General features: G+C 59.1%; 121 protein-coding genes, 4 tRNA genes and 1 rRNA gene (1 of these 126 running past the window's edge). 89 read left to right on the forward strand and 37 right to left on the reverse strand.

The annotated features are described in order from the left end of the window. Window positions 1-189: 189 nt before the first annotated feature. The 50 genes from rrf (at window position 190) to bfr (ending at window position 35,863) form a co-directional block, all read left to right on the forward strand. A 5S ribosomal RNA gene (rrf, locus tag BT199_RS21690) occupies window positions 190-305 on the forward strand. 155 nt (window positions 306-460) lie between these two features. Further along, window positions 461-1,420 carry a bifunctional biotin--[acetyl-CoA-carboxylase] ligase/biotin operon repressor BirA gene (gene birA / locus BT199_RS21695; protein WP_072435444.1) on the forward strand — a complete coding sequence of 320 codons (960 nt, stop codon included), beginning with the start codon at window positions 461-463 and terminating at the stop codon, window positions 1,418-1,420. Beyond that, complete coding sequence (locus BT199_RS21700) at window positions 1,410-2,159, forward strand: pantothenate kinase (RefSeq protein WP_014720156.1); 750 nt, start codon at window positions 1,410-1,412, stop codon at window positions 2,157-2,159. Before birA ends, BT199_RS21700 begins: the two co-directional genes overlap by 11 nt. A gap of 7 nt (window positions 2,160-2,166) precedes the next feature. After that, window positions 2,167-2,613, forward strand: coding sequence for a hypothetical protein (locus BT199_RS21705; protein ID WP_072435445.1), 447 nt, complete (start codon window positions 2,167-2,169; stop codon window positions 2,611-2,613). A gap of 142 nt (window positions 2,614-2,755) precedes the next feature. Further along, a tRNA-Tyr gene (locus BT199_RS21710) sits at window positions 2,756-2,840 on the forward strand. Window positions 2,841-2,864: 24 nt separating this feature from the next. Beyond that, window positions 2,865-2,938 (forward strand) — tRNA-Gly (locus tag BT199_RS21715). A 26-nt stretch (window positions 2,939-2,964) separates the two neighbouring features. After that, window positions 2,965-3,040 (forward strand) — tRNA-Thr (locus BT199_RS21720). 143 nt (window positions 3,041-3,183) lie between these two features. Continuing rightward, a tRNA-Trp gene (locus BT199_RS21725) sits at window positions 3,184-3,259 on the forward strand. 45 nt (window positions 3,260-3,304) lie between these two features. Further along, the gene (gene secE / locus BT199_RS21730) at window positions 3,305-3,673 is read left to right on the forward strand and encodes a preprotein translocase subunit SecE (protein ID WP_003194658.1); all 369 of its coding nucleotides are present in this window, start codon (window positions 3,305-3,307) and stop codon (window positions 3,671-3,673) included. 9 nt (window positions 3,674-3,682) lie between these two features. Further along, window positions 3,683-4,216, forward strand: a complete 534-nt coding sequence (nusG, locus tag BT199_RS21735; protein WP_003176436.1) for a transcription termination/antitermination protein NusG — start codon at window positions 3,683-3,685, stop codon at window positions 4,214-4,216. Window positions 4,217-4,332: 116 nt separating this feature from the next. Next, window positions 4,333-4,764, forward strand: coding sequence for a 50S ribosomal protein L11 (rplK, locus tag BT199_RS21740; RefSeq protein WP_003176435.1), 432 nt, complete (start codon window positions 4,333-4,335; stop codon window positions 4,762-4,764). Continuing rightward, window positions 4,764-5,459, forward strand: a complete 696-nt coding sequence (rplA, locus tag BT199_RS21745; RefSeq protein ID WP_003176434.1) for a 50S ribosomal protein L1 — start codon at window positions 4,764-4,766, stop codon at window positions 5,457-5,459. The genes rplK and rplA overlap by 1 nt, the downstream gene beginning before the upstream one ends. A gap of 199 nt (window positions 5,460-5,658) precedes the next feature. Beyond that, a complete protein-coding gene (gene rplJ, locus BT199_RS21750; RefSeq protein WP_003176433.1) occupies window positions 5,659-6,159 on the forward strand; it encodes a 50S ribosomal protein L10 in 501 nt (166 codons plus the stop codon). Window positions 6,160-6,237: 78 nt separating this feature from the next. After that, a complete protein-coding gene (gene rplL, locus BT199_RS21755) occupies window positions 6,238-6,603 on the forward strand; it encodes a 50S ribosomal protein L7/L12 (protein WP_003176432.1) in 366 nt (121 codons plus the stop codon). 219 nt (window positions 6,604-6,822) lie between these two features. Beyond that, window positions 6,823-10,896: a DNA-directed RNA polymerase subunit beta gene (gene rpoB, locus BT199_RS21760; protein ID WP_010206926.1), complete on the forward strand. Its 4,074-nt coding sequence runs from the start codon at window positions 6,823-6,825 to the stop codon at window positions 10,894-10,896. A 64-nt stretch (window positions 10,897-10,960) separates the two neighbouring features. Continuing rightward, on the forward strand, window positions 10,961-15,160 hold the full coding sequence (rpoC, locus tag BT199_RS21765) for a DNA-directed RNA polymerase subunit beta' (RefSeq protein WP_019819137.1): 4,200 nt from the start codon (window positions 10,961-10,963) through the stop codon (window positions 15,158-15,160). Window positions 15,161-15,376: 216 nt separating this feature from the next. Next, window positions 15,377-15,748 (forward strand): 30S ribosomal protein S12, encoded by a 372-nt coding sequence (gene rpsL, locus BT199_RS21770; protein ID WP_002555494.1) that lies wholly within the window; start codon window positions 15,377-15,379, stop codon window positions 15,746-15,748. A 118-nt stretch (window positions 15,749-15,866) separates the two neighbouring features. Then, entirely contained in the window at window positions 15,867-16,337 is a 471-nt protein-coding gene (gene rpsG, locus BT199_RS21775; RefSeq protein ID WP_002555493.1) for a 30S ribosomal protein S7, read from the forward strand. Window positions 16,338-16,367: 30 nt separating this feature from the next. Beyond that, window positions 16,368-18,473, forward strand: coding sequence for an elongation factor G (gene fusA, locus BT199_RS21780; protein ID WP_003194651.1), 2,106 nt, complete (start codon window positions 16,368-16,370; stop codon window positions 18,471-18,473). 30 nt (window positions 18,474-18,503) lie between these two features. Further along, window positions 18,504-19,697 carry an elongation factor Tu gene (gene tuf, locus BT199_RS21785; RefSeq protein ID WP_003176426.1) on the forward strand — a complete coding sequence of 398 codons (1,194 nt, stop codon included), beginning with the start codon at window positions 18,504-18,506 and terminating at the stop codon, window positions 19,695-19,697. Between the two features lie 157 nt (window positions 19,698-19,854). Next, on the forward strand, window positions 19,855-20,166 hold the full coding sequence (gene rpsJ, locus BT199_RS21790; protein ID WP_003186070.1) for a 30S ribosomal protein S10: 312 nt from the start codon (window positions 19,855-19,857) through the stop codon (window positions 20,164-20,166). A gap of 81 nt (window positions 20,167-20,247) precedes the next feature. Further along, window positions 20,248-20,883 (forward strand): 50S ribosomal protein L3, encoded by a 636-nt coding sequence (gene rplC / locus BT199_RS21795; protein ID WP_003194649.1) that lies wholly within the window; start codon window positions 20,248-20,250, stop codon window positions 20,881-20,883. A gap of 12 nt (window positions 20,884-20,895) precedes the next feature. Next, window positions 20,896-21,498 carry a 50S ribosomal protein L4 gene (gene rplD, locus BT199_RS21800; RefSeq protein WP_003176424.1) on the forward strand — a complete coding sequence of 201 codons (603 nt, stop codon included), beginning with the start codon at window positions 20,896-20,898 and terminating at the stop codon, window positions 21,496-21,498. Then, entirely contained in the window at window positions 21,495-21,794 is a 300-nt protein-coding gene (gene rplW, locus BT199_RS21805; protein WP_002555488.1) for a 50S ribosomal protein L23, read from the forward strand. Before rplD ends, rplW begins: the two co-directional genes overlap by 4 nt. A 14-nt stretch (window positions 21,795-21,808) precedes the next feature. Continuing rightward, a complete protein-coding gene (rplB, locus tag BT199_RS21810; protein WP_003186055.1) occupies window positions 21,809-22,633 on the forward strand; it encodes a 50S ribosomal protein L2 in 825 nt (274 codons plus the stop codon). A gap of 16 nt (window positions 22,634-22,649) precedes the next feature. Continuing rightward, entirely contained in the window at window positions 22,650-22,925 is a 276-nt protein-coding gene (gene rpsS / locus BT199_RS21815; protein WP_002555486.1) for a 30S ribosomal protein S19, read from the forward strand. An 11-nt stretch (window positions 22,926-22,936) separates the two neighbouring features. Continuing rightward, on the forward strand, window positions 22,937-23,269 hold the full coding sequence (gene rplV / locus BT199_RS21820; RefSeq protein ID WP_003103908.1) for a 50S ribosomal protein L22: 333 nt from the start codon (window positions 22,937-22,939) through the stop codon (window positions 23,267-23,269). 13 nt (window positions 23,270-23,282) lie between these two features. After that, the gene (gene rpsC / locus BT199_RS21825; protein ID WP_003176422.1) at window positions 23,283-23,969 is read left to right on the forward strand and encodes a 30S ribosomal protein S3; all 687 of its coding nucleotides are present in this window, start codon (window positions 23,283-23,285) and stop codon (window positions 23,967-23,969) included. 12 nt (window positions 23,970-23,981) lie between these two features. Next, on the forward strand, window positions 23,982-24,395 hold the full coding sequence (gene rplP / locus BT199_RS21830) for a 50S ribosomal protein L16 (protein ID WP_003176421.1): 414 nt from the start codon (window positions 23,982-23,984) through the stop codon (window positions 24,393-24,395). Next, window positions 24,395-24,586 (forward strand): 50S ribosomal protein L29, encoded by a 192-nt coding sequence (gene rpmC / locus BT199_RS21835; RefSeq protein ID WP_002555481.1) that lies wholly within the window; start codon window positions 24,395-24,397, stop codon window positions 24,584-24,586. The genes rplP and rpmC overlap by 1 nt, the downstream gene beginning before the upstream one ends. Before the next feature lie 2 nt (window positions 24,587-24,588). Then, window positions 24,589-24,855 carry a 30S ribosomal protein S17 gene (rpsQ, locus tag BT199_RS21840; RefSeq protein ID WP_003194644.1) on the forward strand — a complete coding sequence of 89 codons (267 nt, stop codon included), beginning with the start codon at window positions 24,589-24,591 and terminating at the stop codon, window positions 24,853-24,855. A 23-nt stretch (window positions 24,856-24,878) separates the two neighbouring features. Further along, window positions 24,879-25,247: a 50S ribosomal protein L14 gene (gene rplN / locus BT199_RS21845; protein WP_002555479.1), complete on the forward strand. Its 369-nt coding sequence runs from the start codon at window positions 24,879-24,881 to the stop codon at window positions 25,245-25,247. Between the two features lie 11 nt (window positions 25,248-25,258). Continuing rightward, complete coding sequence (rplX, locus tag BT199_RS21850; protein WP_003176416.1) at window positions 25,259-25,573, forward strand: 50S ribosomal protein L24; 315 nt, start codon at window positions 25,259-25,261, stop codon at window positions 25,571-25,573. 22 nt (window positions 25,574-25,595) lie between these two features. After that, complete coding sequence (rplE, locus tag BT199_RS21855; RefSeq protein ID WP_003194642.1) at window positions 25,596-26,135, forward strand: 50S ribosomal protein L5; 540 nt, start codon at window positions 25,596-25,598, stop codon at window positions 26,133-26,135. A gap of 13 nt (window positions 26,136-26,148) precedes the next feature. Then, entirely contained in the window at window positions 26,149-26,454 is a 306-nt protein-coding gene (rpsN, locus tag BT199_RS21860; RefSeq protein ID WP_003176414.1) for a 30S ribosomal protein S14, read from the forward strand. A 208-nt stretch (window positions 26,455-26,662) separates the two neighbouring features. Beyond that, window positions 26,663-27,055, forward strand: coding sequence for a 30S ribosomal protein S8 (gene rpsH, locus BT199_RS21865; RefSeq protein WP_003176413.1), 393 nt, complete (start codon window positions 26,663-26,665; stop codon window positions 27,053-27,055). A 12-nt stretch (window positions 27,056-27,067) separates the two neighbouring features. Next, on the forward strand, window positions 27,068-27,601 hold the full coding sequence (rplF, locus tag BT199_RS21870) for a 50S ribosomal protein L6 (protein WP_003194640.1): 534 nt from the start codon (window positions 27,068-27,070) through the stop codon (window positions 27,599-27,601). A gap of 10 nt (window positions 27,602-27,611) precedes the next feature. Next, complete coding sequence (gene rplR, locus BT199_RS21875) at window positions 27,612-27,962, forward strand: 50S ribosomal protein L18 (RefSeq protein ID WP_003186037.1); 351 nt, start codon at window positions 27,612-27,614, stop codon at window positions 27,960-27,962. A 3-nt stretch (window positions 27,963-27,965) separates the two neighbouring features. Next, window positions 27,966-28,466, forward strand: coding sequence for a 30S ribosomal protein S5 (rpsE, locus tag BT199_RS21880; RefSeq protein ID WP_003176409.1), 501 nt, complete (start codon window positions 27,966-27,968; stop codon window positions 28,464-28,466). Between the two features lie 2 nt (window positions 28,467-28,468). Beyond that, window positions 28,469-28,645 (forward strand): 50S ribosomal protein L30, encoded by a 177-nt coding sequence (gene rpmD / locus BT199_RS21885; RefSeq protein ID WP_003176408.1) that lies wholly within the window; start codon window positions 28,469-28,471, stop codon window positions 28,643-28,645. A 3-nt stretch (window positions 28,646-28,648) separates the two neighbouring features. Continuing rightward, a complete protein-coding gene (gene rplO, locus BT199_RS21890; RefSeq protein ID WP_003176407.1) occupies window positions 28,649-29,086 on the forward strand; it encodes a 50S ribosomal protein L15 in 438 nt (145 codons plus the stop codon). Then, window positions 29,087-30,415 carry a preprotein translocase subunit SecY gene (gene secY, locus BT199_RS21895; protein ID WP_003194637.1) on the forward strand — a complete coding sequence of 443 codons (1,329 nt, stop codon included), beginning with the start codon at window positions 29,087-29,089 and terminating at the stop codon, window positions 30,413-30,415. A 28-nt stretch (window positions 30,416-30,443) separates the two neighbouring features. Continuing rightward, window positions 30,444-30,560: a 50S ribosomal protein L36 gene (gene rpmJ / locus BT199_RS21900; RefSeq protein ID WP_002555468.1), complete on the forward strand. Its 117-nt coding sequence runs from the start codon at window positions 30,444-30,446 to the stop codon at window positions 30,558-30,560. Window positions 30,561-30,689: 129 nt separating this feature from the next. Then, window positions 30,690-31,046 carry a 30S ribosomal protein S13 gene (rpsM, locus tag BT199_RS21905; protein WP_003194635.1) on the forward strand — a complete coding sequence of 119 codons (357 nt, stop codon included), beginning with the start codon at window positions 30,690-30,692 and terminating at the stop codon, window positions 31,044-31,046. A 30-nt stretch (window positions 31,047-31,076) separates the two neighbouring features. Then, window positions 31,077-31,466, forward strand: coding sequence for a 30S ribosomal protein S11 (gene rpsK / locus BT199_RS21910; protein ID WP_002555466.1), 390 nt, complete (start codon window positions 31,077-31,079; stop codon window positions 31,464-31,466). 18 nt (window positions 31,467-31,484) lie between these two features. Continuing rightward, a complete protein-coding gene (rpsD, locus tag BT199_RS21915) occupies window positions 31,485-32,105 on the forward strand; it encodes a 30S ribosomal protein S4 (RefSeq protein ID WP_003176404.1) in 621 nt (206 codons plus the stop codon). Between the two features lie 22 nt (window positions 32,106-32,127). Continuing rightward, window positions 32,128-33,129: a DNA-directed RNA polymerase subunit alpha gene (rpoA, locus tag BT199_RS21920; RefSeq protein WP_003176403.1), complete on the forward strand. Its 1,002-nt coding sequence runs from the start codon at window positions 32,128-32,130 to the stop codon at window positions 33,127-33,129. Window positions 33,130-33,170: 41 nt separating this feature from the next. Further along, complete coding sequence (rplQ, locus tag BT199_RS21925; protein WP_003176402.1) at window positions 33,171-33,557, forward strand: 50S ribosomal protein L17; 387 nt, start codon at window positions 33,171-33,173, stop codon at window positions 33,555-33,557. Between the two features lie 237 nt (window positions 33,558-33,794). After that, window positions 33,795-35,243: a catalase gene (locus BT199_RS21930; protein WP_014720152.1), complete on the forward strand. Its 1,449-nt coding sequence runs from the start codon at window positions 33,795-33,797 to the stop codon at window positions 35,241-35,243. 155 nt (window positions 35,244-35,398) lie between these two features. Next, a complete protein-coding gene (gene bfr, locus BT199_RS21935) occupies window positions 35,399-35,863 on the forward strand; it encodes a bacterioferritin (protein WP_003176400.1) in 465 nt (154 codons plus the stop codon). Between the two features lie 67 nt (window positions 35,864-35,930). Here bfr and uvrA read toward each other — a convergent pair whose 3' ends face one another. Then, the gene (uvrA, locus tag BT199_RS21940) at window positions 35,931-38,765 is read right to left on the reverse strand and encodes an excinuclease ABC subunit UvrA (RefSeq protein ID WP_014720150.1); all 2,835 of its coding nucleotides are present in this window, start codon (window positions 38,763-38,765) and stop codon (window positions 35,931-35,933) included. A 178-nt stretch (window positions 38,766-38,943) separates the two neighbouring features. Here uvrA and BT199_RS21945 point away from each other — a divergent pair, with 178 nt between their 5' ends. From BT199_RS21945 to tam, 3 genes are all read left to right on the forward strand, one after another. Further along, window positions 38,944-40,338, forward strand: coding sequence for an MFS transporter (locus tag BT199_RS21945; RefSeq protein WP_014720149.1), 1,395 nt, complete (start codon window positions 38,944-38,946; stop codon window positions 40,336-40,338). 9 nt (window positions 40,339-40,347) lie between these two features. Continuing rightward, window positions 40,348-40,863, forward strand: a complete 516-nt coding sequence (locus BT199_RS21950) for a single-stranded DNA-binding protein (RefSeq protein WP_003232445.1) — start codon at window positions 40,348-40,350, stop codon at window positions 40,861-40,863. 186 nt (window positions 40,864-41,049) lie between these two features. Then, window positions 41,050-41,811 carry a trans-aconitate 2-methyltransferase gene (tam, locus tag BT199_RS21955; protein ID WP_020302450.1) on the forward strand — a complete coding sequence of 254 codons (762 nt, stop codon included), beginning with the start codon at window positions 41,050-41,052 and terminating at the stop codon, window positions 41,809-41,811. A 22-nt stretch (window positions 41,812-41,833) separates the two neighbouring features. On the opposite strand, the gene BT199_RS21960 is transcribed toward tam, so the two are convergent. Beyond that, a complete protein-coding gene (locus BT199_RS21960) occupies window positions 41,834-42,397 on the reverse strand; it encodes a cysteine hydrolase family protein (RefSeq protein WP_019818884.1) in 564 nt (187 codons plus the stop codon). A gap of 96 nt (window positions 42,398-42,493) precedes the next feature. Between BT199_RS21960 and BT199_RS21965 the strand changes: the two genes are divergently transcribed. The 3 genes from BT199_RS21965 (at window position 42,494) to BT199_RS21975 (ending at window position 45,489) form a co-directional block, all read left to right on the forward strand. Continuing rightward, entirely contained in the window at window positions 42,494-43,465 is a 972-nt protein-coding gene (locus BT199_RS21965; RefSeq protein ID WP_072435446.1) for a GlxA family transcriptional regulator, read from the forward strand. 169 nt (window positions 43,466-43,634) lie between these two features. Next, window positions 43,635-44,744, forward strand: coding sequence for a DUF3182 family protein (locus BT199_RS21970; RefSeq protein ID WP_072435447.1), 1,110 nt, complete (start codon window positions 43,635-43,637; stop codon window positions 44,742-44,744). Then, entirely contained in the window at window positions 44,734-45,489 is a 756-nt protein-coding gene (locus BT199_RS21975) for an alpha/beta hydrolase family protein (RefSeq protein WP_019818878.1), read from the forward strand. The genes BT199_RS21970 and BT199_RS21975 overlap by 11 nt, the downstream gene beginning before the upstream one ends. Before the next feature lie 113 nt (window positions 45,490-45,602). Here the strand turns inward: BT199_RS21975 and BT199_RS21980 are convergent, their stop codons facing one another. From BT199_RS21980 to BT199_RS21995, 4 genes are read right to left on the reverse strand one after another with little or no spacing between them, the layout of a single operon-like run. Continuing rightward, the gene (locus BT199_RS21980; RefSeq protein ID WP_014720143.1) at window positions 45,603-46,568 is read right to left on the reverse strand and encodes a lysylphosphatidylglycerol synthase domain-containing protein; all 966 of its coding nucleotides are present in this window, start codon (window positions 46,566-46,568) and stop codon (window positions 45,603-45,605) included. Then, complete coding sequence (clsB, locus tag BT199_RS21985; RefSeq protein ID WP_072435448.1) at window positions 46,558-47,820, reverse strand: cardiolipin synthase ClsB; 1,263 nt, start codon at window positions 47,818-47,820, stop codon at window positions 46,558-46,560. The genes BT199_RS21980 and clsB overlap by 11 nt, the downstream gene beginning before the upstream one ends. After that, a complete protein-coding gene (locus tag BT199_RS21990; protein ID WP_014720141.1) occupies window positions 47,817-48,593 on the reverse strand; it encodes an endonuclease/exonuclease/phosphatase family protein in 777 nt (258 codons plus the stop codon). Before BT199_RS21990 ends, clsB begins: the two co-directional genes overlap by 4 nt. Next, the gene (locus BT199_RS21995) at window positions 48,590-49,516 is read right to left on the reverse strand and encodes a DUF72 domain-containing protein (protein ID WP_019818872.1); all 927 of its coding nucleotides are present in this window, start codon (window positions 49,514-49,516) and stop codon (window positions 48,590-48,592) included. Before BT199_RS21995 ends, BT199_RS21990 begins: the two co-directional genes overlap by 4 nt. 188 nt (window positions 49,517-49,704) lie before the next feature. Here BT199_RS21995 and BT199_RS22000 point away from each other — a divergent pair, with 188 nt between their 5' ends. Beyond that, window positions 49,705-51,795, forward strand: coding sequence for a mechanosensitive ion channel family protein (locus BT199_RS22000; RefSeq protein ID WP_072435449.1), 2,091 nt, complete (start codon window positions 49,705-49,707; stop codon window positions 51,793-51,795). A 14-nt stretch (window positions 51,796-51,809) separates the two neighbouring features. Here BT199_RS22000 and BT199_RS22005 read toward each other — a convergent pair whose 3' ends face one another. Next, window positions 51,810-56,057 carry a DEAD/DEAH box helicase gene (locus tag BT199_RS22005; protein WP_072435450.1) on the reverse strand — a complete coding sequence of 1,416 codons (4,248 nt, stop codon included), beginning with the start codon at window positions 56,055-56,057 and terminating at the stop codon, window positions 51,810-51,812. A 166-nt stretch (window positions 56,058-56,223) separates the two neighbouring features. On the opposite strand from BT199_RS22005, the gene BT199_RS22010 reads away from it, so the two are divergent. Further along, window positions 56,224-57,108, forward strand: coding sequence for a sugar nucleotide-binding protein (locus BT199_RS22010; RefSeq protein ID WP_072435451.1), 885 nt, complete (start codon window positions 56,224-56,226; stop codon window positions 57,106-57,108). Between the two features lie 164 nt (window positions 57,109-57,272). Here the strand turns inward: BT199_RS22010 and BT199_RS22015 are convergent, their stop codons facing one another. The 5 genes from BT199_RS22015 to BT199_RS22035 all read right to left on the reverse strand — a co-directional run bounded on the left by BT199_RS22015 (window position 57,273) and on the right by BT199_RS22035 (window position 61,383). After that, window positions 57,273-57,971: an OmpW/AlkL family protein gene (locus BT199_RS22015; protein WP_014720136.1), complete on the reverse strand. Its 699-nt coding sequence runs from the start codon at window positions 57,969-57,971 to the stop codon at window positions 57,273-57,275. 147 nt (window positions 57,972-58,118) lie between these two features. Further along, window positions 58,119-58,640: a DUF3299 domain-containing protein gene (locus BT199_RS22020; protein WP_019818863.1), complete on the reverse strand. Its 522-nt coding sequence runs from the start codon at window positions 58,638-58,640 to the stop codon at window positions 58,119-58,121. A gap of 11 nt (window positions 58,641-58,651) precedes the next feature. Further along, complete coding sequence (locus BT199_RS22025) at window positions 58,652-59,917, reverse strand: ABC transporter permease (protein ID WP_072435452.1); 1,266 nt, start codon at window positions 59,915-59,917, stop codon at window positions 58,652-58,654. Window position 59,918: 1 nt separating this feature from the next. After that, complete coding sequence (locus BT199_RS22030; RefSeq protein WP_014720133.1) at window positions 59,919-60,629, reverse strand: ABC transporter ATP-binding protein; 711 nt, start codon at window positions 60,627-60,629, stop codon at window positions 59,919-59,921. A gap of 148 nt (window positions 60,630-60,777) precedes the next feature. Further along, complete coding sequence (locus BT199_RS22035) at window positions 60,778-61,383, reverse strand: DUF2796 domain-containing protein (RefSeq protein WP_072435453.1); 606 nt, start codon at window positions 61,381-61,383, stop codon at window positions 60,778-60,780. Between the two features lie 129 nt (window positions 61,384-61,512). On the opposite strand from BT199_RS22035, the gene BT199_RS22040 reads away from it, so the two are divergent. Then, window positions 61,513-61,854: a hypothetical protein gene (locus tag BT199_RS22040; RefSeq protein ID WP_003194591.1), complete on the forward strand. Its 342-nt coding sequence runs from the start codon at window positions 61,513-61,515 to the stop codon at window positions 61,852-61,854. Here the strand turns inward: BT199_RS22040 and trxA are convergent. The 3 genes from trxA to BT199_RS22055 all read right to left on the reverse strand — a co-directional run bounded on the left by trxA (window position 61,851) and on the right by BT199_RS22055 (window position 63,957). Further along, a complete protein-coding gene (gene trxA / locus BT199_RS22045) occupies window positions 61,851-62,723 on the reverse strand; it encodes a thioredoxin (protein ID WP_069868792.1) in 873 nt (290 codons plus the stop codon). The two genes, BT199_RS22040 and trxA, sit on opposite strands and share 4 nt — an antisense overlap. A gap of 125 nt (window positions 62,724-62,848) precedes the next feature. After that, the gene (locus tag BT199_RS22050; protein ID WP_019818857.1) at window positions 62,849-63,505 is read right to left on the reverse strand and encodes a class I SAM-dependent methyltransferase; all 657 of its coding nucleotides are present in this window, start codon (window positions 63,503-63,505) and stop codon (window positions 62,849-62,851) included. Further along, window positions 63,502-63,957: a YbaY family lipoprotein gene (locus BT199_RS22055; protein WP_003194586.1), complete on the reverse strand. Its 456-nt coding sequence runs from the start codon at window positions 63,955-63,957 to the stop codon at window positions 63,502-63,504. The genes BT199_RS22050 and BT199_RS22055 overlap by 4 nt, the downstream gene beginning before the upstream one ends. 139 nt (window positions 63,958-64,096) lie before the next feature. Here BT199_RS22055 and nrdR point away from each other — a divergent pair, with 139 nt between their 5' ends. From nrdR to BT199_RS22110, 11 genes are all read left to right on the forward strand, one after another. Continuing rightward, window positions 64,097-64,561, forward strand: coding sequence for a transcriptional regulator NrdR (nrdR, locus tag BT199_RS22060; RefSeq protein WP_019818855.1), 465 nt, complete (start codon window positions 64,097-64,099; stop codon window positions 64,559-64,561). Next, window positions 64,558-65,685 carry a bifunctional diaminohydroxyphosphoribosylaminopyrimidine deaminase/5-amino-6-(5-phosphoribosylamino)uracil reductase RibD gene (gene ribD / locus BT199_RS22065; protein WP_019818853.1) on the forward strand — a complete coding sequence of 376 codons (1,128 nt, stop codon included), beginning with the start codon at window positions 64,558-64,560 and terminating at the stop codon, window positions 65,683-65,685. The genes nrdR and ribD overlap by 4 nt, the downstream gene beginning before the upstream one ends. Before the next feature lie 49 nt (window positions 65,686-65,734). Beyond that, window positions 65,735-66,397, forward strand: a complete 663-nt coding sequence (locus tag BT199_RS22070) for a riboflavin synthase (RefSeq protein ID WP_014720128.1) — start codon at window positions 65,735-65,737, stop codon at window positions 66,395-66,397. A 15-nt stretch (window positions 66,398-66,412) separates the two neighbouring features. Further along, on the forward strand, window positions 66,413-67,504 hold the full coding sequence (gene ribBA / locus BT199_RS22075) for a bifunctional 3,4-dihydroxy-2-butanone-4-phosphate synthase/GTP cyclohydrolase II (protein ID WP_003194579.1): 1,092 nt from the start codon (window positions 66,413-66,415) through the stop codon (window positions 67,502-67,504). 88 nt (window positions 67,505-67,592) lie between these two features. Further along, entirely contained in the window at window positions 67,593-68,069 is a 477-nt protein-coding gene (ribE, locus tag BT199_RS22080) for a 6,7-dimethyl-8-ribityllumazine synthase (protein ID WP_003194576.1), read from the forward strand. Further along, complete coding sequence (gene nusB, locus BT199_RS22085) at window positions 68,066-68,566, forward strand: transcription antitermination factor NusB (protein WP_014720126.1); 501 nt, start codon at window positions 68,066-68,068, stop codon at window positions 68,564-68,566. The genes ribE and nusB overlap by 4 nt, the downstream gene beginning before the upstream one ends. A gap of 18 nt (window positions 68,567-68,584) precedes the next feature. Then, window positions 68,585-69,550 (forward strand): thiamine-phosphate kinase, encoded by a 966-nt coding sequence (gene thiL, locus BT199_RS22090; RefSeq protein ID WP_032904140.1) that lies wholly within the window; start codon window positions 68,585-68,587, stop codon window positions 69,548-69,550. A 54-nt stretch (window positions 69,551-69,604) separates the two neighbouring features. Next, window positions 69,605-70,327, forward strand: a complete 723-nt coding sequence (locus BT199_RS22095; RefSeq protein WP_014720124.1) for a substrate-binding periplasmic protein — start codon at window positions 69,605-69,607, stop codon at window positions 70,325-70,327. Between the two features lie 129 nt (window positions 70,328-70,456). Further along, entirely contained in the window at window positions 70,457-71,074 is a 618-nt protein-coding gene (ribA, locus tag BT199_RS22100) for a GTP cyclohydrolase II (protein ID WP_005791841.1), read from the forward strand. Beyond that, window positions 71,071-71,490, forward strand: a complete 420-nt coding sequence (locus BT199_RS22105; protein WP_014720123.1) for a hypothetical protein — start codon at window positions 71,071-71,073, stop codon at window positions 71,488-71,490. Before ribA ends, BT199_RS22105 begins: the two co-directional genes overlap by 4 nt. Beyond that, on the forward strand, window positions 71,487-72,272 hold the full coding sequence (locus tag BT199_RS22110) for a cobalamin-binding protein (RefSeq protein ID WP_072435454.1): 786 nt from the start codon (window positions 71,487-71,489) through the stop codon (window positions 72,270-72,272). The genes BT199_RS22105 and BT199_RS22110 overlap by 4 nt, the downstream gene beginning before the upstream one ends. An 86-nt stretch (window positions 72,273-72,358) precedes the next feature. Here the strand turns inward: BT199_RS22110 and BT199_RS22115 are convergent, their stop codons facing one another. The 6 genes from BT199_RS22115 to BT199_RS22140 form a co-directional block, all read right to left on the reverse strand. Continuing rightward, a complete protein-coding gene (locus BT199_RS22115; protein ID WP_072435455.1) occupies window positions 72,359-74,233 on the reverse strand; it encodes a TonB-dependent receptor domain-containing protein in 1,875 nt (624 codons plus the stop codon). A gap of 137 nt (window positions 74,234-74,370) precedes the next feature. Continuing rightward, window positions 74,371-76,269 carry a 1-deoxy-D-xylulose-5-phosphate synthase gene (dxs, locus tag BT199_RS22120; RefSeq protein ID WP_014720120.1) on the reverse strand — a complete coding sequence of 633 codons (1,899 nt, stop codon included), beginning with the start codon at window positions 76,267-76,269 and terminating at the stop codon, window positions 74,371-74,373. 110 nt (window positions 76,270-76,379) lie between these two features. Then, complete coding sequence (gene ispA, locus BT199_RS22125) at window positions 76,380-77,267, reverse strand: (2E,6E)-farnesyl diphosphate synthase (RefSeq protein WP_072435456.1); 888 nt, start codon at window positions 77,265-77,267, stop codon at window positions 76,380-76,382. Next, window positions 77,264-77,506, reverse strand: coding sequence for an exodeoxyribonuclease VII small subunit (locus tag BT199_RS22130; RefSeq protein ID WP_072435457.1), 243 nt, complete (start codon window positions 77,504-77,506; stop codon window positions 77,264-77,266). Before BT199_RS22130 ends, ispA begins: the two co-directional genes overlap by 4 nt. Window positions 77,507-77,662: 156 nt before the next feature. Further along, window positions 77,663-78,040 (reverse strand): MerR family transcriptional regulator, encoded by a 378-nt coding sequence (locus BT199_RS22135; protein ID WP_072435458.1) that lies wholly within the window; start codon window positions 78,038-78,040, stop codon window positions 77,663-77,665. Then, window positions 77,979-78,623, reverse strand: coding sequence for an NAD(P)H-dependent oxidoreductase (locus tag BT199_RS22140; RefSeq protein WP_072435459.1), 645 nt, complete (start codon window positions 78,621-78,623; stop codon window positions 77,979-77,981). The genes BT199_RS22135 and BT199_RS22140 overlap by 62 nt, the downstream gene beginning before the upstream one ends. A gap of 174 nt (window positions 78,624-78,797) precedes the next feature. Between BT199_RS22140 and BT199_RS22145 the strand changes: the two genes are divergently transcribed. From BT199_RS22145 to BT199_RS22185, 9 genes are all read left to right on the forward strand, one after another. Beyond that, window positions 78,798-79,829, forward strand: coding sequence for a PDDEXK nuclease domain-containing protein (locus tag BT199_RS22145; protein ID WP_072435460.1), 1,032 nt, complete (start codon window positions 78,798-78,800; stop codon window positions 79,827-79,829). A 228-nt stretch (window positions 79,830-80,057) separates the two neighbouring features. Beyond that, a complete protein-coding gene (locus BT199_RS22150) occupies window positions 80,058-80,639 on the forward strand; it encodes a YjfI family protein (protein ID WP_083535088.1) in 582 nt (193 codons plus the stop codon). Between the two features lie 17 nt (window positions 80,640-80,656). Next, window positions 80,657-81,355: a PspA/IM30 family protein gene (locus tag BT199_RS22155; RefSeq protein WP_014720114.1), complete on the forward strand. Its 699-nt coding sequence runs from the start codon at window positions 80,657-80,659 to the stop codon at window positions 81,353-81,355. Window positions 81,356-81,511: 156 nt separating this feature from the next. Beyond that, on the forward strand, window positions 81,512-82,072 hold the full coding sequence (locus tag BT199_RS22160; RefSeq protein WP_072435462.1) for a rhomboid family intramembrane serine protease: 561 nt from the start codon (window positions 81,512-81,514) through the stop codon (window positions 82,070-82,072). 72 nt (window positions 82,073-82,144) lie between these two features. Beyond that, window positions 82,145-83,179 carry an ion channel gene (locus tag BT199_RS22165; protein WP_072435463.1) on the forward strand — a complete coding sequence of 345 codons (1,035 nt, stop codon included), beginning with the start codon at window positions 82,145-82,147 and terminating at the stop codon, window positions 83,177-83,179. Then, window positions 83,166-83,840: a DUF2491 family protein gene (locus tag BT199_RS22170; RefSeq protein ID WP_020302431.1), complete on the forward strand. Its 675-nt coding sequence runs from the start codon at window positions 83,166-83,168 to the stop codon at window positions 83,838-83,840. The genes BT199_RS22165 and BT199_RS22170 overlap by 14 nt, the downstream gene beginning before the upstream one ends. 16 nt (window positions 83,841-83,856) lie before the next feature. Further along, window positions 83,857-84,285 carry a DUF350 domain-containing protein gene (locus BT199_RS22175; protein ID WP_003194539.1) on the forward strand — a complete coding sequence of 143 codons (429 nt, stop codon included), beginning with the start codon at window positions 83,857-83,859 and terminating at the stop codon, window positions 84,283-84,285. An 18-nt stretch (window positions 84,286-84,303) separates the two neighbouring features. After that, complete coding sequence (locus tag BT199_RS22180) at window positions 84,304-85,014, forward strand: DUF1190 domain-containing protein (protein ID WP_003194537.1); 711 nt, start codon at window positions 84,304-84,306, stop codon at window positions 85,012-85,014. 11 nt (window positions 85,015-85,025) lie between these two features. Continuing rightward, on the forward strand, window positions 85,026-86,183 hold the full coding sequence (locus BT199_RS22185) for a glutathionylspermidine synthase family protein (protein WP_072435464.1): 1,158 nt from the start codon (window positions 85,026-85,028) through the stop codon (window positions 86,181-86,183). 137 nt (window positions 86,184-86,320) lie between these two features. Here BT199_RS22185 and ycaC read toward each other — a convergent pair whose 3' ends face one another. Next, the gene (gene ycaC / locus BT199_RS22190) at window positions 86,321-86,953 is read right to left on the reverse strand and encodes an isochorismate family cysteine hydrolase YcaC (protein ID WP_072435465.1); all 633 of its coding nucleotides are present in this window, start codon (window positions 86,951-86,953) and stop codon (window positions 86,321-86,323) included. A gap of 505 nt (window positions 86,954-87,458) precedes the next feature. On the opposite strand from ycaC, the gene BT199_RS22195 reads away from it, so the two are divergent. Further along, on the forward strand, window positions 87,459-87,695 hold the full coding sequence (locus tag BT199_RS22195) for a hypothetical protein (protein WP_003194531.1): 237 nt from the start codon (window positions 87,459-87,461) through the stop codon (window positions 87,693-87,695). A 64-nt stretch (window positions 87,696-87,759) separates the two neighbouring features. Here the strand turns inward: BT199_RS22195 and fic are convergent, their stop codons facing one another. The 10 genes from fic to BT199_RS22250 all read right to left on the reverse strand — a co-directional run bounded on the left by fic (window position 87,760) and on the right by BT199_RS22250 (window position 98,856). Then, on the reverse strand, window positions 87,760-88,881 hold the full coding sequence (gene fic, locus BT199_RS22200) for a protein adenylyltransferase Fic (protein ID WP_032904192.1): 1,122 nt from the start codon (window positions 88,879-88,881) through the stop codon (window positions 87,760-87,762). 546 nt (window positions 88,882-89,427) lie between these two features. After that, a complete protein-coding gene (locus BT199_RS22210) occupies window positions 89,428-90,198 on the reverse strand; it encodes a LexA family transcriptional regulator (protein WP_014720107.1) in 771 nt (256 codons plus the stop codon). Between the two features lie 211 nt (window positions 90,199-90,409). Next, on the reverse strand, window positions 90,410-90,937 hold the full coding sequence (gene ppa / locus BT199_RS22215) for an inorganic diphosphatase (protein ID WP_003176323.1): 528 nt from the start codon (window positions 90,935-90,937) through the stop codon (window positions 90,410-90,412). A gap of 109 nt (window positions 90,938-91,046) precedes the next feature. Further along, window positions 91,047-91,862 carry a M90 family metallopeptidase gene (locus BT199_RS22220; RefSeq protein ID WP_072435466.1) on the reverse strand — a complete coding sequence of 272 codons (816 nt, stop codon included), beginning with the start codon at window positions 91,860-91,862 and terminating at the stop codon, window positions 91,047-91,049. A gap of 6 nt (window positions 91,863-91,868) precedes the next feature. Beyond that, window positions 91,869-92,525, reverse strand: a complete 657-nt coding sequence (locus tag BT199_RS22225; RefSeq protein WP_003194521.1) for a DedA family protein — start codon at window positions 92,523-92,525, stop codon at window positions 91,869-91,871. Between the two features lie 321 nt (window positions 92,526-92,846). Next, window positions 92,847-93,305, reverse strand: coding sequence for a GNAT family N-acetyltransferase (locus tag BT199_RS22230; RefSeq protein ID WP_072435467.1), 459 nt, complete (start codon window positions 93,303-93,305; stop codon window positions 92,847-92,849). 89 nt (window positions 93,306-93,394) lie between these two features. Further along, window positions 93,395-94,231: an ethanolamine ammonia-lyase subunit EutC gene (eutC, locus tag BT199_RS22235; RefSeq protein WP_072435468.1), complete on the reverse strand. Its 837-nt coding sequence runs from the start codon at window positions 94,229-94,231 to the stop codon at window positions 93,395-93,397. After that, complete coding sequence (locus BT199_RS22240; protein WP_014720103.1) at window positions 94,228-95,622, reverse strand: ethanolamine ammonia-lyase subunit EutB; 1,395 nt, start codon at window positions 95,620-95,622, stop codon at window positions 94,228-94,230. Before BT199_RS22240 ends, eutC begins: the two co-directional genes overlap by 4 nt. A gap of 63 nt (window positions 95,623-95,685) precedes the next feature. Beyond that, window positions 95,686-97,119 (reverse strand): ethanolamine permease, encoded by a 1,434-nt coding sequence (gene eat, locus BT199_RS22245; protein WP_003194515.1) that lies wholly within the window; start codon window positions 97,117-97,119, stop codon window positions 95,686-95,688. Between the two features lie 216 nt (window positions 97,120-97,335). After that, window positions 97,336-98,856, reverse strand: a complete 1,521-nt coding sequence (locus BT199_RS22250; protein ID WP_005791797.1) for an acetaldehyde dehydrogenase ExaC — start codon at window positions 98,854-98,856, stop codon at window positions 97,336-97,338. Between the two features lie 272 nt (window positions 98,857-99,128). On the opposite strand from BT199_RS22250, the gene BT199_RS22255 reads away from it, so the two are divergent. Further along, window positions 99,129-101,039 (forward strand): sigma-54-dependent Fis family transcriptional regulator, encoded by a 1,911-nt coding sequence (locus BT199_RS22255; protein WP_072435469.1) that lies wholly within the window; start codon window positions 99,129-99,131, stop codon window positions 101,037-101,039. A 345-nt stretch (window positions 101,040-101,384) separates the two neighbouring features. Here BT199_RS22255 and BT199_RS27555 read toward each other — a convergent pair whose 3' ends face one another. Next, complete coding sequence (locus BT199_RS27555) at window positions 101,385-101,669, reverse strand: hypothetical protein (protein WP_177480889.1); 285 nt, start codon at window positions 101,667-101,669, stop codon at window positions 101,385-101,387. 82 nt (window positions 101,670-101,751) lie between these two features. Between BT199_RS27555 and BT199_RS27560 the strand changes: the two genes are divergently transcribed. The 4 genes from BT199_RS27560 to BT199_RS22280 all read left to right on the forward strand — a co-directional run bounded on the left by BT199_RS27560 (window position 101,752) and on the right by BT199_RS22280 (window position 104,776). Continuing rightward, window positions 101,752-102,414, forward strand: a complete 663-nt coding sequence (locus tag BT199_RS27560) for a hypothetical protein (RefSeq protein ID WP_256576020.1) — start codon at window positions 101,752-101,754, stop codon at window positions 102,412-102,414. Between the two features lie 109 nt (window positions 102,415-102,523). Next, the gene (mpl, locus tag BT199_RS22270) at window positions 102,524-103,873 is read left to right on the forward strand and encodes a UDP-N-acetylmuramate:L-alanyl-gamma-D-glutamyl-meso-diaminopimelate ligase (RefSeq protein WP_020301976.1); all 1,350 of its coding nucleotides are present in this window, start codon (window positions 102,524-102,526) and stop codon (window positions 103,871-103,873) included. Beyond that, window positions 103,870-104,499 carry a flavin prenyltransferase UbiX gene (ubiX, locus tag BT199_RS22275; RefSeq protein WP_072435470.1) on the forward strand — a complete coding sequence of 210 codons (630 nt, stop codon included), beginning with the start codon at window positions 103,870-103,872 and terminating at the stop codon, window positions 104,497-104,499. Before mpl ends, ubiX begins: the two co-directional genes overlap by 4 nt. After that, window positions 104,492-104,776 carry a YceK/YidQ family lipoprotein gene (locus BT199_RS22280; RefSeq protein ID WP_014720097.1) on the forward strand — a complete coding sequence of 95 codons (285 nt, stop codon included), beginning with the start codon at window positions 104,492-104,494 and terminating at the stop codon, window positions 104,774-104,776. Before ubiX ends, BT199_RS22280 begins: the two co-directional genes overlap by 8 nt. 139 nt (window positions 104,777-104,915) lie before the next feature. Here BT199_RS22280 and BT199_RS22285 read toward each other — a convergent pair whose 3' ends face one another. The 3 genes from BT199_RS22285 to BT199_RS22295 all read right to left on the reverse strand — a co-directional run bounded on the left by BT199_RS22285 (window position 104,916) and on the right by BT199_RS22295 (window position 107,925). Then, window positions 104,916-105,557, reverse strand: coding sequence for an oxidoreductase (locus BT199_RS22285; protein WP_014720096.1), 642 nt, complete (start codon window positions 105,555-105,557; stop codon window positions 104,916-104,918). 29 nt (window positions 105,558-105,586) lie between these two features. Next, a complete protein-coding gene (locus tag BT199_RS22290) occupies window positions 105,587-107,305 on the reverse strand; it encodes a C13 family peptidase (protein WP_072435471.1) in 1,719 nt (572 codons plus the stop codon). A 164-nt stretch (window positions 107,306-107,469) separates the two neighbouring features. Beyond that, entirely contained in the window at window positions 107,470-107,925 is a 456-nt protein-coding gene (locus BT199_RS22295; protein ID WP_014720094.1) for a MaoC family dehydratase, read from the reverse strand. Window positions 107,926-108,109: 184 nt separating this feature from the next. Here BT199_RS22295 and BT199_RS22300 point away from each other — a divergent pair, with 184 nt between their 5' ends. From BT199_RS22300 to BT199_RS22315, 4 genes are all read left to right on the forward strand, one after another. Further along, window positions 108,110-108,463, forward strand: coding sequence for a CidA/LrgA family protein (locus BT199_RS22300; protein ID WP_014720093.1), 354 nt, complete (start codon window positions 108,110-108,112; stop codon window positions 108,461-108,463). Continuing rightward, entirely contained in the window at window positions 108,460-109,176 is a 717-nt protein-coding gene (locus tag BT199_RS22305; protein WP_014720092.1) for an LrgB family protein, read from the forward strand. The genes BT199_RS22300 and BT199_RS22305 overlap by 4 nt, the downstream gene beginning before the upstream one ends. 21 nt (window positions 109,177-109,197) lie before the next feature. Continuing rightward, on the forward strand, window positions 109,198-109,788 hold the full coding sequence (locus tag BT199_RS22310; protein ID WP_019818753.1) for an LON peptidase substrate-binding domain-containing protein: 591 nt from the start codon (window positions 109,198-109,200) through the stop codon (window positions 109,786-109,788). Between the two features lie 100 nt (window positions 109,789-109,888). Further along, complete coding sequence (locus BT199_RS22315; protein ID WP_019818751.1) at window positions 109,889-110,104, forward strand: hypothetical protein; 216 nt, start codon at window positions 109,889-109,891, stop codon at window positions 110,102-110,104. Here BT199_RS22315 and BT199_RS22320 read toward each other — a convergent pair. After that, window positions 110,098-111,359 carry the 3' portion of a bifunctional DedA family/phosphatase PAP2 family protein gene (locus tag BT199_RS22320; protein ID WP_019818749.1) on the reverse strand. 55 nt of this gene lie beyond the right edge of the window, so 1,262 of the gene's 1,317 nt are visible here — the last part of the coding sequence; the start codon falls outside the window, past its right edge; its stop codon occupies window positions 110,098-110,100. The genes BT199_RS22315 and BT199_RS22320 overlap by 7 nt on opposite strands.

Raw genomic sequence — 111,359 nt, forward strand, 5'->3', positions numbered from 1 at the left:
AACCAATACTAATTGCCCGTGAGGCTTGACCATATAACACCCAAGCAATTTGCGAACTCGAGAGAGACCAGATTGCGGTGTGTGAAGACGAAGATGAACCGAAAGTTCGACGCTCACAAACACCACGATCTATCACATACCCAATTTGCTGAAGCGAGGCCAGCTGGCCACGACTCAGTACCCGAATTTCTTGACGACCATAGAGCATTGGAACCACCTGATCCCATCCCGAACTCAGCAGTGAAACGATGCATCGCCGATGGTAGTGTGGGGTTTCCCCATGTGAGAGTAGGTCATCGTCAAGATTAAATTCCGAAACCCCAATTGCGAAAGCAGTTGGGGTTTTGTTTTGGACGCTCGAAAATCTTGTGGGGCGTCGATCAATACTGATATCCACCCTTTCTATGCAATGACCCTGCGCATGGCTATCATGCGTGCCTCATTCTGAGGCGATATGTGCATGCTGACGTTGTTGAAACTTCTGAAAGATGGTCAGTTCCATTCTGGAGAAGCGCTTGGCGCCGCCCTGGGCGTTAGTCGCAGTGCCGTGTGGAAGCAGCTTCAGCATCTTGAGGCAGAATTGAATCTTCCTATCCATAAGGTTCGGGGTCGTGGGTATAGATTGGCTGCGCCATTGGTATTTTTGAATGCGCAGGAGGTTTCTCGGGAGGCGACTTCCCTATCTTGGCCCGTTCATATTTTCGATTCCATTGACTCCACTAATGCCGAGGCCTTACGTCTTGTCGATGCGGGTAGTGCGGCACCTTTTGTTGTGCTAGCGGAGCAGCAGACGGCTGGTAGGGGGCGCAGAGGCCGTAAATGGGTCAGCCCATTTGCGCAAAACGTTTACTACAGCCTTGTATTGCGTATTGAGGGTGGTCTGCGGCAACTGGAAGGGTTGAGTCTGGTGATAGGACTGGCAGTCCTGCAGGCTCTGCGTGAGTCGGGTGTGCAGGGCGCGGCTTTGAAGTGGCCAAACGACGTCTTGGTTGGGCACAAGAAAATCTCAGGCATCTTGCTTGAGCTGGTGGGAGATCCCGCGGATATCTGTCACGTTGTGCTAGGGATAGGTATCAATGTGAATATGCAGAGGGCAGCTGATGTTGATCAGCAGTGGACCTCGATGCAGCTTGAGACGGGCTTTTCAGTTGATCGCAATCACCTGGTGGCGCGACTGGGTTTGCAACTCCAAGCCTACCTAGATCGACACAAGGCTGCGGGTTTTGCAGGGTTGCAAGACGAATGGGAGCAGCATCACGCGTGGCAGGGGAAGTCCGTGTCGCTTATCGCGGGCGTCAATCAGATTGATGGGGTTGTGCTGGGCGTGGATCGTCAGGGCGCCTTGCGTTTGGATGTCGGTGGCGTGGAGAAAATATACAGCGGTGGTGAGTTAAGCCTGAGGTTGCGTGATGATTCTTGAGCTCGACTGTGGAAATAGCTTTATCAAATGGCGTGTTCTTGAGTTGAGTGAGGCAACTGTTCGCGCGGAAGGTATCGCAGGTTCAGATATCGCGCTGATCGATAGTTTGGTGGCTTTGCCTGGTCTATTGCTCACGCGTTGTCGGTTAGTGAGTGTTCGCGCGCTTGAGGAGACCGATAAGCTGATAGCTGCCTTGGTAGCGGCATTTGGCGTTGCTGTTTCCTGTGCAACCTCTGCTCAAGAAATGGGCGGAGTGCGCAACGGCTACGAAGACTTCCAGCGCCTGGGGATGGATCGATGGCTGGCCATGCTAGGCGCGTTCAAGTTGGCGTCAGGTGCATGCCTGGTACTCGACTTTGGTACAGCGGCGACAGCAGATTTTATTGGTCCGGACGGTGGGCACCTGGGTGGGTTTATTTGCCCGGGTATGCCGCTTATGCGTAATCAACTGCGAACCCATACCCGCAAGATACGCTATGACGACGCGGCCGCTGAGCGGGCTGTGGAACGTCTCTCTCCTGGTCGTACGACCGTAGAGGCCGTCGAGCGTGGGTGTACGCTCATGCTTAGAGGGTTTGTGCTGACCCAGCTCGAGTTGGCGCGAGGCTATTGGGGGGAGGATTTCACAGTCTTCCTCACTGGCGGCGATGCTGACCTGGTGAGGGATGCTGCGCCTCAAGCTCGGCTGGTCCCGGATCTGGTGTTTGTTGGTTTGGCAATGGCGTGTCCTTTGTCTTGAGGTGATTATGCGCTGGCTGTTTTTACTTTTACTGGTCCTCAATGTTTTCTATTACGTCTGGCATCAGCAAGAGGCGCCATTGCGGGCCAAGGATGTCACGCCCTTGAGTCTCCATCGGGGGGCACAACAAGATATTCGCCTCCTGAGTGAGTCGGCAGATGCGGTGGCGCGGCGTGATCGAGCGAGGCCGGCAGAGTCGCAGAATACCTGCTTGTACATCGGTGGGTTCACTGATCGACGCCAAGCCTCCTCTCTCGAGCAGAGGCTCACCAGCCTGGATATCAAGGTCAAAGTACAGTTGCTGAATGCGCCGGACGCCTCGGGTTATTGGTTGCGTGTAGCCCCTGAGAGCCGTCGCCTGGCTGACGATCTGCCCTTTGAAAGCCTTGCTAATGAATTCAATGAGTTAAAACATAAAATAATGCTGTGTGAAGGCATTGCAACTCTCGAATAGTTTGCATAGAATGGCGCCCGCTTCGCAGTGAAGACCTTTAAGGGCTACAGTGCAAAGCGACCGTCAATGCAGCTAACCTCATAATTTAAATGAGAAAATGCTTGACAGAAGGTCGGCGTGATGTAAAATGCCGGCTCGCTTAGGAGGGGTTCCCGAGCGGCCAAAGGGATCAGACTGTAAATCTGACGTCTACGACTTCGAAGGTTCGAATCCTTCCCCCTCCACCATTTTTAGCGTGAGCTGCAAGCTCCGCGGGTATAGTTTAGTGGTAGAACCTCAGCCTTCCAAGCTGATGATGCGGGTTCGATTCCCGCTACCCGCTCCAAGTTTGCAGGTTGTGCAAGGTGTTTCGCTCTTGTAGCTCAGTTGGTAGAGCACACCCTTGGTAAGGGTGAGGTCAGCGGTTCAAATCCGCTCAAGAGCTCCATATGACAAGGCAGATATGAAAATATCTGCCTTTGTTTTAACAGCTGCCTCGGCTTGAGTGTTGTTCGATGTTTCAGGTCTTGTGGGGTTGGTTGTTGTAAAGTCTTTTTCAGGCCTGCATAATGGTCGGCCTGATTTTGTTTTAGGTCAGTAGCTCAATTGGCAGAGCGACGGTCTCCAAAACCGTAGGTTGGGGGTTCGATTCCCTCCTGACCTGCCAGATTCACGTGGTGTGTCTGGCTTTCTTTTCACAGGATCTTCATAGATGACTCCTAAGGCTGAAGCTCAAAGCTCTCGTTTCGATCTGGTAAAGTGGCTCGCTGTAGTCGCCTTGGTGGTCGTAGGCGTTGTTGGCAATCAGTACTATTCTGCTTCGCCGATCCTGTACCGTGTACTCGCTTTGCTTGCCCTCGCTGCTGTAGCTGCCTTTGTAGGCCTGCAGACTGCCAAAGGCAAGTCGTTCGCGGTACTGGTTAAGGAAGCTCGCACCGAAATCCGTAAAGTCGTTTGGCCGACTCGCCAAGAAACCACTCAGACCACGTTGATTGTCGTGGCTGTTGTTTTGGTTATGGCGTTGCTGTTGTGGGGGCTTGATTCCCTGCTCGGCTGGCTTGTTTCCTTGATTGTTGGCTAAGGGTGTCCCGTGGCTAAGCGTTGGTACGTTGTGCATGCTTACTCGGGTTACGAGAAGCATGTTATGCGCTCTTTGCTGGAGCGCGTAAAGCTGGCAGGCATGGAAGATGGCTTCGGCGAAATTCTGGTTCCCACTGAAGAAGTGGTTGAAATGCGGAATGGGCAGAAGCGCAAAAGCGAACGCAAGTTCTTCCCTGGCTACGTGCTGGTACAAATGGACATGAACGAAGGTACTTGGCACTTGGTCAAGGATACCCCTCGCGTCATGGGCTTCATTGGCGGTACTGCCGACAAGCCTGCTCCGATCACCGACAAAGAGGCGGAAGCAATTCTGCGTCGTGTTGCTGACGGTAGCGACAAGCCCAAGCCGAAGACATTGTTCGAGCCGGGTGAGGTTGTTCGCGTTACAGACGGTCCGTTCGCTGATTTTAACGGTACGGTCGAAGAAGTTAACTACGAAAAGAGCAGGATCCAAGTGGCAGTGCTCATTTTCGGTCGCTCTACCCCGGTAGAGTTGGAGTTCAGCCAGGTCGAAAAGGTCTAGCTGGGCAAGCATCCCAACCCCGCAGCCTAGGCTGTGGGGTTTTGTCGTCACTGGGATAAACGCGCAAGTAACCGGGGAGCCTTTCGAGGCGTTTGAACCCGTAATTGGAGTGCCTCATGGCCAAGAAGATTACCGCTTACATCAAGCTGCAAGTGAAGGCCGCTCAGGCCAACCCTAGCCCACCCGTCGGTCCAGCTCTGGGTCAGCACGGCGTGAACATCATGGAATTCTGCAAGGCCTTCAACGCCCGTACTCAGGGTCTTGAGCCAGGTCTGCCGACTCCAGTGATCATCACTGTATACAGCGACCGTAGCTTCACCTTCGAAACCAAGTCGACCCCGGCTTCGGTTTTGCTGAAGAAAGCTGCCGGTCTGACCAGCGGTTCCGCTCGTCCTAACACCGTTAAGGTTGGCACCGTAACCCGTGCTCAGCTGGAAGAAATCGCGAAAACCAAAAACGCGGATCTGACTGCAGCTGATATGGATGCAGCCGTGCGTACCATCGCCGGTTCTGCTCGTAGCATGGGCCTTAACGTGGAGGGTGTGTAATGGCTAAGCTGACCAAGCGCCAAAAGGCTATCGCCGGCAAGATCGAAGCAGGCAAGTCCTACAACTTCGTAGACGCTGCTGCCCTGCTGACCGAGCTGTCGACTGTCAAGTTCAGCGAGTCTGTTGACGTTGCTGTAAACCTGGGTGTTGACCCACGTAAATCCGACCAGGTCGTTCGTAGCGCTACTGTGCTGCCACACGGCACTGGCAAGACTGTACGTGTTGCTGTCTTCACCCAAGGCCCAGCTGCTGAAGCTGCTCTGGCCGCTGGTGCTGATCGCGTTGGCATGGACGACCTGGCTGCCGAAATGAAAGGCGGCGACCTGAACTATGACGTCGTTATTGCTTCCCCGGATGCAATGCGTGTTGTAGGTCAGTTGGGTCAGATCCTCGGTCCACGTGGCCTGATGCCTAACCCTAAAGTCGGTACCGTAACTCCAGACGTAGCTACCGCGGTTAAAAACGCCAAGGCTGGTCAGGTTCGTTATCGCACCGACAAAAACGGCATCATTCACACCTCCGTTGGCAAAGTCGGCTTCGATGCCGTCAAGCTGAAGGAAAACGTTGAAGCCCTGATCGCTGATCTGAAGCGTATCAAGCCTGCTTCCTCGAAAGGTATCTACGTCAAGCGCGTTACCCTGAGCACCACTATGGGCCCAGGTCTGGTCATCGACCAAGGCTCGCTGGACGTATAAGACATAAATTGGCGCAAGTAATTGCGCCAATTGAAAGATTGGGGTCCCTGCCTGGCGGGGGCTATCCAAGACCGTAGGCGACGCAAGTCTTAAACCAACAAGCCTACGCAGATGGTGCTCCCGGTTCCTTACCGAATCAGACACCAAAACGACATCAGGCCTAGGCCAGATGAAACGGTAACAAGCAGGAGTTAAACCCGTGGCAATTAATCTCGAAGACAAGAAGGCCATCGTCGCTGAAGTCAACGAGGCTGCCAAAGCTGCTCTGTCCGCTGTCGTGGCTGATGCCCGTGGTGTGACAGTAGGCGCTATGACCGGACTCCGTAAAGAGGCTCGTGAAGCTGGCGTATACGTACGTGTTGTACGTAACACCCTGCTCAAGCGCGCCGTTGCTGACACTGAATACAGTGTTCTCAACGATGTGTTCACCGGCCCGACTCTGATCGCGTTCTCTAAAGATCATCCAGGCGCTGCTGCCCGTTTGTTCAAAGAATTCGCCAAGAGTCAGGATAAGTTCGAGATCAAGGCAGCTGCGTTCGAGGGCAAGTTCCTCGCAGCTAACCAAATCGACGTACTGGCAACACTGCCGACCCGTAACGAAGCTATTTCGCAGCTGATGAGCGTGATTCAAGGCGCTACCAGCAAGCTGGCTCGTACTCTGGCTGCAGTTCGCGAGCAAAAAGAAGCTGCCGCAGCCTAAGGCTGAGCAAATTCTCTCGCGTATTTTTGTTTATTTCGATGGCCGCGTAGGCCGTCCCCCAATTCAGGAAATACAGCAATGTCTATCTCCCAAGACGATATCCTCAACGCCGTAGCTGAAATGTCGGTTCTGCAGGTTGTTGAGCTGATCAAAGCTTTCGAAGAAAAATTCGGCGTTTCCGCTGCCGCTGCTTCCGCTGGCCCAGCTGTTGCTGCTGTCGCTGCTGAAGAGCAAACCGAATTCAACGTCATGCTGCTGGAAGCTGGCGAGAAGAAAGTAAACGTGATCAAGGCAGTACGTGAACTGACCGGTCTGGGCCTGAAAGAAGCCAAGGCTGTAGTTGACGGCGCTCCTGCCCAGGTTCTGGAAGCAGTGTCGAAAGACGCCGCTGACAAAGCCAAAGCTACTCTGGAAGAAGCAGGCGCTAAAGTCGAGCTGAAGTAAGCATCGACCTTGCGTCTCCAGCCCAAGCGTTAAGCTGAAGGCTGATGGCTGGTGGCTCTTGCCACCGGCCTTTTTCCGTTCTTGGCTGTCGACTCGGTCGCCGCCATTAACGCGCTGTAGCCACCCGAAGCGGTGGTGCAAACCATGGGGTTTGCAAGATTTTCTGGCTGCTCCCGTCGGAGGGGCCAAACAAGCAGGTGACCAAGCTGGGGAACGCTGATGGCTTACTCATATACTGAGAAAAAACGTATCCGCAAGGACTTTAGCAAGTTGCCGGACGTCATGGATGTCCCGTACCTTCTGGCTATCCAGCTGGATTCGTATCGTGAATTCTTGCAGGCGGGAGCGACCAAAGATCAGTTCCGCGACGTGGGCCTGCATGCGGCCTTCAAATCCGTTTTCCCGATCATCAGCTACTCCGGCAATGCTGCGCTGGAGTACGTCGGTTATCGCCTGGGCGAACCGGCATTTGATGTCAAAGAATGCGTGTTGCGTGGCGTTACGTACGCCGTACCTTTGCGGGTAAAAGTCCGTCTGATCATTTTCGACAAAGAATCGTCGAACAAAGCGATCAAGGACATCAAAGAGCAAGAAGTCTACATGGGCGAAATCCCACTGATGACTGAAAACGGTACCTTCGTAATCAACGGTACCGAGCGTGTAATCGTTTCCCAGCTGCACCGTTCCCCGGGCGTGTTCTTCGACCACGACCGCGGCAAGACGCACAGCTCCGGCAAACTCCTGTACTCCGCGCGGATCATTCCGTACCGCGGTTCGTGGTTGGACTTCGAGTTCGACCCGAAAGACTGCGTGTTCGTGCGTATCGACCGTCGTCGCAAGCTGCCGGCCTCGGTATTGCTGCGCGCGCTCGGTTACACCACTGAGCAGGTGCTGGACGCTTTCTACACCACCAACGTATTCAGCCTGAAGGATGAAACCCTCAAGCTGGAGCTGATCGCTTCGCGTCTGCGTGGTGAAATTGCTGTACTGGACATCCAGGACGAAAAAGGCAAGGTCATCGTTGAGGCTGGCCGTCGTATCACTGCGCGCCACATCAACCAGATCGAAAAAGCCGGTATCAAAGAGCTGGAAGTGCCACTGGACTACGTCCTGGGTCGCACTACCGCCAAGGTCATCGTTCACCCGGCTACAGGCGAAATCCTGGCTGAGTGCAACACCGAGCTGAACACCGAGATCCTGGCCAAGATCGCCAAGGCCCAGGTTGTTCGCATCGAGACCCTGTACACCAACGATATCGACTGCGGTCCGTTCATCTCCGACACACTGAAGATCGACTCCACCAGCAACCAATTGGAAGCACTGGTCGAGATCTATCGCATGATGCGTCCTGGTGAGCCACCAACCAAAGATGCTGCCGAAACCCTGTTCAACAACCTGTTCTTCAGCCCTGAGCGCTATGACCTGTCTGCGGTCGGCCGGATGAAGTTCAACCGTCGTATCGGTCGTACCGAGATCGAAGGTTCGGGCGTGCTGTGCAAGGAAGACATCGTCGCGGTATTGAAGACCCTGGTCGACATCCGTAACGGCAAAGGCATCGTCGATGACATCGACCACCTGGGTAACCGTCGTGTTCGCTGCGTAGGTGAAATGGCCGAGAACCAGTTCCGCGTTGGCCTGGTACGTGTTGAGCGTGCGGTCAAAGAGCGTCTGTCGATGGCTGAAAGCGAAGGCCTGATGCCGCAAGACCTGATCAACGCCAAGCCAGTGGCTGCGGCGGTGAAAGAGTTCTTCGGTTCCAGCCAGCTTTCGCAGTTCATGGACCAGAACAACCCGCTCTCCGAGATCACCCACAAGCGCCGTGTTTCTGCACTGGGCCCGGGCGGTCTGACCCGTGAGCGCGCTGGCTTTGAAGTCCGTGACGTACACCCGACGCACTACGGTCGTGTTTGCCCGATCGAAACGCCGGAAGGTCCGAACATCGGTCTGATCAACTCCCTGGCTGCCTATGCGCGCACCAACCAGTACGGCTTCCTCGAAAGCCCGTACCGTGTGGTGAAAGACGCCCTGGTCACCGACGAGATCGTATTCCTGTCCGCCATCGAAGAAGCTGATCACGTGATCGCTCAGGCTTCGGCCACGATGAACGACAAGAAAGTCCTGGTCGACGAGCTGGTAGCTGTTCGTCACTTGAACGAGTTCACCGTCAAGGCGCCGGAAGACGTCACCTTGATGGACGTTTCTCCGAAGCAGGTAGTTTCGGTTGCAGCGTCGCTGATCCCGTTCCTGGAACACGATGACGCCAACCGTGCGTTGATGGGTTCCAACATGCAGCGTCAAGCTGTACCGACCCTGCGCGCTGACAAGCCGCTGGTAGGTACTGGCATGGAGCGCAACGTAGCACGTGACTCCGGCGTTTGCGTCGTGGCTCGTCGTGGCGGTGTGATCGACTCCGTTGATGCCAGCCGTATCGTGGTTCGTGTTGCCGATGACGAAGTAGAAACTGGCGAAGCCGGTGTCGACATCTACAACCTGACCAAATACACCCGTTCGAACCAGAACACCTGCATCAACCAGCGTCCGCTGGTGAGCAAGGGTGATCGCGTTCAGCGTAGCGACATCATGGCTGACGGCCCGTCCACCGACATGGGTGAACTGGCTCTCGGCCAGAACATGCGCATCGCGTTCATGGCATGGAACGGCTTCAACTTCGAAGACTCCATCTGCCTGTCCGAGCGTGTGGTTCAAGAAGACCGCTTCACCACGATCCACATCCAGGAACTGACCTGTGTGGCGCGTGATACCAAGCTTGGGCCTGAGGAAATCACTGCAGACATCCCGAACGTGGGTGAAGCTGCACTGAACAAGCTGGACGAAGCCGGTATCGTTTATGTAGGTGCTGAAGTTGGCGCTGGCGACATCCTGGTCGGTAAAGTCACTCCGAAAGGCGAGACCCAACTGACGCCGGAAGAGAAGCTGCTGCGTGCCATCTTCGGTGAAAAAGCCAGCGACGTGAAAGACACCTCCCTGCGTGTACCTACCGGTACCAAGGGTACTGTCATCGACGTACAGGTCTTCACCCGTGACGGCGTTGAGCGTGATGCTCGTGCACTGTCCATCGAGAAGACCCAGCTCGACGAGATCCGCAAGGATCTGAACGAAGAGTTCCGTATCGTTGAAGGCGCGACCTTCGAACGTCTGCGTTCCGCTCTGGTAGGCCACAAGGCTGAAGGCGGCGCGGGCCTGAAGAAAGGTCAGGACATCACCGACGAAATCCTCGACGGTCTTGAGCACGGCCAGTGGTTCAAACTGCGCATGGCTGAAGATGCTCTGAACGAGCAGCTCGAGAAGGCCCAGGCCTATATCGTTGATCGCCGCCGTCTGCTGGACGACAAGTTCGAAGACAAGAAGCGCAAACTGCAGCAGGGCGATGACCTAGCTCCAGGCGTGCTGAAAATCGTCAAGGTTTACCTGGCAATCCGTCGCCGCATCCAGCCGGGCGACAAGATGGCCGGTCGTCACGGTAACAAGGGTGTGGTCTCTGTGATCATGCCGGTTGAAGACATGCCGCACGATGCCAATGGCACCCCGGTCGACGTCGTCCTCAACCCGTTGGGCGTACCTTCGCGTATGAACGTTGGTCAGATCCTTGAAACCCACCTGGGCCTCGCGGCCAAAGGTCTGGGCGAGAAGATCAACCGTATGATCGAAGAGCAGCGCAAAGTCGCAGACCTGCGTAAGTTCCTGCACGAGATCTACAACGAGATCGGCGGTCGCAACGAAGAGCTGGACACCTTCTCCGACCAGGAAATCCTGGATCTGGCGAAGAACCTGCGCGGCGGCGTTCCAATGGCTACCCCGGTGTTCGACGGTGCCAAGGAAAGCGAAATCAAGGCCATGCTCAAACTAGCAGACCTGCCAGAAAGCGGCCAGATGCAGCTGTTCGACGGCCGTACCGGCAACAAGTTCGAGCGCCCGGTTACTGTTGGCTACATGTACATGCTGAAGCTGAACCACTTGGTAGACGACAAGATGCACGCTCGTTCTACCGGTTCGTACAGCCTGGTTACCCAGCAGCCGCTGGGTGGTAAGGCTCAGTTCGGTGGTCAGCGTTTCGGGGAGATGGAGGTCTGGGCACTGGAAGCATACGGTGCTGCATACACTCTGCAAGAAATGCTCACAGTGAAGTCGGACGATGTGAACGGTCGTACCAAGATGTACAAAAACATCGTGGACGGTGATCACCGTATGGAGCCGGGCATGCCCGAGTCCTTCAACGTGTTGATCAAAGAAATTCGTTCCCTCGGCATCGATATCGATCTGGAAACCGAATAACACGTGACGCGAATCGAGAGCGGGGCTGTTTAGCCCGCTCTCTGCTCCGCCAGGAGGAAAGGCCTTGAAAGACCTACTGAATTTGCTGAAAAACCAGGGTCAAGTCGAAGAGTTCGACGCCATCCGTATTGGGTTGGCATCGCCTGAGATGATCCGTTCGTGGTCGTTCGGTGAAGTTAAAAAGCCGGAAACCATCAACTACCGTACGTTCAAACCTGAGCGTGACGGCCTGTTCTGCGCCAAGATCTTTGGCCCGGTAAAGGATTACGAGTGCCTGTGCGGTAAGTACAAGCGCTTGAAGCACCGTGGTGTGATCTGCGAGAAGTGCGGCGTTGAAGTTGCGCTGGCCAAGGTTCGTCGTGAGCGCATGGCGCACATCGAACTGGCTTCGCCGGTTGCCCACATCTGGTTCCTGAAATCGCTGCCGTCCCGTATCGGCTTGCTGATGGACATGACCCTGCGTGATATCGAACGCGTTCTCTACTTCGAGAGCTATGTCGTTATCGATCCAGGCATGACCACCCTTGAAAAAGGTCAGCTGCTGAACGACGAGCAGTACTTCGAAGCGCTGGAAGAGTTCGGCGACGATTTCGATGCCCGCATGGGTGCCGAAGCTGTCCGCGAACTGCTGCACGCTATCGACCTGGAGCACGAGATTGGTCGTCTGCGTGAAGAGATTCCGCAAACCAACTCCGAAACCAAGATCAAGAAGCTGTCCAAGCGTCTGAAGTTGATGGAAGCCTTCCAGGGTTCCGGCAACCTGCCAGAGTGGATGGTGCTGACCGTTCTGCCGGTTCTGCCGCCAGACCTGCGTCCGCTGGTACCGTTGGACGGTGGTCGTTTCGCGACGTCCGACCTCAACGACCTGTACCGCCGCGTGATCAACCGTAACAACCGCTTGAAGCGCCTGCTTGATCTGTCCGCTCCGGACATCATCGTGCGCAACGAAAAGCGTATGTTGCAAGAAGCGGTCGATGCCCTGCTCGACAACGGTCGTCGTGGCCGCGCTATCACCGGTTCGAACAAGCGTCCTCTGAAATCCCTGGCTGACATGATCAAGGGTAAGCAAGGTCGTTTCCGTCAGAACTTGCTCGGTAAGCGTGTTGACTACTCCGGTCGTTCGGTAATTACCGTAGGCCCGACCCTGCGTCTGCACCAGTGCGGTCTGCCTAAGAAGATGGCACTCGAGCTGTTCAAGCCGTTCATCTTCGGCAAGCTGGAAATGCGCGGTCTCGCGACCACCATCAAAGCGGCCAAGAAAATGGTCGAGCGCGAACTGCCAGAGGTTTGGGACGTTCTCGCTGAAGTGATTCGCGAACACCCGGTTCTCCTCAACCGTGCACCGACCCTTCACCGTCTGGGTATCCAGGCGTTTGAACCTGTACTGATCGAAGGTAAGGCTATCCAGCTGCACCCTCTGGTCTGTGCCGCGTACAACGCCGACTTCGACGGCGACCAAATGGCCGTGCACGTACCGCTGACACTGGAAGCCCAGTTGGAAGCGCGTGCGTTGATGATGTCGACCAACAATATTCTGTCGCCAGCCAACGGTGAGCCAATCATCGTTCCGTCGCAGGACGTTGTATTGGGTCTGTACTACATGACTCGCGAAGCGATCAACGCCAAAGGCGAAGGTCGTGTGTTTGCTGACCTGCAGGAAGTTGACCGTGTGTTCCGTGCCGGCGAAGCCGCACTGCACGCCAAGGTCAAGGTGCGGATCCACGAAACCGTCAACGACCGTGACGGCGGCAGCGTGAGCAACACCCGTATCGTCGACACCACTGTCGGCCGTGCGCTGTTGTACCAGGTTGTTCCAAAAGGTCTGTCGTACGACGTCGTCAACCTGCCGATGAAGAAAAAGGCGATCTCCAAGCTGATCAACCAGTGCTACCGCGTGGTTGGTTTGAAAGAGACCGTTATCTTCGCTGACCAGTTGATGTACACAGGTTTCGCTTACTCGACTATCTCCGGCGTTTCCATCGGCGTTAACGACTTCGTTATCCCGGATGAAAAAGCCCGCATCATCAGTGCTGCCACTGACGAAGTGAAAGAGATCGAGAGCCAGTACGCCTCCGGCCTGGTAACCCAGGGCGAGAAGTACAACAAAGTGATCGACCTTTGGTCCAAGGCCAACGACGAAGTGTCCAAGGCGATGATGGCCAACCTCTCGAAAGAGAAAGTCATCGACCGTCATGGCGTCGAAGTCGATCAAGAGTCTTTCAACTCGATGTACATGATGGCCGACTCGGGCGCACGGGGTTCTGCTGCGCAGATCCGTCAGCTCGCCGGTATGCGTGGCCTGATGGCCAAGCCGGACGGTTCCATCATCGAAACGCCGATCACTGCGAACTTCCGTGAAGGTTTGAGCGTACTTCAGTACTTCATCTCCACTCACGGTGCTCGTAAGGGTCTTGCGGATACCGCGTTGAAAACCGCTAACTCCGGTTACCTGACTCGTCGTCTGGTAGACGTTGCACAAGATCTGGTTGTAACCGAGATCGATTGCGGCACCGAGCACGGCCTGCTGATGACGCCGCACATTGAAGGCGGTGACGTTGTAGAGCCGCTGGGTGAGCGCGTATTGGGTCGTGTTATTGCCCGTGACGTATTCAAGCCAGGTACCGAGGAAGTTATCGTTCCTGCCGGCACCCTGGTTGACGAGAAGTGGGTCGAGTTCATCGAACTCAACAGCATCGACGAAGTGATCGTTCGCTCGCCGATCAGCTGCGAAACCCGCTACGGCATCTGCGCCAAGTGCTATGGCCGTGACTTGGCTCGTGGTCACCAGGTGAACATCGGTGAAGCGGTCGGCGTTATCGCTGCCCAGTCCATCGGTGAGCCGGGTACCCAGCTGACCATGCGTACGTTCCACATCGGTGGTGCGGCAAGCCGGACCTCCGCAGCCGACAGCGTTCAGGTGAAGAATGGCGGTACCGTCCGCCTGCATAACCTCAAGCACGTTGAGCGAGTGGATGGTCACCTGGTTGCTGTGTCCCGTTCCGGTGAGCTGGCCATCGCTGATGACTACGGTCGTGAGCGTGAGCGTTACAAGCTGCCGTACGGTGCTGTGATTTCGGTTAAAGAAGGTGACAAGGTCGACGCTGGCGCAATCGTGGCCAAGTGGGATCCGCACACTCACCCAATCGTTACCGAAATGAAAGGTACCGTGACCTACGTGGGCATGGAAGAAGGCATCACGATCAAGCGTCAGACTGACGAATTGACCGGTATGACCAACATTGAAGTACTCGACGCCAAAGATCGTCCAGCTGCTGGTAAGGACATCCGTCCTGCCGTGAAGATGGTCGATGACAACGGCAAGGATCTGTTGCTGCCAGGCACTGACGTAATCGCTCAGTACTTCCTGCCAGCCAACGCCCTGGTCGGTGTAGCGGATGGTGCGAAGATCGCGATCGGTGATGTTATCGCGCGTATCCCGCAAGAAACTTCGAAGACCCGTGACATCACCGGTGGTCTGCCGCGTGTTGCCGACTTGTTCGAAGCTCGTCGTCCGAAAGAAGCGTCGATTCTGGCTGAAGTCAGCGGCACCATCGCGTTCGGTAAAGAAACCAAAGGCAAGCGCCGTCTGGTTATTACCCCGAACGACGGTAGCGATCCGTATGAAGAGCTGATTCCGAAGTGGCGTCACCTGAACGTGTTCGAAGGCGAACAGGTAAACCGCGGCGAAGTTATCTCCGACGGTCCGAGCGATCCACACGACATCCTGCGTCTGCTGGGTGTGAGTGCGCTGGCCAAGTACATCGTTAACGAGATCCAGGACGTTTACCGTCTGCAAGGCGTGAAGATCAACGACAAGCACATCGAGACCATCCTGCGTCAGATGCTGCGTAAAGTTGAAATCGCTGAATCCGGCGATTCCAGTTTCATCAAGGGCGACCAGATGGAACTGACTCACGTACTGGTAGAAAACGAGCGCCTGGCGAACGAAGAGAAATTTGTCTCCAAGTTCACTCGCGTGCTGCTGGGTATCACCAAGGCGTCGTTGTCCACTGAGTCGTTCATCTCGGCGGCCTCCTTCCAGGAGACCACTCGCGTACTGACCGAAGCAGCGGTAACCGGCAAGCGCGATTACCTGCGCGGCCTGAAAGAAAACGTAGTCGTGGGTCGTCTGATCCCGGCAGGTACCGGTTTGGCTTACCACAGCGAGCGTAAGCGTCGCCGTGATGCTGACAAGCCGCTGCGCGTAAGCGCCAGTGAAGTGGAAGCTGCACTGACCGAAGCGCTGAACTCAAGCGGTAACTGAGTTCTGCGATAGATGAGTCTGGGCCCTGGCACTCCCGTTCGTCGGATCGAGGCATTTTTGCCCCGGTTCGACGCGAGGGGAGGTCGGGGCCTTGCCTTGACTGGGGACAAGATCCTCTTTAGACTCTTGTACCCCTAAATTTGGCGGGAATTCGTTCCTGCCATTTTGCTTTTCTTGCAAGACAATAGCGTCGCAAGACAACAGTGGAGCTAGTAGATGGCAACTATCAACCAGCTGGTACGTCAGCCGCGTAAGCGTATCGTCGAGAAATCCGACGTACCTGCGCTGCAGAACTGCCCGCAACGTCGTGGCGTATGCACCCGTGTGTATACCACCACGCCGAAAAAACCTAACTCGGCACTGCGTAAAGTATGCCGTGTGCGTCTGACCAACGGTTTCGAGGTTTCCTCGTACATCGGCGGTGAAGGCCACAACCTGCAAGAGCACAGCGTGGTACTGATCCGCGGCGGTCGTGTAAAAGACTTGCCAGGTGTTCGTTATCACACCGTACGCGGTTCCTTGGATACTTCCGGCGTTAAAGGTCGTAACCAGGGTCGTTCGAAGTACGGTACCAAGAAGCCTAAGTAGTAGCGGCTTTTTGTAAACCTGAATCATCTTATTTTCTGAGTCGATAAGAGTAAGGTCGGAGGCGTCCCGAAAGGGCACCGATTCCGAGCGAACCTGAAGACCGTTTGAGGGCTTATCCATGCCAAGAAGACGCGTAGCAGCCAAGCGCGAAGTGCTTGACGATCCAAAATACGGAAGCCAAATCCTGGCCAAGTTCATGAACCACGTAATGGAAAGCGGCAAGAAAGCCGTTGCCGAGCGTATCGTTTATGGCGCGCTGGAAAAGGTTAAAGAACGCAAGAACAGCGACCCCCTGGAAATCTTCGAGAAAGCTCTCGACGCCATCGCTCCGCTGGTCGAAGTGAAGTCGCGCCGTGTAGGCGGTGCTACTTACCAGGTTCCGGTTGAAGTTCGTCCGTCCCGTCGTAACGCTCTGGCAATGCGCTGGTTGGTAGACTTCGCCCGTAAGCGCGGCGAGAAGTCTATGGCTCTGCGTTTGGCCGGCGAACTGTTGGACGCTGCTGAAGGTAAAGGTGCTGCTGTTAAGAAGCGTGAAGACGTGCACCGTATGGCTGAAGCCAACAAAGCTTTCTCGCACTACCGCTTCTAATTTTAGCTTCACTAATTTTGCGAGGGCTTTATGGCTCGTACTACTCCGATTAGCCGCTACCGTAACATCGGTATCGTCGCTCACGTGGATGCTGGTAAAACCACCACCACCGAGCGCGTACTGTTTTACACCGGCAAAAGTCACAAAATGGGCGAGGTGCATGACGGCGCCGCGACCACAGACTGGATGGTTCAGGAGCAGGAGCGTGGTATTACCATTACTTCTGCTGCTATTACCGCCTTCTGGAAAGGTTCCGAGAAGCAGTACAAAGACGAGCATCGCTTCAACGTAATCGATACCCCGGGCCACGTAGACTTCACCATTGAAGTTGAACGTTCCCTGCGCGTGCTCGACGGCGCTGTCGTTGTGTTCTGCGGCACCTCGGGTGTTGAGCCTCAGTCGGAAACCGTATGGCGTCAAGCCAACAAGTACGGTGTTCCACGTCTTGTTTATGTAAACAAGATGGACCGTGCTGGTGCCAACTTCCTGCGCGTGATCGGTCAGATCAAGCAGCGTCTGGGTCACACTCCGGTGCCTATCCAGTTGGCTATCGGTTCCGAAGACAACTTCCAGGGTCAGATCGATCTGATCAACATGGAAGCTGTTTACTGGAATGATTCCGACAAAGGTATGGTTCCTGTTCGTAAGCCTATCCCTGAAGAGCTTCAGGAACTGGCTGACGAGTGGCGCAACAACATGGTTGAGGCTGCTGCCGAAGCCAGCGAAGAGCTGATGAACAAGTACCTCGAAGGTGAAGAACTCACCAACGTGGAAATCAAGGCCGCTCTGCGTCAGCGTACTATCGCTGGTGAGATCGTCTTGGCTGTTTGCGGTTCCTCGTTCAAGAACAAGGGTGTTCCCCTGGTTCTCGACGCCGTTATCGACTACCTGCCTGCTCCAACCGACATTCCTGCTATCAAGGGTTCCAACCCTGATAACGAGGAAGAAGAAATGGAGCGTCACGCCGATGACAACGAGCCGTTCTCGGCTCTGGCGTTCAAGATCGCTACCGACCCATTCGTGGGTACTTTGACCTTCGTCCGCGTTTACTCGGGCGTGTTGGCCTCCGGCGACGGCGTGATCAACTCGGTTAAAGGCAAGAAAGAGCGCGTGGGTCGTATGGTGCAAATGCACGCAAACGCCCGTGAAGAGATCAAGGAAGTACGCGCTGGTGACATCGCGGCCCTGATCGGCATGAAGGACGTCACCACTGGTGAGACTTTGTGCGACGCTGCCAAGCCAATCATCCTGGTTCGCATGGACTTCCCGGAGCCGGTTATTTCGGTTGCCGTAGAGCCTAAGACCAAGGATGACCAGGAAAAAATGGGTATCGCTCTGGGCAAGCTTGCTCAGGAAGATCCATCTTTCCGCGTCAAGACTGATGAAGAGACTGGTCAAACGATCATCTCCGGCATGGGCGAGCTGCACCTGGACATCCTGGTTGACCGGATGCGCCGTGAGTTCAACGTCGAAGCCAACATCGGTAAGCCTCAGGTTTCCTATCGTGAGCGCATCACGAAGAACTGTGAAATCGAAGGCAAGTTCGTTCGTCAATCCGGCGGTCGTGGTCAGTTCGGTCACTGCTGGATCCGTTTTGCTCCTGCTGACGAAGGTCAGGAAGGTCTGCAATTCGTGAACGAAGTAGTAGGTGGTGTTGTTCCTAAGGAATACATCCCTGCTATCCAGAAGGGTATCGAAGAGCAGATGAAGAACGGTGTTGTTGCCGGCTATCCGCTGATCGGCCTGAAAGCAACCGTTTTTGACGGTTCTTACCACGACGTCGACTCCAACGAGATGGCGTTTAAGGTGGCTGCTTCCATGGCAACCAAGCAACTGGCCCAGAAGGGCGGTGGTGAGTTGCTTGAGCCAATCATGGCGGTAGAAGTTGTTACACCTGAAGACTATATGGGTGATGTCATGGGCGACCTTAACCGTCGTCGCGGCATGATCTTGGGTATGGAAGACACGGTTTCCGGCAAAGTGATTCGCGCCGAGGTTCCGTTGGGCGAGATGTTCGGTTATGCGACCGACGTTCGTTCCATGTCCCAGGGTCGCGCAAGCTACTCTATGGAATTCAAAAAATACAACACAGCTCCGGCGCACATCGCTGAAACTGTATCCAAAAAACAAGGCTGATTCAGTCCTTTAGGCAAGGAGTTAATTGTCGTGGCTAAAGAAAAATTTGATCGTTCCCTACCGCACGTCAACGTTGGCACCATCGGTCACGTTGACCACGGTAAAACCACTCTGACTGCTGCTCTGACTCGCGTTTGCTCCGAAGTATTCGGTTCTGCAATCGTTGATTTCGATAAAATCGACAGCGCGCCAGAAGAGAAAGCTCGTGGTATCACCATCAACACCGCGCACGTTGAATACAACTCGCTGATCCGTCACTACGCTCACGTTGACTGCCCAGGTCACGCTGACTATGTGAAGAACATGATCACCGGTGCTGCCCAGATGGACGGCGCAATCCTGGTTTGCTCGGCCGCTGATGGTCCGATGCCACAAACCCGTGAGCACATCCTGCTGTCCCGTCAGGTTGGCGTTCCGTACATCGTGGTTTACCTGAACAAGGCTGACCTGGTAGACGACGCTGAGCTGCTGGAACTGGTTGAGATGGAAGTGCGCGATCTGCTGAGCACTTACGACTTCCCAGGTGACGACACTCCGATCATCATCGGTTCTGCTCGTATGGCTCTGGAAGGCAAAGACGATAACGAAATGGGCACCACGTCCGTTCGTAAACTGGTTGAGACTCTGGACAGCTACATCCCAGATCCAGTCCGTGTTATCGACAAGCCGTTCCTGATGCCAATCGAAGACGTATTCTCGATCTCCGGTCGCGGTACTGTTGTAACTGGTCGTATCGAGCGCGGTATCGTCAAGGTTCAAGATCCGCTGGAAATCGTTGGTCTGCGTGACACTACCGTCACCACCTGCACCGGTGTTGAAATGTTCCGTAAGCTGCTCGACGAAGGTCGTGCTGGCGAGAACTGCGGCGTTCTGCTGCGTGGTACCAAGCGTGACGACGTTGAGCGTGGCCAGGTTCTGGTCAAGCCAGGTTCGGTTAAGCCGCACACCAAGTTCGAAGCTGAAGTATACGTACTGAGCAAAGAAGAAGGCGGTCGTCACACTCCGTTCTTCAAAGGCTACCGTCCACAGTTCTACTTCCGTACTACTGACGTGACTGGTAACTGCGAACTGCCGGAAGGCGTAGAAATGGTAATGCCAGGCGACAACATCAAAATGGTTGTCACCCTGATCAAAACCATCGCTATGGAAGACGGTCTGCGTTTCGCAATCCGTGAAGGCGGCCGTACCGTTGGTGCTGGCGTTGTAGCTAAAATCATCGAGTAATCTCTCTTTTGAGTGAGCTTTGATGTTTTGAGAAAGCCCCCGCTTAGCGGGGGCTTTTTTATTGGGTTGACACCTATCTAGGGCGTCTATAGAATTGCGCCTCCTTTTAACGGGCGTATTGCGCCCGGTGGGAATAGCAGCCGGAGTCTGAAATCCAATGCAAAATCAGCAAATCCGTATCAGGTTGAAGGCTTTTGACCATCGCCTGATCGACCAATCCACCCAGGAAATCGTGGAAACCGCGAAACGTACTGGTGCTCAAGTGCGTGGTCCAATTCCACTGCCTACCCGTAAAGAGCGGTTCACCGTTCTGGTCTCCCCGCACGTCAACAAAGACGCGCGTGACCAGTACGAGATCCGTACTCATAAGCGCGTACTGGACATCGTCCAGCCAACGGATAAAACCGTTGATGCACTTATGAAGCTCGATCTGGCGGCCGGTGTGGAAGTACAGATCAGCCTCGGCTAAGACTTGGGTCTTAGTCGTGTAACGCTCTGAAATGGGCGGCCATAGCGGGTGAAAGCCCCGTACACTCATGAGGTTTACAACATGACTATTGGTGTAGTCGGTCGTAAATGCGGTATGACCCGTATTTTCACCGAAGAAGGTGTCTCCATTCCGGTCACGGTCATTGAGATCGAACCGAATCGCGTCACCCAGTTCAAAACTGAAGAAACCGATGGCTATCGTGCAGTGCAAGTCACTGTCGGCGAGCGTCGTGCTTCGCGCGTGACTGCTGCTCAAGCAGGTCACTTCGCTAAAGCAAACGTTGCAGCTGGTCGTACTGTCATGGAGTTCCGTCTTGAAGACGGCGACTACCAGGCTGGCGATCTGATCAACGCTGAAATCTTCGCCGCTGGTCAACTGGTTGATGTAACCGGTCAGTCCAAAGGTAAAGGCTTCCAGGGTACGATCAAGCGTTGGAATTTCCGTGGTCAAGACAACACTCACGGTAACTCCGTTTCCCACCGCGTCCCGGGCTCTATTGGCCAGTGCCAGACTCCTGGTCGTGTATTCAAGGGCAAAAAAATGTCCGGTCATATGGGCGCTGAGCGCGTGACCGTGCAGTCCCTCGAAGTAGTGCGCGTCGACGCTGAACGCAATCTGTTGTTGGTCAAGGGTGCTGTTCCTGGCGCTACTGGCGGCAACCTGGTTGTACGTCCAGCGGCCAAGGCTCGCGGTTAAGGGGAAGCTGACATGCAATTAAATGTAAATGACGCTCAAGCGATCGAAGTTTCCGAACTGACATTTGGCGGCGAATTCAACGAGACGCTCGTTCACCAAGCAGTCGTGGCCTACATGGCCGGCGGCCGTCAAGGTAGCAAGCAGCAAAAGACCCGTTCCGACGTACGTGGTGGCGGTAAGCGCCCTTGGCGTCAGAAAGGCACTGGCCGTGCTCGTGCCGGTACTATCCGTAGCCCAATCTGGCGTGGCGGCGGTACCACTTTCGCAGCTCGTCCACAGGATCACTCTCAGAAGCTCAACAAGAAGATGTACCGCGCAGCACTGCGCTCCATCCTTGCTGAACTCGTGCGTACTGATCGTCTGGTCGTGGTTCAGGACTTCGCTGTTGAAAGTCCAAAAACCAAAGATCTGCTGGGCAAACTGAACAACATGAGCCTGACCGACGTTTTGATCGTGTCTGAAGCTGTTGATCAGAACCTGTACCTGGCTGCTCGCAACCTGCCACACGTTGATGTACGTGACGTGCAAGGTTCCGATCCAGTTAGTCTGATCGCATACGACAAGGTGTTGATCACTGTGTCGGCCGTGAAGAAATTCGAGGAGCTGCTGGGATGAACCAGGAACGCGTATTTAAAGTTCTGCTTGGCCCGCACGTTTCCGAAAAGGCTACGGTTCTGGCTGACAAGAAAGGCCAGTTCGTTTTCAAGGTTGCAACTGACGCAACCAAGCTGGAAATCAAGAAGGCCGTCGAAAGCCTGTTCAGCGTGAAAGTAGAGCGTGTTACTACCCTGAATGTTCTGGGTAAGAGCAAGCGCACTGCTCGCGGTCTGGGCAAGCGTAATGACTGGAAGAAGGCAGTTATCTCCCTTCAGCCAGGCCAAGATCTCGATTTCAGCAGCAGTGCTGAGTAAGGAAGGGGTGCATCATGGCAATCGTTAAATGCAAACCGACTTCCCCTGGCCGCCGTTTTGTGGTCAAGGTGGTCAACCAGGAGCTGCATAAAGGCGCTCCTCACGCACCGCTGCTCGAGAAAAAATCGAAGTCTGGTGGTCGTAACAACAATGGTCGCATTACCACTCGTCACATCGGTGGTGGCCATAAGCAGCATTATCGTCTGGTCGATTTCCGTCGCAACGACAAAGATGGCATCGCTGCCACTGTCGAGCGTATCGAATACGATCCAAACCGTACTGCTCACATCGCTCTGCTGCTGTACGCAGATGGCGAGCGTCGCTACATCATCGCCCCTAAAGGCGTGAGTGCTGGCGACCAGCTGATCGCAGGTGCTCTGGCACCGATCAAGCCGGGCAACGCTCTGCAACTGCGTAACATTCCAGTTGGTAGCACCGTACACGGCATCGAATTGAAGCCAGGTAAAGGCGCACAGATCGCTCGTTCCGCTGGCGCTTCGGCTCAGCTGATCGCTCGTGAAGGTGTCTACGTGACCCTGCGTCTGCGTTCTGGTGAGATGCGTAAAGTACTGGCTGAATGCCGTGCGACCCTGGGCGAAGTCTCGAACTCCGAGCACAGCCTGCGTTCGTTGGGTAAAGCTGGTGCCAAACGCTGGCGTGGCGTTCGCCCAACCGTTCGTGGTGTTGCCATGAACCCGGTTGACCACCCACACGGTGGTGGTGAAGGTCGTACCTCTGGTGGTCGTCATCCGGTATCGCCATGGGGCTTCCCGACTAAGGGCGCGAAGACTCGTGGTAATAAGCGTACCGACAAAATGATCGTCCGTCGTCGCAAGTAAATAGAGGGATACGACAGTGCCACGTTCTCTGAAAAAAGGTCCTTTTATTGATCTTCACCTACTGAAGAAGATCGAAGTGGCGGCGGAAAAGAACGATCGCAAACCAGTTAAGACCTGGTCGCGTCGTTCGATGATCCTGCCACAAATGGTCGGTCTGACCATCGCAGTACACAACGGTCGTCAACACGTCCCAGTTCTCGTTAACGAAGACATGGTCGGCCACAAACTGGGCGAGTTTGCCGGTACCCGCACTTATCGTGGGCACGTGGCAGACAAGAAAGCCAAGCGTTAAGGGGTTAGGAAATGGAAGTAGCCGCTAAGTTGTCGGGCGCTCGAATCTCCGCCCAGAAAGCCCGCTTGGTCGCCGACCAGATCCGCGGGAAGAAGGTGGGCGAAGCGCTCAACCTGTTGGCTTTCAGCAGTAAGAAAGCCGCCGAGATCATGAAGAAAGTGCTGGAGTCGGCCGTAGCCAACGCCGAGCATAACGAAGGCGCAGACGTTGATGACCTGAAGGTCAGCACCGTTTTCGTCAACGAAGGGCGTTCGCTGAAGCGCATCATGCCACGTGCCAAAGGCCGTGCTGATCGCATCGTCAAGCGGTCTTGCCATATCACTGTCAAGGTTGCTGACAAGTAACGGAGTCGAAGAGATGGGTCAGAAAGTACATCCCATTGGCATTCGCCTGGGAATCGTCAAGGAGCACACCTCCGTCTGGTACGCAGACGGTCGGACTTATGCGGACTACTTGTTCGCTGATCTGAAGGTGCGTGAGTATCTCCAAGACAAACTAAAAAGCGCGTCCGTAAGCCGTATCGATATCCATCGTCCGGCCCAAACTGCACGTATCACCATCCACACCGCTCGTCCAGGTATCGTTATCGGGAAGAAAGGTGAAGATGTTGAGAAACTGCGTCAGGACCTGACCAAGCAAATGGGTGTGCCTGTGCACATCAATATCGAAGAGATCCGCAAGCCGGAGCTCGACGGTATGCTGGTTGCGCAGAGCGTAGCTCAGCAGCTGGAGCGTCGCGTAATGTTCCGTCGCGCTATGAAGCGCGCCGTACAGAACGCCATGCGCATTGGTGCCAAAGGCATCAAAATCCAAGTGAGCGGTCGTCTCGGCGGTGCTGAAATCGCACGTACTGAATGGTATCGCGAAGGTCGTGTGCCACTGCACACCCTGCGTGCCGACATCGACTATGCCAACTACGAAGCTCACACCACTTACGGTGTGATCGGTGTAAAGGTTTGGATCTTCAAAGGCGAAGTAATTGGTGGTCGCCAAGAAGAACTGAAACCACAAGCACCAGCGCCTCGTAAAAAAGCTGCTAAGTAAGGGGTACGCCAAATGTTGCAACCTAAGCGTACGAAGTTCCGCAAGCAGATGACAGGCCACAACCGTGGTCTGGCTCAGCGCGGTAGCAAAGTCAGCTTCGGCGAGTTCGCGCTGAAGTCTGTAGCTCGTGGTCGTCTCACCGCTCGTCAGATCGAGTCAGCGCGTCGTGCTCTGACCCGTCACGTAAAACGTGGCGGCAAGATCTGGATCCGTGTATTCCCGGACAAGCCGATCTCCAAAAAGCCTCTCGAGGTTCGGATGGGTAAAGGTAAGGGTAACGTGGAATACTGGGTAGCCCAGATTCAGCCAGGCAAAGTCCTGTATGAAATCGAGGGTGTTTCTGAAGAGCTGGCGCGTGAGGCTTTCGCCCTGGCTGCTGCAAAGCTGCCGCTCGCCACCTCCTTTGTTAAACGGACGGTGATGTGATGAAAGCGAATGAACTTCGTGAAAAATCCGCACAGCAGCTGAACGAGCAACTGCTCGGCCTGCTGCGCGACCAGTTCAATCTGCGTATGCAGAAAGCAACTGGCCAGTTGGGGCAGTCTCATCTGCTCTCGCAAGTTAAGCGTGACATCGCTCGCGTGAAGACTGTGCTCAACCAGCAGGCAGGTAAGTGATCATGGCTGAAGCCGAAAAGACTGTCCGTACGCTGACTGGCCGTGTTGTCAGCGACAAGATGGACAAAACCATCACCGTTTTGATCGAGCGTCGCGTTAAGCACCCGATCTACGGTAAATATGTTAAGCGTTCGACTAAGCTGCACGCGCACGACGAAACCAATCAGTGCCACATCGGCGACAAAGTCACTATTCGTGAAACTCGTCCGATGGCCAAGACCAAGTCTTGGGCACTGGTTGATGTTCTCGAACGCGCTGTGGAAGTCTAAGGACTAGGGGTCGGAGAAATTATATGATTCAGACTCAATCCATGCTCGATGTGGCCGATAACAGCGGCGCTCGCCGTGTTATGTGCATCAAGGTGCTGGGTGGCTCCCATCGTCGTTACGCTGGTATCGGTGACATCATCAAAGTTACCGTGAAGGAAGCAATTCCTCGCGGTAAGGTGAAAAAAGGCCAAGTGATGACTGCTGTTGTAGTCCGCACTCGTCACGGCGTACGTCGTGCTGATGGCTCCATTATCCGCTTTGATGGCAACGCTGCTGTTCTTCTGAACAACAAGCAAGAGCCGATCGGCACCCGTATCTTTGGGCCAGTGACCCGTGAACTTCGTACTGAGAAGTTCATGAAGATCGTCTCGCTCGCCCCAGAAGTGCTGTAAGGAGATCCGACATGCAAAAGATTCGTCGTGACGACGAGATCATCGTGATCGCCGGCAAAGACAAAGGTAAGCGCGGTAAGGTGCTTAAGGTTCTCGCCAATAACCGTCTGGTTATCGGTGGTCTGAACCTGGTCAAGCGTCATACCAAGCCTAACCCGATGTCGGGCGTGCAGGGCGGTATCGTCGAGAAAGAAGCTCCGCTGGACGCTTCTAACGTCGCCATCTTCAACGGCGAAACCAACAAGGCTGACCGCGTTGGTTTCAAAGTAGAAGACGGTAAGAAAATTCGTGTCTTCAAGTCGACCCAAAAAGCGGTTGATGCTTGAACACTGCTAGGTAGATTAGACCATGGCACGACTACAAGAGATTTACCGGAAGGAAATCGCCCCTAAGCTTAAGGAAGAACTTAAGCTCGGGAACGTGATGGAAGTTCCGCGCGTCACCAAAATCACCCTGAACATGGGTCTGGGCGAAGCGATCGGCGACAAAAAAGTCATCGAGCACGCTGTTGCTGACCTGGAAAAGATCACCGGTCAAAAAGTCGTTGTGACTTACGCTCGGAAATCCATCGCTGGCTTTAAAGTCCGTGAAGGTTGGCCGATCGGCGTCAAAGTGACTCTGCGCCGTGAGCGTATGTACGAATTCCTGGATCGTCTGCTGTCGATCTCCCTGCCTCGGGTCCGCGACTTCCGCGGCCTGAATGCCAAGTCCTTCGATGGTCGTGGTAACTACAGCATGGGCGTGAAAGAGCAGATCATCTTCCCGGAAATCGACTACGACAAGATCGATGCTCTCCGCGGTCTGGACATCACCCTGACCACCACTGCCAAGAACGATGATGAAGGCCGCGCTCTGCTGCGTGCGTTCAAATTCCCGTTCCGCAACTGATTGGAGTAGGACCATGGCCAAGATGAGCATGAAAAACCGCGAGCTGAAGCGTCAGCTCACGGTTGCCAAGTACGCCAAGAAGCGTGCAGCACTGAAAGCAATCATCGTTGATCTGAACGCAAGTCCAGAAGCGCGTTGGGAAGCTACAGTTGCTCTGCAGAAGCAGCCACGTGACGCAAGCGCTTCGCGCATGCGTAACCGCTGCCGCCTGACCGGTCGTCCACACGGCGTTTACCGCAAGTTCGGCCTCGGCCGTAACAAACTGCGTGAAGCGGCAATGCGTGGTGACGTACCAGGTCTGGTTAAAGCCAGCTGGTAAGTACTTTCAACGTCCAGGTGGTCGGAATCGCAAGATACTGACCGCCGGTGACCTTGAATCTGGATCAAGCCCCTTTTGGGGCTTGTTTCATTTCTGGAGTATGTCTAAAATACGCGGCTCGCCTGAGCCCGTGTTTTTTGTGCTCGGAGATTCTCGGCGACATATGTAGCCGCAAGGCTAATTTTTTTGTATTAGGAGCGTCTAGCCCATGAGTATGCAGGACCCGTTAGCGGACATGCTAACTCGTATCCGTAATGCCCAGATGGCTGAAAAGTCCGTCGTAAGCATGCCATCTTCCAAGTTGAAGGTAGCTGTTGCCAAAGTCCTGAAAGACGAAGGCTACATTGCGGGTTATCAGATCAGCAGCGAAATCAAACCACTGCTGTCCATCGAGCTGAAGTACTTCGAAGGCCGTTCGGTCATCGAGGAAGTGAAGCGCGTTAGCCGTCCAGGCCTGCGTCAGTACAAGTCCGCTGAAGATCTGCCGAAAGTTCGTGGCGGTCTGGGCGTGTCTATCGTCTCCACCAACAAAGGTGTGATGACGGATCGTGCTGCGCGCGCTGCCGGTGTCGGCGGCGAAGTTCTTTGCACTGTGTTCTAAGGGGGGATAAGCATGTCTCGCGTCGCTAAGAACCCCGTTAAGCTGCCAGCCGGTGTCGAAGTCAAATTCGCAGGCCAACAGCTTTCGGTGAAGGGTGCCAAGGGTACTCTTGAACTGAACATCCATTCGTCCGTTGAGATCGTTGAAGAAGCTGGTGAGCTGCGTTTCGCTGCTCGCAATGGCGATCAACAAACTCGCGCAATGGCCGGTACCACGCGTGCGTTGGTAAACAACATGGTCCAAGGCGTAAGCCAAGGCTTCGAGCGTAAGCTCCAGCTGGTCGGTGTTGGTTACAAAGCGCAAGCAAAAGGCACGGTTTTGAACCTTGCCCTTGGCTTCTCGCACCCAGTGGATTACGAACTGCCAGCGGGCATCACTGCTGAGACTCCTAGCCAGACCGATATCCTGATCAAGGGCATCGACAAGCAGCTGGTAGGTCAAGTGGCCGCTGAGATCCGCGACTTCCGTCCACCAGAGCCGTACAAAGGCAAAGGTGTGCGCTACGCGGACGAAGTCGTCCGTCGTAAAGAAGCCAAGAAGAAGTAGGGCATAGCAAATGACCGACAAAAAAGTTACTCGACTGCGTCGCGCTCGCAAAGCACGCCTGAAAATGCACGAACTCGAAGTCGTGCGTCTCTGCGTGTTCCGCTCGTCGCAGCACATCTACGCCCAGGTCATCTCGGCCGACGGCAACAAAGTCCTGGCAAGCGCCTCGACTTTGGATAAAGAACTGCGTGATGGTGCCACTGGCAACATCGACGCGGCCACAAAGGTTGGCCAGCTGGTCGCTACGCGTGCTAAGGCCGCTGGCGTCTCGCAAGTGGCTTTCGACCGCTCTGGCTTCAAGTACCACGGCCGCGTGAAAGCGCTGGCTGATGCTGCTCGTGAAGCTGGGCTGGAGTTCTAAGTTATGTCAAATAACGACCAAAAGCGCGACGAAGGCTACATTGAGAAGCTGGTTCAAGTTAACCGCGTAGCCAAAACCGTTAAAGGCGGCCGTATCTTCACTTTCACCGCGTTGACCGTGGTGGGTGATGGTAAAGGGCGTGTTGGCTTCGGCCGTGGCAAGTCACGTGAAGTGCCTGCCGCGATCCAGAAGGCAATGGAAGCTGCTCGTCGCAACATGATCCAAGTTGATCTGAACGGTACCACTCTGCAGTACGCAATGAAGTCCGCTCACGGCGCTTCGAAGGTGTACATGCAGCCTGCTTCTGAAGGTACCGGTATCATCGCTGGCGGCGCTATGCGTGCTGTGCTCGAAGTTGCTGGCGTTCAGAACGTTCTGGCCAAGTGCTATGGCTCGACTAACCCGGTAAACGTGGTTCACGCCACTTTCAAGGGTCTGAAGGCTATGCAATCTCCTGAGTCCATCGCTGCCAAGCGTGGTCTGACTGTCAAGGAGATCTTCTGATCATGGCTACCGTTAAAGTAACGCTGATCAAAAGCATGACCGGCCGCATCCCTAACCACAAATTGTGCGTTAAAGGTTTGGGTCTGCGTCGCATCGGTCACACTGTAGAAGTCCAGGATACTCCCGAGAATCGCGGGATGATCAACAAGGCTTACTACATGCTGCGTGTAGAGGGTTAATCGATGAAACTCAATGATCTGAGTCCAGCGCCGGGTTCCCGTCGCGAAAAGCATCGTCCGGGCCGTGGTATCGGTAGTGGTTTGGGTAAGACCGGTGGCCGTGGCCACAAGGGTCAAACCTCCCGCTCCGGTGGCACCATTGCTCCAGGCTTTGAAGGCGGTCAACAGCCGCTGCATCGTCGCCTGCCCAAGTTCGGTTTCGTATCCCTGAAAGCCATGGATCGCGCAGAAGTGCGTCTGTCCGAGCTGGCTAAAGTGGAAGGCGACATCGTTACTGTGCAGACCCTGAAAGATGCCAACGTGATCAACGTCAACGTACAGCGTGTGAAAATCATGCTGTCCGGTGAAGTGACTCGCGCTGTCACTATCGGCAAGGGAATCGGCGCCACCAAAGGTGCGCGTTCGGCTATCGAAGCAGCTGGCGGCAAGTTCGAGGAATAAATGGCTAAGCAAGGTGCTCTCTCAGCGCTCGGCAAAGGCGGTATGTCTGAACTTTGGGCTCGTCTGCGTTTTCTGTTCCTGGCGATTATCGTCTACCGAATAGGCGCACACATCCCGGTTCCAGGTATCAACCCGGACCGACTCGCAGACCTGTTTCGACAGAATGAGGGGACCATTCTTAGCTTGTTCAACATGTTTTCCGGCGGCGCGCTGGAGCGGATGAGCATCTTTGCACTGGGGATCATGCCGTACATTTCGGCATCGATCATCATGCAGCTGATGACAGCCGTCAGCCCGCAGCTGGAGCAGTTGAAGAAGGAAGGTGAAGCTGGCCGTCGCAAGATTAGCCAGTACACCCGCTACGGCACTGTCGTCCTCGCCCTGGTTCAAGCTATCGGCATGTCCGTTGGCCTGGCGGGGCAGGGCGTTGCGTTCACTGGTGACTTTGGCTTCCATTTCGTCGCGGTATCCACGTTTGTGGCTGGTGCGATGTTCATGATGTGGCTGGGTGAGCAGATTACTGAGCGTGGTGTTGGCAACGGTATCTCGATGTTGATTTTCGCAGGTATCGTCGCCGGTCTTCCGAGAGCAATCGGGCAGTCTTTCGAGTCTGCGCGTCAGGGTGATATCAATATCTTCGCCTTGGTTGCCATCGGTTTGCTGGCAGTAGCGATTATCGGTTTTGTGGTGTTCATTGAGCGTGGCCAGCGTCGTATTGCTGTTCACTACGCCAAGCGTCAGCAGGGCCGTAAGGTCTTCGCTGCGCAGACCAGCCACTTGCCGCTGAAAGTGAATATGGCCGGTGTTATTCCGGCAATTTTCGCGAGCAGCATCTTGCTGTTTCCGGCTTCGTTGGGTACCTGGTTTGGTCAGTCTGAAAATATGGGCTGGCTGCAGGACCTCTCTCAGTCGATCGCTCCTGGTCAGCCGTTGAATATTCTGCTGTTTAGTGCAGGGATTATTTTCTTCTGCTTCTTCTATACGGCGTTGATGTTCAATCCGAAAGACGTAGCGGAAAACCTGAAGAAGTCCGGTGCCTTTATTCCGGGCATCCGTCCAGGTGAGCAGTCGGCACGCTACATTGATGGCGTTCTGACTCGTTTGACCCTGTTCGGTGCTCTATATATGACGGCCGTGTGCTTGTTGCCCCAGTTCCTGGTGGTTGCAGCAAACGTTCCGTTCTACCTTGGCGGGACCTCGTTGCTGATCGTGGTCGTGGTTGTGATGGACTTCATGTCCCAAGTACAATCGCACCTCGTTTCGCACCAGTACGAATCCCTGATGAAGAAAGCCAACCTGAAGGGCTACGGCAGCGGCATGTTGCGCTGAGTACCCCATAAGGTTCGAGGAGTTGGTGATGAAAGTTCGTGCATCGGTGAAAAAGCTGTGCCGTAACTGCAAGATTATTCGCCGCGAAGGTGTTGTTCGAGTAATTTGCAGCGCGGAACCGCGTCACAAACAGCGCCAAGGCTGAGTGTGATCCGCTTGAAGCCCGGCAGCTAGTGCGCTGCCGGGTTGATTATTTGTTATTACAGCGATATTATCTCGCGCCCTATTTCTTGGCTTCCGGGGCGTAGGTAGCTGTCAATTGGAGTCCCACTGAATGGCCCGTATTGCAGGCGTTAACATTCCAGATAACAAGCACACTGTTATCTCGCTGACCTACATCTATGGTGTTGGTCGCACTACTGCGCAGAAAATTTGCGCAGTTGCTGGGGTAAACCCAGCCGCTAAGATCAAGGATCTGAGCGACGAGCAGATTGAACAGCTGCGTGGCGAAGTGGCGAAGTTCACCACTGAAGGTGACCTGCGTCGCGAAATCAACATGAAAATCAAGCGTTTGATGGACCTCGGTTGCTATCGCGGTCTGCGTCATCGTCGTGGTCTTCCAGTACGCGGTCAGCGTACCAAGACTAACGCGCGTACCCGTAAAGGTCCGCGTAAGCCGATCCGCAAGTAATCGCCCCAGCGAATCGACAGGAAAATTATCATGGCAAAACCTGCTGCTCGTCCTCGTAAAAAAGTTAAAAAGACAGTGGTTGATGGCATCGCCCACATCCATGCATCTTTTAACAACACAATCGTGACCATCACCGACCGTCAAGGTAACGCGCTTTCTTGGGCTACCTCCGGTGGTTCGGGTTTCCGCGGTTCCCGCAAGTCCACCCCGTTTGCTGCTCAAGTAGCTGCTGAACGTGCTGGTCAAGCTGCGCTGGAATACGGCCTGAAAAACCTCGACGTTAACGTCAAGGGTCCAGGTCCAGGTCGTGAGTCTGCTGTCCGTGCTTTGAACGGCTGTGGCTATAAGATCGCCAGCATCACCGACGTGACGCCAATCCCGCACAACGGGTGCCGTCCGCCGAAGAAGCGCCGCGTGTAATCCAGGAGATTGTAAAGAATGGCTCGTTACATTGGTCCAAAATGCAAACTCGCTCGTCGCGAAGGCACCGATCTCTTCCTGAAGAGCGGCGTGCGCGCGATCGAATCGAAGTGCAACATTGAAGCAGCACCTGGTATCCACGGCCAACGCCGCGGTCGCCAGTCCGACTACGGCACCCAACTGCGTGAAAAGCAGAAGGTCCGTCGTATCTACGGCGTTCTCGAGCGTCAGTTCAGCGGCTACTACAAAGAAGCTGCTGGCAAGAAAGGTGCAACCGGTGAAAACCTGCTGCAACTGCTCGAATGCCGTCTGGACAACGTTGTATACCGTATGGGCTTCGGTTCGACTCGTGCCGAATCCCGTCAGCTGGTATCGCACAAGTCGATCAGCGTTAACGGTCAGACCGTAAACGTTCCGTCCTACCAGGTTCGTGCTGGTGACGTGGTCGCAGTTCGCGAGAAAGCAAAAAACCAACTTCGCATTGTCCAAGCTCTCGATCTGTGTGCCCAACGTGGCCGCGTAGAATGGGTAGAAGTAGACACTGAGAAGAAGTCGGGCGTTTTCAAGAACGTTCCTGCTCGCAGTGATCTGTCCGCCGACATCAACGAAAGCCTGATTGTCGAGCTCTACTCCAAGTAAGGGCTAGAAAATAGGTGCATCCATGCAGATTTCGGTAAATGAGTTCCTGACACCCCGCCACATTGATGTGCAGGTTGTCAGTCCAACCCGCGCCAAAATTACTCTCGAGCCTCTCGAGCGTGGTTTTGGCCACACCCTGGGCAACGCGCTGCGCCGCATCCTGTTGTCCTCAATGCCCGGCTGTGCAGTAGTCGAGGCCGAGATTGACGGTGTGCTCCACGAGTACAGCGCCATCGAAGGTGTACAGGAAGACGTAATTGAAATCCTGTTGAACCTTAAAGGTCTGGCTATCAAGCTGCACGGCCGTGACGAAGTTACGCTGACCTTGTCGAAGAAGGGTTCGGGGGTGGTTACCGCTGCCGATATTCAGCTGGATCATGATGTCGAGATCGTTAACCCCGATCACGTAATCGCTAACCTGGCGTCTAACGGCGCCCTGAACATGAAGCTCACTGTAGCTCGTGGTCGTGGTTATGAACCGGCCGACTCGCGTCAGAGCGATGAAGACGAAAGCCGCAGCATTGGTCGCTTGCAGCTTGACTCTTCGTTCAGCCCGGTTCGCCGTATCGCATACGTGGTGGAAAACGCCCGTGTCGAGCAGCGTACTAACCTGGACAAGCTGGTTATTGATCTGGAAACCAACGGTACCCTGGATCCTGAAGAGGCTATCCGCCGCGCTGCAACCATTCTGCAACAGCAGTTGGCTGCGTTCGTCGACCTCAAAGGTGACAGCGAACCAGTGGTAATCGAGCAGGAAGACGAGATCGATCCGATCCTGCTTCGCCCGGTTGACGATCTGGAACTGACTGTACGTTCGGCTAACTGCCTTAAGGCGGAAAACATTTACTACATCGGTGACCTGATCCAGCGCACCGAAGTAGAACTGTTGAAGACTCCGAACCTGGGCAAGAAATCCTTGACTGAAATCAAGGACGTTCTGGCCTCCCGCGGTCTGTCCCTCGGCATGCGCCTCGACAACTGGCCGCCTGCAAGTCTTAAGAAGGACGACAAGGCGACTGCCTGATCGTCGTAATCACCGAACGTGAGTTTGGTAAGGAATGAACCATGCGTCATCGTAAAAGTGGTCGTCACCTGAGCCGTACCAGCTCGCACCGCAAGGCCATGTTCCAAAACATGGCGGTGTCGCTGTTCGAGCACGAGCTGATCAAAACTACACTGCCGAAAGCTAAAGAACTGCGTCGCGTTGCTGAGCCGCTGATCACTTTGGCCAAGACAGACAGCCTGGCTAACCGCCGTCTGGCTTTCGACCGTACTCGTTCGAAAGCTATCGTTGGTAAGCTCTTCAACGACCTGGGCAAGCGTTACGCTACCCGTGAGGGTGGCTACCTGCGCATCCTCAAGTGCGGTTTCCGCGCTGGCGACAACGCGCCTATGGCGTACGTCGAGTTGGTTGATCGTGCTACTGCCGGCGAAGCTGTAAGCGCCGAGTAAGACGACAAGCTGCAACGAAAAACCGGGCCTAGTGCCCGGTTTTTTGTGCGCGTAACAAAAGCGCAACTTATACAAGCTTCCATAGGCCGGGCGCTGCACTATAGCGAACGGAGTGTTGTTAGTTATTCTCTATCGATGCCTGCAATTTAATGAATTTGTAGGCGTGGTGTTGATGATCAATACTCCCTCCAAGCCGATTAGCCGGCAGTTCCAAGTCCGACCTGAGGAAGATTGAGCATGAGCCAGAATAAAGTCCTTACCACCGCCAGCGGTGCTCCCGTTGCGGATAACCAGAACTCCCGTTCCGCGGGCCCTCGTGGTCCGTTGTTACTCGACGATTTCCACCTGATCGAGAAGCTCGCTCACTTCAACCGTGAAAACATCCCTGAGCGTCGCGTGCACGCCAAAGGATCGGGCGCCTACGGTACGTTCACAGTCACCCGTGACATCACCCAATACACCAGCGCCAAGCTGTTCGAATCTGTTGGCAAGCAAACGCCGACATTCCTGCGATTCTCCACTGTAGGCGGTGAGCGCGGTTCTGCTGACACTGAACGTGATCCACGTGGCTTTGCCCTGAAGTTCTATACCGAAGAGGGTAACTGGGACATCGTGGGTAACAACACTCCCGTGTTCTTTATTCGTGATCCGCTGAAATTCCCGGATTTTATCCACACCCAGAAACGCCTGCCGCAGAGCAACCTGAAAAGCGCGCAGATGATGTGGGACTTCTGGTCGCACTCACCAGAGGCGCTGCATCAGGTCACCATTCTGTTTTCGGACCGTGGCATCCCGGACGGCTATCGCCACATGCATGGTTTCGGCAGCCACACTTACAGTCTGATCAATGCCCAGGGTGAGCGTCATTGGGTGAAGTGGCACTACAAGACTAAGCAAGGCATCAAGAACCTGGCGCCGGCCGAGGCCGCCCGCTTGGCGGGAACCGATCCTGATTACGCCCAGCGTGATCTGTTTGGTGCAATCGAGCGCGGTGACTTCCCCAAGTGGCGCGTGTGCATCCAGATCATGACCGAGGCACAGGCGAACGCCCATTACGAGAACCCGTTTGACGTGACCAAGACCTGGTCGCAAAAAGAATTCCCGTTGATTGAAGTGGGTGAGCTGGAGCTCAATCGTAATCCGCAGAACTACTTCGCCGAAGTCGAGCAGGCCGCATTTGGCCCAAGCAACATGGTCCCAGGCGTTGGCCTGTCGCCGGACCGTATGCTGCAAGGTCGGGTTTTTGCCTACGCCGATGCGCACCGCTACCGTGTGGGCACCAACCACCAGCAACTGCCGGTGAACGCACCACGTAGCCCGGTTAACAGCTACCAGCGTGACGGCTCCATGGCTTTCGGTAGTAACGGCGGTGCGGCTCCGAACTACGAGCCAAACAGCTATGCAGACGCACCGAAACAAGCCCCGCAGTATGCAGAGCCAGCATTGACCCTGAGCGGCGCGGCTGATCGCTACGATCATCGCGAAGATACGGACTACTACAGCCACGCCGGTGCGCTGTTCCGTCTGATGAATGATGAGCAGAAAGCCCTGCTCACCAATAACATCGCCGGTGCTATGGGTGGCGTTTCCAGCGATGTGGTCCAGCGTCAACTGCAGCACTTCTATAAGGCCGACCCGGCTTATGGAGAAGCAATCGCAAAGGCACTGGGTGTATCGCTTAACTGACTCTAAACGATAAGCAGAACCGCCCTCATTTGGGCGGTTTTTGCGTTATTTCAGCTACTTTTCTCCGGAAATCTTCACTTTTCTGCCGTTTGTCCCGTGACCTTCAAGTCAGCATGGTTCAAACTACAGTCTTTCAAGCAGGGAGATGTAGGGCGATGCAAGGTCACCCCGACGTAATCGATTACCTCAACACGTTGCTGACGGGCGAACTGGCAGCTCGTGACCAATATTTCATCCATTCGCGTATGTACGAAGACTGGGGCTTTACCGAGCTCTACGAGCGTATCAACCACGAAATGGAAGAAGAGGCACAGCACGCTGATGCCCTGATGCGCCGCATTCTGATGCTCGAAGGCACGCCACGTATGCGTCCTGATGATCTGGACGTGGGTACCACAGTGCCTGACATGCTCGCTGCCGATCTTCGCCTTGAGTACAAGGTCCGTGCTGCACTCTGCAAGGGCATCGAGCTTTGTGAGCAGCACAACGACTATGTCACCCGGGAAATACTGCGAGTGCAGTTGAATGACACCGAAGAAGATCACACCTACTGGCTGGAAAAGCAGTTGGGCCTGATCAAGCTGATCGGCCTGGAGAATTACCTGCAATCGCAGTTCTGATTCCCGGCTATAAAAAAGCCCCTGTCACCGCAAAGTGGCAGGGGCTTTTTATTGGACGATGAAAAGATCAGGCCCGATCGCGTTCCAGCAATGGTTTCAGGTAGTAACCGGTGTGCGACTGCGGCATTTCGGAAACCTGCTCCGGCGTGCCCACTGCGATGATCTGGCCACCCTTCGAACCACCTTCCGGCCCCAGGTCTACCAGCCAGTCGGCCGTCTTGATCACATCAAGGTTGTGCTCAATCACCACCACGGTATTGCCGTGGTCCCGCAAGCGGTGAAGTACGTCCAGCAACTGCTGGATATCCGCGAAGTGCAGGCCAGTGGTCGGCTCATCGAGGATGTACAAGGTTTTGCCGGTATCACGCTTGGACAGCTCGCGAGACAACTTGACCCGCTGCGCTTCACCGCCCGACAGCGTGGTCGCTGATTGCCCCAGCTTGATGTACGACAGGCCTACATCCATCAGCGTCTGCAGCTTGCGCGCCAACGCCGGCACCGCGTCGAAGAACTCGCGAGCTTCCTCGATTGTCATCTCCAGGGTTTCATGGATGCTCTTGCCCTTGTACTTGATCTCCAGGGTCTCGCGGTTGTAGCGCTTGCTCTTGCACACATCGCACGGCACGTAGATGTCGGGCAGGAAGTGCATCTCCACCTTGATCAGGCCGTCGCCCTGGCAGGCTTCGCAGCGCCCACCCTTGACGTTGAACGAGAACCGGCCCGGCCCATAACCCCGTGAGCGCGACTCGGGTACGCCAGCGAACAGCTCGCGGATAGGCGTAAACAGCCCGGTGTAGGTGGCTGGGTTGGAACGCGGTGTGCGTCCAATCGGGCTCTGGTCGATGTCGACGACCTTGTCCAGATGCTCCAGGCCTTTGATGCTGTCGTGGGCCGCAGCTTCCAGAGTGGTCGCGCCGTTCAGGGCGGTGGCACTCAGTGGGAACAAGGTGTTGTTGATCAGCGTCGACTTGCCCGAACCGGAAACACCGGTCACGCAGGTCAGCAGGCCCAGCGGAATCTCCAGGTCGACATTGCGCAGGTTGTTCCCGCGCGCGCCCTTGAGGTGCAGAGCCATCTTTTTGTTGCGCGGCGTACGCTTGGCGGGCACTTCGATCTTCACCCGGCCAGACAGGTACTTGCCGGTCAACGAGTCCGGATGTGCCATCACTTCGGCAGGCGTGCCCTCGGCAACGATATGGCCACCATGCACTCCCGCGCCCGGGCCGATATCGACCACGTAGTCCGCCAGGCGGATAGCGTCTTCATCATGCTCGACCACGATCACGGTATTGCCGATATCGCGCAGGTGTTTCAGCGTGCCCAGCAGGCGGTCGTTATCCCGTTGGTGCAAGCCAATCGACGGCTCATCGAGGATATACAGCACGCCCACAAGGCCCGCGCCAATCTGGCTGGCCAGACGGATTCGCTGTGCTTCACCGCCCGACAAGGTATCGGCGCTACGGTCCAGCGACAGGTAGTCCAGGCCAACGTTGACCAGGAACTGCAGACGCTCGCGAATTTCCTTGAGGATCTTGTCGGCAATTTCCCCGCGTCGCCCGGTGAGCTTGAGTACGCCAAAGTATTCACACGCATCGCCGATCGGCAGGTTGGTCACTGCTGGCAGGGTCTTCTCGCCCACCCACACGTGACGTGCCTCACGGCGCAGGCGGGTGCCACGGCAATCCGGGCAAGGCTGAGTACTGAGGAATTTTGCCAGTTCTTCACGCACGCTTGCCGATTCGGTCTCGCGGTAGCGACGCTCCAGGTTCGGCACGATGCCTTCGAACGGGTGCGAGCGCTTGACGATGTCGCCACGGTCGTTCAGGTACTTGAAGTCGACATTCTGCGAACCGCTGCCATGCAGAATGACCTTCTGCTGGTCTGCCGGCAGCTGGTTGAACGGCACTTCCAGGCTGAACTTGTAGTGCGAGGCCAATGATCCGAGCATCTGGAAATAGTAGACGTTACGCCTGTCCCATCCGCGTATCGCCCCCTCGGCCAGGGTCAGGTCACCATTGACCAGGCGCTTGATATCGAAAAACTGCTTCACACCCAGGCCGTCGCAAGTCGGGCAGGCGCCGGCCGGGTTGTTGAAGGAAAACAGCTTGGGTTCCAGCTCACTGATGGCATGGCCACAGATGGGGCAGGCGAAGCGCGCGGAGAAGATGATCTCTTCGCCCGGCTCGTCATCCATCGGCGCTACGAGGGCAATGCCATCGGCCAGCTTCAGCGCGGTTTCGAACGATTCCGCCAAACGCTGCTGCAAGTCGGCGCGCACCTTGAATCGGTCGACCACCACATCAATGGAGTGCTTTTTCTGCTTGTCCAGCTTCGGCGCTTCGTCCAGCTCATAGAGCTTGCCGTTGATGCGCGCCCGCACGAAGCCCTGGGCACGCAGTTCTTCGAAGACCGACAGGTGTTCACCCTTGCGCTCGCGAATGACGGGCGCCAGCAGCATCAGCTTGGCGCCCTCTGGCTGGGCCAGTACCAGGTCGACCATCTGGCTGACGGTCTGGGCTTCCAGGGGAATATCGTGGTCCGGGCAGCGCGGAATGCCCACGCGCGCATACAGCAGGCGCAGATAGTCGTAGATTTCGGTAATGGTACCCACGGTGGAGCGCGGGTTGTGGGACGTGGATTTCTGCTCGATGGAAATAGCCGGCGACAGGCCTTCAATGGTGTCGACATCGGGCTTTTCCATCATCGACAGGAACTGCCGGGCGTAGGCCGACAGGGATTCCACATAGCGACGCTGACCTTCGGCATACAGCGTGTCGAACGCCAGGGACGATTTGCCGGAGCCGGACAAGCCGGTGATGACGATCAGTTTGTCCCGGGGCAGGGTCAGGTCGATGTTCTTCAGGTTGTGGGTTCTAGCCCCACGAATCAGGATCTTGTCCAAGATGGCCTCGCACGGCGGGCGTAAATGATGCCGGAGTATACGGCTAAAGACTGGATGAATATACACTGTCAAAACGCCGCTTGCAGCCTTACATGAAAGCTGCGCGGCAAAGCGCCGCATATACCCTCTCAATCGATGGGACTGGTAGAATCGCCGCCGGTTCACACGAGGTTTTTCCATGCACGATCCCCACAGCGAACGCATGAGTAGCGGCGAGACCCGAGCGGCAAGCGGTCTGGCCCTGGTGTTCGCCTTCCGTATGCTGGGCATGTTTATGGTGTTGCCGGTGCTGGCCACCTATGGGATGGATCTCGCAGGGGCGACCCCCGCCTTGATCGGCCTGGCGATTGGCGCCTATGGCCTGACCCAGGCAATTTTCCAGATTCCGTTCGGGATTATTTCCGACCGCATTGGCCGTCGCCCGGTGATCTATCTCGGGCTGATCGTATTCGCCCTTGGCAGTGTGCTAGCGGCCCAGTCCGATTCGATCTGGGGCGTGATCGCCGGACGCATCCTGCAGGGCGCCGGTGCGATTTCCGCCGCCGTGATGGCGCTGCTGTCGGACCTGACCCGCGAACAACACCGCACCAAGGCCATGGCGATGATCGGCATGACCATCGGCCTGTCGTTTGCCGTGGCCATGGTGGTCGGCCCCTTGCTCACGCGCGCGTTCGGCTTGCATGGGCTGTTCCTGGCCACGGGCGGCATGGCGTTGTTCGGCATCCTGATCGTGGCTTTTATGGTGCCGCGCTCCACCGGCACCCTGCAGCATCGTGAATCGGGCGTCGCACGCAAGGCGTTGCTGCCGACGCTCAAGCACCCGGACCTGCTGCGCCTGGATTTAGGTATCTTCGTATTACACGCCATGCTGATGTGCAGCTTCGTCGCCTTGCCCCTGGCCCTGGTGGAAAAAGCCGGTCTGCCCAAGGAACAGCACTGGTGGGTCTACCTCACTGCGCTGTTGATTTCGTTCTTCGCCATGATCCCGTTCATCATCTATGGCGAGAAGAAACGCAAAATGAAACGAGTTTTACTCGGCGCCGTCGCGACATTGATGCTCACTGAACTATTCTTCTGGCAGTTCGGCGACAGCCTGCGAGCATTGGTGATCGGAACGGTGGTGTTTTTCACCGCCTTCAACCTGCTCGAAGCGTCGTTGCCGTCACTGATCAGTAAAGTTTCACCGGCAGGCGGCAAGGGCACGGCCATGGGGGTGTATTCCACCAGCCAGTTCCTGGGTTCCGCGTTGGGCGGCATCATGGGCGGCTGGATGTTCCAGCATGGCGGTTTGTCGGTTGTGTTCCTCGGATGCGCCGGGCTGGCTGCACTTTGGCTGGTCTTTGCTGTTACCATGCGCGAACCTCCCTACGTCACCAGTCTGCGTTTGCCGCTATCGCCCGAGGCGATCCGCGAAGCCGGCCTGGTAGAGCGCCTGAAGGCTGTCGTAGGGGTAACGGATGCAGTCGTGGTCGCTGAAGAGGCGGCCATTTACATCAAATTGGACACCGAATTATTGGATCGCGCGACGCTCGAGCAACTGGTCAACCCAGTGCCGACAGCGCGCCCAGCCTAGGAGAACGTTATGGCCCGTGGGGTTAACAAAGTCATATTGGTCGGTACTTGCGGCCAGGATCCCGAAGTTCGCTACTTGCCTAACGGTAACGCCGTGACCAACCTGAGCCTGGCGACCAGCGAACAGTGGACCGACAAGCAGACCGGCCAGAAGGTCGAGAAGACCGAATGGCACCGCGTGTCGATGTTCGGCAAGGTCGCAGAGATCGCCGGTGAATACCTGCGCAAAGGTTCGCAGGTCTACATCGAAGGCAAACTGCAAACCCGTGAGTGGGAAAAAGACGGCATCAAGCGTTACACCACCGAAATCGTGGTCGACATGCAAGGCACCATGCAACTGCTGGGCGGCCGTCCACAGGGCGACCAACAGGGCCAGGGCGGTATGTCCAACTCGGCACCGCGCCCACAGCAGTCGCGTCCGCAGCCAAGCCAGCAGCCACAGCGTGAGTCGCGCCCAGCACCACAACAGGCTGCTCCGCAACCGGCTCCGGATTTCGACAGCTTTGATGACGATATCCCGTTCTAAGGTCCAAGACCGACCCTGAACAAACAAAACCCCCGATAGCGAAAGCATCGGGGTTTTTTTATGGGCGATGAACAGGCGTCGGTGCACGCGCTGCCTTTTTGCAGGCAGCACACCAACCCCAGCATTTGTTCTCATGGCTCACAAGATTTAGGCTGTCGCCACCTCTAAGAAAGAAGGAAAGCTGTGATGACCTGGTCCGCCAAGCAGTACACGATGTTCGAACAGCAGCGCACTCGCCCTGTCCGTGACCTGATTGCGGCAATTCCCAACACCGACGTGGGCACCGCAGTCGACCTGGGGTGCGGGCCGGGAAACTCCACCGAAGTGCTGGCCGAGCGTTTCCCCCAAGCGCACGTCACTGGCATGGACAGCTCCGATGACATGTTGGTAGACGCCCGCAAGCGCCTGCCCAGGTTGAACTTCGAGCTGGCAGATATCGGCGCCTGGCATCCTGCGCAACGCTTGGATGTGATTCTGGCCAATGCCTCGCTGCAATGGCTGCCCGACCACGCCACGCTCTACCCGCACTTGGTCCACCAACTGAACCCAGGCGGTACGCTGGCGGTGCAAACCCCGGACAACCTTGACGAGCCCGCCCATCGCCTGGCCCGTGAAGTTGCGGCCGATGGCCCGTGGTCGGCGAAGATAGGGGCGGTCAAACACAATGAGCGGCACACCGCCAGTTACTACTACGAACTGTTGAGCAAGTATTGCAGTACCGTGGATGTATGGCGCACCACCTATCACCACCCGTTGGCGGACCACACGGCGGTGGTGGAGTGGTTCAAGGCTTCGGCATTGCGGCCTTTTCTTGCGCCGTTGACCGACGATGAAAAAGCCGCCTTCCTGCAGCAATACCAGGCGCGAATTACCCAGGCTTATCCAGCCCTGGCCGATGGCACGGTGTTGTTGCCCTTTCCGCGCCTGTTCATCATCGCCACACGCTAAAGCGATCAGCTCCGGGTGGCGGTCACGCAGCTGCTGCTTGGGCCTGCAGATATTCTTCTGCCGACACTACACCCGCATAGCCAAATGCCAGGGAGGCCATGTACGCCCCGTGCACCTGCGCCGCCGGAATCACCTGCCCGTTGAATTCCTGGTCGCGGGTCGCGCAGGCATCATGGATCACCGTAACCTTGTAGCCCAGGTCCGCCGCCGCCCGTACCACGGCGTCAATGCACATATGGCTCATGCTGCCTACCACCACCACGTCGGTGATGCTGCGCTGTTCCAGCAGTTCGCGCAGGTTGGTTTGGCGAAACGCATTCACGAAGTGTTTGAGCACCACCGGTTCCTCGCCCTCGTTGAGCACCTTGGCATGCAAGTGCGCGCCTTCGGAGCCCGGTGTGAAGAACGGTGCGTCGTCGCCAGCGAACTCATGCCGTACATGAATCACCGCATCGCCTGCTTGTCGAAACGCCTGGAGCACCTGCGCCGCCTTGTCCGCTGCGGCTTCCACGCCGTCGAGCGGCCACTTGCCCTGGGGGAAGTAGTCGTTCTGGATATCGATTAGGATGAGCGCCTGCTTGGCCATGTGTGTTGCCTCGTGATGGGTTGATGGGCCTAGTATCTTAGCTGGCGATCACACCGAGAATTGGCTGCACCGACAATAACAGGGGGAAAACTGACAATGGCCGCGCAACGCAGCACTGTCGAGCTGGGTGTGTTGATCTACCAGGGCGCGCAACTCGCCGCAGTCCACGGGCTGACCGACCTGTTCGGGGTCGCTAACCGCATCGCCGCCGAGCATGAATCTGCGCAACTGCCGCTGCTGCGGGTCAGCCACTGGCAGGTAGATGCCCACGGCACGCCCGCGCGCACGTTCGACAGCCACCCAGGCCCCGACCAACCGATGATGGCCGTGTTGGTGCCGCCCTCGATTGCAGAGTTCACCGAAGACCAGGCGCCGCCTGCGCTGCTGCAATGGCTGCGCCTGCAACATGCGGGCGGCACCGTGCTGGGCGGCGTGTGCATCGGCTCGATCATGCTGGCGCGCAGCGGCCTGTTGAATGGCCGCAGCGCCACCACCCACTGGTCCTCCGCGAAGTCTTTTGCGGCCAGTTACCCGGCGGTGCGCCTGGAAGCGGATAAACCCATTGTCGATGACGGCGACCTGATCACTTCCGCGGGGCTGATGGCCTGGTCCGAACTGGGCCTGCGCCTGGTCGACCGGCTGATGGGCCCGAGCGTGGCGGCCGATACGGCGCGTTTTCTGGTGATCGAACACAGCGCCAGCGCCAGCCAATGTGGGAGTAACTTTGCGCCGCTTCTCAGGCACGGTGATGGTGCGGTCCTCAAGGTCCAGCATTGGCTGCAGGCCAGTGGCGCGGTGGATGTGTCCGTGGCGGCGATGGCGCAGGAGGCGAACCTGGAAGAGCGCACCTTTCTGCGGCGCTTTCGCAACGCCACCGGATTGAAACCCACCGAGTACTGCCAACACCTGCGGGTCGGCAAGGCGCGGCAGATGCTGGAGTCCACCAACGGCACCATCGATCACATTGCCTGGACCGTGGGCTATCAAGACCCCGGTGCCTTTCGTACCATTTTCAAGAAAATCACCGGCCTGTCCCCCAGCGATTACCGCAACCGCTTTGGGGTTTGAATCGTGCAGAACGCCGCAGGGTTCGCCCCGGGTCGTGCAGAATAAAACAGGCTAACGGCCATCACTTTTTGCGCAACTGATTGATTTAACAACTATCCGCTCAATCACAGCGTTGGCCTGATCCATGCAACCTCATTGCTACACAAAGGTTGATGGAAAAGGGGACCGCATGACCCCCATAAGTCGCAAGAAGTTGGTGGTCGCCCACTCCATGCGAGAGGGGGCGCCCCTGCATGAAATCGAAACCAACCGCGCCCTCGCACGCTGGCTGGCGCAGATCCTGGGGCTCAAGTTCGGTGGCAGTTACGACCCGGCCCTGCATGCGGGTCGGGAATTGTATCTGCTGCCCACGCAAACCCTGGTCGGGCCAGCCCAAGCGCGCCAGCTCAATATCAAGGGGCTTGACGATCTGTGGGGCGGCTATGTCGATCACGCTTTTATCTGCACCAAGGCCATCACGCATGGCCTGTTGAGTCCCGAGGCCAAGGCGCCCGAAGGCTGGTCGCCGACATTCTGCGAGCGCGTGCGTGATGTGGTGTTGGACGGCGTGAGTGTGTTCGCCCTTGAGGACGCGCGGCCTGCCGCGACCCGCTTGCTCTACAGCGGCCCGATTCGTCTGAAACCCGTGAACGCCTGTGCAGGGCGCGGGCAGGAAGTTATCCACAGCCTGGATGAGTTCGACGCTATAGTGGCGCGCCCGGAAGCGGCCCGAATGTTCAATGAAGGCGTGGTGCTGGAACAAGACCTGCACGCGGTGGTCACCCACAGCGTGGGCCAGAGTTTTATTGGCGATCACCTCATTAGCTACTGCGGCGAGCAGCACCTGACCCAAGACGGGCAGGGGGAAGAGGTCTACGGCGGTTCCGATCTGCTGGTCGTCCCCGGTGATTATGCTGCCCTGCTCAAACTGGATCTGCGTGAAGACGTGCGTGAGGCCATTGAACAGGCGCTGGTTTTCGACCGTGCTGCGGACGAAGCCTACCCAAGCTTCTTCGCCTCGCGCCGCAACTACGACATCGCCCAAGGCCTGGACAGCACAGGCCAGCGCCGCAGTGGTGTGCTCGAACAATCCTGGCGCATGGGCGGGGCCAGCAGCGCGGAAGTCGCGGCGTTGCAGAGTTTTATCAACCATCCGGGCCTTAAAGCCATCCGTGTGTCCTCGGTAGAAACCTATGTAGACCAGGCGCTGCCGGCGGATGCCATCGAGGTATACCGAGGCCCGGCCGAAAACAGCGACTTTCTACTCAAGTATGTGACGGTCAAGACTTATGACGGCTAGAAGCGAGAGCATCACCATCGATATAGACGACGAACAGATGAGCGGGACATTCCTCAGTCCCAAGTCCAAAGTGCCCGGCGTGTTGTTCGTGCACGGCTGGGGCGGCAGCCAGGAGCGCGACCTGGAGCGGGCCAAAGGTATCGCAGGCCTTGGATGTGTATGCCTGACCTTCGACCTGCGTGGCCATGCTGGCACCGGCATCCCTTTGTCGCGCGTCACCCGCGAAGACAACCTGCGCGACCTGTTGGCCGCTTACGATCGCCTGCTGTCCCACCCGGCTATCGACACCTCGGCTGTGGCAGTGGTGGGCACCAGTTATGGCGGGTACCTCGCGGCGATCCTCACCTCATTGCGCCCGGTACGTTGGCTGGCGCTGCGAGTGCCGGCGCTGTACCGCGATCAGGAATGGCTCAAGCCCAAGCGCGACTTGGATAAAGCCGACCTGATGGATTACCGCGGCACCCTCGTGCACGCCGAAACCAACCGTGCCCTGCATGCCTGCGCGCAATTTACCGGCGATGTGCTGATTGTCGAATCGGAAACCGACGACCATGTGCCCCACGCCACCATCATGAGTTACCGCGCGGCGTGCCAGCAAACCCACTCCCTGACCCACCGCATCATCGACGGCGCCGACCATTCCTTGAGCGACCCGGTGTCGCAACAGGCCTACACCTCGATCCTGGTGGACTGGATTACCGAGATGGTGGTGGGGGAGCGGTTGAGCATCATTCAGGCTCGATAGTCGTTGCCCTTGTGATCGCTATCGCGGGCAAGCCCGGCTCCCACCTGGGAATGCATTCCCCTGTGGGAGCCGGGCTTGCCCGCGATAGCGATTCCACCGTCACCACCGTCTCATCAGGCAGTTTTCTTAACCCGCAACGCTTTGGCCTTGGCCTCCACCCCCAAATACATCACCAGTGCAATCAACAACGGGCAGATAAAATAAATCGCCCTGTACGCGATCAGCCCGGCCAGCAAACTCCCCCGCGACGCCTCATGCTGCAACAGCGCAATGAACACCGCCTCCAACACCCCCAAGCCGGCGGGAATATGGGTGACCACCCCGGCAATTGCACTGATCAACAGCACGCCCAGCACCAGTGGGTAATCCAGTTTGGCGGGCAACAAGGCAAATATCACCGCCGCCATCAACGACCAGTTCAACGCACCCAGGGCCAGTTGCAAACAGGCCATGCGCAGCGACGGCAAGTTGATCTCGATACCGCGAATCGACCACGCGCGCTTTTTCGAAAACCGGCACGCCGCCAGGTAGCCCAGGCTCGCGAGCACCAATAACCCCCCGACCCCTTGCAAGGCGCCGCTGCTGAGCTTCCAGCCCGGCGGCAGGGTCACCAATCCGCTGCTGAACACCACCCCGGCCAACGCCATATAGCCGAACCAATTGGTGGCTAGGCTCAGGCCGAGGATCTTGGCGATATTGCTGGTGCTCACGCCCAGGCGTGAATACAGCCGATACCGCATGGCGATGCCGCCGACCCAGGCACTGAGGTTGAGGTTGAACGCGTAGCTGATGAAACCCACCGGCAATATCTGCTTCCAACGCAACGGCTGGCGAATGTAGGTGCGGCCGATCAAGTCGAAGCAGGCATAGACGATAAAACTGCACAGCGTCAGCGCGCCGGCGATGAACAATGTGCGCAGCTTGAACTCGCTCAGGGTCTGGAACACTTCGCTCCAGTCGATGCGCCGGGCCAGCAGGGTAAACAACACGATCAGCAGCACGAAGAACGCGATCGTCAGCGGCTTCTTCCAGCGCTTGAACCCAGAGGCTTGCGCTTGGGGGCGGGCTTCAGACGTCATGGGGCGTGGCCTCAAAAGGTTTCAAACGCGGTTTGTGGGCCGGTAACCAACTGGCCAGTACCGGGAAATGGCGCATCACATGAAACACCAGGAAACCCACGGTCAAGCGCCAGAGCCACAGACGTGGCTTGCGCTTTTCCGGAATGGTCTGGCAATGATTTCGGGCCAGGGCTTCCAGGCGTTCGTAGAGCTGCTGATTGAAAGCCCGGTCGCGAATCAGCACATTGGCTTCCAGGTTTAATGCCAGGCTCAGTGGGTCCAGGTTGCTCGAACCGACGGTGCTCCATTCGTCATCCACCAGCGCCACCTTGCCGTGCAGCGGGCGTTGGCAGTATTCGTGAATCACCACGCCATCCTTGAGCAAGTAGTCATAGAGCATGCGCGCAGCGAGTTTCGCCAACAGCACGTCCGGCTGGCCTTGCATGATCAACTGCACCTGCACGCCACGGCGCGCCGCGTTGCGGATCTCGCGAAGCAGGCGATAGCCGGGGAAGAAATACGCGTTGGCGATCACCACGCGCCGCCGAGCCTGGCTCAAGGCGTGGATATACGCGTCTTCGATATCGTCACGATGCTGAATGTTATCGCGATAAATCAGGCGCACCAGGCCGTCGCCTGGCTCGCTCGTCCAGGGCGAAGGCCGTTGCTGGCGCCGTCGCCAACCGCGACGGCTGCGCACTTGGCGGCCACTTTGGGCGAGGGCGAAATGGTGCAGGTCGGCCACAGCCGGGCCGATCACCTGTACTGAGTAATCCTGCTTGGCTTCGGGGCCGAAATCCGCCAAGTGGTCAGCAGAAAAATTGATCCCGCCGATGAACGCCACGCGGGCATCCACCACGACAATCTTGCGGTGCAGGCGGCGAAACCAGTTAGTGCGTATGCCGAAGGTCTTGGGCGCCGGGTCGAACATCTGCACCATCACCCCGGCTTCGGCCAACTCCCGCAGGAAGCCCGGGCTCAGCTCGCCGCAACCAAAACCGTCGAGGCTGACCACCACCTTTACCCCACGCTTGGCCGCCTCGATGAGGATGCTGTGCAGCTCAAAGCCGACCTTGTCTTCAAAGAGGATGAAGGTCTCCAGCAGGATCTCGCGCTCTGCCGCCCGCAAAGCCTCGAACACAGCGGGAAAGTACGCCTCGCCGTTCTCCAGCAACGCCACCTGGTTGCCGCTCTGCCAGCCGTAATCCAGATCCCGCGCTTTGCTGTCATCTGGCGGTTGGTCTGTGGCGATATGGTCTACCGCAACGTTCATAGCTCAACCTCCACCGACAGCGGCACATGGTCTGAGAGATGGGACCAAGGGCGAGTGGTGAGTACGCGCGGGTTGTGCACCGTCAAGTTACGCACATAAATGCGGTCCAGCGGCAGCAACGGCAGGCGTGCCGGGAAGGTGCGCGCCGGTTTGCCAAGGGTGTGCATGAACACTTCCTGCAAACCGCTTTCGCTCAGGTCGGCTTTTTGCCGCCAGTCGTTGAAATCGCCAGCGACCACCAACGGCGCATCGGCCGGAATCTCGCTGATACGTTGTTCCAGCAACCGCAATTGTTGTTGGCGATGCACCTCGCGCAAGCCCAAGTGGATGCAGATCGCGTGCACCTGCTGGCCGCTGCCCGGCAGGCGCAACACGCAATGCAGCAGGCCGCGGTTTTCATGGCCGCTTTGCGAAATGTCGAGGTTGTCGTAGCGGATGATCTGGAATTTTGACAGCAGTGCATTGCCATGGTCGCCATGGGGGTACACCGCATTGCGCCCATAGGCAAACTGCGGCCAGATGCTGTCGGCCAGGAACTCATACTGCGGCATTTTTGGCCAGTCGCTGTAGCGCTGGGGATGGCGTTCGTGAGTGCCATGGATCTCCTGCAAGAACACCATGTCGGCGCCCACGCTGCGCACCGCTTCACGCAGTTCGGGCAAGATGAAGCGGCGATTCAGTGCGGTGAAACCCTTGTGGATATTGACCGTCAGCACCGTGAAACGGGTGATGGCGGTGGTCGGCGGGGTGGGGATCAGCTCTGGATGCGTCATGGCAATACTCCTGGTTCCGGCAGTCGGCCAGGCTCGGTGAGCAGGTGTTCGTCCAGTCCGAAGCGTTGCAGCAATTGGCGTGCATCGAAGGGGGCGCGAACTTTGATGTCGTTGTCGAAAAAACAGAACACATCGCGCTGTTTACGCCTGCGGGGTGTGTGGTGCGGGTCGACCAGGTGTGCATCGGCAGGCTGCTTGCCCTGGGCCCAGCGTTCGATGCGGTCACCCCAGCGCTGGAGCGCTTCGGCGCTATAACCGCTGGCATATAGCTGCTTATCGCCGTGCAAGCGCAGGTACATGAAGTTGGCGGTCACGTCTTCCATGTACGGCCACTTGCCTGCGGTGTCCGCGACCACCAGGGCCACTCCGTGTTTATCCAGCATCTGGATGAACTCCGGTACGGCAAAACTCATGTTGCGAATCTCCACGGCATGGCGCAAAGGTTTCTTGGCATAGGCCTTCATGCTCGCCTTGCCGTTCAGGCGTGGCTCATGCTGGCGGGCGAGGGCCGCCGCCTGTTGGGTATCGGTGGGTAATTGGGCCAGGAAGGTTTCGAACAGCGTGGCGTCAAATTTGAAGCTGGGCGGAAACTGCCAGAGGATGGGGCCGAGTTTTTCTTTGAGTTCCAGCACCCCGGAAGCGAAGAAATTCGCCATCGGCTTGTGCACGTCCCGCAGGCGCAGGATATGCGTGATGAAACGGGGCGCCTTGACACTGAACAGGAAACCTTCGGGCGTATCGGCATACCACTCGGCGTAGCGCTTGGGGGTTTGCAACGCATAGAACGAGCCGTTGATTTCGATGCTGTTGACGGCGCGTGACGCAAACTGCAACTCGCGTTTCTGGGTCAGCCCTTCGGGGTAAAAGTCCCCGCGCCAGGGCGTGTAGCGCCAGCCGGAAATGCCGATGTGAATCGCCGCCATGTGTGCTCCCGTGGATGGTGGGTGAGGTGACCTCCGTTATGGGATGACTGCGCTGTTTGGCTGAAAGTTTCCACATTCCTACAGGCGGTACAGGGGGGGAAATGTGGGAGGGGCATTGCAAACGCAGGGAACGATAAGGGCCCAAGCTCGTCAGTTCCTTACAGACCCTGCTGAAGGAGCTTGCTGTTTTGCTGAATCCAAAGACTGCATTACTGCTCGTCGCGCTGCTGCTCTGCGGCAATGGCGCCCTGCAAGCCGCGGCAACGGCGCCCGCTGCCGAAACGCCGGCCAAGCCGGAACTGCTGGTAGAAGGCGGGCTGCTCGGGGCCATCAGCTCCAGCATCGACGACGTGCAGAACAAGCTCGACCTCGACCAGAACCTCATCGACGCCTGGCGCCTGCGTGCTGATCGCGCCGCGGACGAAGTAGGGCGCCTGGTAGACCAGACAGCCGCACGCTCGCCGTGGAGCGTGGCGGGCGATTTCCTGCTGTTGTCTGGGGTGTGGGTCGGTGCCTTTGCGGTCTTGACGATACTTGGGCGCCTGGTTGTGCAACGCTCGAGCCGCCGCCCATTCCTCGCGCGGCGCCAACGGCTGCAAGGCTTGCTGGGCTATGTAGTTCCCTACACGATTCCAGCGCTGATCTGCCTGCCGCTGACCCTTTATGTCAGTCACTTTTTACCCACGTCTGTCGGCCGAGCCCTGGCACTGTGTTTTGCCTACGCCACCAGTAGTGGCATCTTTTCCACCTCGCTGTTGCTGTGCGTCATTGTCATGTTCAACGTCGGCCACAAGCGGCCTGCCGTGCGGATCATTCGTGACTATTGCCCCAAGCCTCTATTCCTGATCGGCTTTCTCGCGGCCCTCAGTGATGCACTGACCAGCCCGCAAATCGCTCGTCAGTTGGGCGGCAATATCACCAGCAGCATCGCCGTGTTTACCGGCCTGTTTGCCGCGGTCATCTTTGGCGTACTGGTGGTACGCCTGCGTCGGCCGGTGGCCCATTTGATCCGCAATCGGCCGTTGGCCCAGCGCCTCAAACATCCAGCATTGCAACAGTCGCTGCGGGTGTTTTCCGGGCTCTGGTACTGGCCGATTCTGTTGATGGTGCTGGTGTCGGCGGTCAACCTGATTGGTGCCGGTGACGACAACCAAGAGGCCCTGCGCTGCGCGTTGCTCACCACCTTGTTACTGATCGGCACGGTGTTTCTCAGCACCGTGCTGCAACACCTGTTCAAGTCCCGCAGCCAGGTATCGATCCAACGCAGCAGCGCCTACAAGGAACGCTTTCTGAGTTTGCTGCACGCGATTTTGCGTATCGTCATGGCCATCACGTTTATCGAGATACTCGGGCGTATCTGGGGCGTTTCGCTGTTCGAATTCGCCCAGCGCAACTCGGTGGGCCGGGCCATCAGTGATTCCCTCAGCAGTATCGGCCTGATCCTGTTGGTGACCTGGCTGTTCTGGGTGGTGCTCGACACTGCGATTCAGGAAGCCCTCAAACCACCGGTGAATAAACGCTCCAGTCGCCAGCCCAGCACCCGGGTCAAAACCATCCTGCCGCTGCTGCGCAATGCAGTGAAGATCATCCTGGTGGTGATCTGCGCGATTACCACCATGGCCAACCTGGGCATCAATGTCGCGCCGTTGCTGGCGGGCGCCGGGGTGGTGGGACTGGCGATCGGTTTCGGTTCCCAGCAACTGGTGCAGGACGTGATTACTGGCCTGTTCATCATCATCGAAGACACCCTGTCCATCGGCGATTGGGTGGTGCTCGACTCTGGTCACGCCGGCACCGTGGAGGGCCTGACCATCCGCACCCTGCGCCTGCGTGACGGCAAGGGGTTTGTGCATTCGGTGCCGTTCGGGCAGATCAAGGCGGTCACCAACCAGTCGCGTCAATTCGCCTACGCGTTCTTCTCAGTGCAGTTCACTTACGACACCGACGTGGACAGGGCCGTGGAGCTGATCCGCGAGGCCGGCCAGTCGATCCGCGACGACGTGTTCCTCAAGTACAACCTGCAAGGGCCGCTTGAAGTATTTGGCGTGGACAAGATGGACCTCAATGGCGTGGTGCTCACCGCGCAGTTCCGCACGGTTTCGGGTGGCCAATACGCAGTCAGCCGGGCGTTTAATCAGCGCTTGAAAAAGCTTGTGGATAACTGTGATGAGGTGCATTTTGCGCAAACTTATCCACAGCAGGTGTTGTTGCCTAAGCGTGTGGCGCAGGAGCATGAGCAGGATGCGGTGGTGTTGACGGAGCAACCCAGGTCTCAATGATGAGGCCCTCAAGGTTAGCGCCTGATCAACTTCTGCTGCACCGCCTGCTGATCCACCTCCAACAAAACCTGCTGCTTGCCCCCTACCATCACCGCCGCCGGCACCCCATCACGGTACACAACCCGGTTACCGCTTACCGCTGGCACCTTGGCTCCCGGCAACAGCGTGCCGACAAGATTCAACGGATCCGCCCCACACACCGCGATTAAACTGCCATCATGGGGTCGTCGCCGCACCTCGCGCAGCAACGGTATCGCCTCCGGCAATGCAAACTGCTCTCCCGCCAACCCACTGACAAACCGCCCGCCACGGATCTCGCCTCGCGCCTCCAACCGATGGAAAGTGCGCAGCAACTCGCGCCAATTCGGTAACCAATCCGCCTCGCGCTCCAGCAGCCGCCAGAACACCACGCCATAGCGGCGCAGCAGGGTCATCGCCACATGCTCCAGGGTCTCGGCCGTATGCGCGCCGGAGGCGGTCGCCGAGCGGCGAACCAAGGCCCAACGCCCGGCGTCGTCCATACCGCCGACAAACGCCCCGCGCCCACGTCGACTGCTGCGCGCCTGGCGTTTGCTGGCGGGGGTGGTCAAGGCGCGCAGGCCGGCGAAGCTGTCAGCATTCACCAAGCCGGCGCCTACCAATTCCTGCAAGGCTGTCTCCAGCTCGCTGCGCAGCAAATGGGCCTCATGTACCAGTTCATCGAAAAACAGCGCGCCATGCTCGCGCAGGGCCAGGTGGACCTTCTGCGTCTTGGGCGACAAGGTGGTGCTGTCGGTAGGCTCGGTCAGCCCGCTCCACAACGCTACCTGGCTACGGGGGAGCAAAACCACCGGGGTGCTGCGCAACGCCATGGCGCCGGCCTTGTTGCTCAGGCGCGTCCAGACCAGCTTGCCGCTGCGGCACAGATCATCGAGCCAGGTCGATGAGTAATCCTTGATGCGGGCGCTGAGCAGGTCTGTGTCCCAGGCTGACGTGGCGGCGGCATAGCCTTCGAACTGGCCGACGATTTGCGGCAACACGGCGCTGCCCTGGCCGCGGGTGCTGTCGGACAGGTGTTGCCAATCGAACAGAAAGCGCATGAAATCCTGCAATGCCACCGGCTCGATTTCCCGGCGCAGGCGCTTGACCGTGTAGCGATGAATGCGCGCCAGCAAATGACGTTCGCACCATTGTTCTTCACCCACGCCGGGGCTGAAGTGACCGCGCAGCACGTAGCCTTCTTGTTCCAGGCGTGCCAGGGCCTGGGTAAGCGCCACCACCGGTAATGCCAGGGGCGCTGCGATCTCGACCAGGGTCAGTGGGCCGAAACCACTGAGGCGCGCACGCAGCACTTCCACCAGCGCGTCATCAAAGGACCAGGGCTCATCGAACCCCGGCAGCAACGGCAGATCGTTGGGATACAGCGCCTGCAAACAATTCAAGCGCTCTACGGCGCTCCACATTCCGTTGGGCAACTGATAGGCCCGCCCGGCCTTGCGCAAGGCCTGCAACCATTGGGCCCATTGCGGCGTAACTTCGCCCGCTGCGATGCACGCCAGGCTCATCAACGCTTCATGCATTTCATCCAGGCCATTGGGCGCCGGCCAGGCTTCTTCGCGTACACCGGCGATGGCGTCGGCATCCAGGGCGCCCAAGTCGTCAGTGCTCTGCGGGTCGCTCCAGCGGCGGTTGAGCACGGCCTGGGTGCGGCGCTCTTCCAGGGGGGCGTCGTCGAGGAAGGTATAGGGTTTAGCGCTGAGGATTTCTGCGGCCATGGGCGAGGGCGCGGGCAGGTCGCGGCTGATCAACCGCACGTCGCCGCGTTCCATGCGCCGCAGCAGCGCCAGCCAGGCGTCGCTGTCCATGGCCTCGTGCAGGCAGTCGTCGAGGGTTTGCGCCACCAGCGGGTGGTGGGGGATTTCGCGTTCGCCGGCGAGGTTTTCCAGGCAGGCGAGTTGGTCGGGAAATACGCTGGCGATCAGGTCTTCGCCCTTCATACGCTGGATCTGCGGCGCCACCTTGCGCCCGCCGGTATAACGCGGCAGCGCCAGGGCCACGCCGGCATTCCAGCGCCAGCGCACACCGAACAGTGGCGCATCCAGCACGGCCTGGATCAAAATGTGCTCGGCACTATTGCTGTTGAGGTAACGCCACACCTCATCCAGCGCGAAGCTGTGGCTGGTGGACAACGACAGCACGATGGCATTTTCACTGGCCGCCGCTTGCAGCTCGAAATTGAAGGTACGGCAAAAGCGCTTGCGCAAGGCCAGGCCCCAGGCGCGGTTGATGCGGCTGCCAAACGGCGTGTGGATGATCAGTTGGGTGCCGCCGGACGTATCGAAAAACCGTTCCATGATCAATGTGTCCTGGGACGGCAAGGCGCTCAGGGCCTGGCGCGACCGGGCGAGGTAATCCAACAGTTGGTCGGCGCTGGCGACATTGAGACCCAGGGTGCCGGTAAGCCAGTCGAGGGCCGGTTGCAGGTCGCCGGGCGTGGCGCCGAGCAAGCTGTCCAATTGCCCTTGCAAGCGGGCCACGGCCACCGATAACTCGTTGCTGCGCCCGGGGGCTTCACCCAACCAGAACGGAATGGTCGGGGGTTGGCCCTGGGCATCTTCGACCCGCACCTTGCCGGCTTCGACCCGTAGGATGCGATAGGAGGTATTGCCGAGCTGGAAGATATCCCCGGCGATGCTCTCCACCGCAAAGTCTTCGTTGACGCTGCCGATATTCAGGCTTTGCGGCTCCAGCAACACGCTGTAGTCGGCATTGTCGGGGATCGTGCCGCCGCTGGTTACCGCCGTGAGCCTGGCGCCACGGCGGCCGCGCAGGGTGTGGGCCACGGCGTCGCGGTGCAGGTAGGCGCTGCGCATGCCCTGGCGGCCGTTGTAGCCCTCGCTGACCATCTGCAAAAGGGCCTGGTAGTGGCGTTCATCCAGTTCGGCGTAAGGCGCGGCGCGGTGGATAAGCGCCAGCAGCGCTTGTTCCGGCCATTCCTGGGCGCTGACCTCGGCGATGATCTGCTGGGCGAGTACATCGAGCGGTGCCACCGGAATATGCAAGGTATCCAGCTCGCCACGGCGCACGCAGTCGAGCAGCGCGGCGCACTCGATCAGGTCGTCGCGGGTGGTGGCAAACAGGCGCCCCTTGGGCGTGCCGCCGACCTGGTGCCCGGAACGGCCGACCCGTTGCAGGAAGCCGTTGATGGAACCGGGTGAGCCGATCTGGCACACCAGGTCCACTTCGCCGATATCAATCCCCAGCTCCAGGGACGCCGTGGCGATCAACACTTGCAGTTCGCCGGCCTTGAGGCGCTGTTCGGCGTCCAGGCGCATCTCTTTGGCCAGACTGCCGTGGTGAGCGGCCACGGCGGTCTTGCCCAGGCGCTCGCTCAAGTGCCGGGCCAGGCGTTCGGCCAGGCGCCGGGTGTTGACGAATACCAGGGTGGTGCGGTGTTCACGGGCCAATTGCGCGAGGCGATCGTAGACCAACTCCCACACGTCGTTGGCCATCACCGCCGAGAGCGGCACCGGCGGCACTTCGATCGCCAGGTCACGGGGGCGGGCGTGGCCGATATCCACAATGGCGCAATCACGTTCGGTGCCGACTAAAAAGCGTGCGACGGCTTCGATGGGTTTTTGCGTGGCCGACAAGCCGATACGGGTCAATGGCTCGGCACACAGCCCTTGCAGGCGCTCCAGGCTCAAGGCCAAGTGGCTGCCGCGTTTGCTAGCGGCGATGGCGTGGATCTCATCGACGATCACCGTACGTGTGCTGGCGAGCATGTGCCGGCCGGAATCCGAGCCGAGCAGCACGTAGAGCGATTCAGGAGTGGTTACCAGGATATGCGGTGCGCGTTTGCGCATCTGGGCGCGGTCTTTTTGCGGGGTGTCGCCGGTGCGCACAGCGGTGCGGATTACCAGCGGCGGCAGCCCCCGCTTCTCTAGATGTTCGGTAATGCCGGCCAGCGGGTTTTGCAGGTTGATCTGGATATCGTTGGATAGCGCCTTGAGCGGCGACACATACACCACCAGGGTTTGGTCCGGCAGTTCGCCGCCGTTGGCCAGGCCTTGGTGCACCAGGTCGTCTAGCACTGCCAGGAAGGCCGTCAGCGTCTTGCCGGAGCCGGTGGGCGCGGCGATCAGCGTCGAGCGGCGCTGGCGGATCAACGGCCACGCCTGGGCCTGGGCGTTGGTCGCCGAAGGAAAGGTACTACGGAACCAAGTGCTGACGGCGGGGTGAAAGCCGTGCAAACCCTTGTCCGTTGATTCGGGAAGGTTCATTCACCCTATATGCAACCGGCGGGGCCAAGTTGCAACCCCGCACTTTATCCGTGACGGTTGCGCTACAAACCCGCAAAATGCAACGATTCTGGCAACTACCTACGGCAAGGCGCATACGCCTGTCGATAATAACCATCGTTCCAAACAGACCGGGCCTGCTCAATCTATGCGAATGCGCCTTATGTTACTGGGCGGCGGGAATGCCCTCGGGCAGGCGCTGATTCGCCTCGGTGCGGAGGAAGACATCGGTTTCCTCGCCCCCAAACCGCCCCAAGACGGCTGGGATGCCGCAAGCCTCACCCAATTGCTCGACGACACCCGTCCCGATGCGTTGATCAACCTCGCCTACTATTTCGACTGGTTCCAGGCCGAAGCCGTAAGCGAAACCCGCCTGGCCGGCCAGGAATTCGCCATCGAGCGCCTGGCCGAACTGTGCCAGCACCACAGCATCACCCTGCTGCAACCGTCCAGCTATCGTGTGTTCGATGGCTCCCGCGCCACGGCCTACAGCGAGAAAGACGAGCCGGTGCCCCTGGGCCTGCGCGGCCAGGCGTTGTGGCGTATCGAACAAAGCGTGCGCGCTACGTGCCCGCAGCATGTGCTGCTGCGGTTTGGCTGGCTGCTCGATGACAGCGTCGACGGCACCCTCGGGCGTTTCCTGGCCCGGGCCGAGAAACCCGATGAGTTACTGATGGCGGACGACCGGCGCGGCAATCCGACGCCGGTGGACGATGCGGCGCGGGTGATCATCTCGGTGCTCAAGCAACTCGATTGCGCCGCGCCGCTGTGGGGCACTTACCATTACGCCGGCCACGAGGCGACTACCCCGCTGGCGCTGGGGCAGGCGATTCTGACTGAAGCGCGCAACTTCCATCCGTTGGCCATCGAGTCCCCCACCGCCCAGGCCCACGCGGCGCGGCCGGACGCGGCAGAAGAACCGCAGCACGCGGTGTTGGCCTGCAAGAAAATCCTGCATACCTTCGGCATCAAGCCCAGGGCATGGCGGGCAGGCTTGCCGGCGCTTCTGGATCGCTTCTACCGCCATAGCTGACACCCCAAAACCAAAAGTGGGAGGGGACTTATGTGGGAGCTGGCTTGCCTGCGATAGCATCACCTGGGTATCACTGATACACCGTGGTGTCTGCATCGCGGGCAAGCCCGGCTCCCACATAAGCCCCCTCCCACTTGGGTTATGCGGTGTGGCGTAAACGGGACTTAGAACTTGTAGCCGATACCCACCATGTAAACCATCGGGTCTACATCCACATTGACCTTGGCCCGAGTGCCCTGGCCCAGCGCGTTGTTATCCACAGTCGCCTTGGTGCTGATGTCGATGTAGCGCGCCTGGGCGTTGATCATCCACTTGTCGTTGATCATGTAGTCGGCGCCGATCTGTGCAGCCCAACCCCAGGAGTTCTCGGCCTTGAAGTTGCTGAAGCCGGCCTGTTCGGCGCGGCTGCCCACGTGCTCGTCGTAGATCCAGGTGTAGTTGATACCGGCGCCCACATACGGCTGGAACGCGGACTTGTGGTCCAGCGGGTAGTACACGACGCTCAAGGTCGGCGGCAGGTGTTTCAGCGTGCCGAGCTTGCCGTTGGCGGCGCCGAGGGCGGTGTTCTTGATCTTCACGTCATGCTCGAACGGCGTGGCCGCAAGCAATTCGATGCCGACGTGGTCGGTGATCATGTAGGCGAAGTTCAAGCCCAATTGGGTGTCGCTGCTCATGGTCGCCTTGCCGCCCAGGTTGGTACCGGCCAATGGGCCCTGGTCAACCTTGACGCTGCTGCTGTCGGCCTTCGGGTTCACGGTAATTGCACCGGCGCGAACCAGAATATCGCCCGCCTGGTGAGCGTGGGCGACGGGGGCGACGAGGGCGAGCGCGAAGAGGGACGCGCCGAGCAGAGACTTGTTCATGGGAGCTCCAAAGGACGTTTAAAAGTTGTACGTCCAATGGTAAAGATCGTTCCGTTCGGTCTTTTGACTCAGCTCAATGAAAGGGTGATCAGTCACTTTCGGCACTGATCAAAACCTGTGGGAGCTTCAGTGTGTTGCTGGTGGGGGTTATTCCTCCAGCTCGTACATATAAATCTTCTGGGCATCCATCTGGTAACCGGCATCGGCCAATTCGCTGGACGATGGCTTGACCTGCATCGCGCCTTCGATCCAGTACGGTTGATACAGCTCATCGAGCTTCACCCCCACCTCGCTTTTCACATGCACGATCTGGTTCGACGGCGGTGGCGGCACATGGATACAGGCGCCGAAATACGGCACCAGCAGAAACTCCGTGGTGCGGCCTTCTTCGCTGACTTCCAGCGGCACGATATACCCCGGCAAGCGAATGTGCTGGCCGTCCAGGCTCTGCACCACCGGCGCGTTGGGCAGGTCCTGCTTGGCTGCGGGCGCGGCCTCGACGGACAAGGCATTGGCCATGTTCGACAGGTCGTGCAGCGGCTTCATATTGGGCACTTCCGGCGGCGCATCCGGCGGGATCATCTCCTGCCAGGACAAATCCTTGGGCTGTTCATCCGCCCACACCGGAACGGCCGTCAGCAGCAACAGGGCAAACAGGGCACGACGCATCGAAGCCTTCCTCATAAACGGATGGACAGGCCATCGGCCAAAGATTGTCGATAGGCGCGCCACGCGGGCACGCTGCCCATCAACAGGGCGGCTGCCAGGATACCGGCGAGCAACGTCCATTCATATTCGCTCGGCCACGACATCGGCAGGTCCAGGCCGTAGTTGGCCTGCAAATAACCCCGTGATGCGGCTATGCACAGGTACAGCAACCCCAGGCCCGCCAACACGCCAGACAAGGCCAGGGCGAAGGCTTCGAAGATCAGCAGCGTTGCGATGTGCCAAGGCCGCGCACCCACCGACCGCAGGATCGCCATCTCGCGGCGACGCTCGTTAAGGCTGGTGAGGATCGCCGTGAGCATGCCGATCAAACCGGTCAGCACCACAAACAGCGAAATCACGAACAAGGCTTTTTCGGCGGTGCCCATCATGCTCCACAGCTCTTGCAACGCCACGCCTGGCAGGATCGCCAGCATTGGCTCGCCACGGAATTCATTGATCTCTCTTTGCAAGGCAAAGGTGGAAATCTTGTTGTTCAGGCCGAGCATGAACGCGGTAATGGCTTGCGGCGTCAGGTCCATATTGCGCGCCTGGTCGGCACTGATGCGGCCTTTGCCCTGGGCCTGCACGCCGTTGTGCCAGTCGATATGGATCGCTTCCATGCCGCCGAGGCTGATATGCAGCGTGCGGTCCACCGGCGTGCCGGTGCGCTTGAGAATGCCGACCACTGTGAACGGTTTGTCGTCATGCTTGACCAGGCTGACCACCGCCACGCCGTGGGCCAGCACCAGCTTGTCACCGAGTTTGTAATGCAGGGCGTCGGCCACTTCGGCGCCGAGCACCACTTCGAATGGGTCGGTGGCGAAGGCGCGGCCGTTGGCCAGCGCGAGGTTTTGCTTTCGCCCGTACTGGTAGTGCTCGAAATAGGATTCGTTGGTGCCCATCACCCGGTAGCCGCGATGGGAGTCGCCGAGGGAAATGGGAATCGCCCATTTCACTTGAGGGCTGGCGGCGAAGTGCTCGTAGCTGTCCCAACGGATGTTGTTGGTAGCGTTGCCGATGCGGAACACCGAGTACAGCAGCAGGTTGACCGAGCCGGAGCGGGCACCGACGATCAGGTCGGTACCGCTGATGGTGCTGGCGAAACTGTTGCGCGCCTCGACGCGCACACGCTCCACCGCGAGCAGCAAGCAGACGGAAAGCGCGATGGCAAACGCAGTGAGGATCGCGGTGAAGCGGCGGTTAGCCAGACTGGCCATGGCTAGACGGAACAGATACATCTCAAACCTCTGCGGGCATGGCGGCGCGATTGAGTTCGGCCAGCGACAGGTTGCGGTCGAACAGCGGCGCCAGGCTCTGGTCATGGCTGACAAACAACAGGCTGGCGCCCGCTTCGCGGCATTCTGCGAACAGCAACTGCAGGAAGGCTTCGCGGGCGTCGTAGTCCAGGGCCGAGGTGGGTTCGTCGGCAATCACCAGTTCTGGCTGGCCGATCAGCGCTCGGGCAGCGGCCACCCGTTGTTGCTGGCCAATGGACAGCGAATCGGCGCGGCGTTCCAGCAGGCTCGGGTCCTTCAAACCCAGGTGCGCTAGCAAGGCCGCGGCGGCCTGGTCGACACTGCCGTGGCGCTGTTTGGCCCGTTGCGCGCGCAGCTTGGAAAAGTGGCAAGGCAGCTCGACGTTTTCGCGTACTGACAGAAACGGCAGCAAGTTGAACTGCTGGAAGATATAACCAGTGTGGTCCACACGGAAACGGTCACGAGCGCCGGCCGAGAGTTCGGTCAACTCCTGGCCGAGCAGGCGGATGCTGCCTTGGCTGGGTTTCTGCACGCCTCCCAACAGCCCGAGCAAAGTGGTCTTGCCACTGCCGCTCGGGCCCTTGAGGAACAGGGTTTCCCCGGGTTCCAGGCGGAACGCGGGGATGTCCAGCAACCGCGGGTGCCCGGGCCAGTTGAAGCCCAGGTCGGACAGTTCGATTAACGCTTGAGTCATGGGAATTCAGTGTCGCCTGGTAGTCGAAAATGGCGCCGATCCACTGTGGGAGCTGGCTTGCCTGCGATGGCATCGCTACGGTGTGCCTGCTGCACCGCATCGCCTGTATCGCAGGCAAGCCAGCTCCCACAGGGACTGTGCTTTCAAGTCAGAACTTCAGGGTGGCGGCGGTGGCCGTCGCGTCAACACCTTGCTGACCGCTCGGGCCGATCAGTTGTACCTGAATTTTCTGGGTGGCGGGGAAGGTCTTGAACACTTGGCTCAAGTCCAGGTTGCCCAGGGCCGTCGGCGTGGCGCAGGTGAACTGGTAATGGGCGTGGATTTCACTGTGGTCGTGATCATGCTTGTGGGCGGCGGCGCCTTTGCCGTCGGTGGCGTGGTCATCGTCGTCATGCTCGGCTTCTGGTTTGTCACCGAACAACGGGCTGTTGAGTTCCTGGCTGCTGACCACGCAACCTGCGGCCTTGGGCAGGTTGAACAGTGCCGATGGATTTTCCAGTTGCTTGCGCACGGCGGCGACCTTGGCTTTGTCGGCGGCGCTGGTCGCTACATGTTCGAAACCCACCAGGTTCATGGCCGGGCTGTCCAGTTCCAGCTCCAGGGCCTGGCCGTCCAGTACGGCATTCAGGCGCCCGACGCCATGTTCATGGGCGCCGAGGCTGCCGTGCTCGTGGTCATGGTCATGGTCTTCATGGGCATGAGCGACAGCCAGTGGCAGCAGGGCAAACGGCAAAGCAAGCAGCAAACGGCGCATGAGAGGGCTCCAGGATGAAAGTTTTGTTATGTGATCTTATAACAATTGATCCGAGAGTTTGACCGTCCGCTTGGTGTTGCGCAAGCTGCATGGGAGCATGCCCGTCAGAAAAATGCAGGAGTAAGGACGATGTTGCGAATTCGTGGAACCATCGGCGACCTGCCGGTGGACTTGACCCTGGAGCTGGACGACGGCGATTGGGCGCGATTGGGTGCCCAACTGCAGGCCACCCCAACGCCCAGCGCGCCCACTGCGGCTCCGGTCAAACAGAACGAGGACCTGTGGCAGAACGCCCAGGATTTGCTGCGCAAGGCCGGACAACTCAATGGTCTGGAATTGCTCGATCAACTCGAAGGCTTGGCTGGCGATGCCGGGGCGGGCAAGCGCCTGCTGGTGCGCCTGCGCCACAGCGCCAAGGTGAAGGTGAGCAGCGGCGGGGATACGCCGCTGTACAGTTGGATCGGTGATTAATACAACGCGGCAAACAACTTGCGGCGGTACACCGTGACCAGCGGGTGATCATTGCCCAGCAATTCGAACACTTGCAGCAAGGTCTTGTGGGGCAGGCCTTCGCTGTAGCTGCGATTGCGGATAAACAACTTGAGCAAACCTTCCAGCGCCGCGTCGTATTGCTGGCGCGCCAGTTGCTGGACCGCCAACTGATAGGCCGCTTCGTCATCCTGCGGGTTTTGCGCCAGGCGGCTTTTCAGCTCGGCAGCGTCCGGCAAATCCGCCGCCTGGCGCAGGAAGGTGATTTGCGCCTTGGCCCCGGCCAGGGCAGCCTTGTGGTCGTCGCTCTTGACCGCGTCGAGCACGGCCTGGGCTTCACCCAGCTCACCGCGCTCGGCCAGGCAGCGTGCATACAGGATCAGGGCGGCGGCGTTGGTATTGTCCTCGCCCAACAATTGCACCAGCAACGCTTCGGCCTCGCTGATGCGCCCTTCGCTGAACAGCGCCTGAGCCTGCTCCAACGGGTCCGCCGCAGCCGGCGGTGGCATTTGCACATGGGGCTCCAGCATCGCCCGCACGGCCGACTCCGGCTGTGCGCCGGCAAAGCCGTCCACCGGTTGGCCATCCTTGAACAGCACCACCGTCGGCAGGCTTTGAATGCCAAAACGCGCCACGATGTCCTGTTCGGCTTCGCAGTCGATCTTGGCGAGCAGCAACTCACCCTGATAACTCTCGGCAATCTTCGCCAGCATTGGCATCAGTGCTTTGCAGGGTGCGCACCACTCGGCCCAGAAATCGACCAATACGGGCTTTTCGAAGGAGTTCTGGATAACGGCCTGATCGAAGTTGGCGGTGGTGACGTCGAAGATGTACGGCGTGGGCTCACTCATGGGGCGTCTCGAATAAAGCGGGAATGGGGGCAACTATAAGGGCTGGCGAGGTTGGCTGAAAGCATCGTGGTAGCTCCCACCTTGAAATGCATTCCCCTGTGGGAGCCGGCTTGCCCGCGATGGCCTCAAGCACGCCGCGAATGGTACAGGCTCACCTTGCGAAACTCCCACGGCTCGGCCAGGTCTGGCAGGGTCAAGGCCTCGAGGATCTCCAGCCGCTGGTAATCCGGATGCTGGAAATCCCGTACCCGCGAATCCGCCACCAGCGCTTCGCGGCCACGGGTGAGGAACTGATCCAGCAACGGCAGGTTGGCGCGGTCATAGAGCACGTCGGCCACCAGAATCAGGTCGAAGCGGTCGGCTTCGGCAAAAAAGTCTGCCGAATAACTCAGCGCCACCTGGTTGAGTTCGGCATTCGCACGGCAAGCGGCCAAGGCCAGTGGGTCCAGGTCGCAGGCCACCACCTCCAGGGCGCCAGCCTTGACGGCGGCGATCCCGGCTACGCCCGAACCTGCGCCGAAATCCAGCACGCGTTTGCCGGCGACCCACTCAGGATGCGCTGCCAGGTAACGCGCCAACGCCATGCCGCTGGCCCAGCAAAAACTCCAGTAGGGCGGCTCATGCAGGATACGCCGGGTTTCTTCCTGGCTGAAGGCACGGTCCATGTTGTCGGCGTCCAGCAACCACAACGACAACGCGGTACCCGGCAACGGGCAGGGCACCAATTGCGCATCGCCAATCAACGCGCTCAAGGCGTGTTGCAGGCCCAGCGGTGGCGTCATGGCGCCTTGACGAGTTGCAGGGGGCCGGTGCTCTGGGTGATCGCCTGGGTGACGCGCACGGCAGGCAGATGCAGGATCAGCTGGCCGGACTGGCTGGCGCGGCCGCGCAATTCCACGCGGGCACCGGCCGGGAAGGCTTCAGGGTTGAAGCGCAGGCGGAAGGCCAAGGGCTTGCCGTTGCCGCTCAGTACGCTGCTGGCGAGCAGTTGCTGCGGGCGCGAACGGTCGTCGATCACCAAGAGCGCCATCTCGACTTCGGCACCGGCGGGCACGTTGGTCAGGCTGCCGCTGATTTCGCGCTGATAGGCGGGCAGGGGGCCGAGGTCTTCAATGCCCGGGACTTTTTTCTCTTGCGCCGGTGTTGGTTGAGGCGCGGCCGGCTTGGGGGCTTCGCTGCTGCAGGCGACCAGAAAACTGAACAGGCTGAGTAGAACGAGTGGTCGTAACTGCATGTACGGCTCCAGAAAGGACAAAATCCGTGGCTTAAAAATATGAAACATATAAGCCTGCCTATATACCGTAAAGGCTATGGCTTGTCTTGCCACAGGGATGCGCTACCATGGCCCTCCCATTTTTTGTTGCCTGCCAACCATGCACTGTCCCTTCTGCGGTGCCAACGACACCAAGGTCATCGACTCGCGTCTGGTCGCCGAGGGCGACCAAGTGCGTCGCCGGCGCGAATGCCTGGCCTGTGGTGAACGTTTCACCACCTTCGAAACCGCCGAACTGGTGTTGCCGCGTCTGATCAAGTCCGACGGCAGCCGCCAGCCTTTCGACGAAGAAAAACTGCGCGCCGGTATGCAGCGCGCCCTGGAAAAACGCCCGGTGAGTGTCGAGCGCCTGGAAGCGGCGCTGGTGCATATCAAGCACAAGCTGCGAGCGACCGGCGAGCGCGAGGTCAAGAGCCTGGTGGTCGGTGAGCTGGTGATGGGCGAGCTGCAAAAGCTCGACGAAGTCGCCTATATCCGTTTCGCTTCGGTGTATCGACGCTTCCAGGACCTCAATGAATTCCGCGAAGAGATCGACCGCCTGGCCCGTGAGCCCTCCAAACAATGACATCTGAACAGGCTGTGCTCGACGCCCACTACATGGCCCGTGCCCTCGAATTGGCGCGCAAGGGCCTGTACACCACCCACCCCAACCCGCGGGTTGGCTGCGTGATCGTGCGTGACGGGCAGATTGTCGGCGAAGGCTGGCATGAGCGCACCGGCGAGCCCCATGCCGAGCCCAACGCCCTGCGCGCCGCTGGCGACAAGGCCCGTGGCGCGACGGTGTACGTGACCCTTGAACCGTGCAGCCATCATGGCCGTACGCCGCCCTGTGCCGATGCGCTGGTGACCGCCGGCGTCGCGCGGGTGGTGGCCGGCATGCAGGACCCGAACCCCGAAGTGGCTGGCCGAGGCATGCAACGCCTGGCCCAGGCCGGTATCGAGGTGCGTAGCGGTGTGCTGGAAACCGAAGCGCGGGCGCTTAACCCCGGCTTTCTCAAGCGCATGGAGCACGGTCTGCCGTTTGTGCGGGTCAAGCTGGCGATGAGCCTGGACGGCCGCACGGCGATGGCCAGCGGCGAAAGCCAATGGATCACCGGCCCCGCCGCCCGTGCTGCGGTGCAACGCTTGCGTGCCGAGGCCAGTGTGGTGTTGACCGGTGCCGACACGGTACTGGCCGACGGTGCCCGCTTGACCGTACGCGCCGCCGAACTGGGCCTGGACGACGCAACCACCGCCCTGGCCATGTCGCGCCCGCCGTTGCGCGTGCTGATCGATGGCCGCCTGCGGGTGCCGCTCAACGCACCGTTCTTCAAGGCCGGCCCGGCATTGGTCATCACCTGCGTGACTCCGGAAAACCAGTTCCCCCGCGGCCCTGAGTGCCTTGTGGTTCCAGGTGTGGAGGGCCAGGTTGACCTGCGCTCGGCATTGGTCGCCCTGGCTGCCCGTGGCGTCAACGATGTGTTGGTGGAAGCCGGCCCAAGCCTGGCCGGCGCGTTTGCCCAACAAGGCCTGGTGGATGAATACGTGATATTCATCGCCGGCAAGTTCCTCGGCTCCGCTGCCCGCCCGTTGCTGGACTGGCCGCTTGATAAGTTGGCCGATGCTCCCCAACTCAAGATCACCGAAATGCGCGCTGTGGGCGACGACTGGCGAGTCACTGCCATCCCCGTCCCAGCAGTGAGCGTATAATTCCCGGCCTGCGCTTGAGCGTCAGCCCCCTCGTTTTCAGGAGAACGAAATGTTCACCGGCATTATCGAATCCATCGGCAGCATCCGTGCAATGACCCCCAAAGGCGGGGATGTCCGCCTGCTGGTTGAAACCGGCAAGCTGGACCTCGGCGACGTCAAGCTGGGCGACAGCATCGCCGTCAGCGGCGTATGCCTGACCGTCATCGAGCTGCCGGGCAACGGCTTTGCTGCCGATGTCAGCCGGGAAACCCTGGACTGCACCGCGATGAACGATCTTGCGGCCGGCAGCCCGGTCAACCTGGAAAAAGCCCTGACGCCCACCACGCGCCTGGGCGGTCACCTGGTCAGCGGCCACGTCGACGGCGTCGGCGAAGTGGTGGCCCGCAGCGAAAACGCCCGCGCGGTGGAATTCCGCATCCGCGCGCCCAAAGAGCTGGCCAAGTACATCGCCCACAAAGGCTCGATCACCGTCGACGGCACCAGCCTGACCGTGAACGCCGTGAATGGCGCCGAATTTGAACTGACCATCATTCCCCACACCCTCAGCGAAACCATCATGGCCTCGTACCAGCCGGGTCGCCGGGTGAACCTGGAAGTGGACTTGCTTGCCCGTTACCTGGAGCGCCTGTTGCTGGGCGAAAAGGCCGCAGAGCCTGCATCAGGCAACATCACCGAAAGTTTTCTGGCCGCTAACGGCTACCTGAAATCCTGACCAAGGGGGTGCCGCGTGGCGCTCAATAGCATCGAAGAACTGGTTGAAGACATCCGCCAAGGCAAGATGGTCATCCTCATGGATGACGAAGATCGCGAGAACGAAGGCGATATCATCATGGCCGCCGAAGCGTGCAAGCCCGAGCACATCAACTTCATGGCCAAGCACGCCCGTGGGCTGATCTGCATGCCCATGAGCCGCGAACGCTGCGAATTGCTCAAGCTGCCGTTGATGGCGCCGCGCAATGGCTCGGGTTTCGGCACCAAGTTCACCGTATCCATTGAAGCCACCACGGGCGTCACCACCGGCATTTCCGCCGCTGACCGCGCCCGCACCGTGCAAGCCGCCGCCGCGAAAGACGCCAAGGCCGAAGATATCGTGAGCCCCGGCCACATCTTCCCGCTGATGGCCCAACCGGGCGGTACCCTGGCCCGTGCCGGCCACACCGAAGCCGCCTGCGACCTGGCGCGCATGGCCGGTTTCGAGCCAAGCGGGGTGATCTGCGAAGTGATGAACGACGATGGCACCATGGCCCGTCGTACTGAACTCGAAGCCTTTGCCGCCGAGCACAACCTCAAGATCGGCACCATCGCCGACCTGATTCACTACCGCATGATCCACGAACGTACCGTTCAGCGGATTGCCGAGCAGCCCCTGGACAGCGAACTGGGCCAATTCAATTTGGTGACCTACCGTGATTCAGTGGAAGGCGACGTGCACATGGCCCTGACCCTGGGCAACATTTGCGCCGAAGAACCGACCCTGGTACGCGTACATAACATGGACCCACTGCGTGACCTGTTGATGGTCAAGCAGCCCGGTCGCTGGAGCCTGCGCGCCGCCATGGCTGCGGTTTCCGAGGCTGGCAGCGGTGTGGTGCTGTTGCTCGGCCACCCGCTGGACGGTGATGTATTGCTGGCGCATATCCGCGAAACCGCTGACGCCGTGCCGGTGAAAAAACCGACCACCTACAGCATCGTCGGTGCCGGTTCGCAGATCCTGCGCGACCTGGGTGTGCGCAAAATGCGCCTGATGAGCGCACCGATGAAATTTAATGCGATATCCGGATTCGACCTGGAAGTTGTAGAATACGTGCCCTCCGAATAAAGGCCGGCGATTTTTGCCCCTTGTTCGCGGTTAAATCATCACTGAGGGACGCACTTTTCGCGTCCCGGCTCTTTAAGAGATTTGTCGAATGACCCTGAAGACCATCGAAGGTACCTTCATCGCCCCCAAAGGCCGCTATGCCCTGGTGGTTGGCCGCTTCAACAGCTTCGTGGTTGAGAGCCTGGTAAGCGGTGCGGTTGACGCCCTGGTTCGCCACGGTGTGAGCGAGAGCGATATCACCCTTATCCGCGCGCCTGGCGCCTTCGAAATTCCACTGGTTGCGCAAAAAGTTGCTCAGCAGGGTGAATACGCGGCGATCATCGCCCTGGGCGCGGTCATTCGTGGCGGCACCCCGCACTTCGAATACGTGGCCGGCGAATGCACCAAGGGCCTGGCCCAGGTGTCCATGGAATTCGGCGTGCCAGTCGCTTTCGGCGTACTGACCGTTGATTCCATCGAGCAAGCCATCGAGCGTTCCGGCACCAAAGCCGGTAACAAAGGCGCTGAAGCTGCCTTGTCCGCCCTGGAAATGGTCAGCCTGCTGTCGCAGTTGGAGGCCAAGTGATTTCCGACGAAAGCGATCAGTTCAACCCTCAGGACCCGCGTCCTGCCGATGCCGGCAAACCGTCCAAGAGCGAGAAGCGCCGCAAGGCGCGTCAACTCGCGACCCAGGCGCTGTACCAGCGTCACCTGGCGGGCGCTTCGCTGAACGAAATCGAGGCACAGTTTCGCGTCGATAACGATTTCACCTTCGCCGACCAGAGCTACTTCCACGACATCCTGCACGGCGTGCACGCCAACCTGACCGAGATCGACACAGCCCTGGCGCCATGCCTGGACCTGACCATCGAAGAGCTCGACCCGGTTGAGCTGTGCGTGATGCGCCTGTCTACCTGGGAGTTGCTCAAGCGCGTTGACGTGCCGTACCGCGTCGTGATCAACGAAGGCATCGAGCTGGCGAAAGTCTACGGTTCGACCGACGGCCACAAGTTCGTCAACGGCGTGCTCGACAAGCTGGCCCCGCGCCTGCGTGAAGCCGAAGTGAAGGAACACAAGCGCTAATCTGCGCTTGATTCCTCAATGGGTGAGTTTGAGCTGATCCGCACATACTTCGCCGCCGCGCCCTGTGCGCAAGGTGGCGAAGGCATTGCCCTGGGGATCGGCGACGACTGCGCCTTGCTGGCGCTTCCCGCCGGGGAGCAACTGGCAGTCTCCACCGATACGCTGGTGGCTGGCGTGCATTTTGCCGACCCCTGTGACCCGTTCCTGCTCGGCCAGCGCTCGCTGGCCGTGGCGGTGAGCGACCTGGCCGCCATGGGCGCCCACCCCCTCGCCTTTACCCTTGCCCTGACCACGCCGAGCGTCGAAGCCGATTGGCTGCAACGCTATGCCCAAGGTTTGAATGCCATGGCGCAAAACTGCGGCGTGGGCCTGGTGGGCGGCGATACCACCCGTGGGCCGCTGAGCCTGACCCTGACCGTGTTCGGCCGCGTGCCGGCTGGCCAGGCCTTGACGCGCAGCGGTGCACAGCCGGGCGACCTGCTGTGTGTCGGCGGCGAGTTAGGCAATGCCGCTGGCGCGTTGCCGCTGGTATTGGGGCAACGCACGGCTGACGCAGCAATCGCCGAGCCGCTGCTGGCGCATTACTGGTCGCCGCAACCGCAGTTGGCCCTGGGGCTTGCGCTGCGGGGCAAGGCGACAGCGGCGATGGATATCTCCGATGGGCTGTTGGCCGACTGTGGGCATATCGCCAAGGCGTCAGCGGTGCGCCTGGTGGTTGAGCGCCACCGGTTGCCGTTGTCCGAGGCCTTGCTGGCGTTTGTTGGTGAAGACCAGGCTCACGTGGCGGCGTTGAGTGGGGGCGACGACTATGTGCTGGCGTTCACCTTGCCACCGTCCGAGTTAGCGCCGTTGCAGGCGGATGGCTGGCCGGTGCATGTGGTCGGCCGGGTCGAAGCGGGGCAGGGCGTAACGCTGCTCGACGTCCACGGCCAGGACATCACCCCGGCTGTGCGCGGCTACCAGCATTTTCGCCAGACGCCCTAAGCCGGCGGTCTGCGCTACCCTTTATACGATTATCCCAAGTAAGAGGCCGTGACTATGGCTGCATGCCGCTGGCTGCTGATCGTGCTGTGTACCTTCGCTTCCCTGGCCCAGGCGGACACTCCCATGCCCGGCAAAATCGTGCTGGCCAGTGAGGAGTGGAACGACTACACCAACAAAGATGGTAGCGGCCTGGCCTGGGACCTGTTGCGCCAAGTCTTTGAACCGGCTGGCATCACCGTGCACATCCGCAGCGTACCCTATACCCGCTCGGTCGGTCTGGCCCAGCGTGGTGAGGTGGATGGTTGTGTCGGCACCTATCGCGATGAGGCCAGCGGTGTGTTGTACCCCCGCAGGAACTTCGACGCCGATCATGTCTACGCCCTCGGGTTGGCCACTGCGCCGACACCGACCCTGGCGACCTTGGGCAACTATCGCCTGGCCTGGGTGCGCGGCTATAAATACGAGGAATACCTGCCCACCGTGCGCCGCTTCAACCAGATCGAGCGGCGCAGCGGCATTCTGCCAATGCTGCAACACGGCCGTGCTGATTTTTATATCGACGCCCTCACCGAAGCCAAATACGTGCTCAGCCAGGCGCAAGACCCGGCGCTGTTCAAACTCACCCATATTGCTGAACTGCCGCTCTACGTAGGCTTTGCCGACACCGCGCGCGGCAGGGCACTGATGGCCATGTATGACCAGCGTTTGGGCATCCTGATCCAGACCGGTGAGCTGAAAGCGATTTTCGAACGCTGGAAACAGCCGTATCCGTTCTGACGCCCATAGAACTGACTCAAAGGCCAATCGAACCTATTGATCTTTATCAGCGATAATTCAGCTTAAGCGTCTGTAGGAACGTGCTGTTACAATGCCCGCCTCTGTGAAATCTGAAATCAGGAGCACACGGTGCCCGTCGTTTTCGTCGCCGCTTCCAAGCTGCCTACCCCTTTTGCCACGTTCACCATGAACGGCTTTCTTGAAGAAGCCACCGGGCGCGAGCACGTTGTGCTCAGCCTCGGCGACATCACGGATGGCGCGCCGGTGCTGGGGCGTGTGCATTCCGAGTGCCTGACCGGCGATGCGCTGTTCAGCCAGCGCTGTGACTGCGGCTCGCAACTGGAGGCTGCACTGCAAGCCATCGCCCGTGAAGGCCGTGGCGTGTTGCTGTACTTGCGTCAGGAAGGCCGCGGCATTGGCCTGTTGAACAAGATCCGCGCCTACGAACTGCAAGACGGCGGCGCCGACACCGTCGAGGCCAACGAGCGCCTGGGCTTTGCTGCCGACCAGCGCGACTACGCCATCTGCCTGCCGATGCTCGAGCACCTGGGGGTCAAATCCCTGCGCCTGATGACCAACAACCCCCGCAAGGTCAAAGCCTTGACCGAGATGGGCATCACCGTGGCCGAGCGCGTGCCGCTACACACTGGGCACAACCCGCACAACAAGCTCTACCTGGCCACCAAAGCCAGCAAGCTCGATCACATGATGGGCAACGAGCACCAGGGCGAGGTCGACCGCGCGTGACCCGTGGCCAGGTGAAACGGCGACTGTCCTTCAACTGGTGGCAGTACCTGGCCCTGGCATTGCTGCCGTTGTTCGTGATCAACCTGCTGTTTGGCCGGGCTGAATCCTTGTTGCCCGTCTTGGCCATGCCATTCTTCATCGCCGGCGTGGCCTCGATGTTTCTCAGCCTGCGTTATTTTCACGCCTACAAACACGCGCTGATCGCCACCTCCAAAGCCCTTGATACTGCTCAAGAGCCGGCAGCCTGGATCACCCTGGCGGCGCGTCGACGCACGGCGTTGCTGGTTGCAGCGTTACCGGCCTGGATTGGCGCGCTGGCGGTGTTCGTCGGCCTGGAGGCAGTGCCGCTGTTTCTGTTGGCGCTGTCGACGCTGGTGTTGTTCTATCTCTATCGCATACCGCGTCAGTTGGGATGAAGCGCTATTGGCTGGCGCTGCTGCTGGTATTCAGTGCCCAGGGCTGGCCGGTCGAGCGGGTTGTCAGTCTGGCGCCGTCACTGTCTGAAATCGTGCTTGAACTGGGTGCCGAGGACTTGCTGGTCGGCATGCTTGATGGTGGTGACCGCCCGGCGGCGTTGGCGAAGGTGACCTCGGTCGGGCACTACGGCCAGTTGGACATGGAGCGCCTGCTCAGCCTCAAGCCCGACCTGATCCTGCTCTGGCCTGGCAGCGTCGGCCCGGCCCAGCGCGAGCAGCTCCAACGATTGAATATCCCGGTGTACGTCGCCGAACCCCACAGCCTTGAACAACTGACCGCGCAGGTGCAGGCCATTGCCGAGCAATTGGGCCGCGCCGAGGCCGGGCACCAGCGCGCGGTACAATTGCGCCAGCGCTTGGCCGAGTTGCGCCAGCGCTACCAGCGGGCCGAGCCGCTGCGAGTGTTCTACCAAGTGTGGAACCAGCCGCTGTACACCGTGGGCGGTGGGCAGATCATCAGCGATGCCCTCAGCGTGTGCGGGGCGCGCAATGTGTTCGATGACCTGAAGTTGCCGGCACCGCAGGTGAATATCGAATCGGTGCTGGCGCGTGATCCCGAGGTGATCCTGGTGGGGGATCAGGCTCAGAGGGAGGCCTGGACGGCATGGCCGGCGATGGCTGCTCGGGTGCGGTTAGTGCCGGACAAAGGCCTGGAGCGGCCCAGCGGGCAGATGTTGGAGGCGGTGGGGCGGTTGTGCCAGGTGATTGCGCCGAACCTGTGACAACGCTATCGCAGGCAAGCCAGCTCCCACAATTGAAATGCTCCTGTGGGAGCTGGCTTGCCTGCGATGACGCCGGATCAGGCTACTTAGAGCTCAGGTGTCCACGTCACCCCGAACATCCACACCCGACCTTCTTCACGATAATTCTGGTTTTCCCCGAGGTAGCTGTACTTCGCCCGTGCATAAGACTTGTCCAGCGCGTTATCCACCTTCAGCGACAACGACACCTCCCGGTTCAACGCCCAACTACTGCGCAGCCCCAACAAGGCATAACCGCCCAGACGGTTGCGGTTGGCTTCATCGTCGTAGCTGCTGCTGATCGCTTGCCAGCTGGCGCCGAGACCGAGTTGATCAAATTGCCGGTCCAGATCCAGGTTCACCGTTCGCCGTGCGCGACGTGCCAGGGTGTGGCCGCTGTCACGGTCACGCGGGTCGATAAGCGACAGGCCCAGGTTGCCCTGCCAGCCAAACAGTTCTTGCTTGAGCGCCGCTTCAAAGCCGTTGATCCGCGCCGACGCCACGTTTTGCGGCTTGCCGGCGTCAAGGATGATCGCGTCGCTCAGGTCGGTGCGATACAGCGAGGCTTCCAGGCGTGTGCTGTCGGTCAGTTGGCTGCGCCATTGCAGCTCGTAGCTCTTTGATGTCTCGGGCTGCAGGTTGGGGTTGCTGTACTGCGTGTCGGGGTAATAGAGGTCGTTGAAGGTTGGCGCACGAAAGCCTTCGCTGTAGCTCAAGAGCAAGTCATTGTCGGGGTTGACCGGCAAGGTCAGGGTGCCGCTCCAACTGTTCTGGCCGCCGAACTGCTGGTTCTGGTCACGGCGCAGGCCCAGCTCGGTGGAAAACCATTGGCTTTGGAAGCGGTGCTGCACGAAGGCCGCCCGGTTCCAGCGGCTGTTCTCGGTAAAGGTGGTGGAACCGTGGAAACGGTCTTCATACCAGTCGCCACCGACGATCAGGCTGTTTTGCTCATCCAGGATCAGGTCGTTCTGCCAATTGACCGAGTCGCGGTAGGTGTTGAATGCGCTGTAATCATCGCTGAGGGTATCGCGCTTGGTGTCGCGGTTTTCACTGTGGCCCAGCTCCAGGCGCGACTGCCAGCTGTCATTGAGCTTGGCATCGACATAGCCGCTGGCGCTGCTCACGGTGTAGTCGGTGTAGGGTTTCTGGCCGAGGCTCTGCCCGGTGGCGCCGTCGTAGCGGCCATAACTGTTGTCGTACTGCGACTTGCCACGGTTATCCAGCAGATTGAAGCCCACCTCCAGCTCATCACTGAACGAGTGGCTGAGATTCAGGCTGACGGACTGGTTGCGGTAGGCATCATGGTCGCCGTCACTGGGGAACGACGCGTGGCTCGCGTTGATGCCGGCGGTTTCATCCAGGCTCGCGCCCAGGTTGAAGCGCGTGTGTTCATCGCCGCCCGACAGGCCCAAGCTGCGCTCCCAGGTCTGGTTGCTGCCAAAGCCAAGTTTCAGGCGCGGCTGCAAGCCTTGCTCGGCATTGCGCCGGGTGAACACCTGAATCACCCCGCCAATCGCATCGCTGCCGTAAATGACCGAACGTGAACCGCGCAGCACTTCCACCCGTTCAATCTGATCGACGTTGAGATATTGCAAGCCGCTGTCGCCGGAGGTGGTGTTGGCGATGCGTTGGCCGTCCACCAGCACCAGGCTCTGCGCCGACTTGGTGCCGCGAATGAAAATCCCCGGCAAACTGCCACGCCCACCGGTTGGCGCAACTTGCACGCCCGGCACGCGGCTGAGCAGGTCGGTGACGCTGGTGGGTTGCAGGCGGTCGATGTCGGCGCGGGTGAAGACGGTGTTGGCGGCGCTGCTGTCATTACGCGCCTGGACTTGGCGGTTGGCGCTGATGACCACGTCGGAGAGCTTCAGGGCCTGGTCGCGGGTGTCGGCGAGCAGGTCAGCGCAGGGTAGCAGCAGCAGGGCAAGGCACAGGCGTTTCATGGGCTGTCCATAGCATTCGAAGGTCATGCAAAACCACTGTGGGAGCTGGCTTGCCTGCGATAGCGGTGTATCTGACACATTGTTAGCGAATGTGCCGCCGTCATCGCAGGCAAGCCAGCTCCCACAGTTGGGGCTGATTACAGATTCAGTAGCGCCAGGCGCTCGCGCACGGACGCCTCGATACCCGCCTCATCCAGCCCGCATTCAGCCAGCATCTGCGCCGGCTTGGCGTGTTCGACGTATACATCTGGCAAGCCCAGGTGCAGCACCGACTTGAGGATGTTCTCCCGCGCCAGGAACTCACTGACCGCCGCACCGGCGCCGCCCATGATGGCGTTCTCTTCGACGGTCACCAGCAGCTCATGGCTGGCGGCAATTTCGCGTACCAACGCTTCATCCAGTGGCTTGACGAACCGCATGTCGACCACGGTGGCGTCGATCTTCTCGGCGACTTTCAAGGCTTCGGCCAGTTGTACGCCAAACACCAGGAACGCAGTTTTGCTGCCTTGGCGACGCACGATGCCTTTACCGATTTCGATCGGCTCCAGGTCTTTTTCGATCACGGCGTTCGGGCCGGTGCCGCGCGGGTACCGCACAGCGGCCGGGCCGTTGTACAGGTGGCCGGTGCTGAGCATCTTGCGCAGTTCGTTCTCGTCGCTCGGGGTCATCACCAGCATGCCGGGGATGCAGCGCAGGTACGACAGGTCGAAACTGCCCGCATGGGTCGGGCCGTCTTCGCCCACCAGGCCGGCACGGTCGATGGCGAACAGCACGTCGAGGTTCTGCACCGCCACATCGTGAACCAATTGGTCATAACCGCGTTGCAGGAAGGTGGAGTAGATCGCCACCACCGGCTTGGCGCCTTCGCAGGCCATGCCGGCCGCGAAGGTCACGGCGTGTTGCTCGGCAATCGCCACGTCGAAGTAACGCAGCGGGAAACGCTCGCTGAACGCCACCAGGTCGGAGCCTTCCTTCATCGCCGGGGTAACACCCACCAGACGCGGGTCGGCGGCGGCCATGTCGCATAGCCATTCGCCAAACACCCCGGAATACTTCGGCCCGCTGGCCTTTTTCGGCGCGGCGGCGGGAGCGTCCAGGGGTTCGAGCTTAGTGATCGCGTGGTAACCAATCGGGTCGACTTCCGCCGGAGCGAAACCTTTGCCTTTCTTGGTGACGATATGCAGGAACTGCGGGCCCTTGAGGTCGCGCATGTTGCGCAACGTCGCGATCAGGGTCGGCAGGTCGTGGCCGTCGATAGGGCCGATGTAGTTCCAGCCCAGCTCTTCGAACAGGGTGCCGGGTACCAGCATGCCCTTGGCATACTCTTCGGTGCGGCGCGCAATTTCCCATGCGCCAGGCAGACGCGACAGCACTTTCTTGCTGCCTTCGCGCATGCTGGCGTAGGTACGGCTGGAGAGGATCTTCGCCAGATAATTGGACAGGCCACCCACGTTGCGCGAAATCGACATGTCGTTGTCGTTTAGGATCACCAACATGTTGGCGTCCACTTCCGGCGCATGGTTCAGCGCTTCGAAGGCCATGCCGGCGGTCAGCGCGCCATCACCAATCACCGCAATGGCCTTGCGCTCACTGCCTTGCAGGCGGGCGGCAATCGCCATGCCCAGTGCTGCACTGATGGACGTGCTGGAGTGGCCGACGCCAAAGGTGTCGTACTCGCTCTCGGCACGGCGTGGGAAGGCGGCCAGGCCGTCCTTCTGGCGCAGGCTGGCCATGCGCTCGCGACGGCCGGTGAGGATTTTATGCGGATACGCCTGGTGGCCCACGTCCCACACCAGCCGGTCGTCCGGGGTGTCGAACACGTAATGCAAGGCGATGGTCAGCTCGATCACGCCCAGCCCGGCGCCAAAATGCCCACCGGTCTGGCCGACCGTGTAGAGCAATTCCAGGCGCAGCTCATCGGCCAGGGTTTCCAGCTCGGCTTCACCCAGTCGACGCAGGCCGTCCGGCGTGGCAGCACGGTCGAGCAGGGGCGTAGACGGGCGTTTGCGGGGAATCTCTTGAAACGTCGTGGGCATCAGGCGAATCGTTATAGGTATAGAAGAGGCGGCAGTTTACCTCAAGCCGTGCAAACTGCCCACGCAGAGGGCCGAACTTGGCCGATATGCGGCGCAAATGGCCGCGGCTGTCAGTGGCGACGTTCGACGATATACCGCGCCAGGTCACGCAGTGGCTCGGCCGCCGCGTCGAAAGGTCGCAGGGCATCCAGAGCCTGGTCACGCAGCTCGATGGCATAGGCCTTGGCGGCTTGCAGCCCCAGCAAGGCAGGATAAGTCGGCTTGTCACGTGCGATATCGGCGCCCTGGCGTTTACCGAGGGTGGCGGTGTCGCTTTCCACGTCGAGGATATCGTCCTGTACCTGGAAGGCCAGGCCGACAGCGCGAGAATAGGTCTGCAGCGCCGCTAATTGCTCGGCGTCGGCACGGCCACTGGCCAGGGCGCCCAGTTGCACGGCGGCCTCAATCAGCGCACCGGTCTTGTGGCGATGCATGTGTTCGAGGGTTTTTTGATCGAGCTTGAGGCTGACCGAGCCCATGTCGATGGCCTGCCCGCCGACCATTCCAGCCGGGCCCGCTGCATGGGCCAGGGCGGTGACCATGCGCAAGCGGATCTCGGCGTTGACGCTGCTTAGCGTCGGGTCCAGCAATGCGCTGAACGCCAGGCTCTGCAAGCCATCTCCGGCCAGAATTGCATAGGCCTCATCGAAGGCTTTGTGGGTGGTGGGCTGGCCGCGACGCAAATCATCGTCGTCCATTGCCGGCAAGTCGTCATGCACCAGGGAATAGGCGTGGATCAACTCGACCGCACAGGCCGCACCATTCGCCTCGGCTGCCGGCGCCCCGAGAGCTTCGCAGGCGGCATAGGCCAGCAACGGGCGCACCCGCTTGCCGCCATTCATCACGCTGTAGCGCATGGCTTCATAGAGGCGCGTCATTTCCGGGCTTGGCGCAACAAACAGGGGCTCCAGCGCGGCATTCACCCGGGCTTGGCTACTGGCTTGGTATGCGCTGATCATTCCGGCCGTTCCGCATCGAAAGGCTCTTCGGCCAACTCCCCGTCACGCTCCAGCAACACCTGGACCTTCTGCTCCGCCTGCGCCAACGCGCTCTGACAGTCGCGGGTCAGGCCGATGCCTTGCTCAAACGCTGTCAACGAGTCTTCCAGCGACAACTCGCCGTTCTCCAGACGCTCGACCAGGGCTTGCAGGTCGGCGAGGGATTGTTCGAAATCGAGTGCAACTTTTTTGCGGGCCATGGCGGCAATTCCGGTAGACGGTAAACCGGCGCGACACTAGCAGACATGGGGGATTGGGGCAAATGAGTGGCGCACACACGGTGATGTGAGCCGATTGATGGGTTTATTCGGCTCACCCCATGAGCCGATTAGCGACCTTATTCGGCTCACCGAGTCTCAGCTTGCCTTCGTGGCGACCCAGCACTCCCCCTGCACCGCTTTCAATTGGGCCTCGAAGACCAATAAACCCTGATGCATATTCTGCAATGCCACAATTTGCATGGCTAACGCTTGCTTCTTATTGGCGATGGCTTGGTCAGCCTTGTCCCAGGGAAGCGCATCACCCTCGTACCCCTGCAAAATCTCCTGTAATTCCTTGAGCTTGAACCCCAGCTGTTGCGCGCACTTTATAAACAGCAGCCGCTCGACACTCTGCTCGGTATAAACGCGATAACCGCCCCGACGCGCAGGCGCTGGCATCAGCCCGATTGCCTCATAGTGACGAATCGCCTTGATGGTCGTGCCGGACAACTGCGCGGCTTTGCCGATGTACATGAAAACTCCCTTTTTCAAATAGTGCGCCGGCCTGTTTCAGCCACTTGGCCCGCTGCGTCAGCGAAGAGCCCAGCACCGGCCCCAACAGCAGCGTCTTGCTCGTCGCGATGCCGCACAGCGCCAGCATGGTGCGCCGCATTTGGTGGATGGCCGGCATGCGATAAACCCAGCGGTAATACCACAGCGGCGTGTCGAGGGTCACTAACAAGTGCGCGGTTCGGCCCTTTAGCAGCTTGTCTGGGAATGCCTTGCCTGCGCGGTACTTGAAGGCAAAGCCGGGGAGGAAAGCGCGGTCGATAAAGCCCTTCATCAGTGCCGGGATACCGCCCCACCAGACAGGGAAAACCCAGGCCAGATGCTCGGCCCAAAGGATGTCGGCTTGGGCGCTGAGCAAGTCAGGTTCCAGCGCTTGAACCTGGGTGTAAGCATGATGAAGGATGGGGTCGAACCTGAGATCACCCAGGCGCAGGACGCGGACTTCGTGACCGGCCGTTTTAGCAGCGTGGATATAAGTGTGCGCGAGGGCGGAACAAAAGCTATCGGCGGACGGGTGGCCGAGAATGACCAGAATGCGCTGACTCATGGTGATAAGTTCTGAGAAAAGGGCATTCAGCGTAGGGGGTGCCGTATAGGGGAGAGTCAAGTGCCAGCAGGACCTTTCTGTGAGGTACGCGGGACCCTTCCTGAACTGTTCTCGAATGCTTGTGACGGTACTGTCGGCTGGCTAGCCTGCCGAAAACACCAGAGTAAAAAAGGCATGAGCGAAACTTCTATCGGGTTGATCGCGCCTCCTGAGGGCTACGGCGATTGGCTGACAGACCTCAAGGGCCGCATCCATCAGGCGCAACAGCGCGCATCAATTGCCGTTAATCGTGAGCTGGTGCTGTTCTACTGGCAGCTCGGTCACGATATTTTGACGCGTCAGCACGCTCAAGGTTGGGGTAGCAAAGTGATCGACCGCCTTGCGCAAGATCTGCGGGCGGCCTTTCCTGACATCAAGGGTTTTTCGCCGCGCAATCTGAAATACATGCGTGCTTTTGCCGAGGCGTGGCCGGATTCGGAATTTGTGCAACAGGCTGCTGCACAATTGCCTTGGGGCCACAACGTGGTGCTGCTCGATAAGCTTCCCGGCCCCGAAACTCGTCGTTGGTACATCATCCAGGCCTTAAAACATAACTGGTCGCGCAACACACTGGTGATGCACATTGAAAATCGCCTGCTGGAGCGCAGTGGCAAGGCCGTCAGCAACTTCGAAAGCCATCTGCCCAAAGCGCAATCCGACCTGGCGCGCGAATCCCTCAAAGACCCGTACCGCTTTGATTTCCTCAGTCTGGGCCAGAATGCACAAGAGCGCGAAATCGAAAACGCCCTGATCAAGCATGTCACTGACTTCTTGTTGGAGTTGGGCGCAGGTTTTGCCTTCGTTGGCCGGCAAGTGCTGCTGAATATAGGCGGCGATGAGTTCTTCATTGACCTGTTGTTCTATCACCTGAAGCTGCGTTGCTATGTGGTGATCGAACTCAAGGCAGGCAAGTTCAAGCCCGAGCATCTGGGCAAATTGAGCTTCTATCTTGCGGCGGTGGATGCCGAGATAAAGCACCCACAGGATGGCCCGACTATCGGCCTCTTGTTGTGCAAGGGTAAAAATGAAGTGGTGGCTGAATACGCACTGCGCGATAACAACCGGCCTATTGGTGTGGCGCAATATCAACTGATGGAGTCTTTGCCAGCCGAACTGCAATCGAGCTTGCCTAGCATCGAGCAAATCGAGCGAGAGTTGGCGGGGTAGGCTGGGTCTTTTCGGTGGCTGAAAAATGTAAGGAAAAATCTCACGCGTGAGCTATTGAGTACCTTGCGGATTGCCTGTAGATTTTCTCACGCGTGAGTTTTTCACAGCGAGGTCAGTACCATGAACAGCAGCTCTCCATCGAGCCCATCAACTGGGCCCGATACCGATTCAACAAGCCTCAAGGGAGAGCGCTTGAAGCCGTCCGCAAAAAAGCCGTCGAGCTTTTACATGAAGCAGATGCGTGCGGGGCTGGCGGCGGCCGGTTATGTGAAACACGAGACTTGGGTGCTTCCCGAAAACCGAAGCCTGCTCAAGCAAATGGAGAAACAGCTACGCCAACCGATCCTGGCTGGCTCATTCATGTCGGAGAATTTCATGAGCGCAGGTACTAACTGGAATATCGATCGCCTCTTCAGTGCTCTTCAGGCGCTGGATGACGTGACGTCCCATGACATTACGCTTTCTCTCGTCCAAGGCTCCGAGTCCAGCATCAAGCTGGAGATGAACGACTTTGGTGGCTTGCCGATTTACATCGCGGTGGTGGGCGAGCAAATCATCGTGGATACCGTCCTGGTCGACGCCGAGTCCATCAACGACGTGCCGGCCTTCAATGACGCCGTGCTGCGCAGCCGGGAGATGTTCCCGTTGTCGTCGATCGGTATCGAGTCCATGCCGAACGGGCAGGTGGTTTACAACATGTTCGGTGCGCTCAGCTCCGACTCCAGCCTGACCAACATCGTGACCGAGGTGAAAACCCTGGTTGATAACGTGCAGCGCGCCAGCGAAGCCTTCGAACGTTTCTTCATTTAATTATTCGGGAAAACCCAATGACTCAGTCCATCTGGAGCAAATTGTTCACCGCGTTGCGTGGCGGTGCCAGCGAAGTCGGCGAATCGATCGTCGACCAACAGGCCCTGCGCATCCTTGACCAGGAAATTCGCGATGCAGACAGCGCCTTGGCCAACGCCAAGCGTGAGCTGGTGAGCATCATGGCCAAGCACAAACTGGCGGCTGATCGTGTTGGCGAGTACGACGCCAAGATCAAAGACCTGGAATCCAAGGCGATGGCCGCTATCCAGGCCAACCGTGAAGACCTCGCCCTGGAAGTGGCCGAAGCCATTTCGACCCTGACCAACGAGCGGGACGTTGAGCAAAAGCAGACCACCGAGTTCGGTGGGTACGCTGAGAGCATGCGCAAAGACATCACCAAGGCCGAAAGCCGCATCAAAAGCCTGCGCCAGCAAGTGGACATGGCCAAGGCTCGCGACAGCGTGCAAAAGGCCCAGGTCAGTGCCTCCATTGCCAGCGGCGGTGCCAACGGCAAGCTGGAAACCGCCGTCGGTACGCTCAATCGCTTGCAGGCCAAACAGCAACAACGCGCCGCTGAGCTGCAAGCCCAGGATGAGCTGGCTGAAGCGTCGACGGGGACAGACCTGGAACGCAAACTGCGCGATGCCGGCATCACGCCGAACGAAGGCAGTGCCAATGCGATTCTGGAGCGTCTGAAGCAAAAGTCGGCTGAGTAATCAACGTAGGTCAGTTAAGCCTGCAACTCTGTGGGGAGGGAGCTTGCTCCCGCTGGGCTGCGCAGCAGTCCTGTTTTTGGGGCCGCTTCGCGCCCCAGCGGGAGCAAGCTCCCTCGCCACAGTCGCAGTGCTCTTCTTTTGTATGTTGAGGTCAGGATGAACGCCTTGAAGGGTTTCAAGACAATCGCAGGCCTGGCCCTCTTCATGGTCGCGCTGCAACTGCTCAATGTGGTGACCGGTTACAGCCTCATGGCATTCGGGCTAATCCCGAGAACGATGCAGGGTCTGTTCGGCATCCTCACATCACCGTTTTTGCACGCCTCCTTCGCCCACCTGAGCGCCAACCTGATTGCCTTTGTGATCCTGGGTTCTTTGGTCATCATCGAAGGGGTCAACCGGTTCATCGCCGTCAGTGCCATCGTCATTCTGCTAGGCGGCTTGTTGGTCTGGCTGTTCGGTTTTTCAGGCGTACACGTCGGCGCCAGCGGCTGGGTGTTCGGGCTATGGGCCTATCTGCTGTCTCGCGCCTGGTTTCACAGAAGCTGGGGCAACCTGCTAACAGCCGCTGTTGTGGCTTTGCTGTATGGCGGGCTGATCTTGGGCTTCCTTCCGCGGCAGGGCGTTTCCTTCGAAGGGCATCTGTTTGGTGCGCTCGCCGGATTTATTGCAGCCAAGGTACTTCTATCCACGCCGCGCAGCGGGTTTAATGCCGGGTGAACGCACTTGAGCATCCAGACGCCGAGGCGATGCTGTCGTCAGGATTCAAGTACCCAGGGAGCCAGGGGCTAAATGTCGATTTTCCTACTGTTACGCATGTACGCCTCGTCCCTCTTTCATCGCTTCGGTTGGGCAGGCCTGATCGTTGCCTTGGGTGTCCACCTGAGCACCGCTTACCTGGGCCTGGTGTTGCTGGGCGAACAACACCTCACCGCTGCCGCCACGTTTATCTACTTCTATCTCACCACCACACTCACCGTCGGCTATGGCGACCTCGCGCCGCAGACGTCTGCTGGGCGAATTTTCGTGGCGGCCTGGGTCATGCTCGGGGGCATTGCGCTGCTCACGGCAGCCATCGGCAAAACCACCAGCAGTGTTATCGATGCATGGAGAAAGGGCATGAAGGGCAAAGGTGATTTCACCGGCAAGGTCGGCCATACCGTGCTGATCGGCTGGGAGGGCGCGTCCAGCGAGCGGGTGATTGAGTTGTTGCTGCAAGACGAAACCTCGAACGACAACCTGATCGTGATCTGCGATTGCAGCCTTGAAGAAAATCCGATGCCGGGCAAAGCAGCGTTCATCCGCGGCGAAAGCCTGTCTTCCACCGCACTGTTGCTGCGTGCCGGTGTGCCCGGTGCCGAGCGTGTGCTGGTGCGGACCCCGTCTGATGACCTGACGCTGGCCACCGTGCTGGCGGTGAATCAACTGAGCCCCGTCGGGCATGTGGTCGCCCACTTCAACGAAAGTGAAATCGCTGCACTGGCCAGCTCCTACGCCCCGCGCCTGGAATGCACGTCCAGCATGGCGATCGAAATGCTGGTGCGCGCCTCTCAGGATCCGGGCTCGTCGGTGGTCATCAATGAGTTGCTGTGCGTGGGGCAGGGCGCCACCCAGTACCTGATGAAATTGCCCGACGCCTTTGAGGCAACGTTCGGCGAGCTGTACACGCAGATGAAGGAGCGCCACAACGCCACCCTCATTGGCTATCGCGCCAAAGGTATTCAGCAGCCGTCGATCAACCCGCCCAGTGCCACAGCGGTCAAAGGCGGCGAACTCTTCTACATCGCTTCCACTCGCCTTAAGGAAATCTCCCATGGGATGGCTTAAACAGTTGATGGGGCTTGAGGCCCCAAAAGCCACTACCGACTCGAGCCGAACCGCCAGCCCAAGCCTGCCTGCCACCGGCCCTTTGGGCCTGGCGCCGGGCAAGGGCGTGATGTTTGACACGACTCTGAAATTGCTGCTCGATGAAAAAACCAACGTGGTGATCCCCGGCTCCCAGGAAATCTGGAGCAACGGCACCATCGACCTCGGCCAGTCCACCTGGCTGTCGCGCTATTACATGAACGACGAAGATTATTGGTTGCAGGTGCACACCACCGGCCAGATAGCGGGCCAGGTCGAGTCAGTGATTCTGTTCAACTACCTGAGTTACGTCACCATCAGCAGTGAAGCGGAACTGAGCAGGCTCGCGGGCCCACAAAGCCTGATCGGTCTGCCGACCTACACCCACGACGGCGTCGAGTTCTTCCGGGAGTGGGGCAGCGAAGATGGCCAGACCGAATTGGTGGCGATGAGCGAACAGGTCATCAGCCCAGAAGCCACCTACAGCGTCGAGCACCGTTCGATGCTATACGCCCGCGACACCGGCTTGACCGACCGCCGAGAGTTCCTGCTGTTCTCCGTCGAAGAAGATGCCGAAGGCACCATCAGCCTGAGCACATCCCTGGGCATTTCGCTGTACACCACCGACCTGACTACGCTCTAAAAAAAGGAAGCCGTCCATGCTAGAAGCACTCTCCATCTCCCTCAACAAAGCTGCGGTGCTCGGCTTTGTCCTCTACATCCTGGGGGCTGCGGTACTGTTCGCGCTGTTCCAGTTCATCTACACCCGCATCACCCCGCACAAGGAGTTCGAACTGATCCGTGCGGGCAACACCTCCGCAGCGGTCGCCCTGGGCGGTGCCATCGTCGGTTTCGCCATTCCGGCCAGCAATGTGATTGCCTACTCGATCAACGTTCTCGACTTCATCGTCTGGGCCGTGATCGCCGCCGTCGTCCAACTGCTGGCGTTCCTGCTGACCAGCCTGGTGCTCAAGGGCACGTCCGAGCGCATCAAGAAGGGCGAACTGGCGGCCGGTATCTACGTGGCCGCGGTGGCCATCAGCGTCGGCATGCTGAATGCCGCGTGCATGACGCCCACCTCGAACTGATTGCCCACGGAGCTCCCGATGAAACGAAGCAAGTACGTCCAGCTGTCGCTGGCAGCGTCGGTCGCCATGGCGATATCCGGCTGTGGCCCAACGGAAAAAACCTACGACCTGCAAAAGAAGTACAACTTCCAATCGGTACAGCAATGCGCCGATGAAAAACTTCCGGTAGACGTCTGCTCGGACGCCTACATGACGGCCATGGCCGAGCATCGCCGCATTGCGCCGGTGTATGACAGCCAGGCCGATTGCGACGCCGACTTTGTCGCTGACTGGTGCCAGCAAGACTCCACCGGCAAATTCATCCCGCGCTTGGGCGGTTTCGAACTGACCGCCGAAGGCCAGGTGACCCAATCCCAGGTCGACGCTGCCAATGCGCAAGCGGCCAACGCTCAGGCCAGCGGCGGTGGCTCAGGCTTCTCCACCAGCAGCCTGCTGACCGGCCTGCTGATCGGCAACATGCTGAGCAACAACCGCAACAGCTACCGCTCGGAACCGGTGTACCGCTATCGCGATGATCGCGGCAACTACGGCAACTCGACGCTCAACCAACGCGTGTCCAATGGCGCGACCTTTGGCCGCTCGAACCAGGCCCGGTACGGCAGCAGCAATTACACCAGCACGCTGCGCTCTTCACCTACGTCGAGCTCGGTTTCATCGGCCACCTCCCGCGGCGGCTTCGGCAGCAAAGCCAGCGCACGCAGTGGCTGGGGCGGCGGGTCGAGCAGCTAAGGAAACCGGCCATGAAGAAGATCCAATGCGCAGAGCGTCATGACTGGAAACATACCGCCGAGAGTCTCGGCTTCCTGTTCCATACCATCGACGACGAACCCTACTGGGACGAAAGCGCGTACTACCAGTTCACGCTCAAGCAAATCGAGCGCGACCTCGAAGACCCGACCACCGAGCTCCATGACATGTGCATGGACCTCGTCGCCCGCGTGGTCCACAGCGAAGAGCTGCTTGAACGCCTGAGCATCCCCGCGCCCTTCTACGACATGATCCGCACCTCATGGCTCGAAGGCCACCCGCACCTGTACGGGCGCATGGACTTCTCCTACAACGGCAGCGGGCCCGCCAAGTTGCTGGAACTCAACTACGACACCCCCACCAGCCTCTACGAAGCCGCGGCATTTCAGTGGGGCTGGCTGGAACAATGCATCGAACGCGGCCTGCTGCCCAAGCACGCCGACCAGTTCAACAGCATCGACACCAAACTGCACCAGGCCTTCGCGCAGCTGCAGGTCAACCAGCCGTTCTACTTCGCCTCGATGAAAGACTCGGTCGAAGACAAAGGCACCACCGACTACCTGCGCCTGGTCGCTGAAAAGGTCGGCATCGAATCGCGCCACATCGACATCGAAGACATCGGCCTGAACAGCGAAGGCCGCTTCGTCGACCTTGAAGATCGCTGGATTCCCCACCTGTTCAAACTGCACGCCTGGGAGTTCATCTTCCACGAACCCTTTGGTGCCGCGATTGCCCAGAGCGACACACAGTTCTTCGAGCCCGCGTGGAAATCCATTATTTCCAACAAAGGCATCCTGCCGCTGCTGTGGGAATTCAACAAAGGCCACCCCAACCTGCTCGCGTCCCACCTGGACACCGACCCAGGCAAAGCCGTGCCAAAAGGCTGGGTGCGCAAACCGTTCTTCTCCCGTGAAGGCGCCAACATCGAACTGCAAACCGCCGAAGGCCTGACCGTAAAAGAAGACGGCCCCTACACGGATGCGCCCTTCATCCTTCAAGAGTTCGCACCGCTGCCAAAATTTGGTGACAGCTACACGCTGATCGGCTCTTGGGTCATTGGCGACCAGGCCGCCGGCATCGGTGTGCGCGAGGACAATAGCTTGATCACCAAGGATTCAAGCCGGTTTCTGCCGCACTTGATCCTGGATTAGGGACGTCTGACGGGTTCGTTCCCACGCTCCGCGTGGTAACGCATCCAGTGACGCTCCGCGTCACCCACACGCATCTCAATCTACACCCATAAAAAAGCCTGCCTTTTCAGGCAGGCTCAATACGGAGCATGGCAGTCTTAGCTCGGGCGAGCAGACAGGGCCGAGTAGCTGTTCATCAAATTGCGGTAGTTAGGAATCCGCTGGGACAACAAATTCCCCAGCCCTTCGATATCGTTGCGCCAGTCGCGGTGCAACTCACACGCCACCGAGAACCAGTTCATCAACTGCGCGCCGGCCTGCGTCATCCGGCTCCACGCCGCTTGCTGCACGGTGGTATTGAACGTGCCCGATGCATCCGTCACCACAAACACCTCAAAACCTTCTGCCAGCGCCGACAAGGTCGGGAACGCCACACACACATCCGTCACCACACCGGCAATGATGATCTGCTTACGCCCGGTGGCCTTGATTGCCTTGACGAAATCCTCGTTGTCCCAGGCGTTGATCTGACCAGGGCGAGCGATATACGGCGCGTCCGGGAACATCTCCTTCAGCTCCGGCACCAGCGGGCCGTTAGGGCCTTGCTCGAAACTGGTGGTGAGGATGGTCGGCAAGTTGAAGAACTTGGCCAGGTCAGCCAGGGCCAGCACGTTGTTCTTGAACTCGTTGGGGGAGAAGTCCTGCACCAGCGAGATCAGGCCGGTCTGGTGGTCGACCAGCAGAACAATGGCGTCGTCTTTGTTCAAGCGGTTGTAGGTTGCAGTGCTCATGGTTGAATCCTTTTTTGTTTAGGTTGGTTGGGCGTTGCGTTCAACATGGGCACAGATTAATGGGTGGGTGACGAGGGATAAATCGGGTGGGAGGAGTCTTACTGTCAACTTAAAGTGGACAATAGTTGGCACCCGATTTCAGGCCTCCGGGTCGCTGTGCAGACCAGGAGTGAATTGCCTGATTTTGAGTAGCCAGCAGGTCCGATCCCTTTCCTTTGCAGGACGTTTCCGAGAGAATCCCAACCGCTTGCGCCAGTGGAATTGGGTGACTAGGCTGCTGACCGTCACTGCTAATTCAGTGATCGGGTTTAGTCGCCCGGATTCGATTGGCGCATATGCAACTCATGAGTCAGGCACCTCATCGCCTGCATCTTATGGTGGCTGTGCGCAGGGCACCTTCGGGTGCGCCGGGTTCCAATCGACCGGTCGACTAACCTGCGTACAGCTGCCACCTTTCGTTTAGTCGCGTAATTGGCAGCTTCAAATTATCGATTGGAGTTTTGCTATGGATAACGTTGTTTCGGATTCGCCGTCGTCAGGCGCAACCAACCCATTTACGGTCAATGAAGAACTGAGCTTCGAGGATGCCTGGGTGCAGGTGGCTGAGCTGCTGCATTGTGCGCTGGCTACGTCGCAGGTGATCGGCGAGTCAGTGGCTGCGCCACAGAGGGCGGTGATGCATTTGGTGGAGATGGCGAAGATGGTGGCGGATAGGGCTGTGGAGTGTTTGCAGCCTAGGTGATATGACGTCGCCTGTTCGGTTTTGATCGTCCAGGCGACTTATTCACGATTTCCTTAATTTCGGCTCAGAAATAGGGCTTGAATTCGTTGCTGTCGCGAATCAGCAACTGCATCAGCTTTGGATGAATGAACAGTTTTTCCTTTCCGACCTGAACCTCTTGCAGAACATCAATGGAGACCAGCTCTTTGAGGTAGCGAGAAGCAGCCTGGCGCTGAGCGATCTGCTTGTCGACGACGTTGCTAATACGGCAATAGGGCTGCTCAAAAATCACGTCCACCAATTCGCGTGAGTAGGTTTTCGGCAAACGTTCGCGAACAAATTGGCTGGTGTGCTCGGACAGGCTGCGAATGGCGGCAATTTTTGCACTGGTCCAGCGAGCGGTTTCTTCCACGGCAGTAAGCATGTACAGCAGCCAGGGCTCCCAGGCCTGTTCGCGTGTGACATCAAGCAGTAGTCGATAGTAATCGGCTCTATGCGCAATGATGAAATGACTAAGGTAGAGAATCGGTAGATTCAACAGACCTTCCTGGATCAGATACAGGGTGTTTAGCACGCGCCCGGTACGACCGTTGCCGTCTGTGAATGGATGAATAGCCTCGAACTGATAGTGTCCGACAGCCATGCGAACCAGCGGGTCGAGGTCTGTCTCGTTGTGTAGAAAACGTTCCCAGTTGGTGAGCAAGTCGCGTAAGCGGTCTTCGCCCTCTGGTGGGGTATAGATGATTTCTCCGGTCCGATCATTGGCTAGCTGGACGCCTGGCACTCGACGGATGTCCATGTCTACACCCTTGAGCGTTCGACAGATCTCTACTGCTGTGCCGGTAGAGAGTGGACGTTCAGCCAGAGACTGGAAACCGTTATGTAGAGCCTTGCGGTACCGGAGGGCTTCTTTGGTCGCGGGATCTGCATGATTGGCGCAATCCTGGGCATGCTGAAAGAGTAAATCTGTAGTAGTGACAATACTTTCGATCTCGGAGCTGTCCTTGGCTTCCAGCAGCGGGATCGTATTGATCAGCATCGTCTGGTTAGGAATCAGCTCGGCTGCTTGTTTCAATTCGGCCAAGGCTGCTCGAGCTTCGATGCAGCGTTTGAGGACTGCTCGGGTTTCCAGTTCTGCCTTTGGCGGCAAGGGTGGAAGCTGGTTATAGGGTCTATCCGCCTGCCAAGGCCGTTGGGGGTTAGTCATGGGCGCACGCTCACTAGGACGTCCAGTTAAAGGTAAGGCCGCTTTTATAAGCGCCCTTGTCATGTCGCTAGTGTAAGCCTGCGTGCATAACGTGTCGTTATTTTTGTATTTTTGCGACATGTTTCATCCTCGCGTCGCTGTTGGCGACATGTTGGATATCGATCAGGTCGCTGACTATTTGGGTGAAGCAATGAAGAAGGGGTAATACACCTAGATTGCGTCGAGTCATTTTGATATTGCTGGAGCCCACTGGCCTTTGAATGGCTGCCTATTGCACCAGAGACATGTTCAGGGGGGGCAGAGTGGATCTTTAAGGCTACGTGATTGATGTTTAAGGGGGGGGCATTAAAAAGCCGGCTTGTGGCCGGCTTCTCGGGGACTGCCTCAGCTTGTTTTTGACAAACCTCACCAGCCTTCAAATCGCTCAGCCCACATTGCGTCGGGCTGAATAGTAGGGCATCCGCGGGAACTCCTCCGCTTCGCCAGCAGGGAGTCAGCTAGAAGCGACCCCTGCCAAATGTGCGGCGCATGATACTCACATTCACTTCAGTTGCCCACCTCCGGTTCCGATTTAGAGCCTTCCCAGCCCAGCAGGTGTTCATCCAGTGGCACCGGTGGGCGGCGGTTGTTGAGGGTGGACCACCAGAATACCCAGCCGACGATCTTGAAGCTTTGCTCGAAGCGTTCCTCGTGGTTGAGGTATTCGTCCGGGTGTTCGCTGGCGTTGTGGCTGCGCAGGCGCAGGCCGCCGCCAGGGCGGTTGTAGAGGTATTTGATGCGCAGCATGCCGTCGTGTTCGACGGCGTAGATTTCACCGTCGATGATTTGGGTACGGCCTCGGTCGATGGCGAGGGTGGCGCCTTGTTGGATGATGTCGATCATGCTGTTGTCGACCATGTAGGCGCCTATCGCGCGGTCGGGGTTTACGTTGAGTGTTTCCAGGCTGTGCAGGGAGACGCGGATGCGTTCGGTTGAGGTGAAGGTGGGGTGGAGGGGGATCTCCACGTCGGTTTTTTCCGGGCGGCAGGCGGGGCCTGTGAGGTATTTGCCTGTGTCTTCGCGGGCGGTTGCAATCCTTGCGGTGGGGCCTTCCAACAGGTAGTTGGCGGGCGGGTGTTTGGGGCCTTTGCCGTCGCTTAACCAGCGACTTGAGACGCACAGCAACTCTGCGATCTCGTTGAGTCGGCCCATGGGGACCCCGCGTTTGAACCAGTTGTTCACGTGCTGAGGCGTGACGCCGCGGTTCTTGGCGAAGTCGGAGGCGGAAAGATGAACTTCCCGTAGTAGCGCTTTTAAACGATCACCTGATGTATTCATAAACGCAGAGTTTACTGGCCGGAAAGTCTAATCAAATAAACCATGCGTTGATTTGCGGTTGTAGGATTTGGCTTAGTTGTGGCCGGATCTTTCAGGTGTGCAACTTAGTTAAACGCTGCAAATAAACATTGAACTTGATGTTTAATTCGGCCCATAAAAAAGCCCCGAATTAACGGGGCTTTTTAATTGCCGTGGCAATGAGGCGCGGGTATCAGCCTTTGTAGGCGGCAACCGACTTCATGATCTCGGCGCGGGCGGCGTCTGCGTTGCCCCAACCGTCGATCTTCACCCACTTGCCTTTTTCGAGGTCTTTGTAGTTCTCGAAGAAGTGCTTGATCTGTTCCAGCAACAGTGGCGGCAGGTCGGTGTATTCCTTCACGTCCACGTACAGCTGGGACAGCTTGTCGTGTGGCACTGCGATGACTTTGGCATCGCCGCCGCCGTCGTCGGTCATGTTCAGGATGCCGACTGGGCGTGCGCGGATAACCGAGCCTGGGGTGACCGGGTAAGGGGTCACGACCAGCACGTCGAGGGGGTCACCGTCGTCAGCCAGGGTGTTAGGGATAAAACCGTAGTTGGCCGGGTAGAACATCGGGGTGGCCATGAAACGGTCAACGAACAGGCAGTCGCTGTCTTTGTCGATTTCGTATTTGATCGGCGCGTGGTTGGCCGGAATTTCGATGGCGACGTAGATGTCGTTCGGCAGGTCTTTGCCAGCCGGAATCTTGCTGTAGCTCATTGGGCGTTGCCCCCGTTAGTTGGCCATATGACATGGCCGGATTGGCCTAAAAGTGGCGGCGATTATAGGCATATTCTGACGCCGATGCCATGCGCCAAGCGTCGTACGGTCATTCGCCCTGTGGCGCGTAGCGCAGGTCGCTGGCTTGCAGTTGAGTCAGGCGGGCCAGGGGATCCTGGCGATAAAAGCGGCTGAGTTGGGCGTACACCTGTGGATAACTGTTGACCAGTAAATCCGGGGCGCTGAAGAAATACTCGCTGGTGACGGCAAAGAACTCCGCCGGGTTTTCCGCAGCGTAGGGGTCTATCTCGGTTTCGGCGTCCGGGTTGGCGTCCAGCTGGCGATTGAGGTCATCGAAGGCGCCTTGCATGACGTTGGCCCAGTCCTGCACGCGCATGTCGTGGTGCAGCGGCGGCAGGCCGTTGGCGTCGCCGTTGAGCATGTCCAGCTTGTGCGCTAGTTCGTGGATGACCAGGTTGTAGCCTTCCCATTGGCCGCTGGCGAGCACGCCGGGCCAGGCGAGGATCACCGGGCCCTGTTGCCAAGCTTCGCCGCTGTGTTCGCCGTCCCACTCGTGTTCGACGCCGCTGGCATCGCGATGGCGTTGTGGGCTGAGGAAGTCGTCGGGGTACAGCACGATCTCATGAAAGCCTTGGTACCAGTCGAGGTCGCCCAGGTTCATCAGCGGCAGTTGCGCCTGGGCGGCGAACAGCAGGCGTTGTTCCTGGTGCAGTTCGACGCCAGGCAGGGCGGTGAGGTGTTTTTCGCTGAGGAACACCACGCAGGCTTCGCGTAGCCACTGATCTTGCTCCGGCGTGATGCCGTCGAGGAAGGTCAGGTGGTGGCGCACCCGTTGCCAGATGTCATCGGCAATCGGGTGCTTGGCCAGCAGGCGCCGGCGACGCCAGGCGCTGAAGGACCACACGGGCAATCAGTGCGGGTTGGCTTCGGAGGACGTGCGGCCAAAGCGGCTGCGCACTACGCCAATAATCATCGGCACCAGGGACAGCAGAATGATGAACACCACCAGCAGCGACAGGTTCTTCTTGATAAAAGGCACGTTGCCGAAGAAGTAACCCAAGGTCACCAGGCCGCCGACCCACAGGATGGTGCCCAGTACGCTGAAGCCGAAGAAGCGTGGATACGGCATCTTGGCCACGCCCGCGACGAACGGCGCGAAGGTACGCAGGATCGGCAGGAAGCGCGCCAGCGTCACGGTCTTGCCGCCGTGCTTGTCGTAGAAGTCGTGGGTCTTTTGCAGGTAGTCGCGGCGGAAGATCTTGGAGTTCGGGTTGCTGAACAAGCGCTCGCCCGCCGTTCGTCCGATCACATAGTTGGTGCTGTCGCCGAGGATGGCCGCCAGCATCAGCAGGCCGGCCAGCAGGACTGGGTCCATACCGCCGCCGGCCGCTACGGCACCGGCAATGAACAGCAAGGAGTCGCCCGGCAGGAAGGGCATGACCACCAGGCCGGTTTCGCAAAAAATCACCAGGAACAGAATGGCGTAGATCCACGGACCGTAGTTGGTTACCAGCATATCGAGGTAAACGTCGAGATGCAGGATAAGGTCAAGCGGGTTGAAATCCATGGATGGCACCTGTGTGAATGGCCCGGCTCAGCGGGCTTGTGCGGAAGCTCAGGCAATAAGGCTACAAGTAATTGTCGCGGTTCTTACAACCCTGAAAGGTCGGCATTATACGGATTGAGAGGTGAAAAGCGTGTGGCTTTTGTAGCGGGGAGTGTCGCGAAATTGTGAAGGGGCTGGGCTTCAAGCCAGTCGCCGGACCCAATGTGGGAGCTGGCTTGTCTGCGATAGCGGTGGGTCAGTATGAGAAGTGCTCGCTGACACTCCGCCATCGCAGGCAAGCCAGCTCCCACAAGGATATTGCGGTGTTTGGCTTACCGGTTTTCAGTCTTCGTTGATCGGCAACACGTAGTTTTTGAATTCGGTGTCTTCGCGAAACCCAATCGACTCATAGGTCTTCTGCGCCACGTCGTTATCGCTGCTGGTCGATACCCGCAACCGTACCGCGTGGGTGTCCTTGGCCATTTTCTTGGCCGTGCGCATCAGGTTGTCGGCCACCAGTTGCCGGCGCGCATCCTCGGCCACATAGATGTCGTTGAGGATCCATACCCGCTTGAGAGACAGTGAGGAAAAGCTCGGATAGAGCTGGCAAAACCCCAGCAGCCGCTTGTCATCATCGTCGGCCAGGGCCAGGTAGATCACCGACTCCTTGCGCCGCAGGCGCTTTTCCAAAAAGGCCCGTGACGAGTCCGGGGACGGCAGGGCCCCGTAGAACTCGCGGTATTTGACGAACAACGGGGTCAACAGGTCCAGGTGTTCCAGGGTCGCTTGAGTAATCCGCATGCCAGGCCTCAACTTCCAAATGGGGTATGACCACACGAGCGGCCGTGACTCGATGCTGCCTAATGACGCCAAAAAGCGCAATCTTGCCGCTATCGGTCATCGGGCGGGCTGAGCAGGAAATTGCCCTTCATCAGGTCCGGGTCGTCCGATTCGAGGGTCTGAACCTGTGCCTCATCCTTGAGATTAACCCCCGACAACTGCCGGCGACACGCCTCGCGCATCAAGTACAGCAGGCGATGGGCCGCCATGCCATAACTCAGGCCTTCCAGCCGCACGTTGGAGATGCAGTTGCGATAGGCATCGGTGAGGCCGACCTTGGGGTTGTAGGTGAAATACAGGCCCAGGCTGTCCGGCGAGCTGAGCCCCGGTCGTTCGCCGATCAGGATCACCACCATCTTGGCGCCCAGTAGCTGCCCGATTTCATCGGCTACCGCCACGCGGCCTTGCTCCACCAGGATCACCGGTGACAAGGACCAGCCTTCGGCGTGGGTCTGTTCTTCCAGGCGCGCCAGAAACGGTGCTGTATGTTTATGCACCGCCAGTGCCGACAGGCCATCGGCTACTACGATGGTCAAGTCCACCCCGCCGGGCTGGGCCGAAGCGTAGTCGCGCAATGTTTGCGCCGACTCATCGCTCAAGCGTCGCCCCAGGTCCGGGCGTTGCAGGTACATGTGCCGGTCTGTGGCGGCGCTGTGCAGCAACAGGCTGTCTCGGCCACGTTCGGCCAATTGGCGGCTGAGGCCGGTGTGATCGAACGGCAAATGCACCGCGTCCCGCGCCTGGGCGTGGGCAAACTGGAAGTCCAGTTGGGCGCTGGTGGGAAGGCTGGTGCCGGTGCGGCCCAGGGCAATACGCGCCGGGGTGAGGCGGCGCAGTTCCAGCCACGGGTTGTCAGGCAATTCTGGTTGCACGGTCGGCTCCTTCATCCCAATTGCGCCAAGGCGTGACGAAAGGCCGGTGGCAAGCTATTGCCAAAATGCACCTTGCCATCAGCCTGCGTGAAGATGCCCATTTTCGCCAGCCACTGCTCGAACTCCGGCGCCGGTTTTAAACCCAATGTTTGCCGGGCGTACAGGGCGTCGTGAAACGAGGTGGTCTGGTAGTTGAGCATGATGTCGTCGGAGCCGGGGATGCCCATGATGAAGTTGATGCCGGCCACGCCGAGCAGGGTCAGCAGGGTGTCCATGTCGTCCTGGTCGGCTTCGGCGTGGTTGGTGTAGCAGATGTCGCAACCCATGGGCACGCCGAGCAGTTTGCCGCAGAAGTGGTCTTCAAGGCCGGCGCGGATAATCTGCTTGCCGTTGTACAGGTACTCCGGGCCGATAAAGCCGACCACGGTGTTCACCAGAAACGGCTTGAAGTGCCGGGCCACGGCGTAGGCACGGGTTTCACAGGTTTGCTGATCGACGCCAAAGTGCGCATTGGCCGACAAAGCGCTGCCCTGGCCGGTTTCGAAGTACATCAGATTCTGGCCCAGGGTGCCGCGCTTGAGGCTCAAGCCCGCGTCATAACCTTCCTGCAGCACGTTCAGGTTGATCCCGAAACTGGCATTGGCCGCTTCGGTACCGGCAATCGACTGAAACACCAGGTCCAGCGGTACGCCGCGGTTGATCGCCTCGATGGAGGTGGTGACGTGGGTCAGCACGCAGGCCTGGGTGGGGATGTCGTAGCGCTGGATGATCGCGTCGAGCATCTCGAGCATGGCGCAGATCGAGGCGATGCTGTCGGTGGCCGGGTTGATGCCGATCATGGCGTCGCCGTTGCCGTACAGCAGGCCGTCGAGGATGCTCGCGGCGATGCCGGCCGGTTCGTCGGTGGGGTGGTTGGGCTGCAAGCGCGTGGACAAGCGCCCGCGCAGGCCCAGGGTGCCGCGAAACTGGGTGACCACGCGGATCTTCTGCGCCACCAGCACTAGGTCTTGCACGCGCATGATCTTGGACACGGCCGCGGCCATTTCCGGTGTCAGCCCTGGCGCCAATGCGCGTAGGGCCTGTTCATCGGCCGCATCGCTGAGCAGCCAGTCGCGCAGGCCGCCGACAGTGAGGTGGCTGACCGCTGCAAACGCCTGTTTATCGTGGGTGTCGATGATCAGCCGGGTGACTTCATCGCTTTCATAAGGAATCAATGCTTCCTGCAGGAAGTGCTTGAGCGGGATATTTGCCAGCGCCATCTGCGCCGCCACACGTTCGCCGTCATTCTGCGCGGCGACACCGGCGAGGAAGTCCCCGGAGCGTGCCGGGCTGGCCTTGGCCATCACGTCCTTGAGGCTGTCGAAGCGGTAGGTTTGAGCACCCACCGCGTGGGAAAAGCTTGCCATACAGTGTCTCCTTGATGACGCGCGCCTGCTGTGGGCAAGGCGCCGCGTCGAGGTTTTCGGCAGTTAGTGCAGGGCGGCCTCTGCGGCCTGGATCGCCGCGAATTCCTCTTCCGGCGTGCCTGCTACCAAGTGATGCCGGCTGTAGAAAGCAAAGTAAGCAATTAATACTCCATAGATGATCGCCGCGCCAATCACCACGCGCGGGTCCACCAGAAAGCCCGCCACCACGGCCACGCAAGCCAGCACCAGTGCCACGCCTGAGGTGAAGATGCCACCGGGTGTGCGGTATGGCCGCTCCATTTTAGGGCGACGGATGCGCAGGGTGATGTGGGCGGCCATCATCAACACGTAGGAAATCGTGGCGCCAAACACCGCCACCAGGATCAGCAAGTCACCCTGGCCGGTCAGCGACAGGCCAAAGCCGATAATCCCGGGGATTACCAGTGCCAATACTGGCGCCTTGCTCTTGTTGGTCTCGGACAATTTGCGCGGCAGGTAACCGGCACGGGACAAGGCAAAGATCTGCCGCGAATAGGCGTAGATGATCGAGAAAAAGCTCGCGATCAAACCGGCCAGGCCGACCAGGTTGACGAAGCTCCCCATCCAGGTGGAACCGCCGTAAGACAACGCCAAGGCTTCAACCAGCGGGTTGCCGGATTTGATCAGCGCATAAGTGCCCGCACCGCCCGGCGCGATCACCAGGATCAACAGGGCAAAACTGGTCAGCACCACAATCGCGCCGATCAGCCCGCGCGGCAGGTCGCGCTTGGGGTTCTTGGTTTCTTCAGCGGCCAGCGGCACGCCTTCCACCGCCAGGAAAAACCAGATGGCATAAGGGATCGCGGCCCACACGCCGACGTAGCCGAACGGCAGGAAGCTGCTGGCGCCCTTGGCCTCGGTCACGGGTATATCCAGCAGGTTGGCGACGTTGAAGTGCGGCACCATCGACACCAGGAACACGCCCAGGGCAATCGCGGCGACGGCGGTGATCACGAACATCAGCTTCAAGGCTTCGCCCACACCAAAGATGTGGATGCCGATAAAGATGATGTAGAACGCCAGGTAGATCATCCAGCCGCCAATGCCGAACAACGACTCGCAATAGGCGCCGATAAACACCGCGATGGCGGCGGGCGCGATGGCGTATTCGATAAGGATGGCAGTGCCGGTGAGGAACCCGCCCCAAGGGCCAAAAGCGCTGCGGGCAAAACCGTAGCCACCGCCAGCAGTGGGGATCATGGACGACAACTCGGCCAGGGAAAAGCACATGCACAGGTACATGGTGGCCATCAGCAAGGTGGCGAGGAACATGCCACCCCAGCCGCCCTGGGCCAGGCCGAAGTTCCAGCCGGCGTAATCGCCGGAAATAACATAAGCGACGCCAAGGCCAACCAGTAGTACCCAGCCGGCGGCGCCTTTTTTCAGTTCGCGTTGTTGAAAATAATCGGTGCCGACTTTTTCGAAGTCGACAGAAGAACCAGTGGGTTCGCTAGGCATGGGAAGTACCTTCCATTCTTATTGTTTTTGACTCGGCGTCTGTGTGCCGAACGAGGTAGCAATTGCGTGTGATATCAAATGTGGGAGCTGGCTTGCCTGCGATAGCGGCCTGTCTGCTACCCCTTATTTGGCTGATACATCGTTATCGCAGGCAAGCCAGCTCCCACACTTGATTGCATTTCAAGTTGGGAACTGGTTGCTTGCTATAAGGCTGAGTTAGAAAAAGCCCAACGGATTAATGTCGTAGCTCACCAGCAAGTTCTTGGTCTGCTGGTAGTGATCCAGCATCATCTTGTGGGTTTCACGGCCCACGCCAGACTTCTTGTAACCGCCAAACGCGGCATGCGCCGGGTACAGGTGGTAGCAGTTGGTCCACACGCGGCCAGCCTTGATCGCCCGGCCCATGCGGTAGGCGCGGTTGATATCGCGGGTCCACAGGCCAGCGCCCAGGCCGAACTCGGTGTCGTTGGCAATCGCCAGGGCTTCGGCTTCATCCTTGAAAGTGGTGATGCTCACCACCGGGCCGAAGATTTCTTCCTGGAATACGCGCATGTCGTTGGTGCCCTTGAGCAGGGTCGGCTGGATGTAATAACCGGTGGCCAGGTCGCCGGTGAGCTTCTCCACCTTGCCGCCCGTGAGCAATTGCGCGCCTTCGCCCTTGGCGATTTCCAGGTAAGACAGGATCTTGTCGAACTGCTGCTCGGACGCTTGGGCGCCGACCATGGTGTCGGTATCCAGCGGGTCGCCACGCTTGATCGACTCGACCTTTTTCATCACCACTTTCATGAAGTCGTCGTAGATCGACTCTTCCACCAGAGCACGGGAAGGGCAGGTGCACACTTCGCCCTGGTTGAAGAACGCCAGCACCAGGCCTTCGGCGGCTTTTTCGATAAATGCAGGTTCCGCTTTCATGATGTCGGCGAAGAAGATGTTCGGCGACTTGCCGCCCAACTCCACCGTAGACGGAATGATGTTCTCGGCCGCCGCATGCATGATGTGCGAGCCCACAGGCGTTGAGCCGGTGAAGGCGATCTTGGCGATGCGCTTGCTGGTGGCAAGGGCTTCGCCGGCTTCCTTGCCGAAACCGTGCACCACGTTCAGCACGCCCGGTGGCAGCAGGTCGCCGATCAGCTCCATCAGCACGCTGATGCCCAGCGGCGTTTGCTCGGCGGGCTTGAGCACCACGCAGTTACCGGCGGCCAGGGCTGGGGCGAGTTTCCAGGCGGCCATCAGCAGCGGGAAGTTCCACGGGATGATCTGGCCGACCACGCCCAGCGGCTCGTGGAAGTGGTAGGCGGCGGTGAGTTCATTGATTTCGGCGCTGCTGCCTTCCTGGGCGCGGATGCAGCCGGCGAAGTAGCGGAAGTGGTCGGCAGCCAGGGGGATGTCGGCGTTAAGGGTTTCACGCACGGCCTTGCCGTTGTCCCAGGTTTCGGTGATGGCCAGCAGTTCGAGGTTTTGCTCGATGCGGTCGGCGATTTTCAGCAGCACCAGCGAACGGTCCTGGGCCGAGGTTTTGCCCCAGGCGTCCGCAGCGGCGTGGGCGGCGTCCAGCGCCTTGTCGATGTCTTTGGCGGTGGAACGCGGGAAGTCGGCTATCGGCTTGCCGTTGACCGGCGAGGTGTTGGAGAAATAGTTGCCATCGACTGGCGCCACGAATTCGCCGCCGATGTAGTTGCCGTATTTGGCCTTGAACGAAACGATGGCGCCTTCAGTACCGGGGTGTGCATAACGCATGGTGAGCATCTCCTGCTTTTATGTTTATTGGAGTACAGCGCGGCAAGCGCGTTATAAAGCGTAGAGCAAAGGTTGGGCCACTGCTGTGCGGGCCAGCAAAATCAATGGGTTGGGCTTTGTCGCAAGGCGGTGCCGTGACAGGTGTGGTACAGGCGTGGTGACAGTTTGTGCCATAAGCGGTACAGCCTGTGACCGGTGGGTCGGGCCGGGATTGCAAAGGCCCAATGGCTGGGGGATGCTGGGCGTTCTCACGCAGGGAGAATAATAAGAACATGCATAACGATCATTTCAGCCGCCATGCCCAGCAAGTCCTGACCGTCACCCGTGGCCAAGAGCTTTCCCAGGGGCCGGGCAGCGACCCGTCCATCGCCCGCTCCTGGCTGCGCTGCGTGGAGGACTACCACCTCGACCCGGCGCTGACCATCGCGCCTACCGTGCTTGAACACGGGCGCCTGCTGGAAAGTCGCGAACGCCTGCGCCAAGTGCTGCACATCGCCGGCAGCGAGATGAATAGCCTGCACCAGCAACTTTCCGGCGCCGGCCATGCGGTGCTGCTCACCGATGCGCGCGGGGTGATCCTCAACTGTGTCACCGCGCCGTCGGAGCGCAAGATTTTCGAGCGCGCCGGCTTATGGTTGGGCGCTGACTGGAGCGAAGCCTGCGAAGGCACTAACGGCATAGGCACCTGCCTGGTAGAGCGGCAGTCGTTGACGATCCACCGTGACGAGCATTTTCGCGGCCGTCATACCGGGCTGACCTGTTCGGCCAGCCCGGTGTTCGATCCTCATGGTGAATTGCTGGCGGTGCTGGATGTGTCCTCGGCCCGCGAAGCCGTGTCGCGCCAAAGCCAGTTCCACACCATGGCGCTGGTGAACCTGTCGGCCAAGATGATCGAAAGTTGCTACTTCCTGCGCCACTTCGAACACCACTGGCTGTTGCGTTTTCACCTGCAGGCCGAGTCGGTCGGGTTATTCAGCGAAGGCTTGCTGGCGTTTGATGGCGAAGGGCGCATTTGTGCGGTCAACCAGAGCGCCCTGAACCTGTTGGGGCAGTTGCGCGGCGGCTTGGTGGGCCAGCCGGTGGAAGCGTTTTTCGACTGCTCCCTGGATCAGTTGCTGGGGCGGGCCAGCGCAAATGCCACGGCCAGTTGGCCGCTGCGCACCCGCGATGGTCGGCCTTTATTCGCAGCGCTGCGAGGCCAGCCGCGCAGTGCGCCGGCCCCTATCATCAAGCCACAGGCGTCACGCCCATTGGGTATCTGCCTGGGCGACCCGGCGTTGCAAAATGAGCTGCGCAAGGCCTCGCGAGTGTTCGAGCGCGATGTGCCCTTGCTGATCAACGGCGAAACCGGCTGCGGTAAAGAAGCCTTCGCCAAGGCCGTGCATCAGGGCAGCCAGCGGGGCGACAAGGCCTTTATCGCGCTGAACTGTGCGGCGATTCCAGAAAACCTGATCGAGAGCGAACTGTTTGGCTATCGCGCCGGCAGTTTCACCGGCGCCCTTAAAGAAGGCATGCGCGGCAAGCTGCAACAGGCCGATGGTGGCACGCTGTTTCTCGACGAAATCGGCGACATGCCCCTGGCGTTACAAACCCGCCTGTTAAGGGTGCTGGAGGATCGCCTGGTGGTGCCTATCGGCGGCGAACCCCAAGCCGTGAACGTGCGCATCATCAGCGCCACGCACCGCAATTTGCTGGAACGGGTGGCCGATGGCAGCTTTCGTGAAGACCTGTATTACCGCTTGAACGGCTTGGAAGTCGCCCTCCCGCCGTTGCGCGAGCGCAGTGACAAGTCGCAACTGTTGGATTTCCTCTTGGCGCAGGAAGCAGGCACCGAGCAGGTGATGCTCGACGAGTCGACGCGCCAGGCCTTGTTGGCATTCCACTGGCCCGGCAACCTGCGGCAGATGCGTACTGTGTTGCGCACGGTGGTGGCACTCTGTGAGGGCGGGCGAGTCGGTCTTGAAGACTTGCCGGCGCTGATTCGCCAGGCGCGGCCGCAAGGGGCAAGGGCGGATGCGCCGTACGCTTTGCCACTGGAAAGCGCCGAGCGCCAGGCATTACTCGATGCGTTGGCGCAGCAGCGCTGGCATATGAGCCATGTGGCGGAACAGTTGGGCGTCAGTCGCAATACGCTGTATCGCAAGTTACGCAAACATGGTATTTCACGGGGCGCCATGCATTAGGGCGCGCGACAGTTGTCGGAATAACTCCGTTATTGCGGACGACTCGTTTTTGTCCCACGTCATTTAAGGTTTTTTATCGCTCTACCCGTTCACGTCGTCCCGGAACGTGGCACGTTGTTTTAAGCACTGATGGAATAAGGGCAGAGCATCAATTGCCCTTAAACACCGCTGTTTGAAACTTCTAGGGTGACAACACATGAATATTACAAGTCCAATAACGACTCCTGTGCCACAACTCCCTGTTCAACTTGATGTTACGCCCACCTCCCCACCGCAACACTCGATAACGGGCTGGGGCGAACCGATGGACCCCCCTCAGCCTGACCATGACACGCCGCCTTCTGCTCAGGAGGCCGACCAAGCGCCGAAGGTACGCAACAAGCGTGGAATCTCCTTCTTCGGACGGCGGTTCCCATTTGGAGGCGCAACCCGGCCCACGGCGCCCGTGTCTCCCACGCCATCGATCAAGGTGCCGTCGCCTGCGTCCGTGTCCCCCGGTCCATCGACCAGGGTGCCGCCCGCCCCGGTCAATCCCACTGCCACCAGGCTGCAGAACGCACTGGGTGGAAATAACCCTGGTACCAGCTCGACCGCAGCCAGTTCAAGCCAGTCGGCCTTAGATAAACTCAAGGGCGTAGTGACCAGGGGGCCTCAAACGCCCACCAGTGGCGGGGTTGTCTCCGTAAAGCCGGTGGAACCGCCCAAGATCAGTGTGGCCGATGTCACCCAGCGGCTTTTGGATGCCGACAGGCTGGTCAAGGCAGGGGTTATTTCCACCTCACCTTCAACCGGCAAGACAATCAAGGACGCGTTCATCAACGCGGGCGTCAATGGCATCGTCAGCGCGCCGATCAATGTGGGCGCATACGCCGGGTCCGTGGCCGCGGGAGAGGCGATCAAGGGCCAGTATGTACCGTCGCCATTGCCGCCGCCGCATTTGCCTGGTACTGCAAAGCCCGATCCCGCGTCTACACCGCAAGTAGCCGCGCCAACCACATCGGATACGCCAACGCCTTCGGCCACGCGCCATCTGGACCGGGTAGAAAAAGTGGTGCTGGAATTTGCCAATGTCATCATCACGCTGGCGTCGGGAAATACTGAAGACCGGCTTGCCATGGGCGACGCCTGGCCCAAGGAGCGGGGGGCACGCTTGGATAACCTTGAGCAGTTACTGAGCATTTCGGAAACCCATATGAAGCAAGTGGCCGAGGATAACGGCATTATTTTCAAACCTCACCTCGAACCAGAAACCGCCCCAGGCACGGGGGGCCGCTTAGGCGTGATAGAGCGCCGTTATCGCGCCTTGGAAAAGGCGGCTGACCGGATCATTACCCTGAAAGACGCCGAAGCCAAAAAAACCGAGGCCTCCGTTTAAGGCAGCCTTTTTGCCCGCCGGATCCTACCGGCGGGCGTTTCGCGCTCAGCTAAAGCGTGCGAACTTTCCCACCCTACGCTAACCTGCCTCGATGTTTACGAGGTCGACTATGCACATTCATATTCTGGGTATCTGCGGTACGTTCATGGGTTCGATGGCGGTTCTGGCCAAGGAGCTGGGCCATCATGTAACTGGCTCCGATGCCAATGTTTATCCCCCCATGAGCACGCAGCTACAGGCGCAAGGGATTGAGCTGACCCAAGGTTACGACCCCGCGCAATTCGACCCGGTGCCGGACCTGGTCGTGATCGGCAACGCCATGTCGCGCGGCAATCCGGCGGTGGAATACGTACTGAACAAAGGCTTGCCTTACGTCTCCGGCCCCCAGTGGCTGGCCGACCATGTGCTGCAAGGCCGTTGGGTCCTGGCAGTGGCAGGCACTCATGGCAAGACCACCACCAGCAGCATGCTCGCCTGGGTGCTGGAGCATGCGGGCATGAGCCCGGGGTTCCTGATTGGCGGCGTGCCGCAGAACTTCTCGGTATCAGCGCGCCTGGGTGAGACACCGTTTTTTGTGATCGAGGCCGACGAGTACGACAGCGCCTTTTTCGACAAGCGCTCCAAGTTCGTCCATTACCGCCCGCGCACAGCGATCCTGAATAACCTTGAGTTCGATCACGCGGATATCTTCCCCGATCTGCCGGCGATTGAGCGGCAGTTCCACCACTTGGTGCGCACCATTCCCAGCGAAGGCCTGGTCATTCATCCCACCACCGAGCCTGCGTTGCAGCGTGTGATCGACATGGGCTGCTGGACCCCGGTGCAAACCACCGGCGCGGGCGGGCAGTGGCAGGCGAGGTTGCTCAGCGAAGACGGTTCGCGGTTTGAAGTGCTGTTCGAAGGCCAACCCCAAGGCATCGTCGATTGGGGCATGACCGGCCAACACAACGTGGCCAACGCTTTGGTGAGCCTGGCTGCCGCTCGGCATGTTGGCGTGGTACCAGCCATGGGCATTGCCGCCTTGAGCGCGTTCAAGAGTGTGAAGCGGCGCATGGAGAAAGTCGCTGAAGTAAATGGAATTACCATCTACGACGACTTTGCCCACCACCCAACCGCAATTGCCACCACCCTGGATGGCCTGCGCAAGCGCGTCGGCGATGCGCAGATCATTGCCATCGTCGAGCCGCGCTCCAACTCCATGAAGCTGGGTGCGCACCGTGATGGCCTGCCCGAAAGCGTCAACGATGCCGACCAGGTGGTGTGGTATGCACCGGCCAACCTTGGCTGGGATTTGCCCGCGATTGCTGCGCTATGCACCGTGCCCTCCACAGTCTGCGATTCGTTGGAAGGCATCATTGAGCATGTGAAGTCCTTGGCCCAGGCCGGCACCCACGTGGTGGTCATGAGCAACGGCGGCTTCGGCGGCCTGCACGGCAAGCTGGCCGAGGCACTGAAATGAGCGGGCCGGAACGCATTACCCTGGCGATGACCGGCGCATCCGGTGCGCCCTATGGCCTGCGCCTGCTCGATTGCCTGGTACGTGAAGACCGTGAGGTGCATTTTCTGATCTCCAAGGCGGCGCAATTGGTGCTGGCGACTGAGACCGATGTCGCGCTGCCTTCCAAGGTGCAGATGATGCAGGCATTCCTCACCGAGTACACCGGCGCAGCGGCGGGGCAGATCAAGGTCTACGGCAAAGAAGACTGGATGTCGCCGGTAGCCTCAGGCTCCGGTGCGCCAGCGGCGATGGTGGTGGTGCCGTGTTCCACCGGCACCTTGTCGGCGATTGCCACGGGCGCCTGCAACAACCTGATCGAACGGGCGGCGGACGTGACCTTAAAGGAGCGCCGCCAATTGATCCTGGTGCCGCGCGAAGCGCCGTATTCGAGCATTCACCTGGAGCACATGCTCAAGTTGTCGAACATGGGCGTGACCATCCTGCCCGCGTCGCCAGGCTTCTATCACCAGCCACAGACCATCGATGACCTGGTGGACTTTGTGGTGGCGCGCATTCTCAACCTGTTGAACGTTCCCCAGGACATGTTGCCTCGTTGGGGCGAGCACCATCTGGGCGGCGATGAATAAAGCACTGCTGCTGTTGATGGCGCTGCAACTCACCGGCTGTGCCACCGCGCGCACGCTGGATGCCGCGCAGGCGGGCGCGCCGGTGGTGTATGCCGGCACGCGCCTGGACCTGTATGCGATCAATGGCGGTTGTTGCGCCAAGGATCGCTTTGGTGCCGAGGCCCCGAGCTCTCCCCATCTCGACCTGCCGGCCAGTGCGTTGCTCGATACCTTGTTGTTGCCACTGTCGGTGCTGACGGTGCTGGGGGTTGGCTTCAACGCCACGGGCGGGCTGTAAGATAAGGGCTAACTGGGTGGATCGTTTACTCCGCGTGGGAATGCAGTCGGGGACGCTCCGCGTCCCAAGCATGACGCAGAGCGTCATAACCGGCGTTCCCACGCAGAGTGTGGGAACGATCAGTAACAGCCCTGCATCATCACTTGCCGAGTTTGCGCAACTCGTCCGACTCCACCACCCGCACGCCATCCTGTTCTTCCAGCGCCAGGCGCCACATGGCGCGGGCCAGTTCGCAGACTTCAATACCGTGGTACTTGCCCGGGATAAGCCGTGACAGCGGGCCGGCCAACTGTTCGGCCAGGCGCGGTTCCAGTCGCTCACCCAGCAGGAGCGAGGGACGTACGATGGTCAACTGCGGCCAGTCTTGCGCTCGGAGCGCCAGTTCCATTTCCCCTTTGACCCGGTTGTAGAACACCGAGGATTTCGGGTCGGCGCCAATCGCACTGATCACGATCAGATGCCGCGCGCCCAGTTCCCGTGCGCGTTTGGCGAAGGCCACTACCATGTCCAGGTCGACCGCACGGAACGCCGCTTCCGAGCCGGCCTTTTTAATCGTGGTGCCCAGGCAGCAGAAGGCAATATCCACGCGGCCGCTCAGTTGCGGCAGGAACACCGCCGGGTCGCCTACCGGGTTTTCCAGGCGTGGATGTTCAGCCAATGGTTTGCGGCTGGGTGCCAGCACGCGGGTCACGGTAGGTTCGTTGAGCAGGCGGTCGAGCAGGTGTTCGCCAGTGAGGCCGGAGGCCCCGGCCAGCAAGATATGCTGCGGTGTCAGGTACATGGTGTTTCCCCCTTGTTACACGTTACAGCTTAGTTGCCTTTGGCTTCCTTGCTATTCATTGAGACGCTTTCGAGCGCCTTTCGTGCCTGCTGTTTACGTAATAATTGCCAATGGGCGATCACGCCCTTAGGCGCCCAGATCTGCGGTTCGGAGGCTTCGAAATTGTCCGCCTGTTCGCGTTCGGCCACGTGCAGTTGTGCCAGTTTGAAGGCGTGTTGCAAATCATCCGTTTGGTTGAAAGCCTGTGCGAAAAGCGCATCACCGAAGTAGGTGAAGTCTGCTTCTTCCGAGCAGCCGAACGACACGCGGTCCGCGCGGGAGGCGGTCATGATCAGGGTGCGCTCATCTTTGAGCGCCGGTATGAAGCCGCCGGAATAACATGCGGAGATCACGATGACCTTGTCGCGGTTTTTCAGCGGTGCGAGCACGGCGGCCAGCTCGTCGGCGGGCAGGTCGGCCAGTTCCATGCGCGGTTGGTCGAGCACCAGCTCATGCTCATGGGTGCCATGGCTGGTCAGGTAAATGAACACCAGGTCTTCCGGCCCGGTCCGTTCGGCCAGGGTTTGTACCGAGCGGCGCAGGCTTTCGCGGGTGGCCAGGGGGCGGTCGGCGATATGGTCGCGGTGGTTGACCAGGCGCACTTGCCCGCGCGCGCCGAAGCGGGTGGCGAGCAGGTTGCTGACGTAATCGGCTTCGCGCAGGAACACGCTTTGTTTGCCGTCACCGGCCAGCACCAGGGTGTACAGTTCCACCGCCGGGGTGGACGCGGGCACGGTCGCCAGGGCGTCATTAAGCAAGCGGCCTTGGGCCAGTATGCCGGTCTCCAGTGGGTCGGGCAGCAGCTTGCCCTCGGCGTCGCGTACGCGCAGGCCATTGACCCAGGTGCCGGACTGCACGGTGCCGTCGGTGAGGACCAGGGTGCCACGGCCTTGATAGTTGTCACTGTCAAAGCCACCGATATAGAAACTGCCATCGGTGAGGTTCAGACGCCCTTCGCCGGTAAAGCGCCAGTCACTGAACTGGCCGACGTAGTGGCTGCCATCAACCCCGATCAGTTCGCCTTTGCCGGTCAGCGCGCCCTCCTTGAACTGGCCGATCCATACGTCGCCGTCGGCGTTCTCGTAGCGGCCTTTACCGTTGAGCTGGTTCTGCTTGAATTGGCCGACATAGATATCGCCCTCGGCGCTATTAAAGGTGCCATTGCCTTCCAGTTGGCCATCGACAAAGCGGCCGCTGAACTGGTTGCCGCTGTCGTCATTGCGCTGGCCTTCGCCATTGGGCTTGCCGTGGGCGAACTGGCCCTGATACTGGCTGCCGTCGGCCAGTTCCAGGCGGCCGAGGCCTGAATACTGGTCGTCTTGGAATTCGCCGCGATAGGTCATCTGCCCCTCTTTGAGGGTGCCTTCGCCGTTGCGTCGACCATTCTTGAAGCCGCCCACGTAGCTGCTGCCCGACGTGGTCAGGCTGCCCTGGCCATCAAACAGGCCCTGCTTGAATTCGCCTTTATAGACTTCGCCATTGCTGCCATGCCATTCGCCCTGGCCGTGCCACTGGCCTTTGTCGAACTGGCCGGCGTACCAACTGCCATTGGGGTAGTCCACACGGCCTTGGCCTTGCAGCAAACCGTTGACCACATCGCCACGGTAGCGGCCGCCATCGGGCAGGCGCGCATCGGGCGGCAACAGCGATTCGCCGTCTCCGCAAGCGGTGAGCAACAGGGCAAGGGCAAGGGGAGCGAGTGGGCGCATAGCGGGATCCGGATAAGTGAGCGCCGAGTATGCCGTAGCCGGGGTGCCGAACCTAGTGGTCTATGCGCAGGATCTACCACCTGTAGGAGCGGGCTTGCCCGCGAAAAACTCACAGGCACCGCATTTATTCAGCAAGCTCGCTCCTACAGAGGAAGGTGTGGTGATTATACGAAGCAGAGTGACAGCGACTCGGCAATGTAGGCCGGCTTCTCCTGGCCTTCGATTTCCAGGGTGGCCGTCGCCTTGAACAGCCATTGGCCCGGCTTTTTCTCGGTGACGTCAGTGAGGGTGACGTTCAGGCGCACCTTGGAGTTCACCTTCACCGGCTGGATAAAGCGCACGCTGTCCAGGCCGTAGTTGACGGCCATTTTCAAGCCTTCGGGCATGATCAGGATGTCTTCCATCAACTTGGGCATCAGCGACAGCGACAGGAACCCATGGGCAATGGTGCTGCCGAACGGGGTTTGCGCCGCCTTGATCGGGTCGACGTGGATGAACTGATGATCGCCGGTGGCTTCCGCGAAGAGGTTGATACGTGCCTGGTCGATGGTGAGCCATTCGGAACGTCCCAGTTCCTTGCCGACGTAATCTTTGAGCTGCGCTACGGGTACATAGGGCATTGCGTCTCTCCTTGGTTCATCACTTATGTGCCCGTTGATAAGGGGCGTTTTTTTTTGTTGCAGAGAACCACTGTAGATCATCACGGGCAATCAGCCCGGTCAACCCAACATGCTTTTGGCGAATGCCGGAGCATAGGGCGGGCGTGCTTATAATGCGCGCGGGATTTGAGGGGGAGAGAGCGGGATGCTGTTACGTGGCCTGACCTGGCTGGTGCTGTTTCAACTGATCGGCACCGCTATCAATCATTTGCTGGTGCCGGTGCTGCCTGGGCCAATCATCGGCTTGTTGCTGATGCTGGGCTTTCTGGTCTGGCGCGGTGAAGTCGGCGAGCCCCTGAGCCTGGCGGCCGGCAGCCTGTTGCGTTACCTGCCGCTGCTGCTGGTGCCGCCGGCCGTGGGGGTAATGGTGTACGCCAAGGACATTGTGGCGGATTTTTGGGCCATCGTCGGGGCGTTGGTGCTGTCGCTAGTGGTTGCCATGGGCTTTGTCGGCGTGCTGATGCAGCAGATGGTCAAGCGCAAGGAGAAGGACCAATGATCCTCGACTGGCAGGGCGCCTGGACGGCGGTCATTCATCACCCGTTGTTCGGTATCGGTATCACCCTGGGCGCCTATCAGCTGGTGTTGGCGGGGTTCGAGAAAACCCGCTGGATCTTCCTGCAGCCGGTGCTGGTGTCGATGTTGCTGGTGATCGGCGTGCTGCTCACCTGCGGGCTGAGCTACGCCGAATACCGCGAGAGCACCGAGATCATGGGCATCCTGCTGGGGCCTGCGACCGTGGCCCTGGCGGTGCCGCTTTATCTGAACCTGCGACGGATTCGCCAATTGTTCTGGCCGATTTTTACTACGCTGGTGGTAGGCGGGGTATTGGCCACTGGTCTTTGTGTGGCGTTGGGGTGGTGGTTCGGGGCTGAGCACCGGGTGCTGATGACCATGGCGCCCAAGTCGGTGACCTCGCCGATTGCCATGCTGGTGGCCGAGCAGATCGGCGGCGTGGCGGCCTTGGCGGCGGTGTTTGTGTTGATCACTGGGGTGGTCGGCGCGATGATCGGCCCAGCGCTCTTGTCACGGCTGGGAGTGCGCAGCCCCGAAGCGCGCGGCATGGCTTTGGGCATGACCGCCCACGCCGTCGGCACTTCGGTGGCCCTGCAGGAAAGCGAAGAATGCGGCGCCTTCGCGGCGCTGGCCATGAGTTTGATGGGCGTGGCCACGGCGGTGTTCCTACCGTTGGCGGTGTCGGTCATTGTTTAACCCAGGTTTAAGGAAACCGTTATGAGTCTGGCGCTATTCCCCCTCAACACTGTGCTGTTCCCGGGCTGCATCCTCGACTTGCAGATATTTGAGGCGCGCTACCTGGACATGATCGGCCGTTGCATGAAAAAGGGCGAAGGCTTTGGTGTGGTGTGCATCCTGGATGGCTCAGAGGTGGGCGCGGCCCCTGACGGCTATGCGCTTGTCGGTTGTGAAGCGCTGATTCGTGACTTCAAGCAGCAGGATAACGGCCTGCTGGGCATTCGCGTCGAAGGTGGCCGTCGATTCCGCGTGCGTGAGGCCGACGTGCAGAAAGACCAATTGCTGGTGGCCCAAGTGCAATGGTTGCAAGAGTTGCCGGACGCGCCGCTGGGCGAAGAGGACGCCGACTTGCTGGCGTTGCTTGAGGCCCTGGCCGAGCACCCGATGGTGGCCTCGCTGGACATGGGCGGCCACGCCGAAGGCCAGCAAGCCCTGGGCAATCAATTGGCCTATCTGTTGCCGTTTACCGAAGCCGACAAGATCGACTTGCTGCAACTGGACGACCCACAGCAACGGCTGGATGCGATCCAGATGTTGCTCGATGAACTGCAGGGCGAGCTGTTCACCTGAGGTTCGGATTTGCCTGACAGCGCTTTCAGACTTTGCTCGGTCGTCTCCACGGTGTCGCCTGCACTATTTTCCGATCACACAACAATGATCGGAGAGAACCATGATTCGGCTGACACCCTCGGAACAAGTGGCGTGGGACGCTTATTTTGTCAGCGTGACCACGCAATTACTCCAGCAGCAAGCCACGCGGGGCGCGGAGTACATTGCCGAGCGCGCCGCCGAAGTGGCTGATGAGATGTTACTGGAGCGCCGCGAACGTTGCGTTGAACGGCGCAGCGCCTCCGTGGACTGGATCGGCCCGGCCAAGGGTCAGTAGGCGTACCTGAGCAGGGCGTGGGGCGTGCCGGTAAAGGCGATAAAACCGAGCACGGCCACCACGGCGGGCAGCACCAGCCACCAGGCTTTTTGCGACATGGCTGGCAATGGGCTGCGGTACTGGATGGCCGTCAGGCTGAACGCACACACGGTCATCGCCAGCAACGTGCCGGCCAGGATGTCCGTCGGCCAGTGGGCGCCCAGGTACACCCGTGACAAGGCAATGAACGCCGCCGGAATGCAGCCCAGCAGCATCCAGGTCAGGCGCAGCCGCGTGGGTTGACCGCGACCGGCCAATACCGCGAGCGCCAGGAAGAAGGCAAAGGCACCGGAGGCATGGCCGCTGGGCATGCTGAAGCTGGTCAGCGGGTCGGTGAGGATTTCCGGGCGGCCCCGGGCGAAAAACAGCTTGGTGCCGGTGTTGATCACTGCCGCGCCAGCGAGGGTGGCGCCGACAAACACCGCGTGGCGCCACTGCCGTGCCAACAGCAACAGGCCAGTGAACACCGCGCTGGCGAAGAACATCTTCTTGAACTCACCCAGTTGGGTGACCCGTACCATCACTTCGTCCAGCCACGGGCTGCGATGCTCTTGCACCAGGGCGCTCAGGCCCTGGTCGAAGTCATTGAGGTGGGGATAGCCGATAAACAACGCGATTAACAACACCAGGCTGGCGCAACCGATCCACAAGGTGGCGCGCCGATGCCCGCGCCAACTGCTGTTCAAACTCAGCCCCAGCAGCACCGCCAGGCACGCCGCGATAATCGCCGCTTCCGGCCAGAAGCCTTCCGGCAACGGCAGGCGGAACGCGGCGCCGGCAGCCCAGCCCGGCAGCAGATAGGCCACGGTCCAACCCGCTGCGGCAATGATGCTCACAGCGGCAAAGCGCGGGAAGGGCATGTCGCACATGCCGGCGACCATGGGCAGCATGGGACGCAATGGGCCGATGAAACGCCCGACCAACAGGCTGGCGATTCCGTACTTGTGGAAGTAGGTTTCTGCACCGTTCATCCACTCAGGATGCTGGCGCAGGCCGGGCAGGCGCCGGATGTTCTGATGGAAATGGCGGCCCAGGTAATAGGAAACGCCGTCGCCCAATAAACCGCCGAGGAAGCCCAGCAGTAGGGTTTCACTCAAAGGCAGCGCACCGCTGCCAGCCAACGCGGCGATTGCAAACAGCAATACCGTGCCCGGCACGATCAACCCGGCAATCGCCAGGCACTCCACACACGCGACGATAAACACCGCGGCTGCCA

The sequence above is a fragment of the Pseudomonas sp. NFR02 genome (assembly GCF_900119375.1).
Lineage (GTDB): Bacteria > Pseudomonadota > Gammaproteobacteria > Pseudomonadales > Pseudomonadaceae > Aquipseudomonas > Aquipseudomonas paracarnis.

Coding starts and splice junctions, on each gene's coding strand:
- birA (WP_072435444.1), top strand. CDS start 461: ATGCTGACGTTGTTGAAACTTCTGAAAGATGGTCAGTTCCATTCTGGA.
- BT199_RS21700 (WP_014720156.1), top strand. CDS start 1,410: ATGATTCTTGAGCTCGACTGTGGAAATAGCTTTATCAAATGGCGTGTT.
- BT199_RS21705 (WP_072435445.1), top strand. CDS start 2,167: ATGCGCTGGCTGTTTTTACTTTTACTGGTCCTCAATGTTTTCTATTAC.
- secE (WP_003194658.1), top strand. CDS start 3,305: ATGACTCCTAAGGCTGAAGCTCAAAGCTCTCGTTTCGATCTGGTAAAG.
- rplK (WP_003176435.1), top strand. CDS start 4,333: ATGGCCAAGAAGATTACCGCTTACATCAAGCTGCAAGTGAAGGCCGCT.
- rplA (WP_003176434.1), top strand. CDS start 4,764: ATGGCTAAGCTGACCAAGCGCCAAAAGGCTATCGCCGGCAAGATCGAA.
- rplL (WP_003176432.1), top strand. CDS start 6,238: ATGTCTATCTCCCAAGACGATATCCTCAACGCCGTAGCTGAAATGTCG.
- rpoB (WP_010206926.1), top strand. CDS start 6,823: ATGGCTTACTCATATACTGAGAAAAAACGTATCCGCAAGGACTTTAGC.
- rpsL (WP_002555494.1), top strand. CDS start 15,377: ATGGCAACTATCAACCAGCTGGTACGTCAGCCGCGTAAGCGTATCGTC.
- rpsG (WP_002555493.1), top strand. CDS start 15,867: ATGCCAAGAAGACGCGTAGCAGCCAAGCGCGAAGTGCTTGACGATCCA.
- fusA (WP_003194651.1), top strand. CDS start 16,368: ATGGCTCGTACTACTCCGATTAGCCGCTACCGTAACATCGGTATCGTC.
- rpsJ (WP_003186070.1), top strand. CDS start 19,855: ATGCAAAATCAGCAAATCCGTATCAGGTTGAAGGCTTTTGACCATCGC.
- rplC (WP_003194649.1), top strand. CDS start 20,248: ATGACTATTGGTGTAGTCGGTCGTAAATGCGGTATGACCCGTATTTTC.
- rplD (WP_003176424.1), top strand. CDS start 20,896: ATGCAATTAAATGTAAATGACGCTCAAGCGATCGAAGTTTCCGAACTG.
- rplW (WP_002555488.1), top strand. CDS start 21,495: ATGAACCAGGAACGCGTATTTAAAGTTCTGCTTGGCCCGCACGTTTCC.
- rplB (WP_003186055.1), top strand. CDS start 21,809: ATGGCAATCGTTAAATGCAAACCGACTTCCCCTGGCCGCCGTTTTGTG.
- rplV (WP_003103908.1), top strand. CDS start 22,937: ATGGAAGTAGCCGCTAAGTTGTCGGGCGCTCGAATCTCCGCCCAGAAA.
- rpsC (WP_003176422.1), top strand. CDS start 23,283: ATGGGTCAGAAAGTACATCCCATTGGCATTCGCCTGGGAATCGTCAAG.
- rplP (WP_003176421.1), top strand. CDS start 23,982: ATGTTGCAACCTAAGCGTACGAAGTTCCGCAAGCAGATGACAGGCCAC.
- rpmC (WP_002555481.1), top strand. CDS start 24,395: ATGAAAGCGAATGAACTTCGTGAAAAATCCGCACAGCAGCTGAACGAG.
- rpsQ (WP_003194644.1), top strand. CDS start 24,589: ATGGCTGAAGCCGAAAAGACTGTCCGTACGCTGACTGGCCGTGTTGTC.
- rplN (WP_002555479.1), top strand. CDS start 24,879: ATGATTCAGACTCAATCCATGCTCGATGTGGCCGATAACAGCGGCGCT.
- rplX (WP_003176416.1), top strand. CDS start 25,259: ATGCAAAAGATTCGTCGTGACGACGAGATCATCGTGATCGCCGGCAAA.
- rplE (WP_003194642.1), top strand. CDS start 25,596: ATGGCACGACTACAAGAGATTTACCGGAAGGAAATCGCCCCTAAGCTT.
- rpsN (WP_003176414.1), top strand. CDS start 26,149: ATGGCCAAGATGAGCATGAAAAACCGCGAGCTGAAGCGTCAGCTCACG.
- rpsH (WP_003176413.1), top strand. CDS start 26,663: ATGAGTATGCAGGACCCGTTAGCGGACATGCTAACTCGTATCCGTAAT.
- rplF (WP_003194640.1), top strand. CDS start 27,068: ATGTCTCGCGTCGCTAAGAACCCCGTTAAGCTGCCAGCCGGTGTCGAA.
- rplR (WP_003186037.1), top strand. CDS start 27,612: ATGACCGACAAAAAAGTTACTCGACTGCGTCGCGCTCGCAAAGCACGC.
- rpsE (WP_003176409.1), top strand. CDS start 27,966: ATGTCAAATAACGACCAAAAGCGCGACGAAGGCTACATTGAGAAGCTG.
- rpmD (WP_003176408.1), top strand. CDS start 28,469: ATGGCTACCGTTAAAGTAACGCTGATCAAAAGCATGACCGGCCGCATC.
- rplO (WP_003176407.1), top strand. CDS start 28,649: ATGAAACTCAATGATCTGAGTCCAGCGCCGGGTTCCCGTCGCGAAAAG.
- secY (WP_003194637.1), top strand. CDS start 29,087: ATGGCTAAGCAAGGTGCTCTCTCAGCGCTCGGCAAAGGCGGTATGTCT.
- rpmJ (WP_002555468.1), top strand. CDS start 30,444: ATGAAAGTTCGTGCATCGGTGAAAAAGCTGTGCCGTAACTGCAAGATT.
- rpsM (WP_003194635.1), top strand. CDS start 30,690: ATGGCCCGTATTGCAGGCGTTAACATTCCAGATAACAAGCACACTGTT.
- rpsK (WP_002555466.1), top strand. CDS start 31,077: ATGGCAAAACCTGCTGCTCGTCCTCGTAAAAAAGTTAAAAAGACAGTG.
- rpsD (WP_003176404.1), top strand. CDS start 31,485: ATGGCTCGTTACATTGGTCCAAAATGCAAACTCGCTCGTCGCGAAGGC.
- rpoA (WP_003176403.1), top strand. CDS start 32,128: ATGCAGATTTCGGTAAATGAGTTCCTGACACCCCGCCACATTGATGTG.
- rplQ (WP_003176402.1), top strand. CDS start 33,171: ATGCGTCATCGTAAAAGTGGTCGTCACCTGAGCCGTACCAGCTCGCAC.
- BT199_RS21930 (WP_014720152.1), top strand. CDS start 33,795: ATGAGCCAGAATAAAGTCCTTACCACCGCCAGCGGTGCTCCCGTTGCG.
- bfr (WP_003176400.1), top strand. CDS start 35,399: ATGCAAGGTCACCCCGACGTAATCGATTACCTCAACACGTTGCTGACG.
- BT199_RS21945 (WP_014720149.1), top strand. CDS start 38,944: ATGCACGATCCCCACAGCGAACGCATGAGTAGCGGCGAGACCCGAGCG.
- BT199_RS21950 (WP_003232445.1), top strand. CDS start 40,348: ATGGCCCGTGGGGTTAACAAAGTCATATTGGTCGGTACTTGCGGCCAG.
- tam (WP_020302450.1), top strand. CDS start 41,050: ATGACCTGGTCCGCCAAGCAGTACACGATGTTCGAACAGCAGCGCACT.
- BT199_RS21960 (WP_019818884.1), bottom strand. CDS start 42,397: ATGGCCAAGCAGGCGCTCATCCTAATCGATATCCAGAACGACTACTTC.
- BT199_RS21965 (WP_072435446.1), top strand. CDS start 42,494: ATGGCCGCGCAACGCAGCACTGTCGAGCTGGGTGTGTTGATCTACCAG.
- BT199_RS21970 (WP_072435447.1), top strand. CDS start 43,635: ATGACCCCCATAAGTCGCAAGAAGTTGGTGGTCGCCCACTCCATGCGA.
- BT199_RS21975 (WP_019818878.1), top strand. CDS start 44,734: ATGACGGCTAGAAGCGAGAGCATCACCATCGATATAGACGACGAACAG.
- BT199_RS21980 (WP_014720143.1), bottom strand. CDS start 46,568: ATGACGTCTGAAGCCCGCCCCCAAGCGCAAGCCTCTGGGTTCAAGCGC.
- clsB (WP_072435448.1), bottom strand. CDS start 47,820: ATGAACGTTGCGGTAGACCATATCGCCACAGACCAACCGCCAGATGAC.
- BT199_RS21990 (WP_014720141.1), bottom strand. CDS start 48,593: ATGACGCATCCAGAGCTGATCCCCACCCCGCCGACCACCGCCATCACC.
- BT199_RS21995 (WP_019818872.1), bottom strand. CDS start 49,516: ATGGCGGCGATTCACATCGGCATTTCCGGCTGGCGCTACACGCCCTGG.
- BT199_RS22005 (WP_072435450.1), bottom strand. CDS start 56,057: ATGAACCTTCCCGAATCAACGGACAAGGGTTTGCACGGCTTTCACCCC.
- BT199_RS22010 (WP_072435451.1), top strand. CDS start 56,224: ATGCGAATGCGCCTTATGTTACTGGGCGGCGGGAATGCCCTCGGGCAG.
- BT199_RS22015 (WP_014720136.1), bottom strand. CDS start 57,971: ATGAACAAGTCTCTGCTCGGCGCGTCCCTCTTCGCGCTCGCCCTCGTC.
- BT199_RS22020 (WP_019818863.1), bottom strand. CDS start 58,640: ATGCGTCGTGCCCTGTTTGCCCTGTTGCTGCTGACGGCCGTTCCGGTG.
- BT199_RS22025 (WP_072435452.1), bottom strand. CDS start 59,917: ATGTATCTGTTCCGTCTAGCCATGGCCAGTCTGGCTAACCGCCGCTTC.
- BT199_RS22030 (WP_014720133.1), bottom strand. CDS start 60,629: ATGACTCAAGCGTTAATCGAACTGTCCGACCTGGGCTTCAACTGGCCC.
- BT199_RS22035 (WP_072435453.1), bottom strand. CDS start 61,383: ATGCGCCGTTTGCTGCTTGCTTTGCCGTTTGCCCTGCTGCCACTGGCT.
- BT199_RS22040 (WP_003194591.1), top strand. CDS start 61,513: ATGTTGCGAATTCGTGGAACCATCGGCGACCTGCCGGTGGACTTGACC.
- trxA (WP_069868792.1), bottom strand. CDS start 62,723: ATGAGTGAGCCCACGCCGTACATCTTCGACGTCACCACCGCCAACTTC.
- BT199_RS22050 (WP_019818857.1), bottom strand. CDS start 63,505: ATGACGCCACCGCTGGGCCTGCAACACGCCTTGAGCGCGTTGATTGGC.
- BT199_RS22055 (WP_003194586.1), bottom strand. CDS start 63,957: ATGCAGTTACGACCACTCGTTCTACTCAGCCTGTTCAGTTTTCTGGTC.
- nrdR (WP_019818855.1), top strand. CDS start 64,097: ATGCACTGTCCCTTCTGCGGTGCCAACGACACCAAGGTCATCGACTCG.
- ribD (WP_019818853.1), top strand. CDS start 64,558: ATGACATCTGAACAGGCTGTGCTCGACGCCCACTACATGGCCCGTGCC.
- BT199_RS22070 (WP_014720128.1), top strand. CDS start 65,735: ATGTTCACCGGCATTATCGAATCCATCGGCAGCATCCGTGCAATGACC.
- ribE (WP_003194576.1), top strand. CDS start 67,593: ATGACCCTGAAGACCATCGAAGGTACCTTCATCGCCCCCAAAGGCCGC.
- thiL (WP_032904140.1), top strand. CDS start 68,585: ATGGGTGAGTTTGAGCTGATCCGCACATACTTCGCCGCCGCGCCCTGT.
- BT199_RS22095 (WP_014720124.1), top strand. CDS start 69,605: ATGGCTGCATGCCGCTGGCTGCTGATCGTGCTGTGTACCTTCGCTTCC.
- BT199_RS22110 (WP_072435454.1), top strand. CDS start 71,487: ATGAAGCGCTATTGGCTGGCGCTGCTGCTGGTATTCAGTGCCCAGGGC.
- BT199_RS22115 (WP_072435455.1), bottom strand. CDS start 74,233: ATGAAACGCCTGTGCCTTGCCCTGCTGCTGCTACCCTGCGCTGACCTG.
- dxs (WP_014720120.1), bottom strand. CDS start 76,269: ATGCCCACGACGTTTCAAGAGATTCCCCGCAAACGCCCGTCTACGCCC.
- ispA (WP_072435456.1), bottom strand. CDS start 77,267: ATGATCAGCGCATACCAAGCCAGTAGCCAAGCCCGGGTGAATGCCGCG.
- BT199_RS22130 (WP_072435457.1), bottom strand. CDS start 77,506: ATGGCCCGCAAAAAAGTTGCACTCGATTTCGAACAATCCCTCGCCGAC.
- BT199_RS22135 (WP_072435458.1), bottom strand. CDS start 78,040: ATGTACATCGGCAAAGCCGCGCAGTTGTCCGGCACGACCATCAAGGCG.
- BT199_RS22140 (WP_072435459.1), bottom strand. CDS start 78,623: ATGAGTCAGCGCATTCTGGTCATTCTCGGCCACCCGTCCGCCGATAGC.
- BT199_RS22145 (WP_072435460.1), top strand. CDS start 78,798: ATGAGCGAAACTTCTATCGGGTTGATCGCGCCTCCTGAGGGCTACGGC.
- BT199_RS22150 (WP_083535088.1), top strand. CDS start 80,058: ATGAAGCAGATGCGTGCGGGGCTGGCGGCGGCCGGTTATGTGAAACAC.
- BT199_RS22155 (WP_014720114.1), top strand. CDS start 80,657: ATGACTCAGTCCATCTGGAGCAAATTGTTCACCGCGTTGCGTGGCGGT.
- BT199_RS22160 (WP_072435462.1), top strand. CDS start 81,512: ATGAACGCCTTGAAGGGTTTCAAGACAATCGCAGGCCTGGCCCTCTTC.
- BT199_RS22165 (WP_072435463.1), top strand. CDS start 82,145: ATGTCGATTTTCCTACTGTTACGCATGTACGCCTCGTCCCTCTTTCAT.
- BT199_RS22170 (WP_020302431.1), top strand. CDS start 83,166: ATGGGATGGCTTAAACAGTTGATGGGGCTTGAGGCCCCAAAAGCCACT.
- BT199_RS22175 (WP_003194539.1), top strand. CDS start 83,857: ATGCTAGAAGCACTCTCCATCTCCCTCAACAAAGCTGCGGTGCTCGGC.
- BT199_RS22180 (WP_003194537.1), top strand. CDS start 84,304: ATGAAACGAAGCAAGTACGTCCAGCTGTCGCTGGCAGCGTCGGTCGCC.
- BT199_RS22185 (WP_072435464.1), top strand. CDS start 85,026: ATGAAGAAGATCCAATGCGCAGAGCGTCATGACTGGAAACATACCGCC.
- ycaC (WP_072435465.1), bottom strand. CDS start 86,953: ATGAGCACTGCAACCTACAACCGCTTGAACAAAGACGACGCCATTGTT.
- BT199_RS22195 (WP_003194531.1), top strand. CDS start 87,459: ATGGATAACGTTGTTTCGGATTCGCCGTCGTCAGGCGCAACCAACCCA.
- fic (WP_032904192.1), bottom strand. CDS start 88,881: ATGACTAACCCCCAACGGCCTTGGCAGGCGGATAGACCCTATAACCAG.
- BT199_RS22210 (WP_014720107.1), bottom strand. CDS start 90,198: ATGAATACATCAGGTGATCGTTTAAAAGCGCTACTACGGGAAGTTCAT.
- ppa (WP_003176323.1), bottom strand. CDS start 90,937: ATGAGCTACAGCAAGATTCCGGCTGGCAAAGACCTGCCGAACGACATC.
- BT199_RS22225 (WP_003194521.1), bottom strand. CDS start 92,525: ATGGATTTCAACCCGCTTGACCTTATCCTGCATCTCGACGTTTACCTC.
- BT199_RS22230 (WP_072435467.1), bottom strand. CDS start 93,305: ATGCGGATTACTCAAGCGACCCTGGAACACCTGGACCTGTTGACCCCG.
- eutC (WP_072435468.1), bottom strand. CDS start 94,231: ATGAAGGAGCCGACCGTGCAACCAGAATTGCCTGACAACCCGTGGCTG.
- BT199_RS22240 (WP_014720103.1), bottom strand. CDS start 95,622: ATGGCAAGCTTTTCCCACGCGGTGGGTGCTCAAACCTACCGCTTCGAC.
- eat (WP_003194515.1), bottom strand. CDS start 97,119: ATGCCTAGCGAACCCACTGGTTCTTCTGTCGACTTCGAAAAAGTCGGC.
- BT199_RS22250 (WP_005791797.1), bottom strand. CDS start 98,856: ATGCGTTATGCACACCCCGGTACTGAAGGCGCCATCGTTTCGTTCAAG.
- BT199_RS22255 (WP_072435469.1), top strand. CDS start 99,129: ATGCATAACGATCATTTCAGCCGCCATGCCCAGCAAGTCCTGACCGTC.
- mpl (WP_020301976.1), top strand. CDS start 102,524: ATGCACATTCATATTCTGGGTATCTGCGGTACGTTCATGGGTTCGATG.
- ubiX (WP_072435470.1), top strand. CDS start 103,870: ATGAGCGGGCCGGAACGCATTACCCTGGCGATGACCGGCGCATCCGGT.
- BT199_RS22280 (WP_014720097.1), top strand. CDS start 104,492: ATGAATAAAGCACTGCTGCTGTTGATGGCGCTGCAACTCACCGGCTGT.
- BT199_RS22285 (WP_014720096.1), bottom strand. CDS start 105,557: ATGTACCTGACACCGCAGCATATCTTGCTGGCCGGGGCCTCCGGCCTC.
- BT199_RS22290 (WP_072435471.1), bottom strand. CDS start 107,305: ATGCGCCCACTCGCTCCCCTTGCCCTTGCCCTGTTGCTCACCGCTTGC.
- BT199_RS22295 (WP_014720094.1), bottom strand. CDS start 107,925: ATGCCCTATGTACCCGTAGCGCAGCTCAAAGATTACGTCGGCAAGGAA.
- BT199_RS22300 (WP_014720093.1), top strand. CDS start 108,110: ATGCTGTTACGTGGCCTGACCTGGCTGGTGCTGTTTCAACTGATCGGC.
- BT199_RS22305 (WP_014720092.1), top strand. CDS start 108,460: ATGATCCTCGACTGGCAGGGCGCCTGGACGGCGGTCATTCATCACCCG.
- BT199_RS22310 (WP_019818753.1), top strand. CDS start 109,198: ATGAGTCTGGCGCTATTCCCCCTCAACACTGTGCTGTTCCCGGGCTGC.
- BT199_RS22315 (WP_019818751.1), top strand. CDS start 109,889: ATGATTCGGCTGACACCCTCGGAACAAGTGGCGTGGGACGCTTATTTT.